General features: G+C 49.7%; 83 protein-coding genes, 5 tRNA genes, 5 pseudogenes and 1 riboswitch. Of the genes and pseudogenes, 44 read left to right on the forward strand and 49 right to left on the reverse strand.

Annotation, left to right across the window (positions count from 1 at the left end):
• On the forward strand, window positions 1-357 hold a 357-nt coding region (locus BIY29_RS06810; RefSeq protein WP_147437146.1), incomplete at its 5' end, for an IS3 family transposase.
• A gap of 485 nt (window positions 358-842) precedes the next feature.
• Window positions 843-1037, forward strand: a complete 195-nt coding sequence (locus BIY29_RS06815) for a hypothetical protein (protein ID WP_121574401.1) — start codon at window positions 843-845, stop codon at window positions 1035-1037.
• Window positions 1038-1173: 136 nt separating this feature from the next.
• On the opposite strand, the gene BIY29_RS06820 is transcribed toward BIY29_RS06815, so the two are convergent.
• Complete coding sequence (locus BIY29_RS06820) at window positions 1174-1797, reverse strand: LysE family translocator (protein ID WP_170158894.1); 624 nt, start codon at window positions 1795-1797, stop codon at window positions 1174-1176.
• Window positions 1798-1873: 76 nt separating this feature from the next.
• Window positions 1874-3349, reverse strand: a complete 1476-nt coding sequence (locus BIY29_RS06825; protein WP_121574403.1) for a B12-binding domain-containing radical SAM protein — start codon at window positions 3347-3349, stop codon at window positions 1874-1876.
• A 466-nt stretch (window positions 3350-3815) separates the two neighbouring features.
• Here BIY29_RS06825 and BIY29_RS20180 point away from each other — a divergent pair, with 466 nt between their 5' ends.
• A complete protein-coding gene (locus BIY29_RS20180) occupies window positions 3816-4046 on the forward strand; it encodes a hypothetical protein (protein ID WP_170158895.1) in 231 nt (76 codons plus the stop codon).
• A gap of 430 nt (window positions 4047-4476) precedes the next feature.
• On the opposite strand, the gene BIY29_RS06835 is transcribed toward BIY29_RS20180, so the two are convergent.
• Together BIY29_RS06835 and BIY29_RS20545 are read right to left on the reverse strand one after the other, a co-directional pair.
• A complete protein-coding gene (locus tag BIY29_RS06835) occupies window positions 4477-4701 on the reverse strand; it encodes a hypothetical protein (RefSeq protein ID WP_170158892.1) in 225 nt (74 codons plus the stop codon).
• Window positions 4634-4819: pseudogene (locus BIY29_RS20545) on the reverse strand (conjugal transfer protein); the annotation flags it as partial. The gene BIY29_RS06835 and the pseudogene BIY29_RS20545, both read right to left, overlap by 68 nt.
• On the opposite strand from BIY29_RS20545, the gene BIY29_RS20185 reads away from it, so the two are divergent.
• The gene (locus BIY29_RS20185; protein ID WP_170158893.1) at window positions 4755-4931 is read left to right on the forward strand and encodes a hypothetical protein; all 177 of its coding nucleotides are present in this window, start codon (window positions 4755-4757) and stop codon (window positions 4929-4931) included. The pseudogene BIY29_RS20545 and the gene BIY29_RS20185 overlap by 65 nt on opposite strands.
• Window positions 4932-5101: 170 nt before the next feature.
• Here the strand turns inward: BIY29_RS20185 and BIY29_RS06850 are convergent.
• Together BIY29_RS06850 and mtfA are read right to left on the reverse strand one after the other, a co-directional pair.
• A tRNA-Asn gene (locus BIY29_RS06850) sits at window positions 5102-5177 on the reverse strand.
• A gap of 109 nt (window positions 5178-5286) precedes the next feature.
• Window positions 5287-6084: a DgsA anti-repressor MtfA gene (gene mtfA, locus BIY29_RS06855; protein WP_121574406.1), complete on the reverse strand. Its 798-nt coding sequence runs from the start codon at window positions 6082-6084 to the stop codon at window positions 5287-5289.
• A 94-nt stretch (window positions 6085-6178) separates the two neighbouring features.
• On the opposite strand from mtfA, the gene BIY29_RS06860 reads away from it, so the two are divergent.
• Window positions 6179-6268: transfer RNA gene (locus BIY29_RS06860), tRNA-Ser, on the forward strand.
• 219 nt (window positions 6269-6487) lie between these two features.
• On the opposite strand, the gene BIY29_RS06865 is transcribed toward BIY29_RS06860, so the two are convergent.
• Window positions 6488-6943, reverse strand: a complete 456-nt coding sequence (locus tag BIY29_RS06865) for a cupin domain-containing protein (protein ID WP_121574407.1) — start codon at window positions 6941-6943, stop codon at window positions 6488-6490.
• A 254-nt stretch (window positions 6944-7197) separates the two neighbouring features.
• Between BIY29_RS06865 and BIY29_RS06870 the strand changes: the two genes are divergently transcribed.
• The 3 genes from BIY29_RS06870 (at window position 7198) to BIY29_RS06880 (ending at window position 9048) form a co-directional block, all read left to right on the forward strand.
• Window positions 7198-7365: a YqaE/Pmp3 family membrane protein gene (locus tag BIY29_RS06870; protein ID WP_121574408.1), complete on the forward strand. Its 168-nt coding sequence runs from the start codon at window positions 7198-7200 to the stop codon at window positions 7363-7365.
• Between the two features lie 380 nt (window positions 7366-7745).
• The gene (locus BIY29_RS06875) at window positions 7746-8657 is read left to right on the forward strand and encodes an AEC family transporter (protein ID WP_121574409.1); all 912 of its coding nucleotides are present in this window, start codon (window positions 7746-7748) and stop codon (window positions 8655-8657) included.
• Window positions 8658-8709: 52 nt separating this feature from the next.
• Window positions 8710-9048, forward strand: coding sequence for an antibiotic biosynthesis monooxygenase family protein (locus BIY29_RS06880; protein WP_121574410.1), 339 nt, complete (start codon window positions 8710-8712; stop codon window positions 9046-9048).
• On the opposite strand, the gene BIY29_RS06885 is transcribed toward BIY29_RS06880, so the two are convergent.
• The 4 genes from BIY29_RS06885 to moeA form a co-directional block, all read right to left on the reverse strand.
• Window positions 9049-10530, reverse strand: coding sequence for a sensor domain-containing diguanylate cyclase (locus tag BIY29_RS06885; RefSeq protein ID WP_121574411.1), 1482 nt, complete (start codon window positions 10528-10530; stop codon window positions 9049-9051).
• A 391-nt stretch (window positions 10531-10921) separates the two neighbouring features.
• Window positions 10922-11521 carry a nitroreductase family protein gene (locus tag BIY29_RS06890; protein WP_121574412.1) on the reverse strand — a complete coding sequence of 200 codons (600 nt, stop codon included), beginning with the start codon at window positions 11519-11521 and terminating at the stop codon, window positions 10922-10924.
• A gap of 295 nt (window positions 11522-11816) precedes the next feature.
• Window positions 11817-12569 carry a molybdopterin-synthase adenylyltransferase MoeB gene (gene moeB / locus BIY29_RS06895; RefSeq protein ID WP_121574413.1) on the reverse strand — a complete coding sequence of 251 codons (753 nt, stop codon included), beginning with the start codon at window positions 12567-12569 and terminating at the stop codon, window positions 11817-11819.
• 2 nt (window positions 12570-12571) lie between these two features.
• Window positions 12572-13807: a molybdopterin molybdotransferase MoeA gene (gene moeA / locus BIY29_RS06900; protein WP_121574414.1), complete on the reverse strand. Its 1236-nt coding sequence runs from the start codon at window positions 13805-13807 to the stop codon at window positions 12572-12574.
• Window positions 13808-14163: 356 nt separating this feature from the next.
• Here moeA and gsiA point away from each other — a divergent pair, with 356 nt between their 5' ends.
• The 4 genes from gsiA (at window position 14164) to gsiD (ending at window position 19579) form a co-directional block, all read left to right on the forward strand.
• Window positions 14164-16065 (forward strand): glutathione ABC transporter ATP-binding protein GsiA, encoded by a 1902-nt coding sequence (gene gsiA / locus BIY29_RS06905; protein WP_121574415.1) that lies wholly within the window; start codon window positions 14164-14166, stop codon window positions 16063-16065.
• A 28-nt stretch (window positions 16066-16093) separates the two neighbouring features.
• Window positions 16094-17638, forward strand: coding sequence for a glutathione ABC transporter substrate-binding protein GsiB (gsiB, locus tag BIY29_RS06910; RefSeq protein ID WP_121574416.1), 1545 nt, complete (start codon window positions 16094-16096; stop codon window positions 17636-17638).
• A 105-nt stretch (window positions 17639-17743) separates the two neighbouring features.
• A complete protein-coding gene (gene gsiC / locus BIY29_RS06915; protein ID WP_121574417.1) occupies window positions 17744-18664 on the forward strand; it encodes a glutathione ABC transporter permease GsiC in 921 nt (306 codons plus the stop codon).
• A gap of 9 nt (window positions 18665-18673) precedes the next feature.
• Window positions 18674-19579: a glutathione ABC transporter permease GsiD gene (gene gsiD, locus BIY29_RS06920; RefSeq protein ID WP_121574418.1), complete on the forward strand. Its 906-nt coding sequence runs from the start codon at window positions 18674-18676 to the stop codon at window positions 19577-19579.
• Window positions 19580-19626: 47 nt separating this feature from the next.
• Here the strand turns inward: gsiD and BIY29_RS06925 are convergent, their stop codons facing one another.
• The 5 genes from BIY29_RS06925 to bioA all read right to left on the reverse strand — a co-directional run bounded on the left by BIY29_RS06925 (window position 19627) and on the right by bioA (window position 24916).
• On the reverse strand, window positions 19627-21324 hold the full coding sequence (locus BIY29_RS06925; protein ID WP_121574419.1) for an NAD-dependent malic enzyme: 1698 nt from the start codon (window positions 21322-21324) through the stop codon (window positions 19627-19629).
• A 180-nt stretch (window positions 21325-21504) separates the two neighbouring features.
• Entirely contained in the window at window positions 21505-22395 is an 891-nt protein-coding gene (cdd, locus tag BIY29_RS06930; protein WP_121574420.1) for a cytidine deaminase, read from the reverse strand.
• 7 nt (window positions 22396-22402) lie between these two features.
• On the reverse strand, window positions 22403-23098 hold the full coding sequence (locus BIY29_RS06935) for a CidB/LrgB family autolysis modulator (protein ID WP_121574421.1): 696 nt from the start codon (window positions 23096-23098) through the stop codon (window positions 22403-22405).
• A complete protein-coding gene (locus BIY29_RS06940) occupies window positions 23098-23505 on the reverse strand; it encodes a CidA/LrgA family protein (protein ID WP_121574422.1) in 408 nt (135 codons plus the stop codon). Before BIY29_RS06940 ends, BIY29_RS06935 begins: the two co-directional genes overlap by 1 nt.
• A gap of 106 nt (window positions 23506-23611) precedes the next feature.
• On the reverse strand, window positions 23612-24916 hold the full coding sequence (bioA, locus tag BIY29_RS06945; RefSeq protein ID WP_121574423.1) for an adenosylmethionine--8-amino-7-oxononanoate transaminase: 1305 nt from the start codon (window positions 24914-24916) through the stop codon (window positions 23612-23614).
• A 92-nt stretch (window positions 24917-25008) separates the two neighbouring features.
• Here bioA and bioB point away from each other — a divergent pair, with 92 nt between their 5' ends.
• The 5 genes from bioB to uvrB all read left to right on the forward strand — a co-directional run bounded on the left by bioB (window position 25009) and on the right by uvrB (window position 31414).
• Window positions 25009-26046, forward strand: coding sequence for a biotin synthase BioB (gene bioB, locus BIY29_RS06950; protein WP_121574424.1), 1038 nt, complete (start codon window positions 25009-25011; stop codon window positions 26044-26046).
• A gap of 54 nt (window positions 26047-26100) precedes the next feature.
• Window positions 26101-27261: an 8-amino-7-oxononanoate synthase gene (bioF, locus tag BIY29_RS06955; RefSeq protein WP_121574425.1), complete on the forward strand. Its 1161-nt coding sequence runs from the start codon at window positions 26101-26103 to the stop codon at window positions 27259-27261.
• Window positions 27239-28000, forward strand: coding sequence for a malonyl-ACP O-methyltransferase BioC (gene bioC / locus BIY29_RS06960; RefSeq protein WP_121574426.1), 762 nt, complete (start codon window positions 27239-27241; stop codon window positions 27998-28000). The genes bioF and bioC overlap by 23 nt, the downstream gene beginning before the upstream one ends.
• Window positions 27993-28670 (forward strand): dethiobiotin synthase, encoded by a 678-nt coding sequence (gene bioD, locus BIY29_RS06965; protein WP_121574427.1) that lies wholly within the window; start codon window positions 27993-27995, stop codon window positions 28668-28670. The genes bioC and bioD overlap by 8 nt, the downstream gene beginning before the upstream one ends.
• A 734-nt stretch (window positions 28671-29404) precedes the next feature.
• Complete coding sequence (uvrB, locus tag BIY29_RS06970; protein WP_121574428.1) at window positions 29405-31414, forward strand: excinuclease ABC subunit UvrB; 2010 nt, start codon at window positions 29405-29407, stop codon at window positions 31412-31414.
• On the opposite strand, the gene yvcK is transcribed toward uvrB, so the two are convergent.
• Window positions 31398-32321: a uridine diphosphate-N-acetylglucosamine-binding protein YvcK gene (yvcK, locus tag BIY29_RS06975; protein ID WP_121574429.1), complete on the reverse strand. Its 924-nt coding sequence runs from the start codon at window positions 32319-32321 to the stop codon at window positions 31398-31400. The two genes, uvrB and yvcK, sit on opposite strands and share 17 nt — an antisense overlap.
• Before the next feature lie 278 nt (window positions 32322-32599).
• Window positions 32600-32748: riboswitch (molybdenum cofactor riboswitch) on the forward strand.
• Between yvcK and moaA the strand changes: the two genes are divergently transcribed.
• The 6 genes from moaA to BIY29_RS07005 all read left to right on the forward strand — a co-directional run bounded on the left by moaA (window position 32736) and on the right by BIY29_RS07005 (window position 36278).
• Window positions 32736-33725, forward strand: a complete 990-nt coding sequence (gene moaA, locus BIY29_RS06980; RefSeq protein WP_121574430.1) for a GTP 3',8-cyclase MoaA — start codon at window positions 32736-32738, stop codon at window positions 33723-33725. Its footprint overlaps the riboswitch before it by 13 nt.
• A 35-nt stretch (window positions 33726-33760) precedes the next feature.
• Window positions 33761-34273: a molybdenum cofactor biosynthesis protein B gene (moaB, locus tag BIY29_RS06985; protein ID WP_121574431.1), complete on the forward strand. Its 513-nt coding sequence runs from the start codon at window positions 33761-33763 to the stop codon at window positions 34271-34273.
• An 8-nt stretch (window positions 34274-34281) separates the two neighbouring features.
• A complete protein-coding gene (gene moaC / locus BIY29_RS06990) occupies window positions 34282-34764 on the forward strand; it encodes a cyclic pyranopterin monophosphate synthase MoaC (RefSeq protein ID WP_121574432.1) in 483 nt (160 codons plus the stop codon).
• Window positions 34761-35006, forward strand: a complete 246-nt coding sequence (gene moaD / locus BIY29_RS06995) for a molybdopterin synthase sulfur carrier subunit (protein WP_121574433.1) — start codon at window positions 34761-34763, stop codon at window positions 35004-35006. The genes moaC and moaD overlap by 4 nt, the downstream gene beginning before the upstream one ends.
• A 2-nt stretch (window positions 35007-35008) precedes the next feature.
• Window positions 35009-35461, forward strand: coding sequence for a molybdopterin synthase catalytic subunit MoaE (gene moaE / locus BIY29_RS07000; protein WP_121574434.1), 453 nt, complete (start codon window positions 35009-35011; stop codon window positions 35459-35461).
• Between the two features lie 106 nt (window positions 35462-35567).
• A complete protein-coding gene (locus tag BIY29_RS07005; RefSeq protein WP_121574435.1) occupies window positions 35568-36278 on the forward strand; it encodes a Bax inhibitor-1/YccA family protein in 711 nt (236 codons plus the stop codon).
• Between the two features lie 88 nt (window positions 36279-36366).
• Here the strand turns inward: BIY29_RS07005 and BIY29_RS07010 are convergent, their stop codons facing one another.
• Genes BIY29_RS07010 through hlyD form a run of 4 tightly spaced genes read right to left on the reverse strand, consistent with a single transcriptional unit; the run spans window position 36367 to window position 41396 of the window.
• The gene (locus tag BIY29_RS07010; protein WP_121574476.1) at window positions 36367-37473 is read right to left on the reverse strand and encodes an ABC transporter permease; all 1107 of its coding nucleotides are present in this window, start codon (window positions 37471-37473) and stop codon (window positions 36367-36369) included.
• A gap of 9 nt (window positions 37474-37482) precedes the next feature.
• The gene (locus tag BIY29_RS07015) at window positions 37483-38628 is read right to left on the reverse strand and encodes an ABC transporter permease (RefSeq protein WP_240630008.1); all 1146 of its coding nucleotides are present in this window, start codon (window positions 38626-38628) and stop codon (window positions 37483-37485) included.
• Window positions 38621-40393, reverse strand: a complete 1773-nt coding sequence (locus BIY29_RS07020; RefSeq protein ID WP_121574436.1) for an ATP-binding cassette domain-containing protein — start codon at window positions 40391-40393, stop codon at window positions 38621-38623. Before BIY29_RS07020 ends, BIY29_RS07015 begins: the two co-directional genes overlap by 8 nt.
• On the reverse strand, window positions 40386-41396 hold the full coding sequence (gene hlyD, locus BIY29_RS07025) for a secretion protein HlyD (RefSeq protein ID WP_121574437.1): 1011 nt from the start codon (window positions 41394-41396) through the stop codon (window positions 40386-40388). Before hlyD ends, BIY29_RS07020 begins: the two co-directional genes overlap by 8 nt.
• A 352-nt stretch (window positions 41397-41748) precedes the next feature.
• On the opposite strand from hlyD, the gene rhlE reads away from it, so the two are divergent.
• The 9 genes from rhlE to idi all read left to right on the forward strand — a co-directional run bounded on the left by rhlE (window position 41749) and on the right by idi (window position 52548).
• Window positions 41749-43122, forward strand: coding sequence for an ATP-dependent RNA helicase RhlE (gene rhlE / locus BIY29_RS07030; RefSeq protein ID WP_121574438.1), 1374 nt, complete (start codon window positions 41749-41751; stop codon window positions 43120-43122).
• A 202-nt stretch (window positions 43123-43324) separates the two neighbouring features.
• Window positions 43325-43660: a YegP family protein gene (locus BIY29_RS07035; protein ID WP_121574439.1), complete on the forward strand. Its 336-nt coding sequence runs from the start codon at window positions 43325-43327 to the stop codon at window positions 43658-43660.
• 212 nt (window positions 43661-43872) lie between these two features.
• On the forward strand, window positions 43873-44805 hold the full coding sequence (gene dusC / locus BIY29_RS07040; RefSeq protein ID WP_121574440.1) for a tRNA dihydrouridine(16) synthase DusC: 933 nt from the start codon (window positions 43873-43875) through the stop codon (window positions 44803-44805).
• A 337-nt stretch (window positions 44806-45142) separates the two neighbouring features.
• A complete protein-coding gene (cyaB, locus tag BIY29_RS07045) occupies window positions 45143-45682 on the forward strand; it encodes a class IV adenylate cyclase (RefSeq protein ID WP_121574441.1) in 540 nt (179 codons plus the stop codon).
• Window positions 45683-46224: 542 nt separating this feature from the next.
• The gene (locus BIY29_RS07050; protein WP_121574442.1) at window positions 46225-47634 is read left to right on the forward strand and encodes a flavocytochrome c; all 1410 of its coding nucleotides are present in this window, start codon (window positions 46225-46227) and stop codon (window positions 47632-47634) included.
• A gap of 140 nt (window positions 47635-47774) precedes the next feature.
• Window positions 47775-48113 (forward strand): FMN-binding protein, encoded by a 339-nt coding sequence (locus BIY29_RS07055; RefSeq protein WP_121574443.1) that lies wholly within the window; start codon window positions 47775-47777, stop codon window positions 48111-48113.
• 284 nt (window positions 48114-48397) lie between these two features.
• The gene (gene pbpG / locus BIY29_RS07060) at window positions 48398-49345 is read left to right on the forward strand and encodes a D-alanyl-D-alanine endopeptidase (RefSeq protein ID WP_121574444.1); all 948 of its coding nucleotides are present in this window, start codon (window positions 48398-48400) and stop codon (window positions 49343-49345) included.
• A gap of 253 nt (window positions 49346-49598) precedes the next feature.
• Window positions 49599-51905 (forward strand): beta-glucosidase BglX, encoded by a 2307-nt coding sequence (gene bglX, locus BIY29_RS07065; protein WP_121574445.1) that lies wholly within the window; start codon window positions 49599-49601, stop codon window positions 51903-51905.
• Between the two features lie 64 nt (window positions 51906-51969).
• Complete coding sequence (gene idi, locus BIY29_RS07070) at window positions 51970-52548, forward strand: isopentenyl-diphosphate Delta-isomerase (RefSeq protein ID WP_121574446.1); 579 nt, start codon at window positions 51970-51972, stop codon at window positions 52546-52548.
• Here idi and BIY29_RS20550 read toward each other — a convergent pair.
• From BIY29_RS20550 to BIY29_RS07080, 3 genes are all read right to left on the reverse strand, one after another.
• A complete protein-coding gene (locus BIY29_RS20550; RefSeq protein WP_240630011.1) occupies window positions 52529-52636 on the reverse strand; it encodes a hypothetical protein in 108 nt (35 codons plus the stop codon). The two genes, idi and BIY29_RS20550, sit on opposite strands and share 20 nt — an antisense overlap.
• A 70-nt stretch (window positions 52637-52706) precedes the next feature.
• Entirely contained in the window at window positions 52707-53339 is a 633-nt protein-coding gene (locus BIY29_RS07075) for a LysE family translocator (protein ID WP_121574447.1), read from the reverse strand.
• Window positions 53340-53388: 49 nt separating this feature from the next.
• Entirely contained in the window at window positions 53389-54234 is an 846-nt protein-coding gene (locus tag BIY29_RS07080) for an AraC family transcriptional regulator (protein WP_121574448.1), read from the reverse strand.
• 144 nt (window positions 54235-54378) lie between these two features.
• On the opposite strand from BIY29_RS07080, the gene dinG reads away from it, so the two are divergent.
• The 3 genes from dinG (at window position 54379) to BIY29_RS07095 (ending at window position 59644) form a co-directional block, all read left to right on the forward strand.
• The gene (gene dinG / locus BIY29_RS07085) at window positions 54379-56475 is read left to right on the forward strand and encodes an ATP-dependent DNA helicase DinG (RefSeq protein WP_121574449.1); all 2097 of its coding nucleotides are present in this window, start codon (window positions 54379-54381) and stop codon (window positions 56473-56475) included.
• A gap of 314 nt (window positions 56476-56789) precedes the next feature.
• Window positions 56790-57758 (forward strand): DNA-binding protein YbiB, encoded by a 969-nt coding sequence (gene ybiB, locus BIY29_RS07090; RefSeq protein WP_121574450.1) that lies wholly within the window; start codon window positions 56790-56792, stop codon window positions 57756-57758.
• Between the two features lie 8 nt (window positions 57759-57766).
• Window positions 57767-59644, forward strand: a complete 1878-nt coding sequence (locus tag BIY29_RS07095; RefSeq protein WP_121574451.1) for a M3 family metallopeptidase — start codon at window positions 57767-57769, stop codon at window positions 59642-59644.
• Window positions 59645-59705: 61 nt separating this feature from the next.
• Here the strand turns inward: BIY29_RS07095 and glnQ are convergent, their stop codons facing one another.
• The 5 genes from glnQ to rhtA all read right to left on the reverse strand — a co-directional run bounded on the left by glnQ (window position 59706) and on the right by rhtA (window position 63919).
• A complete protein-coding gene (gene glnQ / locus BIY29_RS07100; RefSeq protein WP_121574452.1) occupies window positions 59706-60428 on the reverse strand; it encodes a glutamine ABC transporter ATP-binding protein GlnQ in 723 nt (240 codons plus the stop codon).
• The gene (glnP, locus tag BIY29_RS07105) at window positions 60425-61084 is read right to left on the reverse strand and encodes a glutamine ABC transporter permease GlnP (protein ID WP_121574453.1); all 660 of its coding nucleotides are present in this window, start codon (window positions 61082-61084) and stop codon (window positions 60425-60427) included. Before glnP ends, glnQ begins: the two co-directional genes overlap by 4 nt.
• A 26-nt stretch (window positions 61085-61110) precedes the next feature.
• Complete coding sequence (gene glnH / locus BIY29_RS07110) at window positions 61111-61854, reverse strand: glutamine ABC transporter substrate-binding protein GlnH (RefSeq protein ID WP_121574454.1); 744 nt, start codon at window positions 61852-61854, stop codon at window positions 61111-61113.
• 399 nt (window positions 61855-62253) lie between these two features.
• Complete coding sequence (gene dps / locus BIY29_RS07115) at window positions 62254-62757, reverse strand: DNA starvation/stationary phase protection protein Dps (RefSeq protein WP_121574455.1); 504 nt, start codon at window positions 62755-62757, stop codon at window positions 62254-62256.
• A 298-nt stretch (window positions 62758-63055) separates the two neighbouring features.
• A complete protein-coding gene (gene rhtA, locus BIY29_RS07120; RefSeq protein WP_121574456.1) occupies window positions 63056-63919 on the reverse strand; it encodes a threonine/homoserine exporter RhtA in 864 nt (287 codons plus the stop codon).
• Between the two features lie 395 nt (window positions 63920-64314).
• Between rhtA and ompX the strand changes: the two genes are divergently transcribed.
• Window positions 64315-64830 carry an outer membrane protein OmpX gene (ompX, locus tag BIY29_RS07125; RefSeq protein WP_121574457.1) on the forward strand — a complete coding sequence of 172 codons (516 nt, stop codon included), beginning with the start codon at window positions 64315-64317 and terminating at the stop codon, window positions 64828-64830.
• A 75-nt stretch (window positions 64831-64905) separates the two neighbouring features.
• On the opposite strand, the pseudogene BIY29_RS07130 reads toward ompX, so the two are convergent.
• The 7 genes and pseudogenes from BIY29_RS07130 to BIY29_RS07160 form a co-directional block, all read right to left on the reverse strand.
• Window positions 64906-65328, reverse strand: a pseudogene (locus tag BIY29_RS07130) (MATE family efflux transporter); the annotation flags it as partial.
• A 43-nt stretch (window positions 65329-65371) separates the two neighbouring features.
• Complete coding sequence (locus BIY29_RS07135; protein WP_113869790.1) at window positions 65372-65611, reverse strand: type II toxin-antitoxin system RelB/DinJ family antitoxin; 240 nt, start codon at window positions 65609-65611, stop codon at window positions 65372-65374.
• A 180-nt stretch (window positions 65612-65791) separates the two neighbouring features.
• Window positions 65792-66115 (reverse strand): annotated as a pseudogene (locus tag BIY29_RS07140) (integrase core domain-containing protein); the annotation flags it as partial.
• 1 nt (window position 66116) lies between these two features.
• Window positions 66117-66971, reverse strand: a pseudogene (locus BIY29_RS07145) (phage integrase central domain-containing protein); the annotation flags it as partial.
• Window positions 66972-67158: 187 nt separating this feature from the next.
• A tRNA-Pro gene (locus BIY29_RS07150) sits at window positions 67159-67235 on the reverse strand.
• A gap of 78 nt (window positions 67236-67313) precedes the next feature.
• Window positions 67314-69077 (reverse strand): LPS biosynthesis-modulating metalloenzyme YejM, encoded by a 1764-nt coding sequence (gene yejM, locus BIY29_RS07155; protein ID WP_121574458.1) that lies wholly within the window; start codon window positions 69075-69077, stop codon window positions 67314-67316.
• A 14-nt stretch (window positions 69078-69091) separates the two neighbouring features.
• The gene (locus BIY29_RS07160; RefSeq protein ID WP_121574459.1) at window positions 69092-69322 is read right to left on the reverse strand and encodes a YejL family protein; all 231 of its coding nucleotides are present in this window, start codon (window positions 69320-69322) and stop codon (window positions 69092-69094) included.
• Between the two features lie 176 nt (window positions 69323-69498).
• Between BIY29_RS07160 and yejK the strand changes: the two genes are divergently transcribed.
• Complete coding sequence (gene yejK, locus BIY29_RS07165; protein ID WP_121574460.1) at window positions 69499-70509, forward strand: nucleoid-associated protein YejK; 1011 nt, start codon at window positions 69499-69501, stop codon at window positions 70507-70509.
• Window positions 70510-70639: 130 nt separating this feature from the next.
• Here yejK and BIY29_RS07170 read toward each other — a convergent pair.
• Window positions 70640-70729 (reverse strand) — tRNA-Ser (locus BIY29_RS07170).
• Window positions 70730-70953: 224 nt separating this feature from the next.
• Window positions 70954-71445 (reverse strand): annotated as a pseudogene (locus tag BIY29_RS20915) (RpiB/LacA/LacB family sugar-phosphate isomerase).
• Window positions 71446-71695: 250 nt separating this feature from the next.
• Here BIY29_RS20915 and BIY29_RS07180 point away from each other — a divergent pair.
• The gene (locus tag BIY29_RS07180) at window positions 71696-72349 is read left to right on the forward strand and encodes a tellurite resistance TerB family protein (RefSeq protein WP_121574461.1); all 654 of its coding nucleotides are present in this window, start codon (window positions 71696-71698) and stop codon (window positions 72347-72349) included.
• A gap of 78 nt (window positions 72350-72427) precedes the next feature.
• Here BIY29_RS07180 and fabA read toward each other — a convergent pair whose 3' ends face one another.
• Entirely contained in the window at window positions 72428-72946 is a 519-nt protein-coding gene (gene fabA / locus BIY29_RS07185; protein ID WP_121574462.1) for a bifunctional 3-hydroxydecanoyl-ACP dehydratase/trans-2-decenoyl-ACP isomerase, read from the reverse strand.
• 91 nt (window positions 72947-73037) lie between these two features.
• Window positions 73038-74765: an AAA family ATPase gene (locus tag BIY29_RS07190; RefSeq protein WP_121574478.1), complete on the reverse strand. Its 1728-nt coding sequence runs from the start codon at window positions 74763-74765 to the stop codon at window positions 73038-73040.
• Between the two features lie 209 nt (window positions 74766-74974).
• On the opposite strand from BIY29_RS07190, the gene matP reads away from it, so the two are divergent.
• Window positions 74975-75433, forward strand: a complete 459-nt coding sequence (gene matP, locus BIY29_RS07195) for a macrodomain Ter protein MatP (protein WP_121574463.1) — start codon at window positions 74975-74977, stop codon at window positions 75431-75433.
• A gap of 67 nt (window positions 75434-75500) precedes the next feature.
• On the opposite strand, the gene ompA is transcribed toward matP, so the two are convergent.
• Together ompA and sulA are read right to left on the reverse strand one after the other, a co-directional pair.
• Window positions 75501-76550 carry a porin OmpA gene (ompA, locus tag BIY29_RS07200; protein WP_121574464.1) on the reverse strand — a complete coding sequence of 350 codons (1050 nt, stop codon included), beginning with the start codon at window positions 76548-76550 and terminating at the stop codon, window positions 75501-75503.
• 362 nt (window positions 76551-76912) lie between these two features.
• Window positions 76913-77419 (reverse strand): SOS-induced cell division inhibitor SulA, encoded by a 507-nt coding sequence (sulA, locus tag BIY29_RS07205; RefSeq protein ID WP_121574465.1) that lies wholly within the window; start codon window positions 77417-77419, stop codon window positions 76913-76915.
• A gap of 222 nt (window positions 77420-77641) precedes the next feature.
• Here sulA and BIY29_RS07210 point away from each other — a divergent pair, with 222 nt between their 5' ends.
• Window positions 77642-78268: a TfoX/Sxy family DNA transformation protein gene (locus BIY29_RS07210; protein ID WP_121574466.1), complete on the forward strand. Its 627-nt coding sequence runs from the start codon at window positions 77642-77644 to the stop codon at window positions 78266-78268.
• A 28-nt stretch (window positions 78269-78296) separates the two neighbouring features.
• Here BIY29_RS07210 and yccS read toward each other — a convergent pair whose 3' ends face one another.
• Together yccS and BIY29_RS07220 are read right to left on the reverse strand one after the other, a co-directional pair.
• Window positions 78297-80432, reverse strand: a complete 2136-nt coding sequence (yccS, locus tag BIY29_RS07215) for a YccS family putative transporter (protein WP_121574467.1) — start codon at window positions 80430-80432, stop codon at window positions 78297-78299.
• Window positions 80433-80453: 21 nt separating this feature from the next.
• Window positions 80454-80900 carry a YccF domain-containing protein gene (locus BIY29_RS07220; protein WP_121574468.1) on the reverse strand — a complete coding sequence of 149 codons (447 nt, stop codon included), beginning with the start codon at window positions 80898-80900 and terminating at the stop codon, window positions 80454-80456.
• A gap of 169 nt (window positions 80901-81069) precedes the next feature.
• On the opposite strand from BIY29_RS07220, the gene helD reads away from it, so the two are divergent.
• Window positions 81070-83124, forward strand: coding sequence for a DNA helicase IV (gene helD, locus BIY29_RS07225; RefSeq protein ID WP_121574469.1), 2055 nt, complete (start codon window positions 81070-81072; stop codon window positions 83122-83124).
• Between the two features lie 59 nt (window positions 83125-83183).
• Here the strand turns inward: helD and BIY29_RS07230 are convergent, their stop codons facing one another.
• Window positions 83184-83642, reverse strand: a complete 459-nt coding sequence (locus BIY29_RS07230) for a methylglyoxal synthase (protein ID WP_121574470.1) — start codon at window positions 83640-83642, stop codon at window positions 83184-83186.
• 230 nt (window positions 83643-83872) lie between these two features.
• Here BIY29_RS07230 and BIY29_RS07235 point away from each other — a divergent pair, with 230 nt between their 5' ends.
• A complete protein-coding gene (locus BIY29_RS07235; RefSeq protein WP_121574471.1) occupies window positions 83873-84286 on the forward strand; it encodes a CoA-binding protein in 414 nt (137 codons plus the stop codon).
• 44 nt (window positions 84287-84330) lie between these two features.
• Here BIY29_RS07235 and hspQ read toward each other — a convergent pair whose 3' ends face one another.
• Complete coding sequence (gene hspQ, locus BIY29_RS07240) at window positions 84331-84639, reverse strand: heat shock protein HspQ (protein WP_121574472.1); 309 nt, start codon at window positions 84637-84639, stop codon at window positions 84331-84333.
• Window positions 84640-84832: 193 nt separating this feature from the next.
• Between hspQ and yccX the strand changes: the two genes are divergently transcribed.
• The gene (gene yccX, locus BIY29_RS07245) at window positions 84833-85111 is read left to right on the forward strand and encodes an acylphosphatase (protein ID WP_121574473.1); all 279 of its coding nucleotides are present in this window, start codon (window positions 84833-84835) and stop codon (window positions 85109-85111) included.
• Between the two features lie 3 nt (window positions 85112-85114).
• Here yccX and tusE read toward each other — a convergent pair whose 3' ends face one another.
• Both tusE and yccA read right to left on the reverse strand, forming a co-directional pair.
• Window positions 85115-85444 (reverse strand): sulfurtransferase TusE, encoded by a 330-nt coding sequence (gene tusE, locus BIY29_RS07250; protein ID WP_121574474.1) that lies wholly within the window; start codon window positions 85442-85444, stop codon window positions 85115-85117.
• Between the two features lie 129 nt (window positions 85445-85573).
• On the reverse strand, window positions 85574-86233 hold the full coding sequence (yccA, locus tag BIY29_RS07255) for an FtsH protease modulator YccA (RefSeq protein ID WP_121574475.1): 660 nt from the start codon (window positions 86231-86233) through the stop codon (window positions 85574-85576).
• Between the two features lie 225 nt (window positions 86234-86458).
• On the opposite strand from yccA, the gene BIY29_RS07260 reads away from it, so the two are divergent.
• Window positions 86459-86546, forward strand: a tRNA-Ser gene (locus tag BIY29_RS07260).
• A 184-nt stretch (window positions 86547-86730) separates the two neighbouring features.
• Here the strand turns inward: BIY29_RS07260 and BIY29_RS20555 are convergent.
• Window positions 86731-86907, reverse strand: coding sequence for a YnfU family zinc-binding protein (locus BIY29_RS20555; protein WP_276310284.1), 177 nt, complete (start codon window positions 86905-86907; stop codon window positions 86731-86733).
• Window positions 86908-87153: the final 246 nt, after the last annotated feature.

The raw sequence follows: 87153 nt of genomic DNA on the forward strand, positions 1-87153 counted from the left end.
AAAAAGCAGTTGGTGATTGACGCGTTAGAGATGGCAATAAAACAGCGCAGACCGACGGGGAAGGTCATCGTGCATTCGGACAGAGGGAGCCAGTATGCCAGCCATCGGTATCGTGAGATATTGAAAAACAATGAGTTAGTCTGCTCAATGAGCGGAAAAGGTTGCTGTTGCGACAATGCGGTCATGGAAAACTTCTATCACACGCTGAAAACGGAGCTGATGCAAGGTAAAGCGTTTAGCAGCAGAGAGCAGGAAATGAACGCTCTGTTTGATTATATTGAGGTGTTTTACAATCGCCGTCGCAGGCACTCAACATTGGGTTATCAAACGCCGGTGCATTATGAAATGGCAGCGTAATTAGGTGGGCATAATTTCGGGGAAAGATCACTCCGTCATCGAACCAACTTGACCCCAAATCTGACCACCATTTTTTCCCGATGCGGAGGGTAAACTGAAAATGCATCGGGAAGACTTTTCACGCTAACCTGTTGAATCTGAATTACATAGGGATTCGCAAAGCGGCATGAAAACAAGAATCTGGCTCCTCTGACTGGATGCGATGTCTTGCCTATCTTATTGAATCTAAAATATTTTAATTTCAATATCTAAAGTGAGGCCCTCAATAAAGCCCCAAATGCTTTTGCTGATTAAAAATGCGATATTTGTCATATTCTTGACTGTTGTTCTGTCTATCAATAGACATGACTAATCTCCTCAGGGGACATAATTAGCATGTCGGAAGATCTCTAAAAGTGGATAGTTGTTTTGGCGGGATCGGTAGCTATCAACTTCGTTGACAGCTACCGTCTAAAGCGCACCGTTATCTGATGGATAAGGTCTGAGTGAAAAATAATGTGCCGCAAGGGAATGCGGCTTTAGCCTATACCGGGGCCGACAGAATGAGTGATATTTCAGGAGATATTAATTTTCCTGCGGATATTCCGGGTATCAGATACCCGGAATATCCGCAGACTGCGGGTGCGGGCGGCAAAGAGCCCGCACGACCCGCAAACGGTATATCTACACTGGCATTGTAGTAGTGTAGCAGGTGACGAAAAAATCAGGGTTCAATGCAGACACTACAGTCTAAAAAAGGAATTTTAACAGAAGAAAGTTCCAGAGAGTTTTCTTCTGTTAAAAGAAATTTCCAGAGTCACTGTTTTTAATTATGGCCTAAGGTCTTCTTAAAATGATAAGTTGCAAACCAAAACCGATAAAAAAAAGAGAAGAAACTCTGCTCACTATCTTACCTGAGTTTTGGTGTCTTGCGAAAAATCCAGAAATATAACTTGAACAGAATATTAACAGTAATTCTATCAGTACTTTAACAAGTACAACTAATATGCCAAGAATGAACATCTGGATCTGCGGATGTGCATCATCACTCTGTACAAACATAGGTAAAAAGGCCATAAAAAAGAGGGCTGCTTTAGGATTTGAAATATTAACTAAAAAACCACTGGCAAAACTTTTTAAGCGTCCCTCTTTGATTTGCGCAGGGATCAATAAAGCCTGTGAACTAAAAAATAATTTTATACCGAGCCATATCAAATATGCAGCACCTGTATATTTGATAAGTGTGAACATTGTCTGGGAGGCGAAAATAATGGCAGAGAGTCCAATTGCAACAGCACTGACGTGTGTCAGCGCCGCAGTCCATAGACCGACCGCCCCCCAAAAAGCAGACAATCTTCCGGAACGACTGGATTTTGATAAAATGAACAAAAGATCAGGACCCGGTGTAATATTTATCAGCAATACAGCAGAAAGAAAAGCAAACCAGTACTCTATAGTCACAATTGTCACCTTTTATCTTTGCCTTAAACAGACATTCTTATAACATACCGCCCGATGTAAAATGGCGCAACTGAAATTATTTCATGTATTTCTCTTGTCCTGAAACTGCGCTACCAAAATTAAGTTTATAATGGCTGGCTTCATGCCTGACCTCTTTGGCTGCATCAATTATAGTGTCATAATCAACGGGGCAATATTTTTCAATATATTCTCTGGATATTTCATCAACATTAAACGGCCAGTCATTTTCTGAAAACTTTAATCCATCAGAAATCATTCTTTTCCCATAATAGTTTTGTGGAGTAGGTAATATGGGTTGTATTTCTATATCACTGATTATTCCTTCTTGTATTATTTTTTTAATCCACTCAATAGTTTCCCTTAACGTTGATTCCGTCTCAAACTCAGTCCCAAGAACGAATGAGCCATAGACATAGATACCTGTTTTTTTGAGTTTTCGCAGCGCTGCATAATTTACATCAACAGAATCTCGCTTACCTTTCATCATTTTTAACGTATGATTAGATCCTGATTCAAGACCAATATTCATCTTAAAAACGTTGAGTTTTTTAAGTGTACTCACCAGTTCTTCATTTCTGACGATATCAAGGGCCTGACCATAAATGAAAAAGTAAGGATCAAAACCAAGGTCGTAAGGTCTGAAATTAACCAGTTTTCTCATATAAGAGGCAAAGCTTGTAAGACTATCGCAGACTTCATAAAATAATTCAGCATGTATTTGCTGATTTGCTAATTTCACTTCTTCCCAAAACCGGTGTGGACTGGAAAATGAAATGTCCAGCAGCATATCACAATGCTTACATTTTATTTTCTCATTGGCACGACTACATCCTCTCACCCGATTCATTGTGGTTATACCAGATGGTAATGCACCATGATGCAAATGTCCGAATGACTTTTTATAATTATTTAAAGCTGTTGACCAGATGCCCTCAGAATATAGCAGGCGGTTTGTTGCAGGAAAAATATCTAAAGCATTATCTCTGTCCCGGTCACCGAGTAATTCATGGTTAAGTATGCCAAGTTTATGTTTGTCCGTATCATAATTGAAACCTGTAATATCACCATTTGCATTTCGCCATGTCAAGGACGGTATATCAGAAAAATTACAGTCATCATATGCAAGTTTTCGTATTAGTTTTTCTAACGGGTATTCTCCATATTCTGCACCTAACACAAAATCAACTTCTTTTCGATATTGCAGTATTTTATATGATAACTGAGAGGCTTGGTCATTTCCGAAAGTTGTATATGCACCAATTTTTTTTGCCTCTGAAGCAATACGAAGGGCTGGAGCATAAGTTGGTGCAAGAACACTAATCCCAACAAACCACGGCTTAAGCCGTTTTATGTCTGATAAGATTTCTTCCTCTCCTACGATCCCACCATCACTACATATGACTTCAAATTCAGGAATCCTTTTTTTTAACCATGTCCCAAGAACTAACATATTGAGAGCAGGGAAGCACTGCTCATTTGCAATTTTTGACATTGTTGGATCATTCGGAGCATTAACTAAATAAATAATCATTGTGTTAAGACCTTTCTTTTACCTTAGTAATAAATCTTACAATGTTTATAGAATACTCCCACTATCCAGCAGTGCTGGTATATGAAATGACTTTTTGATATAAAACAACAAAATGGTTAAATGGATGACTGTGAGTTTTTTCTGTATATGGATAGTGATAATGTAAAACGTTTATTTGCAGTAATATCTGTCAGCAATACTTAGCAAATCCAATAATACCATATAAAACATAATGAAAAAATCTCATTATAGTTTATGCTTTATTGGTTTCCCGACTGAAATATTATTGTAATCATGCGCAGTATTCACCTGAGATAATGGACGGGCAGGTAAAGGACAATATATTTTTCTTTATGGTAACTATTCTGAACAGAGCTCCATAACAGTGTATATATAACGATACTTGATGAGATCCCATCACTGATTTTTGTCATGAAAAACTGACACGCCATGAGCAGTCATTTTCATGCTTACTATGGGCGTCACTGATGGACGTCAGACCCTGCTTCCATCGGCGACGCCCACGGATGACGCCCATGAACCGGTTGCCCGCATCCCGCGTGCATGCTCGTTATCCGCGATTTCAGATACCCGCCGACCCGTGGTCGTCTGGTATCTGAAACGCCCGAATGGCGGGCAACAGTATGTGCCATTACGCTCGGGCTGGACGCCCTCACTGCCTGTCACATGGGGGTAATGACTCCGCTGAACGCTGCGTCAAAACCCCCAGGGTCAAAGGCGGCACACCGTCGCGCCACGCTACCGGCTTTTGGCCGGAGACTTAGCCGCGACGGTGTGCGGGGCGATGCCCCCCAAATAAACCGCTGTCGTGGGCGACAGCTTTTCGCTCGCTGGGGCGGCGAAATTTATTCGGCTCCCCCCGGCTGGCTAAATCCGCGTGGGCGCGGCTGTTTGCCGGTGAGGCGCGGTGCCTGAACTATTTTCGCTCCTTAACCCGCGAAATTAGTTCTGTCCGCCGCCTCATTTTTACGGCCCCATTTCTTCGCTCCTTAATTCGCGAAAAATGTGCTGGGCCGTAAAAACCTGAAAACCGCCACGCCTTAAGCCGGACTCGGCTGAAATATTCCGCTGTCGTTTGAGAGCTGAGAATAAAATAATAGCAGGGGTTAATATTGGCTCTCGCGGATTTCCCTGATGATGTCGGAATAACACTGACGACTTTCTTTAATGCTGGTTTCATCCAGCGTAAATCCTCGCCGGTTAGCTTCCTCTGTCAGCGTTATTCTGTCGGTGGCGTTCAGCGTTTGCAGCAACTGCAATAACCGGCAGAAAACCGTGCTTGTTCTTTTTGACGATGTTAAAGAATGCACGTTCGGCCGAATGGCATTCATTGCCGCCGCCGTTACCGTACATGCATAACACTACTTCACAGGCGTCAGCGGCCATGACGGAGGTTGAATATGACGCCATAATGCAGAGCAATAATGCGGAGGATATTGCTTTTTTCATTTCGGTCACCTTCATATTCAAACGAGGGTTGCGTAATTCGATAAGTTATTTATTGATGTCCTTTGAAGGATTTATCGGAGGGTTTGATCTTGCGGATAGCGGTATCGGTTAATGCCATAGCGGGGGCTCCATTTTCTCAACGAACCGTGAGGCCCCCGATTAAGCCCCCAAAAACTATGGATATCAAGAAACCCGGTAGTCCTTCTCAGGATAACCGGGTAAAGATAACTTCTTGTTTTTTAAACGCTTCAGGACTTATAGGAACGTCATGAAACTAAAATCTGGCTCCTCTGACTGGACTCGAACCAGTGACATACGGATTAACAGTCCGCCGTTCTACCGACTGAACTACAGAGGAATCGTGTGAACGGGGCGCATCATATCTGGCGCCTGCTGTACTGTCAACGGCAAAATCGGGGTTATCGTTTGACTGTTTAGGCTGTGTACAATTCTTTATTTGTCACGGGTTAATAAATAGCAGGCGCACGATAGTTCGTACTGTTTTGCCAGGTTTTGAGACGGGTCAACGGGTCCTGACGATAGAATCCTTTAAAGCACTGGTACAACACAGGAAATCGTTCAGTCAATAATTCTGGTGCACTGAAGAAATACTCGGAAAGTACAGCAAAGCATTCGGCTGGGTCGTGGGCGGCATAAGGATCCATGCTGGCGGCTTCCTGGCCCACTAAATCAATTTCCTCCTGTAGCGCCTCCATCGCGGCATGTAAATGCTGCTCCCACATGGCGATATCGCGCAGGGCAATAGGTGGAACGCCGGTAGCGATGCCGCCGCTGCGAGTATCCAGCTTGTGGGCGACTTCATGAATCACAAGATTAAACCCGGACAGATCGAATGAATCTTGTACTTCTTGCCAGTTAAGGATAATGGGCCCTTGGTCCCAGCTTTGTCCTGACTGGACAATTTTACCGGTATGCACCAGCCCGATATCGTCCTGCCATTCCTCATCCACAATGAAAGGACCCGGATAGATCAGCACTTCGTGGAAGCCGTCCAGACACTCGATACCCAGTTCCAGCACCGGCAAAGAAAATAATAGCGCAATGCGTTGTTGCATGATTTCAGTTAACACCAGTCCCTGTAACGGAATAAGGCGTTTTAGCTTCAGGAATTGACCCGCTACATTAATCAGGCGCTGCCGTTCCGCGTCGCTTAAAGGGGCGAGAAGGGGGATAGACATCGCAGGCTGCCAGCGATCAAGCGTTTCCGCCCGACGCTCATTTGTTTTCCACGGCCACTTAATCATTGCTGTTGCTCGCTAAGTCATCACTTGAATTTAAAGGCGAGAGCTAATGCTGTTAAAATGCCGCAAAAGTGGGCATCATATCAACCGTTTAAACGGAGAGGTGCCGGAGCGGCTGAACGGGACAGTCTCGAAAACTGTTGAAGGGGTAACCCTTCCGAGGGTTCAAATCCCTCTCTCTCCGCCACTATTCAATCAGTTGCGTTATATAACTTCCGCGATACTTATCACACTTGGTATATCTCCTATACGAGATTTATAGCGCAATTTATCCTCATTGATGAAAAATAAGTCCAGCGTCGTGCGGGATTTTTCGTTTCTGGGCCTCAGTAATCGCCAGTTTTTTTGATTGCGGCGCAATCATAATAAGAAAGCCCTACGGTCAGGGCTTTCAGGAAATTCATAGTTATTTTTCAGGAATAAAGTAATCGTTGTTATCTATGATAGGGATATATGCTCTCACCCACTCATTTCCTTCTATCATTTCCCAGCTATGCCCGTCGCCTAGGGTATCTTCCGCAAGAAGCACGGTTCCTGGGGAAATGATGAATGTAGAGCCATCGCTTACTTTGAATTTCAGTGTTCCTCTTAATGTGATGACATACTGTTTTCTTGGCGCAGGATGAATGCTCTTCTCCCAATCTTCAGTGGAGTTGTTGAGCCAGAATTTTTGTGCAGGGAGCTTTTCTAACGCCGGAATACTTCCTTTTAAAAAAGCAGAGTGGTTGCCTGGGGTATTGATTAGCTTAATTGCAGGTATTCGAGAGTCATCGTTTTTTGTTGCTTTCAATGGTTCACAATATCCTGCCATTGAGATGGATAAACTGGCAATCGCCAAGAGAAGTAATTTTGCTTTTTTCATTAACACAAACCCATGTAATATGTTGTTATTTAACAACTAATGACTAAATTTCGGTGTTTTCTACAACACCTGAAACGCGTTTTATGCCGTGGATACATTACGTCAACCGCTTGCTGATGCGCCAAATGTTTGCTCCACTTGCATCAATCGGCGCTGTCTGAAGGCTAAATTTGAGTGTTTACCTAAAGGTAAATTTGTCAGATTACGCCATCTGTACTAATTTGATAACTAATCATCACGTTAGGGAGGCTGATATGGGATTTTGGCGAATCGTATTTACTATTCTTCTGCCGCCGCTGGGCGTGTTGCTGGGGAAAGGGATAGGTTGGGCGTTTATCCTCAATATTGTACTGACCTTGCTGGGGTATTTCCCAGGTTTGATTCATGCGTTCTGGGTTCAGACGAAAACTGACGGCATCTGAGTGAAAACGACGATTTGAAGAACACCACCACGCTGAATGATAAACGGCAGCGTGGATCGCAGTATTACCACAAGCGGATGGCGTCATCCGCTTTCTTCTGTATTTCTACCAGAGATAACGCGTTTGACTCTGTTCAATATACGAGCATAAATGTTATCCTGATCACATATTACCGCCATCATAAATCAGTATTGCAAACACCTTAAAACCGCCTGTTTCATCATTGATTTTTGTCCTTATCGTTGGTGGCGATCAGAGTTTTGCTTTTTCATATGTTAAACATTATAACCGTACAGTATGTACAGGTATCCGCACCTTGCCATTCTATTAATTAAAAATGTGGATGTAGCAGTGATTTTTGTCGTATTCGGGGAATCAAGATGGTCGATGTGCTTATCAAAGCCTTCTCGTTTGTTTTTGTCATTATTATCGGATATCTGTTGAAACAGCATGGCGTATTACAACGTTCCGATAGTCTTGCTCTATCAAAGATTATGATGAATATTACGTTGCCAGCGGCAGTAATCACCGGGTTTGCCAGCTTTAAGGTTGATAATTCATTGCTGATCCTGGTTGCACTGGGGTTGGGGTGTAATCTTTTACTGATGGGGGCAGGGTATTGGATTGCCCGGAAAGGCCCGGATGAGATGAAAGCCTTTTATATGATCAATTCGCCTGGCTATAACATCGGTTGTTTTACCTTGCCTTATGTCCAGAGTTTTCTTGGGCCGGTGGGTATTGTCGCTACCTGCCTGTTTGATGCCGGGAACTCCGTTATTTGTACCGGCGGCAGCTACGTTGCGGCCTCGAATGCCACAGGCCGCAGCGCCGGTCTGAAAAGCACCTTTAAGCGGCTATTTTCCTCCGTCCCGTTTGATGTTTATATGCTGCTGTTGATCGCGGCGCTGTGTGGCCTGCACCTTCCCAGCCAGATAACCTTGATTACCGCCACCATTGGCAATGCCAACCCGTTTCTTGCCATGCTGATTATTGGCATGATGCTGGAAATCAATATTAACCGGGCGGCATTAGCGAATGTCGTCAAAGTGCTGTTTCTTCGCTACAGCGTTGCCGCCTTATTTGCCATTTTATTTTATTATTTTACGCCGTTGCCGCTGGAAATCCGTCAGGTGCTTGCGGTCGTGGTTTTTTCGCCGCTATCGTCACTGGCGCCTTTATTTACCTCAAAATTCAGTGGGGCGTTTGCATCGGTCTCCAGTTTTGCCAATTCATTATCGGTCATCATCAGTATCACTATCATGACGACGTTGTTGACATTGATGCAGCCATAAGAATTGCCATAATGAAATAGTCATCAGTTAATAACGTTTTTAAGGAGTTTCAATGCTTGATACCCATTTCGCCCGACTGCCCAAGCCTCCGTATTTTGCGGTTATTTTTTCATCACAACGTACACAAGGCGATGGTGGGTATAACGAGATGTCGAACAGAATGGTCGAATTAGCCATGCAGCAGCCCGGATACCTTGGCGCTGAAAGCGCCCGCGACACGCAAGGATTCGGGATAACTGTCTCTTACTGGGCGTCTCTGGAGGCGATCAAACAGTGGAAAAACCATTCAGAGCATCGCATCGCTCAGGAGTTCGGTATTTCGGACTGGTACAAACATTATGAACTGCGTATTTCCGAAGTGAAATACGCCTATGGCAAAAGAAACGGATAATCAATGTTTGCCAGTATCCTGGTTCGGTGCTTTAACCACCCGGTTACGACCTTGTTGTTTGGCCTGATACAATGCGATATCGGCACGGTTAATCAGCGTTTCCAGCGTTTCATCCTCTTTGCATTCGGCAACGCCACAACTGATGGTGATATGGATAAGCTCATTTTGGTAACGTACTTCCGTCATTTCAATGCATTGGCGCAACGCATCAGCGCGTTGTATGGCGTTGTCGATATTGCAGTCATCCAGCAAGATCACAAATTCTTCGCCTCCCCAACGGCATAATCTATCGTTACGACGGATTGTCTCTTGCAAAAGTGTGGCGATTTGTTGCAGAACCAAATCACCTACACCATGACCGTAATGGTCGTTGACCAGTTTGAAATGATCAATATCGATAATCAGAAGGGACAAGGGATTCTGCTGTGAATATTGCCTGGCGCGGATGCGCTTGAATGCGTATTCGAAAGCCTGACGGTTCATCACCCCGGTCAGTTTATCGGTAGTGGCCATTTGTTCCAGGCGGCGTTGGTAGCCGCCAATAGTCACCCACAGCAGGAATAAAAACAGCGTACTGACGGCAAGGCTGACCCCCAGGTTTTTCATCAGCGTGGTAAACAGCCGTTTTTCACTTGGGTGGTTGCTCTGTTCGACCATCAGATACCAGCCAAATTCCGGCAGCAAGCGGGTATTAAGAAATATATGTTTCCCCTGGAGTTCGTATTCATACGCGCCGCCGGGCACTGTCAGAATCGAGGTGGCGAGTGTGGACAGGCCGGGTTGTTGTTGAATTTTCAGCTTTCGTTTGTACGTTGTGCCGTGCAATGTCACATTGCCGGTTTTATCAACAAAGTAAATGGTACGGTTATAACGCTGTTCATATTTTTCAATGAGGTGTCTGACCCGTTCTACCGGAATACCGATGCCGGTTACGCCAATAAAATTACCTTCATAGTCTATGACTTTGTGGTTAATGAAGATATCCATATGGCTATGGTCTTCAGGATTGACATTGATGTTGATGGTATAAGGCATATCATCCGACAGCGCTTTGATTTCCGCGTACCATTGATCAGTCGGTGATTGTTTGGAGAGGGTGGTCTGAATGCTTTGCGGATCGTAATAGTATTTGGTTTTATCCGAGGCAAAAAAAGGAAACAAGGTGTTGAAACGGCGGTCAATCTCACTCAGATAGCGAATCATGGCCTGTGAGTCGTTTTCATTATTGAGTACCCAGTCACGCGCAAAAGTGTTGTGTGCCATCAGCGATGAGATGAAGATGGGTTTCAGAAGATCGTTTTGAATCTCAGAGTAAACATTATCGCTGGTCAAAGGTAAGGTATTTTCTTTTATTTCTGCTTCCAACGATTGTTTTGCAACAATATAGCTGGTCCAGCTAATAATCAGAAACGCGGTGAGCAGCATAACTGCGAATATTACAATGGCCTGCGTTTTATTTAGCCAGCGTGGATTTGTTATCATATCGATCCGCAAGACAGTGCTCCCAGTGTGATCAACTAACGGCGGGCAGATCAAGAATCATCATTCAACACCATGACTGCCAATAAATTCCCTCATTGAAGTTAAGCAGGCAGACAGGGAAACATCAATAAAAAGCCCATATGGCCGTTGACTATTTGATGTAGACGTTGTGGGGTAAATTTAAAAGTAATGGACGAATGCATGATGAAACGAGGATACCCATTAGCGTTAGCAGTGGTAATTAAGTTGGGTTGATAATGACAACGGAATAACGAAAAGATAAGCAGGGGCGCCTAACGTTACTTTTAATCATACACGGATTGATGGAGCATGAAAATTTCAGGTCAGCCAGCGGACTAACCTGAATATTACCGCTAGAGTAAGATATCGGTTATTTAAAAATACGAAAACGTTCTTCGTCAGGAATGTAGGTTTTTTCCCCCGCAGGCTGTTCAATAGAACCAAAAGGCAACTGGGCGCGTAATTTCCAGCCTGTCGGCAATTCCCACTGTTTTTTTACATCATCATCAATCAGCGGATTGTAATGCTGCAATGACGCGCCAATTTTTTCCTGTGCCAATGCAGACCACACGGCAAACTGGGCTATCCCGGTAGAGTGTTCCGACCATACAGGGAAATTATCCGCATACAGAGCAAATTTCTGCTGTAATTCCTCAATCACGTTGGTGTCTTCAAAGAACAGCACCGTCCCTGCGCCAGCCGCAAAGGAGGCAAGTTTTTTCTCCGTTGCTGTAAAAGCATCTTCGGGAACAATTTTTTTCAACTGCTGCTTAACAATATCCCAGAGTTTTTCATGCTGTTCATCAAAGAGAATGACGACACGGGAACTTTGGGAATTAAAGGCGGAGGGGCTGTGCTTAACAGCTTCGGTAACGAGTGACGCAACCTGATCTTCCGAGATCGGCAATGTTTTGCCGATGGCATAGATAGAACGACGGTTCTTGATGGATTGCAGAAAAACATTACTCATGATTTGTTCCTCTTTGCATGATTGCTTATTTCAATACTGTGGCACTGATGTATGCCGCATTCAATACAATAGTGCATTGATTTATACCCGTCATACTTCAAGCTGCATGTGCGTTGGCTTTCCTCACTCACCCCGGTCACTTACAGGTGTAAGCTCCCAGGGATTCGTTGCGTCGCCGCCTTCCTGCAACTCGAATTATTTAGGGTATATCTACTTATATTTACTAATGATAAATGAATTTATTATAACGGCGCAGCCGCCGGTTTGCCCTTCGCGGCAGTGCCGGGGGGCGGTATCAGCCGCCGCAGACCGTACAGACAGGGTTCTTCGGCAGTGTTATTTCGCGGAATTGCATCGTCAGGGCATCGAAAATCAACAGACGCCCTGTAAAGACCTTACCGTAACCGGTCAGTAACTTGATGGCTTCCATTGCCTGCAAACTGCCTATTATACCAACCAGCGGCGCCATCACGCCGGCTTCCACACAGGTGAGCGTGTTTTCGCCAAACAGGCGGCTGAGGCAGTGATAGCAAGGCTCATCGGGTTGGTAGGTGAATACGCTGACCTGACCTTCCATACGAATAGCGGCGCCGGAAATCAGCGGCTTTTTCAAATGAAAGCCAATGCGATTCAGCCGATCGCGGATAGTGAGGTTATCGGTGCAGTCGAGCACTGCATCGTGGTTTTCCACCAGCGTGCATAATGCCTCATCATCCAGACTGGCGTTGACCGTATCGAGTGACAGATGCGGATTGATTTCTGTCAGTGCGATCCGCGCAGATGCGACTTTCGCCATCCCGATGCGGGCGTCGCGATGTAATATCTGGCGCTGTAGATTGGAGAGCGACACCGTGTCAAAGTCGAGTAGTGTCAGATGCCCAACACCCGCTGCCGCCAGATATTGCGCAGCGGCGCAACCCAGCCCGCCAAGCCCGACGACCAGTATGCGGGCGGCTTTCAATTTTTCCTGTCCGTCAAAATCAAAGCCGCGCAGCACAATCTGGCGATTATAACGCAGCGTCTCTTCGTTGCTGAGTTCAGGTAACATGGTTAATTCCCCAGCAGTGCATTAAACGGTTCGATGTCGACCCATTCACCGGCAGCGATATGACCACGTTCAGCCTCCAGCACGATAAAGCAGTTAGCCAGGCTAAAGGAGCTGAATACATGCGAACCCTGATGACCAGTCGTTCTGACCTCCAGTTCGCCTAGTGCGTTACGGCTGAAAATACCGCGCTGGAAATCGGTTCGTCCCGGTGATTTTTTCAGCGCGCTGGTGGTCTTCACCCGGATACGCTCGGGTAGATGCCATTGTGTATGCCCCGATAAACGGGCCAACAGCGGCTGAACCAGTTGATAAAAGGTTAACACTGCGGAAACCGGATTTCCCGGCAGGCCGCAGAACCAGGCATGTTGTAGTTTGCCAAAGGCGAAGGGTTTACCGGGCTTGATGGCCAGCTTCCAGAAATGGATATCGCCCAGTTCCTCCAGCATCTGTTTAGTGTAATCCGCTTCGCCAACGGAAACGCCGCCACTGCTGATAACCAGATCTGCGCTGATGTCAGCCTGATGAAACGCGTCACGTAACGCAGCCGGATCATCACGGACGATCCCCAAATCATTGATCTCACAGCCAAGCTGTTCCAGCATCAAACGCACGGCAAAGCGGTTGGTGTCGTATATCTGCCCGCTTTGTAGCGGTTGGCCGATGGGCTGAAGTTCATCCCCGGTTGAAAAAATGGCGATTTTCAGACGGCGGAACACCTTAACCCGTGCGATCCCCAGCGAAGCCAGCAAAGGGAGTTCCGCTACGCTAAGTTTGCTACCGGCTGGCAGCACGCAAGCGCCTTCGCGGATATCTTCCCCTGGCAGGCGAATATTCTGCCCCGGCTTGACGTCATGAGTGAGGCGAACGCCCGCTTCACTCACCTCGGTATGCTCCTGCATAACAACGGCATCGGCCCCGGCGGGGATCGGGGCGCCGGTCATAATACGGATGCAGCTTCCGGTTGGCCATTCGCTTTCGAAAGGCACTCCGGCGAGGGCCTTGCCTGCTATCGGGAGCGGCGTTGCGGCTGATAAATCCGCAGTGCGGATGGCGTAACCATCCATAGCGGAGTTGGCAAAAGGCGGAACGCTTATCGGGGAGGTAATGGCACTGGCGGTAATGCGGCCCGTCGCCTCATACAGTGAAACGGTTTCTGTTTGCGGTATCGAGCCAAGCTGGGAAAACATGTTTTCCCGCGCTTGTTCGAGAGTCAATAAGCCTGAGTTAATGCCTTTCATCTGTACTCCATGATTAATTCGTCCCCTGTCTGTCTGTCTGTCTGCTGGCAGGCAAAAACACGCATCGTATGCCAATATTATGGCAGAGATCATATGAGGGGAGAATGTCAGTGAGTCAGGGAATACCGCATTTCTGGTCATGATGTTGTAAACGTGCGGATTGGAGAACGTTTGCCGGACGCGTTGTTTATACTGTTTGTTTATGATAATTAACTTAATGTTATAAAAAGAATTTCTCTCAAAGCAACGTTTCAGTTTCTGCTTTACATCCTACTTTTCGCTAAATATAGTCAAAAAGTTGTCATATGTTCTGAAAGATATGCCAGCATCCCGTTTTACATGGAGATTCACAGTTAATGACACAAACACGGCATCGTCATACGCCGCTTTTCACCCCTGAACCGGGGCTTTCTCTGCCGGATGAACGGGTACTGGCGGTACGGGATCTCAGCGTTTATTTTGAACAGCAAAGTCAGCGGACTGATGCGGTGCGTGGTTTAACCTTTTCGGTGGACCGGGGGGAAACGTTGGCGATTGTCGGGGAATCCGGGTCTGGAAAGTCGGTGACGTCACTGGCTTTGATGCGCCTTATCGAGCAGGCCGGTGGTGTTATTCATCAGGGTGATATGCTGTTTCGTCGGCGTAACGGTCAGGTGTTGGATTTAAGCACGGTCGGTCAGTCACTGATGCGTAAATTGCGTGGCGCCGATCTGTCCATGATTTTTCAGGAGCCGATGACATCGCTGAATCCGGTATTTGCGATTGGTGAGCAGATTGCCGAGTCCATTCGTCTGCATCAGGGGATGGATCACCGTGCCGCACGTCGGGAAGCCTTGCATATGCTTGATTTGGTAAGGATACCTGAAGCCCGAAATGTGCTGGATCGTTATCCCCATCAACTCTCTGGCGGTATGCGTCAGCGGGTAATGATTGCGATGGCGCTTTCCTGTAAACCGTCGCTGTTGATTGCTGATGAGCCTACAACGGCATTAGACGTCACCATTCAGGCGCAAATCCTGCAACTTATCCGGGTATTACAGCGGGAAATGAATATGGCGGTGATCTTCATTACCCACGATATGGGGGTGGTGGCCGAGGTTGCCGACAGAGTGCTGGTGATGTATCACGGTGAAAACGTTGAGACGGCAACCGCAACCGAAATCTTCAAGGCGCCGCAGCATCGCTATACGCAAGCGCTACTGGCGGCGGTGCCGACGTTGGGTTCAATGCGGGGACAGGCATTGCCGGTAAAATTTCCGTTGCTGAATCAGGCAGCACAATCGCCCGCCGACAGTGTGCCGCAGAACACTATTCCGGCCAATGCGGCGCCGATTTTGCAGGTGAAAGATCTGGTGACGCGATTCCCTATACGCAGCGGCATTCTGAACAGAATAACGCGTCAGGTTCATGCCGTAGAAAAGGTCAGTTTTGAGTTATACCCAGGGGAAACGCTGTCGCTGGTGGGGGAGTCGGGCTGTGGCAAGTCAACCACCGGGCGATCGTTACTGAGGCTGGTGGCAAGCCAGAGCGGGACGATTACCTTCAACGGACAACAGATTGATCGGCTGGCTGGCCCGGCATTACAGCATTTGCGTCGGGATATTCAGTTTATTTTTCAGGATCCCTATGCATCATTGGATCCCCGCCTGACGGTTGGATTTTCCATTATGGAGCCTTTATTGGTTCACGGAGTGGAAAGCCGTCAAAAAGCGGAGGATCGGGTGGCGTGGTTGCTGGCCCGCGTTGGGCTGGAGCCTGAACATGCCCGGCGTTATCCGCATGAATTTTCCGGCGGGCAGCGTCAGCGTATTTGCATCGCCAGAGCGCTGGCGCTGAATCCCAAAGTGGTGATTGCGGATGAAGCCGTTTCCGCCCTGGATGTGTCCATTCAGGCGCAAATCATCAATTTAATGCTTGATTTGCAACGCGAATTTGGTATCGCTTTTTTGTTTATTTCACATGATATGGCGGTGGTGGAGCGGATCAGTCATCGGGTAGCGGTGATGTATATGGGGCAGATTGTGGAAATTGGCCCGCGCAGCGCGGTGTTTGAACATCCTCAGCATCCCTACACCCGCAAGCTGATGGCGGCCGTGCCGGTTGCCGATCCATCACGCCGCCATCGTGAGCAGGTTTTACTGGTTGATGAAATACCGAGTCCGATTCGGGCAGTTGGTGATGAGCCTACCACCGCGCCTTTAGTGCAGGTTGGCGAGCGGCACTTTGTCGCTCACCACCCGATTGCCGGCGCTTATTGACAGTGAATCACAAGGAGAACGTAACACAATGAATGTTTTCACTTTAAAGCGTAACTGGCTACTCGCTGCGGGTGTCGCTGCGGCGATGGCAACCGCGCCTGTCTGGGCTGCCAAAGATGCGGTTATCGCTGTAGCATCCAATTTCACCACGCTCGACCCTTACGATGCCAATGACTCGTTATCCCAAACCGTTGCCAAGTCGTTCTACCAGGGGCTGTTTGGCTTCGACAAGGATTTGAAGCTGGTCAATGTGCTGGCGGAAAGCTATGAAACAAGCCCGGACGGTCTGGTTTATACCGTGAAGCTGCATCCGGGGGTGAAGTTTCATGATGGTACGGTGTTTAATGCCGAAGCGGTTAAAGTGAATCTGGATCGCGCCAGCAATCCTGAAAACCGCCTGAAGCGTTATAACCTGTTCAAAATGATCGATAAAACGGAAGTGGTCGATGGACAGACGGTAAAAATCACGTTGAAAACACCGTTCTCCGCGTTTATCAATAATCTGGCGCACCCGGCGGCGGTGATGATCTCGCCTGCTGCATTAAAACAATACGGTAAAGAGATTGGTTTCCATCCGGTGGGCACCGGGCCGTATCGCTTTGTTACCTGGAATCAGACCGATTATGTCAAGGTTGAGAAGTTTGCCGGCTACTGGAAATCGGGTCTGCCCAAACTGGATAGCATTACCTGGCGCCCGGTGGTGGATAACAATACGCGTGCGGCGCTTCTGCAAACCGGCGAAGCACACTTTGCGTATCCGATCCCCTTTGAACAGGCCAAAGTGCTGGAGAAAAACGACCAACTGGCGCTGGCTGCCTCACCGTCTATCCTGCATCGCTATATCAGCCTCAATGTGACTCAAAAGCCATTTGATAACCTCAAGGTACGGCAGGCGATTAATTACGCCATTAACAAAGACGCATTGATTAAAGTCGCCTTTTCCGGCTATGCCTCCCCGGCTGAGGGGCCGTTGCCGCCAAGCATCGATTATGCGGTGAAGTACCAGCCGTGGCCTTACGATCCGGCAAAAGCCCGTGAATTGCTGAAAGAAGCCGGTTATCCAAATGGCTTTACCACCACGCTCTGGTCCTCGCATAACCACAGCACGGCGCAGAAAGTGTTGCAGTTCACCCAGCAACAACTGGCGCAGGTTGGCATCAAAGTGCAGGTCACGGCTATGGATGCCGGTCAGCGCGCTGCGGAAGTAGAAGGGAAAGGCGTGAAAGAGACCGGGGTTCGGATGTTCTATACCGGTTGGTCGGCTTCAACCGGGGAAGCTGATTGGGCGCTGTCGCCGCTGTTTGCCACGTCTTCCTGGCCACCAGCGTTGTTTAACACCGCTTTTTACAGCAATCCACAGGTTGATGCCGATCTGGCGGATGCATTAAAGACCACCGACCGGGCGGAAAAACAGCAACTGTACAAAGACGCGCAGGACAAAATCTGGGCTGACGCCCCGTGGGTGTTCCTGGCGACAGAACGCCTGGTTTCGGCCAACAGCAAGAAGCTGACCGGGTTTTACGTAATGCCGGATACCGCCTTTAGTTTTGATGATGCGGATCTGAAAGAATAAGCCAGACGGCAGTAAGCACGGGGCGGTGAGGTTTTAGGCCGCCCCGTATTTTCAGCAAAATTCCACTTAACGGAGAACGAATCACATGTATGTGGAAACTTATTCATGCTGAATTATTTTATTAAACGGTTATTGGGATTGATTCCCACCTTATTGATTGTGATGGTTCTGGTATTCCTGTTTGTTCACCTGTTACCGGGCGATCCGGCGCGTTTAGCCGCCGGACGGGAAGCGGACGCCACGGTGATAGAACTGGTACGCCAGGATTTGGGGTTGGACAAACCGTTGCCGCAGCAATTTTGGCACTTTTTCACCCATGTTCTGCAAGGGGATCTGGGAACCTCAATGGTTTCCAAAAGGCCGGTAACGCAAGAAATTGGCACCCGCTTTATGCCCACCTTCTGGCTGACCGTCAGTAGCATGGTTTGGGCGGTTATTTTCGGTATGGTGATAGGCGTGGTCTCTGCCGTGTGGCGCAATGGCTGGCCCGACAGAATTGGTATGACGCTGGCGGTATCCGGCATTTCCTTTCCGGCGTTTGCCCTCGGTATGTTGCTGATGCAGGTCTTTTCCGTCGAACTGGGCTGGTTACCCACCGTCGGCGCAGACAGTTGGCGCCACTATATTTTGCCCTCCATTACGCTGGGCGCGGCGGTCGCCGCCGTGATGGCCCGTTTTACCCGCGCCTCTTTTGTCGAAGTGATGCAGGAAGATTACATGCGTACCGCACGGGCTAAAGGTGTGCGGGAATCCGTGGTAGTAGTGAAACATGGTTTACGTAATGCGCTGATCCCCGTCGTCACCATGATGGGATTGCAGTTTGGCTTTCTGCTTGGCGGCTCGATTGTGGTCGAGAAAGTGTTTAACTGGCCGGGATTGGGACGGCTATTAGTGGATTCCGTTGAAATGCGCGACTATCCGGTGATTCAGGCGGAAGTCTTGTTGTTTTCTGTGGAATTTATTCTGATCAACCTGTTGGTCGATATGCTGTATGCCGCGATTAACCCATCCATTCGTTATAAATAAGGACAGGGAATGAGAAACTGGCGACGTAAAGCCGTGCTGTCGACTCTGCCGGTAATTAAGGCGCATCAAATTCGTACGCCGTGGAGTGAGTTCTGGCGACGTTTCCGCCGTCAACAGGTGGCGCTACTGGCTGGCGTGTTTGTGGCGCTGCTGATTATTATTGCCCTGCTGGCGCCTTATTTGATTCCCTATGATGCGGAAACGTACTTTGACTATGAGCGATTAAATGAAGGGCCGTCACTGACGCACTGGCTTGGGGTGGATTCTCTGGGGCGGGATATTTTCAGCCGTATCTTACTGGGCGCGAGGATTTCACTGGCCGCAGGCATTTTCTCCGTGCTGGTAGGGATGCTGATCGGCACCTCTCTCGGGCTGCTGGCGGGTTATTATGAAGGCTGGTGGGATCGGATAATCATGCGTGTCTGTGATGTGTTATTTGCATTCCCCGGCATCTTGCTGGCGATTGCGGTGGTGGCCATCATGGGCAGTGGTATGGCGAATGTGATCGTGGCGGTGGCTATTTTCAGTATTCCGGCGTTTGCCCGTTTGGTCAGGGGTAATACGCTGGTGCTGAAACAGCAGACTTATATTGAATCGGCCCGCAGTATCGGCGCGTCTGACTGGACCATCGTCTTCCGGCATATTCTTCCTGGTACGGTGTCCTCTATCGTAGTGTATTTCTCCATGCGTATCGGTATGTCGATCATTACGGCGGCCAGCCTGTCATTTCTGGGGCTGGGGGCACAGCCGCCCACGCCGGAGTGGGGCGCCATGCTCAATGAGGCCCGTTCCGATATGGTGATCGCGCCGCATGTGGCGATTTTTCCGAGTCTGGCGATTTTCCTGACGGTACTGGCATTTAATCTGTTGGGGGATGGCCTGCGTGATGCGCTGGATCCGAAACTGAGAGGCTGAACGCAAAAAGCGCGGCATTAGCCGCGCTTTTTAGTCTAAATATAAGATCAGAACGAGGTGCGTTTGTAGCTGCGGTACTGCGGTTGCCAGAAGTTGTCTGCGATGGCTTTTGTCAGCACCTCGCCGGAGGTGACCATCGCCACGCCTTGCAACTGCGCTGCTTTAGCGACTTCCAGTGCAATGCGCTTTGACACGTCCTGAATATCATCGATATCCGGCAGTAACGCGCCTTCGCCATCGTTTGCCAGCGGTGAGCAGTCTGCCAGTGCCCGGCTGGCGGCCATCAGCATACCGTCAGTGATCCGGTTGGCGCCTGATGCCAGCACGCCTAAACCAATACCTGGGAAGATAAAGGAGTTATTGCACTGGGCAATAGGGTAAACCTTATCCTGATAGCTGACCGGTGCAAACGGGCTGCCGGTGGCAACCAGCGCGGCGCCTTCCGTCCAGCGAATGATGTCTTCCGGGCGAGCTTCCACGCGGGACGTCGGGTTAGACAGCGGCATCACGATGGGACGGGCACAGTGCTTGTGCATCTCACGGATGATTTCTTCAGTGAACAGACCGGGCTGGCCGGATACCCCGATCATGATGGTCGGTTTGGCATTGCGCACCACTTCCAGCAAGGAAATGGCGTCGCTGGCGATCTGCCAGTCAACCAGCAGTTCGCTTTTTTGCACCAGCTTACTTTGGAAGTCGAGCAGGTTCGGCAATTTGTCGGTCAGTAAGCCGAAGCGATCAACCATAAATACCTGGGCGCGGGCTTCATCTTCGCTCAAACCTTCAGATTTCATCTGGGCGATGATTTGTTCCGCGATACCGCAGCCGGCGGAGCCAGCGCCGAGGAAGACCACCGTCTGGTCGCGCAGTTGACTGCCCGCTGCGCGGCTGGCGGCAATCAGGCTGCCCAGCGTAACCGCCGCGGTTCCCTGAATGTCGTCGTTGAAGCTACAGATTTCATCACGGTAGCGGTTCAGCAGCGGGGTGGCGTTTTTCTGTGCGAAATCTTCAAATTGCAACAGCACGTTCGGCCAGCGGCGTTTGACAGCCTGAATGAATTCGTCGACAAATTCGTAATATTCGTCATCGGTAATACGCGGGTGGCGCCAGCCCATATACAGCGGATCGTTCAGTCGCTGCGGGTTGTTGGTGCCGACATCCAGAACGACGGGCAGGGTATACGCCGGGCTGATACCACCACAGGCGGTATACAGCGACAGTTTACCGATGGGGATTCCCATGCCGCCGATCCCCTGATCGCCCAGGCCCAGAATACGTTCGCCATCGGTAACGACGATAACTTTTACATTCTGTTTCGTGGCGTTTTGCAGCATATCGTCGATATGTGCGCGGTTAGGGTAGGCAATAAACAGGCCGCGCGCCCGGCGGTAAATATCGGAAAAGTGTTCGCAGGCTTCGCCAACGGTCGGCGTATAGATGATAGGCATCATCTCGCTGAGGTGCGCATCCAGCAAACGATAGAAAAGGGTTTCATTGGTATCCTGAATATTACGCAGGTATACGTGCTTATCAATGTCGTTTTTAAACTCCTGGTATTGACGCCAGGCTCGTTCGGCCTGTTCTTCAATGGTTTCGACGGCTTCCGGTAATAAACCATGCAGGTTAAAGTCAGTGCGTTCTTCTTCTGTAAAAGCACTACCTTTATTCAACAAGGGAAATTCAAGAAGTATTGGACCAGCGTAAGGGATGTAGAGGGGACGTTTACTTTCGTATTCTAATTCCATGACTTTTTTTACTCTTTGGGTAACAGAAACGAATTCGGGTGATAACAGTAAGATGCTGTGGTGCGGATCTTAAATTACCCGCGAAATATGTACAGAAAATGTTAATTAAAATAGTTACAGATAGCTTGCATACAAGCGTAAAAAAAGCTGTATCGTTTCAACATTTTTATACAAAGTCGGCTAGCCGTCCAGAAAATCTAATACAACATCTTTACAACCCAGTTCGGTCAATAGGAGCCTGGACATTTCCCACTGGCGAATAGTGGCGTTGCGACGTTCGACAACGGTAGCCCTTCGTATCGCCGTATGCTTTTCGCCCGCCAGATTTAGCAGATTAAGCGCAACCTGCAAGGGGGGAAGGCTGGGGTTGAACGCTGCATTTTCAGCGTAACGTCCGGTATAGATATTCCCGTTAACCGTTTCCAGCGCAACGCCGCTTATCGCCTGGCTGTAGGGGGCGTGGCTGCGGTTGGCTGCATCCAGTGCGGCAAGGGCGAGTGAATCTTTACCCGACAGCGTATAAGCGTGGTTTATCTCATCCATTAACAGCGTGCTGATATTCAGATCGACGGGGCCAAATGCGTCGGGCAGGTAATGTCCAAGCAGAGCGGGCTGGCGGCCTGGCAACCGAATACTCAGGGACGCGGCTACGTTAAGCTCATTCATAAACTGCCGACAGTGACCGCATGGCGTATAGTTTACCGTAATGGCGCTCAACTCTGGTTCATTGCGTAACCAGGCGTGGGTGATCGCGCTTTGTTCCGCATGTATCGTTTGCTGAAATGGAACGTCGGTAAACTCCATATTGGCGCCGAAATAAAAATTGCCACTCACTCCCTGCGCAATGGCGCCCACTTGAAAATGAGAGATCGGCGCTTGCGCACAGGCAGCGGCCAGCGGTAACAACGTAAAAGCCAGCGTATGGGCATCCTGCTGGCTGGCATTGCCCAAAATTTTCACTTCATCAGCGGTCAGCATGGCCGCAAAATCCTGCCTGCTGAGAATAGGCTCAAGTGCCGACTGCAAATGGATTGGCAGTTGTTGAAATGCGTTATCAAATCGTGGATGCATAGCGGTTTTATCCAAAAAGGCCGAGCAGTACGGGAAAAATAAACGGAGCGGTCAGTGAAGTTATTATCCCGCAGATCACCAATGCCAGTGAGCTGAATGCCCCTTCCTGAAAATCAACTTCAGCACAGCGCGCCGTGCCTAATGCGTGTGATGCGGTTCCCATTGATAAGCCGCGTGCGGCTTTGGTTTTAATACCAATGCGGTCGAACAGGCTATGCCCCGCCACCGCCCCTACGATGCCAACAAAAATGACGCACACCGCGCTGATGGCGGGAATACCGCCGATAGAACTGGCAACCGCCATCGCAATCGGCGTGGTGACGGATTTAGGTAGTACGGAGGCGGCGATTTCAGGTGATGCGCCCATCCATAATGCGACCACCGTACCGGAAATAATGGCGGCAAGGCTGCCAATAAAACAGACGCTGATGATGGATTTCCACCGCGCCCGGATTTGGTGAAGCTGCTCATACAACGGAAAGGCCAGCGCGACCACGGCGGGCTGAAGCAGATTGTTCAGCACCTCGCTTCCCTTAAAGTAGTGCTCATAAGGGATGTTCAGCAGCAACAGTAAGGGAATAATAATCGCCATCGAAACCAGTAGCGGATTTAGCAAGGGTATTTTTGTCAGTACCGCCAGCTTACGGGCAGCAAAAAAGACCAACAGGGTGAGCGGCAATGACCACCACAAATAGGCAAACATTAATCTTTGTCCCGGGTTAGCTCGTTATCAGCGGCGATGGCGTGTTCACGCTGCATAAGCTGGGTGCTGAAACCGACGACGATCATCACAATGAAGGTACTGATCAGACAGGACACGACAATCGGGCCAAACTGTTGGCTGATCAGGTCGTAATAGCTCATGACGCCTACCCCTATCGGCACAAACAACAGCGCCATATGGCGGATAAACACATGGCAACCCGGTTTCACCCAGCCTGCCGGCAGGATTTGCGAAGCGAGAAGAGAGAACAGTATCAGCATACCGATGATGCTGCCCGGAATAACAAGGGGGAGTAACGCGGATATCGCATTGCCTGCCAGCAGACAAAGGTAAATCAATGCGAAAGCGCGTAAATACTGCCAGCAAAGCGTGATCGTATTACGCATGAGAAGTTCCTGATTAACTGAGGGACTTATCATAACGCTAATGGAATTAGTGTGCCACAGCTCACAGGTTTTCCGAGTCCCGTTCATCGGGATGCAGCCAGTCAGATCAGCAATGGCCTGTTTTGTGGTTAAACAAACCACGCTCTGATACTGCGCTACCGACCGCATCGGTAAGCTGTCGCAAGGGTTCTGGCTGAATGATAAACGGCGGCATAAGATAAATGAGTTTGCCAAACGGCCTGATCCAGACGCCACGATCAACGAAAAAGCGTTGCAGCCGCGCCGTGTCGACCGGGTGGCGCGTCTCCACCACGCCAATCGCGCCCAGTACCCGGACGTCCGCCACTTCAGGCGCATCGGCTAAGGGCATCAGCGCCTGACGTAGCTGTTGTTCGATGGCTGACACTTGCTGCGGCCAGCGGTTCTCCGCCAGCAGCGCCAGACTGGCGTTGGCCGCCGCACAGGCCAGCGGGTTGCCCATAAAGGTCGGCCCGTGCATAAAGCAGCCTGCCGCACCGTTGCTAATGGTTTCGGCAACCGGTCGGGTGGTGAGCGTGGCCGACAGCGTAAGATAACCGCCGGTCAGCGCTTTGCCCAGGCACATGATGTCCGGCGTGATGCCCGCGTGCTCACAGGCAAATAGCTTGCCGGTGCGGCCAAATCCGGTGGCGATCTCATCGGCAATCAGCAGGATACCGTACTGGCTGCACAGTTCGCGCACCCGTTGCAGATAGCGGGGATGGTAAAAGCGCATCCCCCCCGCGCCCTGCACGATAGGCTCCAGTACCACCGCCGCCAGTTGATCGGCGTGCTCGGTCAATTGAGCGCACAGCGGAGCGATATCGTCCTCCCGCCATTGGTCATCAAAGCGGCACTGCGGAGCGTCAGCAAACAGATGATTGGGCAAATAGCCCTGATACAGGCTATGCATCGAGTTTTGCGGATCGCACACCGACATCGCCCCGAAGGTATCGCCGTGGTAGCCGTGGCGCAGCGTCAGAAAACGCTGTCGCTGCTGGCCGCGTGCCTGCCAGTATTGCAGCGCCATTTTCAGTGCGACCTCGACGGCGACCGAGCCGGAATCCGCCAGGAAAACGCACTCCAATGCGTCAGGCGTGATATTCACCAGTCGACGACAGAGCGACACCGCCTGCGGATGCGTAATACCGCCAAACATCACATGCGACATCTGGGCAATCTGCTGTTGTAACGCCTGATTGATGGCCGGGTGGTTATAGCCGTGGATTGCCGCCCACCAGGAAGACATGCCGTCGATCAGGCGGCGTCCGTCATTAAGCTGAAGCTCGACACCCTCAGCCGACACCACGGGATAACAAGGCAGCGGCCGGGTGATTGATGTGTAAGGATGCCAGATATGGCGTTGATCAAAGGCGAGGTCTGCAGGCGTCATCATCTTACGTAAACTAAAATAGCATCGAGTTGGTTGACAGTATAAAGGGTTAATTTAAACTGGCGAAGTGTTTTTATTTTGGAGATGCCGATATGGCTGACCGCCGTTACTGGACGCTTGAGCAAGCGCAAAACCTATTTGACAGGCCTTTTCTGGAACTAATGTTTGAAGCGCAGCAGGTTCATCGCCAGCATTTTGATCCCCGCCAGGTGCAGGTCAGTACGCTGCTGTCGATCAAAACCGGCGCCTGCCCTGAAGATTGTAAATACTGCCCGCAAAGTTCCCGCTACCGCACGGGAATTGAAACCGAACGGCTGATGCAGGTGGAGCAGGTGCTGGAATCTGCCCGTCAGGCGAAAGCGGCGGGATCGACCCGTTTCTGCATGGGCGCCGCCTGGAAGAATCCGCATGAACGCGATATGCCGTATCTGGAGCAGATGGTGCAGGGCGTAAAAGCACTGGGCATGGAAACCTGTATGACGCTGGGTACGTTAAATGGCGATCAGGCGCAGCGTCTGGCCTCAGCCGGTCTGGATTTTTATAACCATAACCTGGATACCTCCCCGGAGTTTTACGGCAGCATTATTACCACCCGCAGCTATCAGGAACGGCTGGATACGCTGGATAAGGTGCGCGGCGCCGGTATCAAGGTCTGTTCGGGCGGTATTATCGGACTGGGAGAAACGGTGCGGGACCGGGCGGGCCTGCTGGTGCAACTGGCCAACCTGCCCACGCCGCCGGAAAGTGTGCCGATCAATATGCTGGTCAAGGTAAAAGGCACACCGCTGGCGGATAACGAGGATGTCGATCCGTTTGATTTTATCCGCACTATCGCCGTCGCTCGTATCATGATGCCGTCCTCCTATGTGCGGTTATCCGCCGGGCGCGAGCAGATGAGCGAACAGACGCAAGCGATGTGCTTTATGGCGGGCGCTAATTCCCTATTCTATGGCTGCAAGCTACTGACCACGCCGAACCCTAAAGAAGATAAAGATCTGGCGCTGTTCCGCAAGCTGGGGCTGAACCCGCAACAGACCGAGGTCGAATACGGCGACAACCAACAGCAGCAGCGGTTGACGCAGCAGTTAACCCATGCCGACACAGAGCAGTTTTACAATGCTGCGGTATAAGGATATGCGGTGGTGTGAACGCTTGCCGGGACATAAAGATCGGCTGCCAGCGCAATGAGTTGGCAACAACGCATTGCGCTGGCGTTGGTAAAACGCCGTCAGGATGGTGCCTATCGGACGCGCCAGGCTAATCAGGGAGGCAATAGCCGTTGGCTGGTGCAGGATGGGCAACGCTACCTCAACTTTTCCAGCAATGATTATCTGGGCTTGAGCCGCCACCCTGACATTATTCATGCCTGGCGACAGGGCGCGGAACTGTACGGGGTCGGCAGCGGCGGTTCCGGCCACGTGACAGGCTATACCGAAGCCCATGCGGCGCTGGAACAACAACTGGCCGACTGGCTGGGCTATCCGCGTGCGCTGCTGTTTATTTCCGGCTATGCAGCCAATCAGGCGGTTGTCGCCGCGCTGACGCAGGCGGGCGACCGTATTCTGGCCGACAGACTGAGCCATGCTTCTCTGCTGGAAGCCGCCGTACACTCTCCGGCGACGCTGCGGCGTTTTACTCACAATGACGCCGCCGCTTTACAACATCTGCTGGCAAAACCCACGGCGGGACAAACGCTGGCGGTTACGGAAGGGGTGTTCAGCATGGACGGCGATAGCGCGCCGTTGTCGCAACTGCATACGTTGTGTCGTGACCACGATGCATGGCTGATGGTGGATGATGCCCACGGGATCGGCGTACTGGGTGAAGAAGGGCGGGGAACATGCTGGCAGCAGGGGGTTAAACCCGAGCTGTTGATCGTTACGTTCGGCAAGGCCTTTGGCGTCAGCGGGGCAGCCGTATTGTGCGCCGGGCCGCTCGCGGAATACCTTTTACAGTTTGCCCGCCATTTGATTTACAGCACATCCATGCCCGCGGCACAGGCCTGCGCGTTAAGCGCGGCGCTAAATTGTGTTCGCCAGGGAGAGGCATTGCGTGATGCATTACAGCGCAATATTGCCCGGTTTCGTGCCGGTCTTGCCACCTCTTCTTTGCAACTGATGGATTCGAATAGCGCCATTCAGCCACTGATTATTGGCGACAATGCCCGTACGCTGACCTTAATGGCGCGCATACGAGCACAGGGCTTGTGGGTCAGCGCTATGCGGCCACCGACGGTGCCGCCCGGTAGCGCCCGTTTGCGAATTACGTTGACGGCGGCGCATCAGCCAGAAGATATCCATCGATTACTGACGGTACTGCACCATGTTGACGGAAACACACAATAAACAGGCCATCGCCCAGGCTTTTGGCCGGGCGGCTGACAGCTATGATCGTTTTGCACAGTTGCAACGGGCCAGTGGCGCACGATTACTCGAAATGATTGCGCATCACAATGGTTCACAGGTGTTGGACGCCGGTTGTGGCACCGGTCATTTCAGTCGCTGCTGGCGGCAGTTGGGTAAAACCGTTACGGCGCTGGATTTATCAGCCGCGATGCTGGCCCATGCCAGTGAGCAACAGGCGGCAGACTGCTATTTACAAGGGGATATAGAAAATCTGCCGTTAGCGGATCGCCGTGTCGATATCAGCTACAGCAATCTGGCGGTGCAGTGGTGTGATGACTTACCTCGTGCGCTGGCCGAGCTGCATCGAGTGACCCGCTCTGGCGGTGTGATCGCCTTTTCCACGCTGGCGGAAGGTTCACTATTGGAGCTGGCGCAAGCCTGGCAGCGTTTGGACGGCTCCCGCAGGGTAAACCGTTTTCTGCCCGTATCCGCCATCGAAGCCGCTTGTCAGCCTTATCGTTACCAACTCCATCAGGAGTGTGTGACCCGTTGCTTCCCTGATGTACTGGCATTGCTGAGGTCGTTGAAAGGTATTGGGGCCACCTGGTTACATCAGGGGCGTAAGCCCGGATTGCTCAGTCGTGCGCGTCTTAATGCGCTGTCATCGGTATATCCCCAGCAGCGGGGGGGGTATCCGCTTAGTTACCAACTGATTTATGGAGTGATTTACCGTGATTAAACGCTGGTTTGTGACGGGGACGGATACAGGAGTGGGTAAAACCATTGCCAGCAGCGCGTTGTTGCAGGCCGCCAATCAGGCTGGCTATCGTACCGCAGGTTATAAGCCGGTGGCTTCCGGTTGTGAAATCACGCCCGAAGGCGTGCGCAATAGTGATGCCATGCTGCTTCAGGCTAACAGTCTTGTCCGGCTTGATTATCACAGCGTCAATCCGCTGGCGTTTATTGAACCAACATCGCCGCATATCGTCAGCGCGGCAGAACAGCGGCCTATTCAGCTGGCCGTGCTTTCCGCCGGGCTAAAGGCGCTGGAAACCGAGGCTGACTGGCTACTGGTTGAGGGAGCCGGGGGCTGGTTTACCCCGCTATCGGCGCGGGAAACCTTTGCCGATTGGGTGGTGCAAGAGCAGTTACCGGTTATTCTGGTGGTGGGCATCAAGCTGGGATGTATTAACCACGCATTACTGACGGCCAACGCTGTCCAGCAGGCCGGGTTGGCGCTTGTTGGCTGGATCGCCAACGACATTGTGTTACCGGGAAAGCGGCATCAGGAATACCTGCTCAGTTTGCAGCAGCGTTTGTCCGCCCCGATGCTGGGCCGAATCCCGCATTTGGCGGCGCCACGGTCGCACAATGTAGGGCAGTATATTGATCTGACGCGGTTGGATTAACGCAAAATCCTCCAATAATGAAAAGTTATATTTATCACTGTTAGTGATAATTAGTGTGATATTTGTTACTTATTAATAAAAAACACCCTGACTTCACGCTTTACCCCTGCCAGCCCTTATTGAGCGTCTGGGTTTACGCTCTTATTTTTAGCACTTTTCAATCTAATACTTATGAGATAAATCGCAGAAAGCAGGTAAAGAAAATCTCTATCAGCAAGAATGTTTGATGAAGGTTGTATTTCAGCAACTCAGGGCGGGTGCGGGGTTGTGGGAGTTATCCACTATTTCTGTGGATAACCGTGTGCATTAGGGATAGAAAAGCCATGCCAGACGAGAGCTGACGCGGGTTTCCGCCGAGTTGACGTTATTCTCTGCTTTTTTGTTAATCTCTTTAAAATCATTCTGTTATTTAAAATCAAGTATCCTGATTACGGTTAGTGCGTGGTTGCATAAATTAACGACACGGGTCGTCGCGCTAGGTTACATAAGTCATAAATCTGGGGATAAAAAATTGTGACTTTTACTGGTGGATTGGCCGCTGATGTGCTAGCAAATCCACACGATTGATTAATCATCCTGGCAGGCAATAATTTTCTTGATGCTGTTTTTATATCCAGTATCATGATGATGGCAAAGTCCGGGATTGATTCCATACTAGCTTAAGTGTTAATCATTGCTGTGCAGTTCCATTCGCTTGCTATCCGGTAGCCCATTCAAGAGTAACGTATCCGACTATGAGTAAAGTATTCAAACTGAATTCCGAATTTAAACCGGCGGGCGATCAGCCGGAAGCCATTCGTCGTTTAAAAGAAGGATTAGAAGATGGGCTGGCGCACCAGACGCTGCTGGGTGTAACAGGATCGGGCAAAACCTTTACTATCGCCAACGTGATCGCTGACCTGAATCGTCCCACTATGGTGCTGGCGCCCAATAAAACGCTCGCCGCCCAGCTATACGGGGAGATGAAGGAATTTTTCCCGGATAATGCGGTGGAATATTTTGTCTCATACTATGATTACTACCAGCCGGAAGCCTATGTGCCGAGTTCTGATACCTTTATCGAAAAGGATGCATCGGTAAACGAACATATCGAACAGATGCGGCTCTCTGCGACAAAAGCGATGCTGGAACGGCGTGATGTGGTGGTGGTGGCCTCGGTCTCCGCGATTTATGGTCTGGGCGATCCCGATCTGTATCTGAAAATGATGCTGCATTTGACGCAAGGAATGATTATCGATCAGCGTGCGATTTTGCGGCGGCTGGCGGAGTTGCAATATGCCCGCAACGATCAGGCGTTTCAGCGCGGGACTTTCCGCGTTCGTGGCGAAGTGATTGATATTTTCCCCGCCGAGTCGGACGACGTGGCCTTGCGCGTCGAGCTGTTTGATGAAGAAGTTGAACGGCTGTCGTTATTTGACCCGCTGACCGGGCAAGTTTTGCAGACCGTGCCCCGTTATACCATTTATCCTAAAACGCACTACGTGACGCCTCGTGAACGTATTTTGCAGGCGATGGAAGATATCAAGGTCGAACTGGCCGATCGCCGTAAAATCTTATTGGCGAACGATAAGCGGGTGGAAGAGCAGCGGCTTAGTCAGCGAACCCAGTTTGATCTGGAAATGATGAACGAACTTGGTTATTGCTCAGGCATCGAAAATTACTCCCGCTTTCTGTCCGGGCGCGGCCCCGGTGAACCCCCGCCGACCCTGTTTGATTATCTGCCCGCCGATGGGCTGCTGGTGGTCGATGAATCTCACGTCACCATTCCGCAGATTGGCGGTATGTACCGCGGCGACCGGGCGCGTAAAGAAACGCTGGTGGAGTATGGTTTTCGCTTGCCGTCGGCGCTGGACAACAGGCCGATGAAGTTTGAGGAGTTTGAAGCGCAGGCGCCGCAGACTATCTACGTTTCCGCTACGCCGGGCAAGTATGAGCTGGAAAAATCGGGCAATGAGGTGATCGATCAGGTGGTTCGCCCTACCGGTTTGCTGGACCCGGTGCTGGAAGTCAGGCCGGTTGCCACGCAGGTGGATGATCTGTTGTCTGAAATCCGTCTGCGTGCCGCAGTGAATGAACGGGTGCTGGTCACCACGCTGACCAAGCGTATGGCGGAAGATTTAACCGAATATCTGGAAGAGCACGGCGAGCGGGTTCGCTACCTGCACTCGGATATTGATACGGTGGAGCGTGTTGAAATTATTCGTGACCTGCGGCTGGGCGAGTTCGATGTACTGGTGGGTATCAACCTGCTGCGCGAAGGTCTGGATATGCCGGAAGTGTCGCTGGTGGCGATTCTGGATGCGGACAAAGAAGGTTTCCTGCGTTCAGAGCGCTCCCTGATTCAGACCATCGGACGGGCGGCGCGTAACCTGAATGGTAAAGCGATTTTGTACGGCGACAGAATTACGCCCTCGATGGAGCGGGCGATTAATGAAACGGAGCGCCGCCGCGAGAAACAGCAGGCGTATAATCTCGCGCATGGCATTGTACCGCAGGGCCTGAACAAGAAAATTTCCGATATTCTGCAATTGGGGCAGCCGAGTGGCAGAGGCAAAGGTTATGGCAAAAAAGCCGCAGAGCCGGCCGCCAGCTATCAGTTACTCACGCCGAAAGCCCTGGAGCAGAAAATCCGTGAGCTGGAAAGCAAAATGCTGACGCACGCGCAGAATCTGGAATTTGAAGAAGCGGCCAGCCTGCGCGATCAGGTTCATGCCCTGCGGACGCAGTTTATTGCCGTATCCTGATGGACGCCAACGCGGATAATCCCTTTTCAATGGCGGCATAGAGTAATTTTCTATCGTGACGATAGGCGATATCGGCAGCTTCCAACGGTTGCTGAATCAAGATGCTACTGGCAGGCGCGGTGGCCGGGCCGGGAGGCATGATAACGATATCAATATGCCGCCTGCCGAGATGTTTTTCCATCATCTCCAGTTTCTGTTGCAGTGTCATGCCGGCAGCGCTTGGGCTAAGTTCGCGGCCAAGATTGTCAATATAGATAAGGGGCGCGGCGGTATCGCGCAGGGCACGGCTGAGATCGTCGAGCAGCAACGGCGGCATCAGGCTGGTCAGAAAACTGCCGGGGCCAATCAGAATCAGGTCCGCATCGGCAATGGCTTCCAGCGCTTCACCGGGGGCGGTGACGGGGGGAAACAGCATCAGATCCTGCGGCAAAGTGGACAACTGATCGATGTTGACCTCGCCATATACCGGATTACCCTGTTCATCAATGGCCATCAAATCGACCGGCTGTTCGGACATCGGGATCAAAAAAGCATCGACTTTCAGCAGATCACGCAGCAGGTTAATGGCTTCTAATGGCCGAACGCTCAAATGATCAAGCGCTTTCAGCATCAGGTTACCCAGATTATGTCCTGCCAGTTCGCCGTTGCCGTTAAAGCGGTATTCGAACATGGCGGAGGCGACGCTCGGCGTGGTAATCAACTGATTCAGGCAGTTACGGGTATCTCCCCAGGCAATACCGCCTTCAGCATGACGTATTCTGCCTGTCGATCCGCCGTTATCCGTGGTGGTGACAATCCCGGTCAGGCGGGAACCCAGGGATGAAAGTGAAGACATCACCCGACCCAGGCCGTGTCCACCCCCAAGAGCGACAACCCGATCAAGATCGGCTAACGTGCGATTGTGCATAGTAACCCTTATTACTGTTATTGCTGAACCGAGATAATCATTGCCGCCGGTAAGGTAGCCGATTTCGCTATAAAAGGCGAAAAATCATGATGCTGATGTGACTTAAGACCATTTTCGTCTGCGGTTTTCCAGTATGCTGCATGAACAAGATAAAAATCGTTATATATCATAGTATATATCGAATATTTAAATGACGATTTGCCGTGTTTAGCGGTAGACTCGGAGAAGAAATCACGGTTCTGTGTCTGCATTGTCTGGCTCTCTTTGTCAAATAATAGACTGGAATCAAACTCCTAGCCCTGGCGCCTACGTGATGCGTTTGTTGAGCATGATAGGGCGCCCTGGCCGTGGCCTGAATGGTCACCAGGGTGCGAGGTAGAAATGCCTGCATCTCCCGTTTTTGGAAAGGTGTTTATGGTGAGTCAACTGACCGATGCGTTTGCGCGTAAGTTTTACTATTTGCGCCTGTCTATAACCGATGTCTGCAACTTTCGTTGCACCTATTGCCTGCCGGAGGGCTATAAACCTGATGGCGTCAATCCGCACCGTTTTCTGTCCCTCGACGAGATCCGTCGCGTCAGCCGCGCATTCGCCGAATTAGGGACTGAGAAAGTCCGTCTCACCGGCGGGGAACCCTCTCTGCGCCGCGATTTTGCCGAGATTATCGCCGCGATCCGTGAAAACCCGGCGATCCGCACGTTGGCCGTCACCACCAATGGCTATCGGCTGGCGCGTGATGTCGCACGGTGGCGCGAAGCTGGCCTGAGTGCGCTGAATGTCAGCGTGGACAGTCTGGACGCCCGCCAGTTCCATGCCATTACCGGGCAGGATAAGTTCCGTCAGGTGATGGAGGGCATTGACGCGGCTTTCGCCTGCGGTTTCAGCAAAGTGAAGGTGAATACCGTGCTGATGCGGGATGTCAATGACACCTGCCTGCTGACTTTTCTTGAGTGGATCCGGCTGCGCCCGATTCAACTGCGCTTTATTGAACTGATGGAAACCGGTGAGGGGAGTCGGCTTTTTCGCCAGCGCCATATTTCCGGTGAAGTTATCCGCCAGCGATTACAGCAGCAGGGGTGGAGCGAGCAGGAGCGTGGCCGCAGCGACGGCCCGGCCAGGGTATTCCGCCACCCCGATTATCAAGGTGAAGTCGGGCTGATTATGCCCTATGAGAAGGATTTCTGCCTGAGCTGTAACCGCCTGCGTGTTTCCGCCATTGGCAATCTGCATCTCTGTCTGTTTGGTGAGCAGGGGATCCCGCTACGTGATTTGATGGTTGACGACAGTCAGCTCGATGCGCTGAAAATGCGTATTTCCGGTGGCTTATCGACCAAAAAACAAACTCACTTTCTGCATCAGGGTAATAGCGGCATCACGCAGAATCTGTCGTTTATTGGCGGGTAATGTCAGCAGTCCAACTTATCCGTAAGGAGTCTGGTATGAGTAAGGTCAGTAGTGAATTTATTCCTCTCGGTATTGCGGTGCTCACTGTATCCGAACGTCGTACTGAAGCCGATGATACGTCTGGTGACTATCTGCGTGAAGCCGCCCAGTCAGCCGGGCACCATATCGTTGCCGGCGGTATTGTTAAAGAAAATCGCTATCAGATCAGGGCGCAGGTATCAGCCTGGATCGCCAGTGACGATGTTCAGGCCATTCTAATCAACGGAGGAACAGGGTTTACCGCCGGTGATGTGGTGCCGGAGGCGGTCAGCGTGTTGTTCGATCGTGAAATTGAAGGCTTTGGCGAGCTGTTCCGCATGGTGTCATATGAGGATATCGGCACCGCCACGATACAGTCACGGGCGATTGCCGGCCTGGCCAATCAGACGGTTATTTTTGCCATGCCGGGTTCGACCCGCGCCTGCCATACCGCCTGGGAGCGCATCATTCAGGAACAGTTGGATGCGCGGCAAAAGCCCTGTAATTTTCATCCCCATCTGAAAAAGTAACGCTATCTATGTCACAACTAACCCATATTAATGCCGCCGGTGAGGCGTCGATGGTAGATGTTTCCGCCAAAGCCGACACGGTGCGTGAAGCACGGGCGGAGGCCTTTGTTGAAATGGCCCCGCAGACTCTGGCGATGATAATCGATGGCAGCCACCATAAAGGCGACGTGTTCGCCACGGCGCGTATCGCAGGCATTCAAGCGGCGAAACGCACCTGGGAACTGATCCCGCTCTGCCATCCGCTACTGCTAAGTAAAGTGGCGGTTGAGCTTGAGGCGCAGCCTGAACATAACCGGGTACGTATTGAGTCACTGTGTCGTCTCACCGGTAAGACCGGGGTTGAGATGGAAGCGCTGACGGCGGCATCGGTGGCGGCACTGACGATTTACGATATGTGCAAGGCGGTACAAAAAGATATGGTGATTGGCCCGGTGCGTCTGCTGGCGAAAAGCGGCGGCAAGTCAGGTGATTTCAAGGTGGGAGCATCATGATTAACGTGCTGTTTTTCGCGCAGGTGCGTGAGCTGACCGACACCCATCACCTGACCTTGTCCGCCGACTATGCCACGGTGGATGATCTGCGCCGGGCATTATGTGGACGGGGAAGCCGCTGGGCGCTGGCGCTGGAATCCGGCAAACTGCTGGCGGCGGTTAACCAGTCGCTGGTGGAGATGCAACATCCGTTGCAGGATGGCGATGAGGTGGCCTTTTTCCCGCCGGTCACCGGGGGATGATGATGACAGCGACCCGTATTCGCGTAACTGAGGAAAATTTCAATGTCGGCGACGAGTATCAGTGGCTGTCGCAGTGCTATGAAGATGGCGCCGTGGTGACCTTTACCGGCAAGGTTCGCAATCATAATCTGGCCGAGCATGTCGGCGCCTTGACGCTGGAACATTACCCCGGTATGACGGAAAAAGCGTTGGCGGAAATTATCGGGCTGGCGCGTGAACGCTGGTCGCTTCCACGCGTCAGCGTTATTCACCGGGTCGGCATCCTCTATCCGGGGGATGAAATTGTGTTTGTCGGCGTCAGCGCCGCCCATCGTAATACCGCGTTTGATGCCGCTCAATTCATTATGGACTATCTGAAAACCCGGGCGCCGTTCTGGAAGCGTGAAGCCACGCCGGACGGCGATCGCTGGGTTGAATCACGGGATAGCGACAAGCAGGCCGCCCGGCGCTGGTAGCGGCCATTGTGCTTGCCTCGGCTGAACGGAGGTTTATGTGTTAGGATAAAAGAAGGTGAGGCACGGTGCCTCTTACGTATAAATTTTTTAACGCAAAGGTAGCATCATGGACAGATATCCACGCTCGGGTGATTCGATTGTTGAACGTGCGCAAACAGGCCTTCAGGCCTATATGGCGCAGGTATACGGCTGGATGACCTGCGGGTTATTGCTGACGGCGTTTGTGTCGTGGTATGCGGCGAATACGCCTGCGGTACTCAATTTTGTTTTCTCCAGTAAGATTACCTTTTGGGGCTTGATCATTGCCCAACTGGGGCTGGTATTCGTGATTTCCGGTATGGTGCAGCGTTTGAGCGGCGGGGTGGCCACCGGCCTGTTTATGCTCTACTCGGCGCTGACCGGGCTGACGATTTCCAGCATCTTTATCGTGTATTCCGGTGAGTCAATCGCCAGTACGTTTGTGATTACCGCCGGGATGTTTGGCGCCATGAGTCTGTATGGCTATACCACCAAGCGTGATTTAACCGGTCTTGGCAGCATGTTGTTTATGGCGCTGATCGGTATTGTGTTAGCCTCGCTGGTTAACCTGTGGCTGAAAAGCGAAGCGCTGATGTGGGCGGTGACCTATATCGGTGTGGTGGTGTTTGTCGGTCTGACGGCGTATGACACGCAGAAACTGAAACGTATGGGCGAGCAGTTGTCCGTTGACGACAAAGATAACTTCCGTAAATACTCGATTGTCGGTGCGCTAACGCTGTATCTGGATTTCATCAACCTGTTCCTGATGCTGCTGCGGATTTTCGGCAACCGCCGCTAAACGTACCACGTTCTGCTAAATCAGCCCGAGGCGCAGCCACCGCCGTTTCGGGCTTTTTTGTTGCTGCCGGACAACCTTTTCTTGCCTCTCACGCAATATTGCGTCGGAAAATAGCGTAAGCCGCCGTACCGGTTGTCGCGGTGATAATCAGCAGCGGCCACAGACTGCCCCAGATAATAGAGAAGTCGGCATCTTTGAGGTAGATCTGTTTGGTGATGTCGGTGAAGTGGCGGATGGGGTTAATCCAGGTCAGGTTCTGCAACCATAGCGGCATGTTTTCCACCGGCGAGATATAGCCAGACAGCAGGATGGCCGGCATCATAAACACAAACACGCCGATAAATGCCTGCTGTTGTGTGGCGCAGAGCGATGAAATTAACAGCCCAAACCCCACCAGCGACAGGCCATAAACCAGAATGGCGGCATAAAACAGCAGCAGGGAACCGGCGAAAGGGATCTGATAGGCCAGTATCCCCGCCAGCAGGACGACCGTGGCCTGAAAGGCGGCGACGATCAAAGCCGGAACCGCCTTGCCAACGAAAATCTGCCATGTCGATAACGGCGAGACCAGCAGTTGCTCCAGCGTACCCTGTTCACGCTCGCGGGCGACCGACAGCGCCGTAACGATCAGCACGCCGATGGTAGTGATCAAGGCAATCAACGACGGTACGACAAACCATTTGTAGTCCAGATTCGGGTTGTACCAGTGGCGGATAACCAACTCGCTGTTGTTCATCCTGGGCTGATTGCCCAGTAATTCCATCTGATAATCCCGAACGATCTTCTGTACGTAATTAGCGGCGATCTGAGCACTGTTGGAGCGGCGTCCATCTAATATCACCTGTAACGACGTGCTGTTGCCGCTGACAATCTCGCGGGAGAACTGAGGCGGGAAACGGATGATCAATAACGCCCGTTGATCGTCCAGCGTCGGGGGGATTTCCTGAGAACTATGCAGTAATAATACGTTGGAAAAGGCTTTCGCTTTGGCAAAACGCTGAGTCAGCTCAACGGAGGCGTGGCCATTATCCTCGCTGTAAATGGCGATGGTGGCGTTGGTGACATCCAGCGTGGCGGCAAAGGGAAACAGACAAACCTGTAGGATGACCGGAAAAATCAAAATAGCGCGCGTTTGCGGTTCACGCAGCAGTGACTGTAATTCTTTGATAATCAATGTCCATAGGCGATGCAACATCATAGCTCCCTAATCCAGTCTGCGTCGTGTTTTCCAGGCCGTCAGACCAATGAAGAAAATGGCTGACGCAATCAGAAACAGCAGGTTAAGCAGTAATACGCTGCCAATGTTGCCAGCCAGAAACAGCGTTTGCAGCGTGCTGACAAAATAACGGGCCGGGATAAGGTAAGACACGGCGCGCACCAGCGCAGGCATACTGTCGATCTCGAAAACAAAGCCGGACAACATCACTGCGGGGAGAAACGCCGCGTTCAAGGCCACCATCGCCGCATTAAATTGATTTCTTGTCAGGGTGGAGATCAGCAATCCCATGCCCAGCGTACTGATCAGAAACAGACTGCCGATGCCAAACAGCAGCAGCAACGATCCCCGGTACGGCACATGCATAATGAAAGTGGCGACCAGAATACATAGCGCCATCACCATCATGCCGAGAAAATAGTAGGGGATCAGCTTCGACAGCAGGAGTTCACTGCGGGTAACCTGGGTGGATAACAGGGCTTCCATCGTGCCGCGTTCCCATTCGCGGGCGATGACCAGCGAGGTCAGAATAGCGCCGATTACCGTCATAATAATGGTGATGGCGCCGGGAATAATAAAATGTTGACTGATCGCGGCCTGGTTAAACCAGTAGCGTAATTGCACCTCGATCAGTTGCCTGAATTCCTGCCCCTGATCGCCTGCGCGCTGCTGCTGCCAGATAAGCCAGATACCTTCCGCATAACCCTGAACGAAATTGGCGGTATTGGGTTCGCTGCCGTCGGTAATCACCTGAACGGGCGCCACGGCCACCGGATGCGCCATCTGTTCGGCAAAATCGTTCGGAATGACGATCAGCCCGCGGATAGTGCCAGCCTGCATCATCTGAATCAGTTGTTGTCGGTTGTCGCTGATAACCGGAACAATGAACGGTGAGGCGGCGAACGTGTTTGCCAGATCACGGGCATCCTCACTTTGCTGCTCCATCAGGATACCGACATGAAGGCGGCTGGAGTCGAGATTGATACCGTAGCCGAAGATAAACAGCAGCAGCAGCGGGATCACAAAGGCGATCAGCCCGCTGCTGGGGTCGCGCACAATCTGCCGGGTTTCTTTCAGACACAGGGCTTGCAGACGACGCCAGGAAAAATAGATGTTGCTGTTCTGGCTAGCCATTGTCCGTCTCCTGGTCATGGTTTTGTTGATCACGATTTTGCTGATCATAGTCCTGTATCAGTGCGATAAAGGCTTGTTCCATCGTTGGTGATGGCGTTTTTTCATCAGCGGCCTGCTGTTTTAAATCATCCGGCGTACCGCTGGCGATTAGCTTACCGTGGTAAACCAGCCCGATACGGTCACAATATTCAGCCTCGTCCATGAAGTGTGTGGTGACCATCACGGTCACGCCTTTGTTAACCATCCCGTTGATATGTATCCAGAACTCCCGGCGGGTGAGAGGATCGACGCCGGATGTCGGCTCATCCAGGAACAGGATATCCGGCTCATGCATCAGGGCGCAGGCCAGCGCCAGACGCTGTTTAAATCCCAGCGGCAGCGCATCGGGCGTCTGGCGATAAATGGGCTGGAAGTTAAATGCCTGCGTCATTTCAGCCATTTTATCGCGCTGTGCTTTCCCCTTCAGGCCGTATACGCCGGAAAAGAAACGCAGATTCTGTTCAACCGTCAGGTTGCCATACAAAGAAAACTTCTGGGCCATGTAGCCTAAATGCTGACGTGCTTTACCTGAACTGGTTTTCAGATCCATATCCAGTACCAGCGCTTTGCCTTCCGTCGGCGCCAGAAGACCGCACATCATTTTGAAGGTGGTCGATTTCCCTGCGCCGTTAGGCCCCAGCAGACCAAAAATTTCGCCACGCTGTACCTTGAAACTGACACGATCGGTAGCGGCAAAGTCACCGAATTTTTTCGTCAGTTGCTGTGCTTCGATCACGGTTTCTTCACCGTTAACCTCAATCAGCGGCATGATTTTCGCCAGCGAGGATTCACTGGCCGGGCCGCCGCCCAGCAAATCAATAAAGGCATCCTCAAAACGGGGATCGGTGTCTTGCAGGTTCTCTGTCGGTAGCTCCAGTGCCGACAGCAACGCGGCCCGATCGGCATCCGGTTCCAGAATCAGCCGCACATATTGTCCCTGAATGACGCCATCGCTGACCTGTGGCTGGCGCAGGGCGCGTTGTAGTAACTTTCGGTGACTGCCGGAGCGCGTACCGATCAGCACGCAACGGCCCGCCATTTTCTCCGTCAGTTGGCGGGGTTCACCGCGATAAAGTTGTTCCCCTTCATTGAGCAGCAGGACGTCCCGGCATTGCTCGGCTTCATCCAGATACGATGTGCTCCACACAATCATCATGCCTTCATCGGCCAGCTCATGCACCATCTGCCAGAGTTCACGGCGGGAAATAGGATCGACCCCCACTCCAGGCTCATCCAGCAGCAGTACCTTGGGTTGACCCAGCAAGGTGCAGGCCAGCCCCAGCTTTTGTTTCATTCCGCCGGACAGCTTGCCGGCAAGCCGCCCGGTAAAGCGTGTCAGGTCAGTAAAAGAGAGCAGCCGTTCAAACGTTTCCTGACGTACTTTACCGGTAATGCCGCGTAAGTCGGCGTACAGCGTCAGGTTCTCCATTACGGTGAGGTCTTCATACAGCCCGAACTTTTGCGGCATATAACCCAAAATGGCGCGAAGCTGGCGATCTTCCTTAATGGGATCAAGTCCAACGACCTTCATCGTACCGTGGCTTGGCGTTAACAGCCCCGCCAGCATCCGCAGCAGGGTGGTTTTGCCCGCCCCGTCGGGGCCGACTAATCCGGTGACGGCGCCGCTGCGGATCTGTGCGGTGAGGCGGGCGAGAGCAGGTTTATCTTGTCCGGGAAAGGATTTTTCCAACGCCTCCAGTTCGATCAGCGCGGATTGATCATTCATGGCGCGATTTGCCCTGGGTTGACGGCGCGAAGCGCAGCGTCACCGGCATCCCCTGGCGTAGCTGTTGGTCTGCATCGTTAACAATGATGCGCAGGCGATAAACCAGATCGGTACGTAAATCTTCCGTTTCGACGTTCTTGGGGGTGAATTCAGCGCTGGGCGAGACAAAACCGATCTGACCATGATAGGGCTTATCCGGGCGGCTGTCGGTATAGATAAGGATTTTACTGCCAGGCACGGCTTGCCCTAAATCTGTTTCATTAACGTAAGCGCGCACCCAAACGGGACGGGTAAGCGACAGGGTAAAGACGGTGCTGCCGCTACTGAGCATACTACCCACCTCGGCGGCTCTGGTCAGCACTATGCCCGCCGACGGCGAAACCAGTTCGGTATCCTGCGCATCCAGTTCCGCCTGCGCCAGTGCGGCGTCGGCCTGAGCCAGCGCCGCCTCGGCAGCGGCGATTTCCTGTGGCCGATTACCGCTTTCGTACTGACGCAGTTTGTCTTTTGCCGCCTGCAAGGTGGCCTGTGCCTGATCGCGTGCGGCTTTGGCATCTTCCAGCGCATCGGCTGAAATAGAACGTTTTACCCATAGCCCTTGCTGACGCTGGTAGAAGCTATTGGCGTAATCATAAGCGGCCTGGCTCTGTTCCCGTTGCGAGCGTACCTGGGCTATCTCTTCGCGGCGATAGCCTTCCCGCAATAATCCTAACTGTGCCTGAGCGCTGGCAACGTTGGCCTGCGCCTGATGCAAGGCGTTTTGGTATGGGGCATTGTCCAGCGTGGCCAGCCGTTGGCCGGGACGAATACTGTCACCCTCGTCCACATCCAGCGCGGTCAGTCGCCCACCGACGCGAAAGGCCAGATTAACCGTGCGGATATCGACATTGCCGTACAGCGTCAGCGGTTTATCTTGCAACGATCGGTAATGGACGACGCCATACGCCGCCGTGGCAATCAGAACAATAATAACGATAGCAATAGCCAGTTTTTTCTTATTCATTACGCATTATTCCTTCATTCGCCGGGCATGATTGTCCATTCCGGTGCATCTGGCGATCGACCGGGTAACTAACTTTAGTATTTTTATCGACATTGATCGCAAAAATAATTTCTTTGTCGTCATATCGGCCTGGATAATAAATGGGGTGGCGCGCAGATAAAAATCCCTTAACCTCCAAAATCTCTGCTACAATCGCCGACAGTTACGCACCGTAGTTGTGCCCGTTCATCGTGGTTGTTGCTTACGTCGTTATTGTTGAGTTGATGGTGGCCCGGCAAACCCGTCTTATTGTCCCTCTGAAAACTACACCGGTTGTTACCCGGTCAGGGCGGATCTGGAGTTGTTCTCTATTATGTCATTTGATTCTCTCGGCCTGAGTGCCGATATCCTGCGTGCTGTTGAAGAACAGGGCTATCGTGAACCGACGCCCATACAGCGCCAGGCGATCCCTGTTGTGCTGGCTGGCCGTGATTTGATGGCCAGTGCGCAAACCGGCACCGGTAAAACCGCTGGCTTTACTTTACCTTTATTGCAACTGTTGAGCAGCAGCGCGCCACAGGTAAAAGGCCGCCGTCCGGTTCGGGCGTTGATCCTCACTCCGACCCGCGAACTGGCGGCACAGATTGATGAAAACGTGCAGGCTTACAGCAAATATCTGCGTTTACGTTCGCTGGTGGTATTTGGCGGCGTCAGCATCAACCCGCAGATGATGAAATTGCGCGGCGGGGTGGATATTCTGGTCGCCACGCCGGGGCGTTTGCTCGATCTGGAACATCAGAATGCCGTCGATCTGTCCCAGATTGAAATTCTGGTGCTGGATGAAGCGGACCGTATGCTGGACATGGGCTTTATTCACGATATCCGCCGTGTACTGGCCAAGCTGCCGGTTAAACGTCAAAACCTGTTGTTCTCTGCCACCTTCTCCGATGAAATCAAAACGCTGGCCGGCAAGCTGCTGACCAACCCTGCTTCGGTTGAGGTGGTGCGGCGCAATACGCCGTCGGAGCTGGTCACCCAGCATGTACATTTTGTGGATAAGCGCCGCAAGCGTGAATTGTTGTCTCAGTTGATTGGTGAAAATAACTGGCAGCAGGTGCTGGTGTTTACCCGCACCAAACACGGCGCCAACCATTTGGCTGAGTTACTGGAAAAAGACGGCATTACGGCTGCCGCTATCCACGGTAACAAAAGTCAGGGCGCACGTACCCGGGCGCTGACGAATTTCAAGGACGGCGGCATTCGCGTGCTGGTGGCGACCGATATTGCCGCCCGCGGCCTGGATATCGATCAACTGCCGCACGTGGTGAACTACGAGTTACCCAATGTGCCGGAAGATTACGTGCACCGCATTGGCCGTACTGGCCGGGCAGAGTCGACAGGGGAGGCTTTGTCGCTGGTCTGCGTGGACGAGCACAAGCTGTTGCGCGATATCGAACGTTTGCTTAACCGCGAGATCCCGCGCATTGCCGTGCCGGGTTATGAACCGGATCCGTCGATCAAGGCCGAGCCGATTATCAATGGTCGTCAGGGCGGACGCGGTGCGCCGCGTGGTCAGTCTGGCGCGCCGCGCGGCCAGTCCGAACGTGGTCAGGGTGAGCATAAACGCGCCGATGGCGCCCGTCAGCCGCGCAGATCTGACGCTAGCGGTTCAAAGCCGTGGGGCAGCAGTGAAGGACAACGCCGTGCGCCGCGTCCGCAAACCCGCAGTAAACCCGCCGCCAAATAAGCCATATCGCTGTCAGGGAGCCTTTCGGCTCCCTTTGTTTCTGATTATTTCGCCGGTGCGGCAGAGGCTCACGCGCTGAAAAGAGTCTTCCGCGGCTTCTCTGATGGTGAGAATCTCCCGCTCGTTATTTGACGCATCTTTATCATGGGTCAACACTTAACGCGACCATCAATTATGTTAACTCGCGTCAGGAGTGATAACCATGAGTGGAAAGTTCGAGATTTACCAAGGTAAGGACAGCCAGTTTTATTTTCGTCTTAAAGCAGGAAATGGAGAACCCATTCTTGCCAGTGAAGGCTACACCACCAAGGCCAACTGTAAAAATGGCATCGAGTCGGTGAAAAAGAATGCTCCCGATGACAGCCGCTATGAACGCTTAACGGCAAAGGATGGTTCGCCGTATTTTACGCTCACGTCCACCAATCATCAGGTCATTGGCCGCAGCGAGACCTATAGTTCAGCCGATGCCCGCGACAAGGGCATTGCCTCCGTCAAGAAAAACGCGCCGGATGCGATTATTGACGATCTCACCGACTGAACCGCCAGTAGATGCCGGGGCATAATATTATCCGCCCCGGCGTATCAGTAATCACAAAGCCATCCCGCATTAACAAAGGATGCGAATTTAGCGCCTCACCGGTTTTTTGCTATCGCAACCTGCGGGCAACGCGGCTTTACAGCGTGTTTTCCTGTTGCGCTCCCGTGATGATGAACAGTACCATGACGTGCTTTTTGTAACCGAGTAGCGTGATGCGTGTTCTGCTAGCCCCAATGGAAGGTGTTCTCGACTCGTTGGTACGGGAATTGCTGACCGAAGTTAACGACTATGACCTGTGTATCACCGAGTTTTTACGGGTGGTGGATCAGCGCCTGCCGGTCAAATCCTTCTATCGCCTATGCCCGGAATTACACCATGCCAGCCGCACACCGTCTGGCACGCGGGTGCGCGTCCAGCTACTGGGGCAATATCCGCAATGGCTGGCCGAAAATGCTGTCCGGGCGATTGAGTTGGGATCGCACGGGGTCGATCTGAACTGTGGTTGTCCGTCTAAACTGGTCAATGGCAGCGGCGGCGGCGCAACACTTCTGAAAGACCCTGAACTGATTTATCAGGGCGTCAAAGCCATGCGTGAAGCGGTGCCCGTCCCCCTTCCTGTGACGGTGAAAGTCCGTCTGGGCTGGGATTCCGGCGCTCGACAGTTTGAAATTGCTGATGCGGTGCAGCAGGCCGGGGCGACGGAATTGGCGGTACATGGCCGGACGAAAGAGGATGGCTATAAAGCCGAATGTATCAACTGGCGGGCAATTGGCGAAATTCGTCAGCGGCTGACCATCCCGGTGATCGCCAACGGTGAAATCTGGGACTGGCAAAGCGCGCAGGCGTGCATGGCAACCACCGGCTGTGACGCCATCATGATAGGCCGGGGGGCGCTTAACGTGCCGAACCTAAGCCGGGTGATAAAATATAACGAACCGCGTATGCCGTGGGGGAAGGTAGTAACACTACTGCAAAAATACGTCCGATTGGAAAAGCAGGGCGATACCGGTTTGTATCATGTTGCCCGTATCAAACAGTGGCTGGGTTATCTGCGGAAAGAGTACACCGAGGCCACTGAACTATTCGGCGAAATCCGGGCGCTGAAAACCTCATCCTCAATAGCCCGCGTGATAAACAACAGATAAACCCTGACTTTTAGCGTGGCGCGGAATACCGTTTATCTCTGTGCGCTCGGGGGGGCTTATTTGGTGCATATCTTTGCACCACTCCCTTCTGCAACGTAGAACACTAGCAGTTTTTCTCTCCTCGACTACTATTAACCGGTCAGTAACCTTTGAACAGGATCTGGCCGTTTTTTCCATTAGGGTAGGAAGAGGTCGAAGTGCGCGAAGTCTCTGCTGAAGGTGCATTTTTTGGAGCGCCCGGCTTAATGCGCTGATATTTTTGGACAAAGCGCGTTGATATGTTGAACCCGGCAATCCCATCGTGCTTACTACAGACAGCCCTGTAAGGAGAAAGAACATGGTTGAGCATTTCACTGGGAAATATGAAGTTGAACTAAAATTTCGTATCCAGGATATCGCCGTTTTTCGCGATACCCTCTTTAGCCATCATCCTGAGGCCTTTGTCTTCGAAAATAAAGAGCATGACATCTATTACGACGATGCTCAAAAGCGCCTGCAACAACAAAATATCAGCATGTTATTACGCTGCATGGCGCCATCAGGGATTAAATTTTGGATCGTCAAAGGCCCTGGGGTTGATCGCTGTGAAGCCGTGAATGTCGAATCGTTTGAAAAGGCGAGCAGTATGTTACAGACGCTGGGATATAACGCGATTTATGAGATTTATAAGACGCGCAGCGTCTATTTCCTGAATATTTTTCATATTACGCTGGATTATATCGAATCGCTCGGCCACTTTGTCCAAATATCAGTTATGACGGATGATGAAGCGCAATTGAATACTCTGAGAGGTCAGTGTATCGAATGCGCGTTTCACCTCGGGTTATCAATGGAAAATATTGAAACACATTCGTATCGGCAATTACTGGGATTTTAATCGGGAATAGCTGGAAATTATTATACCCGTCATACTTCAAGCTGCAGGTGTGTTGGCTGCGTTACTCGGCCCATTCATAGGCCTCGCCCGTAAAGGGCCAACGCTCTGCGTTGTTCAAAGCGACAACGTTTTGTCCTGCAACTCGAATTATTTAGGGTATAGATATGTCCGCCATGTCTTTCTTGTGTTATTTGTTTGTTAAATTAAACGGTGATTTTCAAATATTTTATGACGGTTAATTTACCGGCTTATCCTCCGATCATCTTGAAGGATGTATAATAGAAAAATAGACATCCTTCCTTTTCTTCCCCTGATAAATCTTCGCTGAATATATAATTGAGAAAATTTATAAATATATGATCGAGTTAAAATTTTTGAATACAAATTGGTGTAGGATTTACATCAGTACTGCTTTGTGCATGGTTGCGAAATGATTAATTTTCTGCATGTATCAAATCGGTGTCGGATTAAATTGATTCAGGTAATAGAAATAGGTTTTTGGAGTTTCATATTCGAAATAACAAAATATAGGTTCATACATCATGAAGAAACAAGTCCTATTATTGAGTGCGCTGGCATTAGCCTTTTCCTCGGCTGTTCACAGTGAAACGACGGATTTAGTCATTATTGGCGCGGGTGGGGCCGGGATGTCGGCGGCCATTGAAGCGCATAATCAAGGTGCAAAAGTCATATTGCTGGAGAAAATGCCCTTTGCTGGCGGAAATACCGCCCGGGCAGAAGCTGGATTAAATGCTGCTGGCACGGAACTGCAAAAAGCCAGAGGCATCACGGATAGTCCTGAAATGTTCTATGAGGACACCATGAAAGGGGGGCGGAACATCAATAATCCAGAAGTGGTTAAAACGCTCACGGAACATGCAAAAGACTCGGTTATTTTTCTGAAGGAGAATGGCGCTGATCTGGCAGATCTGACCCGTACCGGCGGTTCCCGTGTTGACCGCACCCACCGTCCTGCCGGTGGTGAACCGGCGGGAAGTTTTATTGCCGTGGCGCTGATCAAAAAAGTTAAAGCGCTGGACATCGATCTTCGTACCAGCACCTCGGCAACGGATATTGTCAAAAATGACAAAGGTAAGGTAATCGGAGTCAAGGCGAAAGGGAAAGATGGTAAAGAATTCACCATCGATGCCAAAAAAGTAATGATCACGTCAGGTGGCTTTGGGGCCAACTTTGACATGATTAAACAATACGATCCTAAACTGGTGGATTTTAAAACCACCAATGCGCCGGGTACGCAGGGCGACGGCATTAAAATGGCAACCAGGCTGAATGCCAAACTGGTGGATATGGAATATATCCAGATTCACCCTTCTACCGTGCCAGGTAAAGGCATCCTGATCACCGAAGCGGTACGTGGCGATGGCGCGATTATGGTGAATGAGGGCGGCAAACGTTTTGTTAATGAACTGCTCACCCGTGATGTGGTTTCCCAAAACATTCTCAAGCAACCTGGCGCACATGCCTATCTGATATTTAATGACGAACTGGTTAAGCAAAACCAGGCGACTCAATCTTACTTCAAGCAAAAGCTGGTTGCTGAAGGGAATACGGTGGAGGAGTTAGCCAAAGCCATTAATGTTGATGGTAAGCAACTGGCGCAGACCGTCAGCACTTACAGCCGCTACGCTAAAGCCAAAAAAGATGATGAGTTCGGTCGTGAAAGCATGAAACTGGCCCTTGATAGCGGCAAATATTATGCCATTGAAGTCACACCGGGCATCCACCATACGATGGGCGGGATTGCGATTAACAACAAAGCACAGGTGCTGGATGTGAATGGCAACGTGATCCCCAACCTGTTTGCCGCTGGCGAAGCTGCCGGTGGGGTGCATGGCGCTAACCGTCTGGGCGGTAACTCGCTGGCGGATATCGTAACCTATGGTCGTATCGGCGCCGATCAAGCAGTGAAAGAGATCAAAGAAGGGAAATAATCAGGGGACTTGATCCCAAAATTCAGCCTGACACATTGTCCAGGATGGCCGAGTGGTTAATATCAGTGTTATTAACAGGGTCGCTGCCCGCCCTTAGTTTTTGATGATCAATTTATGTGTAATTAACTTATGGGAAAGGTATGAAAAAATTAATTCCGGCCATGCTGGCCACATTGGCGCTTTCATTCTCTTTTGCTGCGGCTGCCGAATATAAGGATGGCACTTATACGGGTAAAGCACCGGGAAAAGAGGGTGAAGTTGAAGTTTCTGTGATTATCGAAGGAGGGAAAATCACCAACGCGGAAGTGGTCAGCCACGAAGACACCGAAGCATTGATGATGGGGGTCATTGATAACGTGGTGCCTGAATTGATTGAAACACAGGATCCTGACAAGGTGGATGCGGTAACGGGGGCCACCATGTCCAGTCAGGGAGTGATTAACGCCGTGAAACAGGCGTTGGAGCAAGCCAAAAAATAAGTGGTAAATACTCGCGCCAACCCGCCAGTCCGTGATGGGAAATTATCACAGACTGGCGCTGCGTGAAGACTTACTGCCGGAATATTGCGGTATCATCATTCGTCTGCTGAATCAAAAGGGTAAAGCGCAGGTTAATTGCCGTTAACTGGTGGAAACCAAAAGGTTTGTTAAACTTTGACACAAAGCTTTTTCTGCTGTGCGAGTGCGTGGTGATTGACGGTAAATTATAATGCGCCCGCCTATATCTTTTTTATTTAACAGGATACTGTTTAAGTTATTGAATAATGAGTAAAAAATTTAAAATATTTTTACCTGGACTGTTGCTGTTGTCAGCACATGCGTTGCTCACCCCTCAGGTAGTGGCGAAAGAGCCTGCTAAATCAGCGATTGGCGCACATCAGGAAATTGCTTCCGGTAGTGCGATGGTGGTGGATTTACGTGATGACCAGATTCTTTATTCCAGTAACCCGGATGTGATTGTCCCTATTGCGTCCGTGACCAAACTGATGACGGCGCTGGTGGTGCTGGATGCCAACCAGCCATTGGATGAAGTGATCTCCGTAGATATTAGCCAGACGGAAGAAATGAAAGGTGTTTATTCCCGGGTACGACTGAACAGTGAAATCAGCCGTCGCGATATGTTGCTATTGGCGTTAATGTCATCGGAAAACCGTGCCGCCGCCAGCCTTGCCCACCATTATCCCGGCGGTTATCAGGCGTTTATTGCCGCCATGAATGCTAAAGCCCGCTCATTGGGAATGACGCATACACGTTATGTTGAACCTACCGGGTTGTCGATTAACAACGTATCGACCGCACGCGATCTGACTAAGCTGCTCATTGCCAGCAAACAGTATCCATTACTCAGCCAACTCAGCACCACGCATGAGAAAATGGCAACGTTTTCCCGTCCGGTCTACAGCTTGCCGTTCCGTAACACCAATCATCTGGTTTATAAGCCTGACTGGAATATTCAATTGACCAAAACCGGTTTTACTAATCAGGCCGGGCACTGTCTGGTGATGCGTACCGTGATTAATCAGCGCCCGGTGGCGCTGGTGGTGCTGGATGCGTTTGGCAAATATACCCACTTTGCCGATGCCAATCGCCTGCGCAAGTGGATGGAAACCGGTAAAGTCAGCGCGGTTCCTGCCGCTGCGTTAAGCTACAAAAAACAAAAGGCGCTGGCTTCGCGGCAACCGCAACGCATGGCGAGCCTGGATATAGAGTAACTCTTTAAATCTAAAGAATGTCTATTCTGCGCAACGCATCGCATTATTCTTGCAGTTTTCATTCAATGAAATGTAAATAAATACACTATGATTATGCGCTGTGTATTCGAGTATGTTGGCGTTGTCGGTGGAGATCGGATTATACGTCTTCACCCTGCCGGATTTTATGGCGCTTTGGCTGACTTATCTTCAACCCTGTGCTGTGCTTCAGTGATCAGTACTGATGCCAGGACTGATGGGATCGATATAAAGAATGAAATGGCTTACTTCACTGACTATTGCAATTGGACTTGCCTGTAACCCGGTATCCGCTCAGGAAATAACCTCTGCGCCACTATCTGTTACACCGTCACACCAGCAACGTGATGTTTTTATCTCTGATTTAATGAAAAAAATGACGCTGAACGAAAAAATCGGGCAGCTCAGGCTTATCAGTGTCGGATCGGATAATCCGAAAGAGGCCATTCGTGAGATGATCAGGAATGGTCAGGTCGGGGCAATTTTTAATACGGTAACGCGGCCTGACATCCGGGCGATGCAGGATCAGGTGATGCAACTTAGCCGCCTGAAAATCCCTTTATTTTTTGCTTACGATGTGGTGCATGGCCAGCGCACCATTTTCCCTATCGCACTGGGGCTGGCATCCAGTTGGGATATGGACGCCATCGCCTTGAGCGGACGTATTGCCGCCTATGAAGCCACGGAAGACGGCCTGAATATGACCTGGGCGCCGATGGTTGATATTACTCGTGACCCACGCTGGGGGCGGGTGTCTGAAGGCTTTGGCGAAGATACCTGGTTAACCGGTAAAATAGCCGGTGTGATGGTAAACGCGTTACAGGGTGACGACGTTACGGCGCGTCACTCATTGATGACCAGCGTGAAACACTACGCGCTTTATGGCGCGGTGGAGGGCGGGCGTGATTACAACACGGTGGATATGAGCCCGCAGCGTATGTTTCAGGACTATATGCCGCCTTACAAAGCGGCGATTGATGCAGACAGCGGCGGGGTGATGGTGGCGCTGAACGCCATCAATGGGACGCCAGCGACGGCAAACAGTTGGTTACTGAAAGATATTCTGCGCGATCAGTGGGGGTTTACGGGCATAACCATTACCGACCACGGTGCGATTAAAGAGCTGATTAAGCATGGCGTGGCTGAAAATCCGCGCGAGGCTTCTCGTCTGGCTTTAAAATCCGGCGTCGCTATGAGCATGAGTGATGAATATTTCATCCGCTATTTGCCCGATCTGGTAAAAACAGGTGTGGTGAGCGAACGGGAGATCGATGAAGCCTGCCGTCAGGTGCTTAACGTTAAATATGACATGGGGTTGTTTCAGAACCCGTACCGTCACCTGGGGCCGGTTGGTTCCGATCCTGTCGATACCAATGCTGAGAGCCGCCTGCACCGTTTGGAAGCGCGTGATGTGGCGCGTAAAAGTCTGGTGCTGCTGAAAAACCGGCTGCAAACGCTGCCGCTGAAAAAACAAGGGACGATTGCCGTTGTCGGGCCATTGGCCGACAGCCAACGCGACACGATGGGTAGCTGGTCCGCCGCCGGTGTCTCCAGACAGACGATCACGGTTTATCAGGGCATCAGGAACGCCGTGGGCAACAACGCCACTATTCTGTATGCCAAAGGCGCAAATGTCAGTAACCATCAGGGAATTATCGATTTCCTGAATTTGTATGAAGATGCGGTTCAGGTTGATAAGCGCTCACCACAGGTGATGATTGACGAAGCGGTGCAGGCGGCGAAGCAGGCTGATGTGGTGGTGGCGGTGGTGGGGGAAGCGGCGGGTATGGCGCATGAGGCCTCAAGCCGTTCCAATATCGATCTGCCGCAAAGTCAGCGTGATCTGATTGCGGCGTTGAAAGCCACGGGCAAACCGCTGGTTCTGGTGCTGATGAATGGCCGTCCGCTGGCGCTGGTACGTGAAGATCAACAGGCGGATGCACTGCTGGAAACCTGGTTCAGCGGCACCGAAGGGGGTAATGCGATTGCGGACGTGCTGTTCGGCGACTACAACCCTTCCGGCAAGCTGCCGATGTCCTTTCCGCGATCTGTCGGTCAAATACCAATTTATTACAACTACTTACCGTCAGGCCGGCCATACACGCCGGAAAATCCAGGCAAGTACACCTCGCATTATTATGATGAAGCTAACGGGCCGCTCTATCCGTTTGGTTATGGTCTGAGCTATACCACGTTCAGCGTATCGGATGTTCGCTTATCCAGCCAGACCATGCAGCGTAACGGCACGGTGACGGCCAGCGTCACCGTCAAAAACACCGGAGAACGGGCAGGTGAAACCGTCGTGCAGATGTATTTGCATGATGTGGTGGCGTCTATCAGTCGTCCGGTGAAAGAGCTGCGTGGTTTCCAAAAAGTGATGCTGCAACCGGGCGAGTCGCATACCGTCAGTTTCCCTATTGATCAGGATGCGCTTAAATTCTACAACGCTCGTATGCAGCAGGTGGTTGAGCCAGGTAAATTCGACGTATTTATCGGTCTGGATTCACAGCGCGTGAGAAGCCAGCGTTTCACCGTGCTATAAACTAAAACAGGATCGCTGTTGGCGGTGGATTAAGCCGCCGATGGTAATCGCAAGGGGAGCAAATATGCCGTTAACGGAAGTCATTCTGGTTGATGAGAACGACAGGCCAACTGGCGTGATGGAAAAGCAGGAAGCGCATGAAAAAGGCGCAATGCACCGGGCAATAACCGTTTATATCTTTAATTCGCAGCAGCAGCTATTGCTGCAACAAAGAGCCATAGCGAAATATCACAGCGGGGGGTTATGGAGCAATACTTGCTGTAGCCATCCCGCGCCCGGAGAAGATACGCTACAGGCGGCGCACCGTCGGTTGTATCAGGAAATGGGGTTACGTTGTTCACTTACGCCCATGTTAACCCTGACTTACCGGTTGCCGTTGGATAATGGTTTGATTGAGCATGAGTTTGGGCATGTCTATTTTGGTATGACGGACGACACCCCGCAGGCTGACCCTGATGAAGTGGAAGGGTATCAGTATCAGTCACTGGAACAGATTGGGCAGCGCATGGCGGCGTCGCCAGAGGTGTTTACCTCCTGGTTCCGACTGACATTCGCACGTATTCCGGCTTGCTGGGCGCAATTTCACGCCGCACAAAACGATGGATACTCTGCCCGACGGGAGATTAACCGCCGTGCACAATAATGATATAACCGACCAGCATAACGCCGCCGATACCGCCGAGGGCACACAGGGCAAACAGCCCGATAATACCAACTTTGCTTAAATTCATCAGGTTGTCCTTTGGTTAATTGCCCCGAATTATAAAGCCTTCGGCGCCTTAAACAAGACGGGAATGGCATTCAGCGGTGAAACAGCAGGATCAGGCCGAAGAGTATCAAAATGACGCCCGCACTGCGTTCGATCAGGTTCAAATAGCGCTGAAGCCGTTTTTGTATCAACGGACGTGTAATCAGCATGGCTATCAGCAGATCCCAACCAAGTACCACTGAAAACAGCCAGCCGCCGCTGACAATCTGCTGTGTTGTGGTGACATGCTGACCGAGGATACTGGTCATCAGACTGATATAGAACAACATATTTTTGGGGTTTAGCAGAGCGGAACCCAGCCCCAGCAGAATTTGCCGGCTAACGGATGGACAGCTATTTGCTGTTTGTGCTGGCGACAACTGATGTGATTCACGGCTTTTCAACAGTTGATAACCAATCCACAGCAAATAACACGCACCGCTTAGTTCAATAAGGGTAAACAGCCGCGGTGAATGTTGTATGCCAGCCCAGCCAATTGTCGCCAGTAAAATATAAATACCATTTCCCAGCGCAATCCCCAGACAAATTCCGGCGCTGCCTCGTAAACGGTAACGGATGGCATACGCGGTTAATAAGAAGAAATCCGGGCCGGGGCTGAGTAAGGCAACAAAGTGGGCTAGCGCCAGCGCTGGAAAATTGGCAGGAAAGAGTGGACTGATGAACATAGCCGTGACCTCGAAGAATAAACGGGGTCAGTCTAGGCCGTTGATGTGGCTATTTATTGTCAAATATTGATCGAGCTTGTCGATATTGTCCGGGCGTTGCCGCCGTGTATTGCACAAAGGTTTTATGGAAGTGACTTTGATCGCAAAATCCACTCTGGTATCCGGCATCAGCCAACGTGGCGCCGTTTTTCAGTAATGTTTTGGCGTATTCAACCCGCGCGTTATTAAGAAAAGCCATCGGCGTGATACCGGTATTAACACGAAATTGCCGCACAATGGTTTCCCGCCGCAGGTTTAACTCCTCAGCTAATGTTTCCAGTGAGGGTGAACCCTGAAGATTACTTAACAAACGCTGACGCACATGGCGAGCGGTAAGCTGGGCAGGGGAAGACAATGGATTCGTAGACGGAAGGGGCAGACAATATTGTTGTAATAACGGCGTTATCAGCGTGTTCAGTGTTTGCCTGGCAGCGGTGATTTCCCTCCGATGCAGTTGACCGATCAGATGCTGATAGCGGTCAAACAGTGCCGGGTTCCGCAGAACGACACAGCGGCAGTGTAACGACGTAACCGGATAGCCGCACAAAGAAGACAGCAGTTTCAGACACCACGGCGTATCCAGATAAAGCATATGGTAGCTACGGGTTTGTCCGGGTAAGGGATTACAACTGTGAGGTTGCTGCGGATCAATAAAGATCAGATCGCCTGCCTGCAACTGGTGCTGTTCGCCACGGTAATGGCAGACCGTCGATCCCTGTTCAATCGCGCCAATGGAGAACTGTGCATGGCTGTGGGTTTTGTAGGCATGGCTGCTGTGCCAGGTCGAGCGGCTTTCAACATGCGGAAGCTGTGGTGAATACCAGTATGATTGATTGACAGTATGAACAGATGACATGGTGAACCGGCAGCTATCAAAACAGGCTATTACCCTAATCGCCAAACCGGGAAATGTCGAGCGGCGAGAGACGTTTGATATCGGCTGACGTTGCCGCCAGTCTGTGGGACAATACCCGCCAGATTGATTGAATACAGAGAATGCATGGCGCTGTCCCCCGCAATAAAACAGCAGATCGGCCAATGGTATAAGGCCCTGCAACAACAAATCCCGGATTTTATTCCCCGCATACCTCAACGACAGATGATTGCCGAAGTGGCAAAAACGCTGGCGGGTGATTATCCGCGCCATTTGGCCATCGAAGCCCCGACCGGAGTGGGCAAAACGCTCTCTTATTTGATTCCCGGTATTGCGGTTGGGCGGGCGGAAGAAAAAACGCTGGTGGTCAGCACCGCGAATGTGGCCTTGCAGGATCAAATTTTTAGTAAAGATTTACCCCTGTTGCAGACGTTTATTCCCGAACTGAAATTCACCGCCGCGTTTGGCCGTGGGCGTTATGTTTGCCCGCGAAATCTGGCGATGCTGGCGACGGATGTTGATGCGCAGGGCGATTTAACCCTGTTTCTGGGGGATGAGTTAGTCCCCTCCAATCGTGAAGAACAAGGAAAGTGCGCACGTATCGGGCAGGCCCTGCAAAATTATTCGTGGGATGGCCTGCGCGATCACTATCAGGAATCCATTGATGACGGTCTGTGGCGAAAACTCAGCACCGACAAAGCCAATTGTCTTGGACACAACTGCCATTATTTCCGGGAATGCCCGTTTTTTATTGCCCGGCGTGAGATTGAAAATGCCGATGTAGTGGTGACGAACCATGCGTTGGTCATGGCGGCAATGGAAAGTGACGCCGTGTTGCCGAACCCTAAAAACCTGCTGCTGGTGCTGGATGAAGGGCATCATATTCCCGATGTCGCCCGCGATACATTAGAAATGTCGGGTGATGTCACACCTGAACATATCACGTTGCAGTTGGAACAACTGGTTCAGCAAATTGGGCTGTGTATGGCGCAATTTGCGCCGAAGTCGCCGCCCCGGCTGGCGCACAGTGAAAGGCTGACCAGCCATTGCGAAGCGCTACGCGAATGGGTGCAGTCGTTTTCGCTAATGGGTGGGGTGTTTTTACCAACAGAGGGCAGTGAGAGCGAGTACCGTTTCCCGATGGGAAAAATGCCTGACGAGATGCGTGAAAGTTGTATCCAGTTGTTTAAACTCACCGATGGCCTACGGGCGCTAACCGAATTTATGCTCAACGATCTCAGTGAGAAAACTGGAAAACACGACGTGGTGCGTTTGCATCATGCGCTGCTGAAAATGAGCCGATTACTGGGCTATCTTGAATCGTTGAGCAAACTGTGGCGGCTGGCGGCGATGGAGCAATCTTCCAATGCGCCGGTTTCCAAATGGCTTACCCGTGATGTTCGCGATAAGCACCTGTACCTGCACTGTGCGGGCATTCGCGTATGCGACCAGCTTGAAAAATTGTTATGGAATAATGTGCCGCATGTAGTCGTGACATCGGCGACGCTACGATCGTTGAACAGTTTTTCGCGTTTACAGGAGTTGTCCGGTCTGAATGAGAAGGCCGGCGACCACTTCCTTGCCCTGAATTCTCCGTTTAATCACCGTGAACAAGGACGGCTGGTGATCCCGAAAATGCGTTATGAACCGTTGATGAAAAACGAGTCGCAGCATATTGCCGAAATGGCGCGTTTTTTTCGGGCAGAACTGCAACGCGGCAAACACCGCGGCCTGTTAATGCTGTTTGCCAGCCAACGGGCCATGCAGCTTTTTCTGACTCAGGTCACCGACCTGCGGCTGATGCTGCTGGTTCAGGGGGATAAGCCGCGCTATCGGCTGGTAGAATTACACCGTCAACGTGTACAGGAAGGACAGACCAGCGTACTTATCGGTCTTCAGTCTTTCGCGGAAGGGTTGGATCTGAAAGGGGATTTACTTTCTCAGGTGCATATCCATAAAATCGCTTTCCCACCGATTGACAGTCCGGTCATTCTTACCGAAGGCGAGTGGCTGAAGAGCCTGAAACGTCATCCGTTTGCGGTACAGAGTTTACCCAGCGCATCATTCAGCCTTATTCAGCAGGTTGGCCGCCTGATCCGCAGCCATGAATGTTTTGGTGAAATTGTTATTTATGACCGTCGCCTGCTGACCAAAGGCTATGGCGCTCAGTTGCTCGGCGCTTTACCGGTGTTCCCCATTGAAGAGCGGGACATGCCGGAGTAGGTTGGTTTCAAAATGGTTAAAATACTCAGATCGCTGACAAAGTTTGTTATTAGGGAGGGCGTAGCGGCCTAAGCCGCCGACAAATTTGCCGGGAGCAAATTTGAACAGAATTTATGCTGGCCAGCAGGGTGGGACACAAGGATGTGTCCCATCATGGCCCCTCGGGTAAGCTATGACGCATACATCTACCCGGCGTTCATCACGGTTTCCACCATGACTCCACCCCGCGCCATTTGCATTATTCAGACGAACGCAAAACGTGCTATTTTCACCGTTGAGCTATTAACGGTGTTGCGGTTAATGAAGAGGCCAGCATGGATTACACCAAAGTTATCAAAGAGGTCGGGCGCGGTAAAAATCATGCCCGAGATTTGGATCAGGAGACAGCCTATAAATTATATCGCCTGATGCTGAATGGTGATGTGCCGGAACTTGAGCTGGGTGGGTTGCTGATTGCCTTTCGCATTAAAGGGGAATCTGAAGCGGAGATGTGTGGTTTTTATCAGGCAATGGAGGAACAGGTTATTCGCCTGCGCCCACCGGCGCAGCGTCCGATGCCGGTGGTGATCCCCAGTTATAACGGTGCCAGGAAGCAGGCCAATTTAACGCCGCTGCTGGCACTTCTGCTGGCAAAACTGGATTTCCCTGTGGTGGTCCACGGGGTGAGCGAAGATCCTACCCGAGTGACCAGTGCTGAAATATTGCATCATCTTGGATTCCCGGCGGTGGACAATGCTGAACAGGCGCAACAACAGCTCGATGAGGGCCAGCCGGTTTTTATTCCTGTTTCGGTGCTGTGTCCGGCCATTGATCGGCAGTTGCAGCTACGCTGGCGCATGGGGGTGCGTAACAGCAGCCATACTCTGGCCAAAGTTGCCACGCCTTTTGCCCAGAGTGAGGCATTAAGTCTCGCCAGTGTTTCTCACCCAGAGTATGTATCCCGCGTCGGCACTTTTTTCAGGGACATTGCCGGGCGGGCATTGTTGATGCATGGCACGGAGGGAGAAGTGTATGCCAGTCCTCAGCGCTGCCCGGAAATTCACTTTATTCACCAGCAGAAAACCCAGGTTCTGCAATTGCGTCAGGATATCGTGGTGGCCCCTGATGCTTTGCCAATAGCGAAAGATGCAGTAACAACGGCACGCTGGACGGCGCAATGTCTGGCGGGGGAGATGGCACTGCCGCAGGCGATTCGTCTGCAACTGGCCTGCTGCCTGGTGGCGACCGGTGAAGCGCCTACAATGGAACAGGCCGTCGCAACCATCAGAAAACGTCTGGGTTAGAGGGGATTATGCAACAGGTTATAGATTATTTTAATGCGTTGAACCGCGATTATCTTGCAGTTCACCAAACCAAAGAAGATCTGTTCTGGCAGCTTTATATGGCAACCGGAAGTGATGAGGTAACTGCCCGGTTTTCCGCGGCGGAAAGTGCCTATAAGCGCTTTATTTCCCAGCCACAGCGACTGGTTGAATTGCGCGAACATATAACGGTGGTGGAAAATAGCCCGCTAAATGGCAGTCAGCAGGCATTACTGCATGGTTTGCAGGGGTGGTATCGGTTTTTTGACTGTAATGTGATTGAAGATCCCAGGGCGCAGGCATTGATGGATGAAATCATTGCGGCTGAAAGTGCGTTGTATGCAAAGCGTAAAGCCTATGAGATGACGCATGTGGATGCAAAAGGTGAGCGGGTAGCGGCATCGCTGGGCGAACTGCTGACCAATCAGGCGACCAATGATATAGAAGCGTACCGGCAGAGTTCACACCAGGCTCTGCGCGATCTGGAACAATGGCTGCTGCATAACGGTTTTCCTGAACTGATCGGCCTGCGTAACCGTTTTGCCCGCCAGATGGGATATCGTAACTATTTTGATTACAAGGTTAATAAAACCGAGCGAATGACCCCGGAACAGCTCTTTGCCATTCTCGATCCTTTTGAAGAGCAAACCCGGCAAGCGAATGCCCGCCGCCTGAGGGATCTGGCCGCTGAAAAAGGGCAACAGGCATTACAACCGTGGAATATTCGTTACGCCAGCGCCGGCGATGTGACGCGTCAGCTCGATCCCTATTTCCCGTTTGCTGCATCGCTTGCGCGTTGGATAAACAGTTTCAAGCGCTTGCATATTGGTTTTAACGGAGCAGAAATACAGCTCGACTTGCTGGTGCGTAAAGGCAAGTATGAGAATGGTTTTATGCACGCACCGGTTCCTCCTTTTGTTCAGCAGGGCGAATGGATCCCGGCGCGAATTAATTTCACCAGCCTGGCGAAACCAGATCAGGTCGGCAGCGGCGCCAGCGGTATAAACACCTTGTTTCATGAAGGTGGACATGCCGCGCATTTTGCTAATATCCGGCAGAATGCCCCCTGTTTCTCACAGGAGTTCCCGCCCACGTCGATGGCCTATGCGGAAACGCAATCCATGTTCTGCGACAGCCTGCTGCATGATGCCGACTGGCTTAAACGCTATGCGAAAAACGCGCAGGGAGAGGTCATCCCCGATGAATTGATCCGTGCCGATATCAGTACGCGGCAGCCGATGCGGGCGTTTAATGAACGACATATCCTGTTGGTGCCTTACTTTGAATGGGAACTCTATTCCTGGCACGACGAGCAACGCACGCCGGAGGCGATGACGAAACTGGCGCGGGATATTGAACAGCGCATTCTGGGGATCAGCGGCAGCCCGCGGCCAACACTGGCGATCCCCCATCTGCTGTCAATGGAGTCGGCCTGTTCGTATCAGGGGTATTTGCTGGCGTTAATGGCGGTAGAGCAAACGCGGCATTACTTCCTGCAACGTGACGGTTATCTGACGGACAATGCGGCGATTGGCCCCGATCTGGCGCAACATTACTGGTTGCCCGGCAATAGCGTCAGCCATGATGACACATTGCGAAGTCTGACCGGCGAAGGTTTCAATCCCGCTTATCTGGCGCAGGCATGTAATCTGACGGTGGAAGAGGCCTGGCAGCGCGCGGAAGCGTCGATGGCTCTGGCGTTGCAACGTCCTCAGCCTGCGGCTGATTTTGATTTATCCGCACGGATACGCGTGGTCGACGGTAGTCGCGTGCTAGCCGATAATGAACAGGGTGACGAGGTGATGTGCCGTGATTTTTCTGCGTTCATTGAACGGGAATACGGCATGAATGCACAGACGCAGAGATAATAAAATGGCCGTAAAACAGCTTATTCTTGCTGTCTTACGGCCGATGGATTACATCAAGGTATCAGGATACATGCTGTAAAAATTCACGTAAGCGATCGCTCGGTGGATGGGTAATCAGCGTTTCCGGATCCCCATCTTCAGCAATACGGCCTTTGTCGATAAAGATCAGACGTGAGGCGACCTTGTGCGCAAAACCCACTTCGTGGGTAACAATGACCATGGTCATTCCTTCTTCCGCCAAATCTTTCATTACCGTCAGCACTTCATGCCGTAACTCAGGATCCAGCGCCGAGGTGGGTTCATCAAACAGCATCAGTTTAGGTTTAACGGCTAATGCCCGCGCAATCGCGACACGCTGCTGCTGACCACCGGAAAGCTCAGAAGGGTAGTGATGCGCACGTTCAGACAGCCCCACTTTACTTAGCAGCCCCTGCGCCAGCTTTTCCGCTTCCGCTTTACTGGCGCCGCGAACCCGGATAGGGCCGAACGCCACGTTTTCCAATGCCGTCAGATGTGGGAACAGATAAAACTGCTGAAATACCATGCCGGCTTCCTGACGGATCAGACGCTCATCAACACGTGGATCGTTGACTTGCAGGCCATCAACAACCAGCTCGCCGCTGGTAATCTCTTCCAGTTTGTTAATACAGCGCAGCAGTGTGGATTTACCTGAACCGGAAGGGCCGATAATCACCACCACTTCACCCTGATTAATTTTCAGATCGATGTCATGTAAAACTTTCGTCTGACCAAAGTGCTTGGAAACGTTTTTAAATTCAATCATATAATCTTAAGTCTTCTTTCCAGACGACGCAGAATGAAGCTGAGTACCAGCGTGATGAACAGATAAATCACGGCTACCGCGCTCCAGATTTCCAGCGCACGGAAATTACCGGCGATGATTTCCTGACCTGAACGGGTCAGTTCCGCAACGCCAATGACAATAAACAATGACGTATCTTTGATACTGATGATCCATTGATTGCCCAGCGGCGGTAACATACGGCGCAGCGCGAGCGGCGCGATGACATAACGCAGTGTTGCGCGCCGGGATAATCCCAGCGCCAGCCCGGCTTCCCGAAAACCATTATGAATCGACAACACCGAACCGCGGGTAATTTCCGCGATGTAAGCGCCGGAGTTGATCATAATAGTGACCACCGCAGCGGCAAACGGATCAATCCGTACCGAGGTGAAAATCATCGGCAGGGCAAAGTAAATGAACATCACCTGTACAACAATTGGCGTACCACGGATGATTTCAATAAATACCAGTGCGATGCGGCTGGAAAACCAACCGCCGTAAGCGCGGGCAAAGCCCGCGAGAACACCGATAACCAAGCCGCCAAGCAGACCCAATACTGAGATCAGCAGGGTCATTTTTGCCCCTTCTAACAAAAGGGGCAGAGAAGGCCAGATGGCGCTCCAATCAAACTGCATGAAATATCTCCAGATTAAATCGGCAATTACTTAGGTTCTACACCAAACCACTTTTTGTAGATCTCAGCATAAGTGCCGTTTTCTTGCAGTGTTTTCAGCGCGCCGTTGACTTTGTCACGCAAGTCGCTGCCTTTCGGGAAAGCAATACCGTATTGCTGTGCCTTAATCGAGTCGCCTACGGCTTTGAACTGACCATTACCGGCAGTTTTAATGAAGTAAAGAATGTTCGGCGTATCGTGCAGCACGGCGTCCGCCCGATTAGTCCCTAATTCCATATAGGCATTATCAATATTCGGGAATTGGCGCAGATCTTTGGTCTTAATATTCGCTTTGGCGTAATCAACTGAACCGGTGCCGCTTTTTACTGCAACCACTTTCCCGGCAAGATCTTTCTCACCCTTAATGTCGTTGTTATCGGCTTTCACCATAACCAACAGGCCGCTATTGTAATAACCCTCAGAGAAATCAATTGCTTTTTTACGCTCGTCGGTGATGGTGATGCCTGCCAACGCCAGATCCACATTGCGGGTTTGCAATGCAGGAATGATGCCGCTGAAGTCCATAGGCTTCAGGGTATAGGTCACATTGAGTTGTTTGGCGATGGCATCCCAGAGATCAATGTCAAAACCGACGTATTTGTCACCCTGTTTGAATTCAAAGGGAACGAAAGCGGTGTCAGTGGCGACAATCAGTTCTTTCTCTGCGGCGTAGCTGGAAATGCTCATGGCCAGCGTCAATGCGGCCAAAGAGGCTTTCAGTAGTGATTTCATCAAATCCTTCCTATTGTACCAGTTGTGGGAAGCCTTTTGTTTTACAGGCTATATCAATATTAGTAAGAAATAAAAAACCTGTTAAAACATTAGGTTAGTTACCAAGTATTTTACTTAACCTGTTGTTTTTATGTAATTACCGCGCCGACACTATGGATTAACTCCACTGTCATAAAGCAAGGCGCAGCTATGATTAACTAATTTATGCAGGTGAAACAACTGTTGATTGGCGTTATGCCGAATTATTACGAGTAAGCGCTAATTTTTTGAGCACTGCGACTGAAAGAATGAAAAGTTAGTGTCCGGTATGCTTATAGAGTTAGCAGGATAGGGAAAAGATTGATTTCAAATGAAGAGAAAGCGGAATAAAGGGCTGCAATAAGCAGCCCTTATAGCCATTTACTCAATATTGGATTCGATAAACCACAGGAATTTATCCAGATCGCGTGATGCGGCCGTCAGGATATCGGCAGTATCTTCATCCTCAGTTTTGCTGATGCCTTTACGAACCGCGTTAGCAACAACGGCATAACGTTCAGCCAGTGCTTTAAGGTGATCTTGTACGCTGTGAATATTGGTAGGATAGCTTTTTAGTGAGGTTTTTTCATTCACCAACTGTACTGTACCCAGCGCTACGCCGCCTAGCTGAACAACACGCTCTGCCAGCGTGTCCTGATGATCGGTGATGGCTGTGCGAAAGCCGTCAAGCATTTCATGGACGGCAATAAAGTTAGCGCCACGCATGTTCCAGTGCGCCTGTTTTGTTATCAGAGATAGATCAATCAAGTCCACTACCAGCTGACTTAACAGCTTGATAGTAGAGGTTTTAACTTCGTCATCCAAATTGTTACGCGTGTAGATAAGATCGGAAGATGCGGAGTTTACCAGTTTAGCGGTGCGCATAATATTGTCCTCTTTATTTAATTTTTCATAATCTTGCTATTCAACGTCACTAATTATAGCAGTAATAAAGCAACGTATTGAAAATAATTACCGATTGAATAAATAGTTATAGCATATTAAAAATAACCTTTATTATCAGGAGTTTTATACAAAATGATAATTATTCTTATTTATAAAAATTGAATATTATTTTCTTTCAGATATAAACACATGTTTTATCAATATTCTCCCTCCCCCCGGAAACGGATACGTTTGGGCGCCACTTTCGGGGGAATCAGCTATCGCTGACACAGCGTAATTACTTTTTGCTCGGTCTAATGGTCAGGACTGCACCAGTAGACGCGGTAATAATAAAAATGAGCGCCACCCATTGGATGAAGGATAAATGTTCGCTGAGAAAGAGTATGCCGGAAATAGCGGCAATTGCAGGCTCCATACTCATTAGCGTACTAAATGTTCTGGTCGGCAAGCGAGTTAACGCGATCATATCGAGAGAATAGGGCAGCGCTGTGGAAAGAATAGCCACGGCAATGCCGAGTGGTAATACAGTGGATGAAAATAACGTAGTACCGGAATAGATCAAACCGACAGGGCAAAATATCACCGCTGCAATGAATGAACCAATAGCAACTGTTCCAGGGCCATGATTAGCGCCTGCTTTTTGTCCGAAAAGAATATATAGCGCCCAAAACCCCCCTGCACCAAAGGCATACATTGCACCAGGTATATCGACATTGCTGATATTATGTCCAAGGGGTAATAGGAGCCACAATCCCAGAACAGCCAGAATAACCCACAAAAAATCAATCACTTTTCGTGATGACAACATGGCGACTGCCAGTGGGCCGGTAAATTCAAGGGCAACGGAAATACCCAGCGGCACAGTGCGCAGTGAGAGGTAAAATAAAAAATTCATTCCCCCCAGCGTGATGCCATAAATTATCAGCGGTAAGCGGTTGCTGCCAAAACGCATACGCCACGGTTTAAAAATGATACAGAGGATTAACGTACCAATGCCCAGACGTAAAGCGGTCACGCCAGAGGCGCCGACCAGTGGAAACAGGCTCTTAGCTAGCGCAGCGCCGCTTTGAATCGATATCATCGACACGATAATGAGCAACACGGGAAGTAACATTGATATACGTGGAGAAGATAAGGTCATTCTTTCGGCCTTAAATGAAATGAGAAAGAACGGCTGCTATCAAAGCCCAGTTCCACCAGGATGACCAATTGTAAAGGATTTGTCCCGTTTTCGCTTACTTTTATTGACTTTTATTTACGTTATATTGAGTTGATTTATATCTCGTCTAAATAGCTTGTGTGCAAACTGAACAGAGAATTAAGAATTTTCTGTTTTATAGGTTTTTTTTGAATTAATTTTTATTCGTGCTGTCTGCTGATAAAAGTTAATGTAATTAGTAAAATGGCGTCATTTGAAAATGTTTGTTACATCTAAAATGTAATTGATAAATATTTACCAGGCGGCAAGTTCACTCTTTTTTTGTTATATTTATGGCGTTAGGTATCTTTCCATAAGATGAATTCGAGGCTGTATATATGAAAAAAATCGCGTGTCTTTCAGCACTGGCTTGTGTATTAGCCGTTAGCGCAGGTTCCGCACTGGCTGGTCAAAGTACTGTATCGGCAGGTTATGCCCAGGGTGATGCTCAGGGTGTGGCCAACAAAGTTAAAGGCTTTAACCTGAAATACCGTTATGAGTGGGATAACAGCCCGCTGGGTGCTATTGGTTCTTTCACTTATTTGGAAAAAACCGGTACTAACGACGGTTTCTACAATAAAGGCCAATATATGGGGTTCACCGCAGGGCCAGCTTATCGTTTAACTGACTGGGCAAGCATTTACGGTGTGATTGGTTTTAGTCACGGAAAACTGACCAGTAATGCAACTAACGGTGCTGATAACAATCGTAACGACGATTATGGCTTCACTTATGGTGCTGGTCTGCAATTCAACCCGATCCAGGATGTTGCTCTGGATGTGGGTTACGAACAAAGCCGTATTCGCAGTGTTGACGTAGGTACCTGGGCTGTTGGCGTGGGTTACCGTTTCTAATTTAGTGCGTGAGGTATTATCCCTCAAGTCTGGTTATTGGTTTTGTTAATGAAATCCGCCTTTAGAGGCGGATTTTTATGATGGACTTCCAGCCGAACAATGCTGGGGATGATAGCGCCAAAGCCAGCGTCCGCTTACCATTCGGCGGTAGAAAATCACACTGCGGAAAATCCAGTCAAAGAACATCCCCATCCACACGCCAATAACACCAAACCCAAGCATAACGCCAAGAATATATCCGGCAATAATACGACATCCCCACATTCCCGCCACCGCCACCCACATGGTGTAGCTGGCGTCTTTTGCGCCTTTCAACCCGGCTGGCAGCACCCATGATGCCGCCCAGAAAGGCGTAAAGAGTGCATTGAGCCAAATGAGGTGTTTAACCACTGCAATGACTTCTGGCTCATTGGTGTAGAACGATGCCAAAAATTCCGCGCTGGGGATGGATAGTACGGCAAGGAAGCATAAACCAATGTTTGAAAGCCAGAAAATGTAATTTCTTTTAATGCATGTTCGTCAAAATCCAGAAAATACGACATTAAAGATCATCCAACGTCACACGTACTGGCTTGGGATTGCGAAGGCGTTCACGGACAATTTCAACCAATTCAGCATCTTCATCACTAAGTAACGTCTGTTTAAAAGGAAGGCGTTCATTTTCAGCAATGTATTCCAGTGTAAGGCGCAATGCTTCAGAAGGTGTCACTCCCAATTTTTCGAGCGCTGCGTAGGAACGTGTTTTAAGATCATCATCGATACGGAGATTAATGCTACCCATCACTTTTACCTTTGTAGTTACGTTTGTCTTTACGTAGTGTCGCGCTTTTTTTATTTAGTTGCAAGGGAAGAGAGCATCCTTGCTTATAATAGGAAAAGGCAACTAGGGGCTATCCGGTGTACGCTAGGCCACACCGTCCACGGTCAGTAGAGTCAGGTCACATTGTAGTCCCTCCGGTTTTTAGTACCACCGCCAATGAGGATCTCCGGCCAGTTTTTGCCGCGCATAGATAACGGGTGGCATATCACCCAGTGAGCTATGCCGACGTTCTTCGTTATATTCTGCACGCCAGTCTTCTGTTAGCACGCGGACTTCTGACAGTATTCTGAACAGATACATATCGAGTATTTCTGTTCGTAGCGTTTTGTTAAATCGCTCAATACATCCGTTCTGCATCGGCTTGCCTGGCTGAATAAAATCGAGTATCACGCCGTGCAATTCTGCCCATTCGGCTAAAGCAGCGGCAGTGAGTTCTGGCCCATTGTTGCCGCGTATAAATGCCGGACAGCGGAATAACATGCTCACGGCGCATCTTCATGCGGCCGGCGGGGATCGTCCAGGTTTTCTCTGTGAGATTTATTTCGCTCCAGCGGGTTTCTGCGGCTTCGGCGGGGCGGGTAACAGTCAGTAGCTGCCATTCAATCAATAAACGGGTCTGTAACTCAATGCTGGCGACCGATAGCGTTTTCATCAAGCCAGGTAATGCCTCTGGCCGGATGGTCGGCATATGGGTTTTAACCGGTGTCTGAAACGCTTTGCGGATCTTGGCGGCGGGGTTGGCGGGAATCAGCCCGGAGTTAACCGCGTAACCCATTACCTCGTTAATTCGCTGGCTTACCCGTTTGACGGTTTCCAGTTTGCCGCTGGCCTGTATCGGCTCCAGCGCGGTGATGAAGTGACGAGCGGTAAGCTGGGTAATAGGTGAGGTTCCAATGAACGGGAACACGTATTTTTCCAGCGAACGCCAGATATCTTTAATGGTGTTCTCGGCCAGAGGTTGAGATTTTTTCACTTCGTACCAGTCGGCGGAAACTTTGGCGAACGTGTTCAGGTTGATGGCTTGCTCTTGTTCGCGCTGCTGTTGCTGGTGGAATTGCGGATCAATACTTTTTTCTAAGAGCGTTTTGGCTGCTTCCCGCATTTGCCTGGCATCAGCCAAAGAGATTGCCGGATAGCTGCCAAATGTCAGCGTAGTGCGTTTTTTGGTTTGTGGATGGTAATAGCGAAAACGCCATGTCTTTGTGCCGGAAGGTTTGACGAACAATAGCAGACCGCCACCATCATGCAGTGACAATTCTTTGTCTAGTGCTTTAGCGGCTTTGACTTCCGTATTGGTGAGGGGCTTTGCCTGGATTGCCATGATCGTTACCTTTGGGACTACGGTTTTATGGGACTACGTTGATTTAGTCCCAAATGTAGTCCCAAACTTTCCGGCTGTAAACGGGATATCCCGATAGATAACAGGCAACAAAAAACCCGCAAACTCAGTGAGAATGCGGGTTTCTGTGGGGTTTCCGGTAGTAAACGATACTTACCGAATATGTATTTGGTCGGCACGAGAGGATTTGAACCTCCGACCCCCGACACCCCATGACGGTGCGCTACCAGGCTGCGCTACGTGCCGATGCTGTGGGCGCTTATACTACCTTTTCCTGACCTTATTGCAATAGCCAGATGAAACGACTGCTTTAGATTTAGGCAGTTAGTTGGCAATAAAGCGTCTTTCATTGGTTAGCACTTGTAAGAGCAGGGCAAGCTGGGGTTTTTCATTACTCAGCTTACGGCCATCCCGATCATAGGCGCGATAGCTGCCGTTATTTTCCAGCATGATGATTTGCTCAGGCGTGGTAATCATTAAATCGCCCCCAGTGCCATTCGCCAGCCAGTTATTACGTCGCTGGGCTGAGAACAGGTCCTCTCCCTGGGAATAATCATCTGCTGCGTTTTTCACGTGCAGTAAACGTTGCATCAGGGTGGTCATAACATCTTTGTTATCTGTCATTTTAGTAATCGTTTGTGCTGGCGTACCCGGCCAGTGAACGATGAGCGGGATTTGCCATTGTGAGCGATGGAAAACCTTTGCTTTATCACTTTTGCTGAGATTTTTTTGCATGGAAGTAATAATAACGACGGTTTTATCCAGCACGTTTTTTTCTTGTAATGTACTGATAATGCGCTCGATCTGTTGATCGACATGTTGACTGTTAGCATTGTCACGCCGGGATTGTTCTGCCACGGAAAGTTTTCCTGTTTCCCCGTTTTGTGAGGTTGTGTTCAGCTCAATATAAGAGAACCAGGGGGCGGTGTTGCTATCGTGATTCAGCCATTGTTGCCATTGCGCCGTAATTGCTTCGTCACTCTGTTCTTGTGGTGCCGGGAGCGAGAAGTCAGACAGCAATGCCTGACGGTAAAGCGAATTATTAAAACCGGTGGTGGAGAATAGCCCAAGCTGATAACCCTGCTGACTTAATGCGGTCATTAGGGCTGATGGTTTACGGGCACTCAGGATACCGTCCATGTACGTTGTCGAGATCCCGTAGAAAAGATTAAATAGCCCGCCATTTGGCTGTATGCCTGAATCGTAATGATCGCTAAAGCGAATATTCTGCTCGGCAAAGCGCGCCAGGTTTGGCATGTTGCTCTGGATACTATCAGTTTGGGCATTATCTATCACAATCACCAGTAGGTTATATCCACTGCCGCCATCGCGAAATACGATGTCATTCAGAGGATATTCCACCGTCATCGCTTCAGGATCCCCCTGTTGCGACAGGCGACGCTGATACTCTTGGGCATCAAGCAAGCCATGTTTTTCCAGAAAACGACGTGCTGTCATGGGGTAAGACAGTGGCAGATTGGCTCGCTGCATGGTAATGGGGCGGTAGAAATTCGCATCCGCCCAGATGTACATCAGATGTGAGGCGAAGAAAGCCGAAATAAAAACACCGGCTAAAGGTTTACCAAAATTGCGACGGCTGAGGCTGCGCAACTTTTGCCAGCACCAGGTTCCAAACAGCATTTCCACCATAAAAATAAGTGGAATGCCGATAAACATGAGCTGCCAGTCGCGAACAAGTTCGCTTTGGTCAGGGTTTGTTACTAACTGCCAGACGGTGGTGTTAAGGTGAAGGTGAAAACGTGTGAAAACCTCAATGTCGACCAGAAGCAGCGTAAGACCTGCCGTCGCCAGTGCAGCGGAAAGAAAGCGCATCAGGCGCTGGGACATGACAATAAATGTCAGCGGGAAGATAACCAGCAGATAAGCAGCAAATCCGATGAAACTGAAGTGCCCAAGCCAACTTACCAACGCATAAATGCGGCCAAACAGAGAGGAAGGCCAGTCGACAACAAACAGATAGCGGCTACCCAGCCCCAGACTGAGCAAAATATTAAACAATGCGAACCAGTGTCCCCAACTGATCATCTGGGAAACTTTTTCACGGTAGCGCTGACGGTTGGTTACCATAAGTTGGTCAAAAATTAGTGAGCTTTATCTGTTTTTTTAATTGAAGCCTGCAATGCTTCAGCGAAAGAACGAGCCAGAGCCTGACGTTGAGCAGGAGCGATACTGGTATTAATCAGGTTGGTCACCATATTACCCAGTACCATTAAAGCAAGATCGGTTGGAGCATGGTGTTTTTCCAGAACATTGACCAGCTCGGAGAGCAGTTGTTCAACGTGTTCGTCACTGTAACGGGATGATTGTGGCATAAAATGGCGTTTCTCAAGCTGTTAAAGTCGGATATCTTACCGTATAGGCACATCCTTTTCCGCACTTTTATCATTTTACACCGGTTGTGTGTTTGCAACAGGTGAAGTACGGCTTTTTGGTTGCAGGTATAGTGGTTCGGTGTTTGAATACGCTCCTTGCCAAAGGAGAGTTTATCATGAGTCTGGATATCGGCCAGATTGCCCTGCATCAGCTGATTAAACGCGACGAGCAAACGCTGGAAATGGTGTTGCGTGATTCATTGTTGTCAACCAATACAACAGTGGAAGAAATGATGGCTGAATTGCATCGCGTCTATAGTGCCAAGAGTAAAGCTTACGGCTTGTTTAATGAGCAAAGTGAACTGGCGGATGCGCTCAGGGCCTGCCGTAAAGGGGACGAGGGTTTTCTGGAATTCACGCGTGCGGCCACAGGGCGCTTGCGTGACGAACTGGCCAAATACCCTTTTGCCGAAGGTGGCATTGTTCTGTTTTGTCAGTATCGTTATCTGGCCGTTGAATATTTGCTGATTGCGGTGCTCAATAGCTGCAACAGTATGCGGGTCAACGAGCAACTTGATATCAGTAGTACGCATTATCTGGACATCAATCATGCAGACATTGTCGCACGCATTGATTTGACCGAATGGGAAACCAACCCAGAGTCAACACGTTATCTGACTTTTCTAAAAGGGCGGGTAGGACGTAAAGTCTCTGACTTTTTCATGGATTTCCTGGCCGCTTCTGAAGGCTTGGACACCAAAGCGCAAAACCGTGGCCTGCTGAAAGCCGTGGATGAGTACTGCGCTGATGCGCAACTGGATAAAAACGAACGTCAGAACTATCGTCAGCAGGTCTACAGCTACTGTAATGAACAGTTGCAGTCCGGTGAGGAAATTGAGCTGGCGGCGTTGTCTCAGGACTTGCCCTCATTGGGTGAGAAAACGTTCCAGCAATTTTCAACTGAGCAGGGATATGAACTGGAAGAGAGTTTCCCTGCCGATCGCAGTACTCTACGGCAATTAACAAAATTTGCCGGCAGCGGTGGTGGTATCAGTTTGAATTTCGATGCGTTATTGCTAGGTGAACGTATTTTCTGGGATCCGGCAACGGATACGTTAACCATAAAAGGGACGCCACCTAATCTGCGCGATCAATTACAGCGCCGTTTAACAGGTGGTAATCAATAACATTCTTGATGTACGGGTCGCCGTTGGCGGTCCCAAACGGCAATCCTGCCATTTTGTCGAATGCTGACGACGTCCCATCACATATAAAAGCAAACGCCCTTAGCTTTCGCTAAGGGCGTTTGCTTTTATATGGCGGTGAGGGAGGGATTCGAACCCTCGATACGTTTTCACGTATACACACTTTCCAGGCGTGCTCCTTCAGCCTCTCGGACACCTCACCGGGGGTTGCCGCATAGGTGGCAACGGGGCGCTACTATAGGGAGTCACTTTACTTCGGTCAAGCAGTATTTGATGGTTTCAGCTTATCTGGTTAAGCATTGAACGCTGGAAGGATAAAGGTGTCTTGGATAAGCGATATTTATGCTTTTGTCGTGTAAATCAATAAACGAGTGGTCAAAAAAACCACAGATCACAACGACCTGTGGCACCTTTTTTTGTTGAGCCTTAGGGGAGCTGGCTTCTGATGTAGCTAGTTAGTACTTCATCTTTGCTGTTGGCAAAAAAATATTCCTGAAATTTAGCACCACTGATAGCACCTTTCAGCAGTCCCTGATCGATACTCTTCAGGATAGTGATCAAATCTTTGTAGGCAACCGCTTTGACTGTATCCAAAATCTTTTTGTTGCGCTGCTCTGGAATAACGCGATCGTGCGGATAATCCTGACCACCTTCGCATTCGAACAGTTTTTCGAAGATATATTGCAGATTTAACTCCGCACCACAGCCAGTGACGACGTAATCAGCCGCACCGGAATTCAGCAGAATAGCCGCCAGAATACCATTCTGTACATAAGTCAGCGGGGCGGTATCTTAAGCAGAATATTGACCGTAGTTGAAAACAGTGTGGCCCATAGGCTCAACAACTTTAGTCAAGGTAGCGGCAATCAGCTCGTTCTTGCCAGCCTGGCTGTTTTCGTTAATCAGAGCAATTTTCATGTTCGTTCCTTTTTTTGATGGATATATTATTTTTTTAAAACTATATTTCAATTTATTGGATTCAGTATACTGTTTCCAAAATAAAGCGCAAATCGGCACAGTAAAAAGGCAGCACAACAACTGGCACGTGATGAAAAATCTCCCCCAGACTTTTCATTGATATACATAACCTGACAAAAAAATGTCTCCCAAGTTTTACTATGAAGAGGCTGACATTAATGTCTGTAACGCTATTTGCTTGAGGTGGAAAATGAATAACTGGATACAACAAATTCAGGGTCTATTGAGTTCTGGTAGCCCCAGGCAGGGTAATCATCAAGGCGGCGGTAACGGTAATCTGGGTGATATGCTGAAGCCTGCTGCATTAGGGGGACTTGCCGGTGTATTGTTGTCGAATAAATCCGCCAGAAAATTGATGGGATCGCTGGGTAAGAATGCATTGATTATTGGCGGCAGCGCCGCAGCCGGTGTGGTGCTGTGGAATCAGTACAAGAAACGAGTACGTGATACGCATAAGGATGATCCGCAGTTCGGTGTGCAATCATCCCCCGACGACATACGTGCACGGCGCTTGATTCAGGCGCTGGTGTTTGCGGCCAAGAGTGATGGACATATTGATGCTTCAGAGAAGCAGCGGATTGATGAAAATATCCAGCAGTTGCAATTGGGTAGTGAGGCCCAACGTTGGGTACAGGAAGCCATTGCTCAACCTTTGGATCCAGAGCTGCTAGCCAGGGATGTTAAGAATGAGGAGGAAGCGCTGGAGGTCTATTTTCTGAGCTGCGCGGTGGTTGACGTTGACCATTTTATGGAGAAAAGCTATCTGGATGCGTTGGCTGCATCGCTTAAGATCCCTGAGGATGTCCGTCAGTCGATCGCAAATGAAATGAATAGCCAGAAATAGGTCGGATAGTTATCGTTCAGTGCGCAATCTCAGATATCATGGGCGAAAAATTAGGTGGTTTTTCGCCCTTAGATAAAATCAGAAAGAACTTGTATCCTTGAATAAGCCAACTTTCAGCTCATTTGCCGTATAGATTAAGTGCCCGTCTACAAATACTTCACCATCAGCAATGCCCATCACTAAACGGCGGTTAATAACGCGTTTAAAATGAATACGGTAGGTGACTTTTTTCGCGGTAGGCAAAACCTGTCCGGTGAATTTCACTTCACCTACGCCCAGTGCGCGTCCTTTCCCTTCACCACCCAGCCAGCCGAGATAAAAGCCAACCAGTTGCCACATGGCATCCAAACCAAGACAACCCGGCATTACTGGATCGCCGATAAAATGGCAACCAAAGAACCATTGGTCAGCATTGATATCCAGCTCCGCTTCCACATATCCTTTACCATGATGGCCGCCGTCTTCGGTCATTTTTACGACCCGGTCCATCATCAGCATATTAGGAGCCGGTAACTGAGGGCCTTGCGGACCAAATAGTTCACCACGGCTGGAGGCCAAAAGGTCTTCTTTTGTATAGGATTCGCGTTTATCTACCATGTTCTCTGTAAGCCTTGTTTTAGTGAAGCACGCAGGTTAGCGTACAGATGTACGCCGAGCAAGTCCGTTACGTCTGGTTAAACCAGTTTGATTAACGGAAAAACCAGGGAAAGCGTCGCCGCTCCTGCGGATTTAATTGCCCGATTCGTTCACGGATTGCCGCCAGCAAATTGGGCTGTCGAGCATCGTCGTAAGCCAGATTCGTCAGTAATGATATTGCTTCCGGTGCCGTTTCCACCGGGAAAAGATGAAATTGCCCTTCGCGAACGGCAGCAATAACGTCTTCCTGTAGGCACAAGTGACGGAGATTGGCCGCTGGCAGTATTACCCCCTGCTGGCCGGTTAAACCTCGGCGCTGACAAACCTCAAAGAAGCCCTCAATCTTTTCATTTACACCGCCGATAGGCTGAACATGACCGAATTGATCAACAGAACCCGTCACGGCAATCTGTTGGTTAATGGGCTGCAAGGCAAGAGCGCTGATCAAGGCGCTCAGTTCGGCCAGTGAAGCACTGTCTCCATCAACTTCACCGTAAGATTGTTCAAAAACAATGGACGCGGAGAACGGGAGTTGTTGATCAAGTTCTAACTCAGATATCAGAAACGCCTGCATAATCATCATGCCTTTGGCATGTAGATTACCGCCCAGTTCCGCTTTGCGCTCAACATCGGTAAATTCACCATCACCAGGATGTACCACACAACTGATGCGTGTTGGTTCACCAAACATAACAGGGTAACCAGGATATTCCAGCACTGATAACCCATTGACTTGTCCGATGACATAGCCATCAGTTTCAATCAGTATTTGTCCCAGCTCAATTTCATCCTGCATTCGTTCACGAAGGTAACCTTCCCGCCAGCGACGGGCGGTTACTGCGTCAATGAGTGTCTGAGCGCTAATTTCCTGACTTTGCGCGTATAGCGCGGCATATTTAAGCTGGTGAACCAGCCATAACGGGCATAAGGGCAGACTGCCTTGATCTCCACTGTAACGCACTGACAAATTGAAGAATTCAGACCAGGCATCGGCTGTCAGCAAGGGAAGGTCATTTTCTATGCACAGCGAGTTGATATAGGCGCACCAACGTTCCATGTCGTCGATTTCAATAAGCTGCAACTGTGCTTCAAATTCACCATATATTGACTGCTCGCCCAGATCGGGTTCCATATCATGAATATCACCTAAACTTTCCCGGTCACCCAGAATGATTAAACGAATATCCATCGGCATTGGTGGAATATCGACAGGCAGGGGTTTGCGTTCATCGGGAGAAAGCCAGCGATATACCCCCTCTGTAATAATCTGCTTTAGACGTAACCACATTAATGGTTGTGTCAGTAGCGCCCTGGCAGAAAGAATCAGCGTACCGCCATTTACCTGATGAATTAATCCAGGATGGAGAGTAATTTCATCCCGAAAATAACGGACACATCCAAATAGTTGCTCTGGTTCAATCCATTCCTGACCGCAACAGGTACTCTGCGACGCAAAATTGTCGGTGGCCTGTGTCGCTGGTTGTACCTGAATATCATGGCCTTCTACTGTATATATACTGCCGTACAATGTGTCGGTTTCAGGGCTGATGGCATTCACGGCCCGTTCAATGAGTGTCAGGTATTCGCTATTCTCCTGTGCCTTAAGCAGCATAAAACGTGAAGGGGCCTGAGGATGGCAAAAAAGCATCAAACTGTCGGCCAAACGCGGCTGAATAGCAGAAAATTCAGCAGGAGTAAGCTGTGCAGCCTGAGTGAATAACGTTTGATAAGGCGTATGATTGGGCAGTAAATGCTGCCATGCAAGTCGGTTATTGGTCAAAGTATCAAATGTAATCGTCTGAAGGAAAAACGTGATTATACAAGAATAATGCAGGCTGCACATGAGGAGAGTCATATGATAAAAAATGACCTTGCCCAATTAACTTGTTTTGCGCAGAAAATAGTCTTAAAAATAAACAGAGAGCGGTGAAAGTCAGAAAAAAACTGTTATGCTAATAATAACGTTACGCGGTCACTAAAGAAATTAGTATGAAATATCAGCAATTAAAAAATCTTGAGTGCGGGTGGAAATGGAAATATCTGGTGAAGAAGCACCGTGAAGGTGAAGCTATTACTTGTTTCATAGAACAAAGTGCGGCTGAGGAGTCAGTGAATACACTGCTAAAAATGGAAAATCAGCCTGTAGAGATATTGGCATGGATCGAACAGTGTATGAACCCTGCACTGGAAAACCGCATGAAGCAAACTATCCGTGCACGGCGTAAACGTCATTTTAATGCAGAGCATCAGCATACACGTAAAAAATCGATTGATTTGGAATATCTTGTCTGGCAGCGGCTGGCAGGTTTAGCTCAACGGCGTGGGAGTACGCTATCGGACACTATTGTGCAACTGATTGAGGATGCAGAGCATAAAGAGAAATACGCCAGTCAGATGTCATTGTTTAAACAGGATCTTAAAGCGATTCTGAATAAAGAAAGCGATTAGAGAAATAGGATTATTAGCATGTGAATAAAAAAACCTCGCCTAAGCGAGGTTTTTTCGGTGATAACACTTAAGCCTGAGGCTGGGTTACCACGTCTTTGATGCCTTTAACTTCGATCTCTACACGGCGATCCGGCGACAAGCAGTCGATCAGAGCAGCACGAGGCTTCACGTTGTCACAAGTAGAACCGGTAACAGGATCAGCTTTGCCATGACCACGAGCAGAGATTTTGTCCGCAGGGATGCCTTTGGCAACCAGATAATCAACAACGCTTTGTGCACGTTTTTCAGACAGAGTCTGGTTATACTGCTCAGAACCTATGCGGTCTGTAAAGCCCAGAACGACAACTGAACCGTCTTTCGGATCCAGAGAGCTCAACTGAGTGTACAGCTGATCCAGCGATTGCTGGCCTTCTGGTTTCAGCGTGGACTTATTGAAGTTGAACAGAACGTCAGACTTCAGGGTGAAACGCTTGGTTTCGACCACTGGAGCCGGAGCAGGGGCTGGAGCAGCGGGTGCTACGTAGTCATCTTGACCGAAGCGGTAAGAAACACCAACACTCAGCATACCATTATCAGGACGACCGCCAACAGTAGCTGCGTCACCGATATTGTTAACCCATTGGTACTCCAGGCGAGTTGCCCAGTTTTTGTCTATTGCGTACTCAAAACCGGCAGCGGCCAACGGAGATACGCCAGTATCATTGTTACTATGACCTGCGTGATCATTACTGTCTACACGCCATACCATACCGCCCAAACGGGTGTATACATCCAGATCGGGCGTTACCGGATAGCTCAGTTTAGCTGCAAGCTGAACGCCCTGAGCTTTAAAGGCTCCACCGCCAAGACCGCCACTATATTTCATACGGCCAAGCCAGTCATAGCCCAGTTCAAAACCTAAGTATTCATTGGCTTGGTAACCCAGGAACGCACCTGCGCCCAGTTGATTGTCCTCGGCTCCATCTACATTGTAACCGTTGCCGTACATACCGGTATCATGGAACTGGGACCAGCCCAGTTTAGCACCGGTGTACCAGGTATCATCTTTCGGTGCGGCTTGCGCTACGGTAGCGAAGCCCGCCAGTGCCACTGCAATTGCGATAGCTGTTTTTTTCATTTTACGCCTCATTATCATCCAAATCGGCAATTAACCCGGAAGGCTAATCGACCTTTGGTTAAAATCCTTTAACAGGAGACTTTGCTCTTATTTATTACTCACTGCCAAGTAACTTGGCGTTATAAAAGAGCAACTCTAGCGTGTTAAAGTCTACAACGTGATGAGAAAGTTACAAGTATGATGTGATTCGTATCATAAAAAAAATAGCGATTCATACATACTTACTAACAAATAGTAGATGATTTTGACATATATCACTGGTTTTCTATTAAATCAAATACGTCATGGAAGCCCTGGAATGCCACTCTGCTGGGAAATGCTGTGATTTCCCTTCAAAATTGATGAGAAAATTCTTAATTTACTCAATGATACAATGTTGAGTGAATTTTCAGGTTGGAAAGCAGTCTATAGGGGCCGCAATTTGTTTTTTCTGGCCGCATGATAAAACCATAAGTGTTTCCTGACTGAGCTGCCTGACGTAATCTTACCTTCTCTTCTTCAGTCAAATCATTCGGCAACCAGCACAGTACAGCACTATAATTTCCCGTCACTAATGCTTTTTCCATAGCATCAATTGTCAATATAGGGTTGATATGATTTAGCTGAATAATTTTATCTAACGGCAACCCTGATTGTTGTAACCAGGGACGACTAAGTTTCTGTTGAGGAGACAACCAAAGCAGCCAGCGTGATTGTGTACCTAACTGTTGTAAAAGTGGAAGCAACAAATGTGTGACTATGGGTTGATCGGCATGGTAAACGATTTCGCTAATGATTCCACCACAGGGCGCAGAAGACGCCGTAGTTAATTGGTTACCGGAAAACGAAGACTGTTGGTCGCTGTGAGAACTGAGGGATTGAGCACGCATAATGAGTTCCACCCATAGTGTTACTGTATGCACATACAGTATCTTTTGTATGAATGAAAATCAACCAAAATTTTTCAAAGCGCTTCGCATATTCTGAATGTAATGCCCAACATGCTCATTTTATGTTTGAAGCTGCCTCTGCCCTGTGATTAATTACTTGTTCCTGTTATCGATATTCCAATCTGACAGGGACAGGTTATTTCAATACTAAGGGTTACAGTAATGAAACAGTTATGCGAAAAAAGGATTTTGCAATCTAAGTGTTATTTTGCGTCTTTAGGGGACATAACCTCGCGTTCCCAATTTGGTGGTTACAGTATTGCAGCAAATAAAATTATTTTTGCGCTGGTGTCGGAAGGTGAGCTTTATCTGCGTGCCAGCAAGAAAGATGAAAAGCACTTTCATAACCGCAATATGCCCCATCTTATCTATACCAAGCGCGGAATGCCGTTTCCGCTAAATTATTATCTTGTTGAGGAATCACTATGGGAAAACCATATTCAACTTCTGCGTTTTGCCAGAATCTCACTGGCAGGTGCGCAATATGACAAAGTGGCTAAGAACGGCGGCGGGCGCTTAAAGGACTTGCCTAATCTCAATCACGATCTTGAACGTTTACTATGGAAGGCCGGCATAAAAAACATCCATGAATTACAGCAGCATGGCGCAAAAACCAGCTACCTGAAATTGCGGGCGGTCAGGGCTAATCTGAGCGTTAATATATTGCTGGCGCTTGCCGGTGCAATATGTGGTACCCATCAGGCTGCACTACCGAAGGGTATTCGTAATGAACTACTGGAATGGTATGAATGCAATGCTGCATCCTCTTTCAAAGGACACAAGCATTGAAGGAATATCGCCTATCTGCTGACTATGGTTACAACTTAATCATGTCATTTTTTAATTGAGTCAGTTCGGGCAATAGCTCAATGAGTAAACCAATCTGCTGAAGTACCAATAGCGCTTTGCTATCTGGTTCTGTTGACAGGGATTGGATGCGGCTGGCTATAGCATTCAATTCCTGAGCTATACGCAGGTTTTCTGGCTCATGATGATGCAACGCATCGTCAACATAACAGACGGTATCATCCAGTAATTGCAGGATTTCCGGGGATGAAATTTTTCCGCGATGAGCGCCTAATGTGGAGATATAACTTAGCAAGGTGTGATTAAGGCACATTAAGCGAAAAGCACTCTCCATTTTATTTCTGATGGTATGAGGCTCGGATGACATATTAGAAACTACGGACGCTAATTCCGCATCACAGTTGTGGGCATCCCGGCGGGCAATGCGATATGTCAGGCTGTTATCTTTTCCGTGATGGTATTGCGCCATGATAGCATCGAGATACCGGCAATTGGCATCCAGTGTTTTATTGATGACGGCAGGTAGTCCGCGAAAGCGCCAGTCCGGCCAGATAAAGCTTACTGCCGCCCATGCAATGGCACACCCGATTAATGTATCAATTACGCGGGGGGCCGCGACCTCAAAGCCTTCACCCAGCAGGTTGAAACACAGCAAAACCAATAAGGTAATAAACATGGTGGCGTGGGCATATTGTACATTCCGAAAGGCAAAAAACAGCACGCCGCTAATCACAATGAGTGTCAGTTGTCCTTCAAGCGAGGGTACAAAATACAAAATAGGCAGGCCCAGCAAAATACCTGTCAATGTGCCAATGATCCTCAGCGCCAATCGCCGCCGTGTCGCATTATAGTTGGGTTGACAAACAAACAGGCTAGTCAGCAGGATCCAATACCCATGCTGCATTCCCGTAATCTGAATAAAAGCATAACCGCTGCAAAGTAATACCGACATGCGAACAGCATGTCGAAACAGTGCGGATTGGGAAGTCAGATGGCGGCTGATTCTCAGACGAATATCGCTCCAGCCGGTAATCTTGTCATCGGCAAGGGTGTTTTCTGGATTATTCTCTTGTTCGATGGTTTGTTCTGATTCAATGGTGGCCAACTGGGCGTCGATCGCCCGCAGATTATTCAATAAGTACTGCAACGCTTTAATTTGTGAAGCGTCAGAATTTTTGTTTTCAGCAATACGCGTAATCGCCAGTTCAAGATGCACGAATGCGTGTTCAATACGACCATTATGCTGATATTTTTGATGTAATAAGATAGATTGCGCCAACTGTTGACAGGCGCGAGCCTGCATTGAAAGTAAACGCTGGAAACGGAACAGAATGTCGCTATAGCGGAATTTCTCACGTAGCTGCGGATAATGCACGTGGGATGAACTGGCCCGCTCATGTATATCTTGAGCAACAAAGTAGTAATGTAGTGTCCGCCGGGTGCCTCTCTGACCGCGATCGCCTCGCAGACGTGTCAGTAATGACGATTTGGTCTGATTCAGGGTTGCAACCAACTGACTGTTAACCATCGCGACCTCAATCAATGGTTTATCTGTTTCATCTTCAATATCAGGATCGAATAAATTGGCCTTCGCGTCCAGATAGCGCGCAAGTTGCTGATAACACTGCGCCAGATTGTCCTGTAGCGGACGGATGGGGAAAATCAAGTGCCCAAGCAGCGTGAGTAAATTGTACCAGGATGCCCCGACCAGCAGCATCATGGGCTGTTGATACCAACTGCTATAAAGGGAGATACCCAACATGGTATATACCGCAATCAGCAACGCGCCAAAAGCGATGGTGGCATAACGTTGCCCTAATGCACCGAGCAGAATAAATCCACAAGTTGACAAAGCCAGCCCGATGCCAAACAGCCAGGGATAGGGAAATAACAGCTCGATCGAGACGGATGCGATAAAAAAACAAGCCAGCGTAATAAACAGATTACGCAGACGGCCAGTCAGGCGATCATCAAGATCCGCTAATGCGGCGGCAACGACACCCAGCGTCACCGGGATAGTTGATGTCGGTTGACCAAGCCACCAGGGAACCGCTGCTGCGCCGGTAAGTGCAATAAAGATACGGATGTTATACAGCAAACTGCTGTTATAAACATAGCGGCGGATCTCTGGTGTAAATAGAAGCAACGATATATCCTCTGGCTCAGTTTAACGATAATGGCGGCGGGCATTTTCTTCTCTGGCGGCCTGTGCCAGCTCAACCGGTACGACACGGCGACCGACTGGCCACAGCGCGATGGCCGCGATTTTAAAGTTGGCGATACCAACAGGAATGCCAATGATGGTTATGCATTGCGCAATACCTGTGAGGATATGTGACAGGCATAGCCACCAGCCAAAGAAGATGAACCAGAAGATGTTCAGCAGAGAACCACCCGCGCTTAAAATGGCATTTTTCCCATCCGGGCGTAGTTCGTCAACGTGAATTGCTTCGTTGCCATAGGGCAGCAAAGACAATTTGGTAATCTCCCAGCATGAGCGAGTCAGCGGCAGCGTAAAGATCAGCAGGACGCTCACTACCGTAGCCAGAAGCCAGGATAACGTGGTGAAGAACCCCCCCAGCACGAAATTAAGGATGTTCAGTACTGCGCGCATAATTTCTCCAGTATTTCCAGGGTAACCAAACTCCATGATGATAAAAGAATTATCACATCAAATATCGGGATATCCTAACCTGTTTTTAAGGCTAGAGTGTAAATACGGATAACAGGTAAACTACCGTGATGGGCAATCAAAATCTCACAATTTCATGGCGCAAAATAGAATGGAACTTAAATCAACATCTTTAGGTAAACATTTAGCGCAGCACCCGTACAACCGGGTGCGGCTGCTTAATGCGGGCGTCGAGGTGAGTGGCGATAAGCATGAATATATTATCCCTTTCAACCAGCTTCTTAATATTCATTGTAAAAGAGGGTTGGTATGGGGAGAACTGGAGTTTGAATTACCCGCTGACAAAGTTGTTCGTTTACATGGAACTGAATGGCAGGAAACTCAGGCGTTTTACCGTTGTTTGCTTAAATCCTGGCAATCGTGGAGCGAGGAAATGAGTCTGGTGAGCGCTGACGTTTTACAAAAACAGGTAGACGAAATCCGTGATTTGCAACAACAGGACAACTGGTTTGGTCGTAAGGCCCTCGTGCAATTGCAGGAGGATATTGGCAGTACGCTGGCATCACTTCCGTTACCCGTTGCCCGTCTTGGTGAATTTGATATTTGCCGGGAAAACTATCAACTTTGCCAACAGTGGCTTGACCGTGGAGCCAGACAACGCACGGAATGTAATCAGGGATGGATGGAGCGTATGCTGGTGGCCCAACAAACATTTTTTCAGTCGGTAGAAACGACGGCGTTGAATGTTGCCCAGTGTAAAGCGGTGATGAATGGCGAAGATGCCGTATTGGTACTGGCAGGGGCTGGCAGTGGCAAAACGTCCGTATTGGTGGCCAGAGCCGCCTGGTTAATACAGCGTGGGGAGGCTTTTCCCGAACAAATTCTTTTGCTGGCATTTGGGCGAAAAGCAGCGGAAGAAATGAATGAGCGTATTCATGAGCGACTGCGCACGGACGATATTCAAGCGAAAACGTTTCATGCATTGGCTTTGCACATCATTGAGCAGTCCAGCCGTAAAGTTCCCATGATTAGCCAGTTGGAAAGCGATGGCAAAAAGCGTCGTGAATTACTGATACAACATTGGCAGCAACAATGCGCAGAGAAAAAAACACAGGCTAAAGGCTGGCGGCAATGGTTGACAGACGAACTGGGTTGGTCGCTTCCTGACGGTGATTTCTGGCATGATCAGGCATTAACTGAACGTTTGGCCGGGCGGTTGGAACGTTGGATTGGTCTGATGCGTATGCATGGCGGCAGCCAGACTGAGATGATTGAACAGGCCCCGGAAGATCGCCGTCCGTTATTTCAGCAGCGAGTCCGGCTGATGGCGCCTTTATTAAAAGCCTGGAAGAAAGCCCTGAAAGATGAAAATGCCGTAGATTTCTCCGGTCTGATCCATCAAGCGGTCAACCTGTTGGATAATGGGCGTTTTATCAGTCCATGGAAACATATTTTAGTGGATGAGTTTCAGGATATCTCGCCTCAGCGTGCGCGCCTATTGTCCGCATTACGCAGACAAAACAGCAAAACATGCCTATTTGCAGTAGGGGATGACTGGCAGGCCATTTATCGCTTCAGCGGGGCTGAGTTGTCACTGACCACAGCATTTGAACAAAACTTTGGTGTTAGTGAACAGTGCTCGCTGGATACGACTTATCGGTTTAATGAACGCATAGGTAACATTGCCAACCAGTTTATTCAGCAGAACCCTTATCAGCTAAAAAAACCACTTAATAGCCTGAGTAAAGGGGATAAAAAAGCAGTGATCATTCTTCCTCAGGAACAACTAGAACCTTTGCTGGATAAATTAAGTAGTTTCGTTAAGCCAGAAGAGCGGGTTTTACTCCTGTCCCGTTATCATCATTTACGTCCCCAGGTGTTACAGAAAGCGTCAACAAAATGGCCGAATTTGCCTATCAACTTTATGACGGTTCATGCCAGTAAAGGTCAGCAGGCAGAATATGTGATTATCATCGGTATGCACGACGGCAAAGATGGTTTCCCTGCACCAGCGCGTGAATCCATTCTTGAGCAGGTACTTTTGCCTGAACCAGAAGATTTCCCTGATGCGGAAGAGCGTCGTTTGTTGTATGTCGCATTGACTCGGGCGAAGCACCGGGTTTGGTTATTGCAGGACAGTAAAAATCCGTCAGTATTTATCGAACAACTTCACAAACTGGGTGTGCCATTGCAGCGCAAGCCCTGATGAACGTCGCAAAAAGGCCGACGATAGTTCATCGGCCTGCTCTGCGAAGCAGTGGCTTGCTACTTTAAACGTTCCTGCAAATAGCGCTGATAATCAGGAATGATTATTTGGACGGGTTGTTTAAACAGATCTGAGTTGATTAAAAAATCAGCCGTGGAACGGTTTGTTGCCACTGGAATGTTCCAGACGGTGGCCAGTCGCAGCAGTGCTTTAACATCCGGATCGTGCGGCACGGCGTTGAGCGGGTCCCAAAAGAAAATCATCAAATCAATTTTCCCTTCAGAGATTAATGCGCCAACCTGTTGGTCGCCACCCATTGGCCCACTCAACATACTCTTGACAGGAAGGCCGGTATTTAGCTGAATCAAGTTACCTGTCGTGCCTGTGGCATAAAGTTTATGTTCACCAAGCGTCGCTTTATTGGTACTGACCCAATCCAACAGTGATTGCTTACAGTGATCGTGCGCGACCAAAGCGATATGTTTATGTGCGGCAATGGTGCGGGTGGTGAACTCCATGGTTACGTCCTTCAATCAGTAGAGTGAAGCTATCGGTGTGGTAAAAATAGATTACGGAAACCGTGTTTCAGTGCAAAGTAATAAAAAGAAAAAATGCGAACAGCCGCTAAAAATCCGCTGTGAATGTGCATAAAACCAACATTCTGATGGCTCAGGGGTATTTGGGTGGCATCTCTTTTTGAGAAATGTGCGATACACTGTAAAGAATAATGTAAAAGAGGCAGAGCATGATGAAAGACAGCGATATTGAATCGGTACTTAAAACAGTAAAAACTATTGCGCTTGTAGGGGCCAGCGAAAAAACTACCCGGCCAAGTTACGGCGTAATGGCTTATCTGCTCGAGCAAGGCTATGAAGTGATACCAGTAAGCCCAAAACTTGCGGATCAGACTTTACAGGGACAAAAAGTCTATGCCAGTTTGGACAAGATTCCACAACACATTGATATGGTTGATGTATTCCGTCAGCCGGAAGCGGCTTATGATATTGCCAGAGAGGCGATAGCCATAGGGGCCAAAGTATTATGGTTACAGATCGGTGTAATAAATGAGCAGGCAGCTATTCTGGCAAGAGATGCAGGATTGCATGTGATCATGGACCGCTGCCCTAAAATTGAAATTCCCCGTCTGGGTTTAGAAAAATAAGTATACGACCTCATTTACCGGATCGACCGATCATGCAACATAAATCAGTGGCGAAGCCGTGGAGCACGGCGTTGGATGACCATAGCCAATTCATCTAATGAGGGATGATCATTCAGGTATGGTTCTTCTTTAATCAGCTGCGCTTCTGCCAGATACGTATGAATTGGCTGTCCTGCTTCGTCCTCCATTACGACATGATACCAAGGGGCTGTCCGTAGGGTTTCGTGAGCATTTAATTCCTCCCACGCGGGGGCTTCTAATGAATATTCGGGGTCGATATCGATAACGACGCCTGGATATCCCAGAAGCTTATGACGAATCTGTTGCCCGATGCCAAATTTACAGATGATCATATAACCTCCTGAAATCTAGAATACTCTCTAAGTGGGGGCTTCTGGTTTTTTTTTCAAGTAAATGCACAGTACGTAAGCTTATTTTTTGCACAATGTTGATCAGTTGAATACTATAAAAATAGTATGGTGCCATTTTTCAGAAGATACTATTGAGTCAGCGACTGAGCCAAATGATTAATAGAGGAGAAGGAGGATGCCGACAGTATCTATCGCTGCCTATGTTTATGGCTTGGTTCAGGGCGTCGGTTTTCGCTACAGCACACAGTATCGGGCTATGCAGTTAGGTCTTGGCGGCTATGCACGCAACCGTGACGATGGCAGTGTAGAAGTTATCGCCTGTGGCGAACGTCAGGCAGTTGAACAACTGGTCGAATGGTTGAAGCAAGGCGGCCCACGCAGTGCCAGAGTGGAAAAAGTCTTCACGGAGCCACATGGCAAGGCGGATTATGAGAGTTTTAAAATTCGCTATTAAATTTTATATGCACTTGACTGGCTTAGGCAGGCCCGCAATTTTGGTTGCTTGTTTTGCTGGCCCTTTTGGGAACAGGCGATACAGGTAGCGACTATTGCCTTTTTCTTCACCATATTTTTGCGCCATTGCTTTTACCAACATACGAATGGCCGGCGAAGTATTAAACTTCAGATAGAATGTTCGAACAAACCGGACAACCTCCCAGTGGGCATCAGTAAGCTGAATACCTTCTTGTTCAGCTAATATCGATGCCAACGCTTCATTCCAGTCAGCACTGTGCATCAGGTATCCCTGCGCATCCATTTCAATGCTCCGGCCTTCAAACTCCAACATACTTCCTCGTGTGTAATATGACTTACCGCCAGTTTAACAAAATTTCTTTTGCTAAGAATGTCTGGTGTTGCCTACTAAAAGAAAACTCCACCCAAAGTGGAGCTTTCTCCGCGTGATATATAGCGTTAATCAATCGTTACGCATAATACCCAGGATGCTTAACAGACTGACGAAAATGTTATATATCGCTACATAGAGGCTGACTGTAGCCCGAATGTAGTTGGTTTCACCGCCGTGGATGATGTTACTGGTTTCCCAGAGAATCGCACCGGCAGAGAACAGAATAAACATCGCGCTGATAGCCAGATGCAGTGCCGGAATTTGCAGGAACAGGTTAGCAATTACGGCAACCACCAGTACGACAAACCCTGTCATCATCATACCGGACAGGAAAGACATGTCCTTACGGGTTGTTAATACATAGGCTGAACAGCAAAAGAAAACCAATGCCGTACCACCTAGCGCAAGCATAATAATGTCGCCCGCACCGGAAGATATCAGTGTACTTAATAGCGGGCCCAGCGTGTACCCCATGAACCCCGTGAGTGCAAAGGCAGCCAGAATGCCTGCTGGACTATTTGCCAGTTTGTGGGTCAGAAACATCAAGCCATAAAAACCGACCAGCATGAGCAGTAAGCCAGGAGCTGGCAGGTTTAGTACCGTGCTGGCGGTGGCTGTGACGGCAGAAAAGCCTAATGTCAGCGATAGCAGGAAATAGGTATTACGCAGCACTTTGTGGGTGCTAAGTAATGAGCTTTCGCGGCTTGGTGAAACAACAATACGATCCATATCAGCGACTCTCTCTTTAAGGGGGCCATTGTCCAGCACCAAAGGGTAAATAGTTACTGAGCGTTATTAAAGGTGTTTTACCCTTCTTTACGCTGTAAATCGCTATATTTATGAGCATTATGATGATTTTGCATCCATTTAAATCACGGAAGATTATTTTTCAGGCAATTGAACACGATGGTGCTTTACAACACTCAGCTCTCTGTTTATAGTGCGCGTCATTGCGGAGGAGTGGCCGAGTGGTTGAAGGCACCGGTCTTGAAAACCGGCGACGCGCAAGCGTTCTAGAGTTCGAATCTCTACTCCTCCGCCAACAAATTCAACGGGTTAGCTTAGGCTAGCCCGTTTTCGTTTTGGGGACTTGGTATATTCGCTTGGCATATCGAAGGAGTCATGTGAGCAGTTTGCCTAAAGCGTCTGTCATTCTTTAGAAGATAGTATTTTACATGGCTAGTTGATAAGTGGCGTTCGTTTACTGGATAGCGTAAAAATATTGTTTATGCTTTATCTTTACGAGGCACTTTGGGAAGAAAAAAGTGACCGCACTTCGGGCAAATAAGGGTGGTATTTTTGCGTATTTTGCTGCGTTGTTGCAGGGTAACAAAAGAACATTCCGGACATGTAACGTTAACGGATGTGCTGCTGAACATCTTTAGGGCATCTAAGATAGACATACCTTTCACCAAGTCGATGTATGGAATAATATTCTATCACTTAATGTATTAATATGATAAAGTTTTGTCATTGCCTCTGAAATGCAGTGTGTTTAAACCAATCAATGTTATTAATGCAGGATGTTAATTTTGTTTTAGCCCATTTTTTGGTTTTTTATAATGATAAATATCTGCGTAAATAGGTTTGAGTAAGTGATCGGCAGATAGGGCGAGTCTCGGCTAAATAAACATAAGATACTTATATTG

The sequence above is a fragment of the Brenneria alni genome, assembly GCF_003666245.1.
In the GTDB taxonomy this organism is placed as follows: Bacteria; Pseudomonadota; Gammaproteobacteria; order Enterobacterales; family Enterobacteriaceae; genus Brenneria; species Brenneria alni.

Coding starts and splice junctions, on each gene's coding strand:
- cyaB (WP_121574441.1), top strand. CDS start 45,143: ATGGTTGAGCATTTCACTGGGAAATATGAAGTTGAACTAAAATTTCGT.
- glnH (WP_121574454.1), bottom strand. CDS start 61,854: ATGAAATCACTACTGAAAGCCTCTTTGGCCGCATTGACGCTGGCCATG.
- bioF (WP_121574425.1), top strand. CDS start 26,101: ATGAGTTGGCAACAACGCATTGCGCTGGCGTTGGTAAAACGCCGTCAG.
- BIY29_RS07235 (WP_121574471.1), top strand. CDS start 83,873: ATGAAAGACAGCGATATTGAATCGGTACTTAAAACAGTAAAAACTATT.
- BIY29_RS07010 (WP_121574476.1), bottom strand. CDS start 37,473: ATGTTGCATCGCCTATGGACATTGATTATCAAAGAATTACAGTCACTG.
- BIY29_RS07035 (WP_121574439.1), top strand. CDS start 43,325: ATGAGTGGAAAGTTCGAGATTTACCAAGGTAAGGACAGCCAGTTTTAT.
- BIY29_RS07005 (WP_121574435.1), top strand. CDS start 35,568: ATGGACAGATATCCACGCTCGGGTGATTCGATTGTTGAACGTGCGCAA.
- bioA (WP_121574423.1), bottom strand. CDS start 24,916: ATGACGCCTGCAGACCTCGCCTTTGATCAACGCCATATCTGGCATCCT.
- BIY29_RS06880 (WP_121574410.1), top strand. CDS start 8,710: ATGCTTGATACCCATTTCGCCCGACTGCCCAAGCCTCCGTATTTTGCG.
- BIY29_RS06925 (WP_121574419.1), bottom strand. CDS start 21,324: ATGGAATTAGAATACGAAAGTAAACGTCCCCTCTACATCCCTTACGCT.
- uvrB (WP_121574428.1), top strand. CDS start 29,405: ATGAGTAAAGTATTCAAACTGAATTCCGAATTTAAACCGGCGGGCGAT.
- moaC (WP_121574432.1), top strand. CDS start 34,282: ATGTCACAACTAACCCATATTAATGCCGCCGGTGAGGCGTCGATGGTA.
- ybiB (WP_121574450.1), top strand. CDS start 56,790: ATGGATTACACCAAAGTTATCAAAGAGGTCGGGCGCGGTAAAAATCAT.
- gsiC (WP_121574417.1), top strand. CDS start 17,744: ATGCTGAATTATTTTATTAAACGGTTATTGGGATTGATTCCCACCTTA.
- BIY29_RS07135 (WP_113869790.1), bottom strand. CDS start 65,611: ATGGGTAGCATTAATCTCCGTATCGATGATGATCTTAAAACACGTTCC.
- BIY29_RS07075 (WP_121574447.1), bottom strand. CDS start 53,339: ATGTTCATCAGTCCACTCTTTCCTGCCAATTTTCCAGCGCTGGCGCTA.
- BIY29_RS06865 (WP_121574407.1), bottom strand. CDS start 6,943: ATGAAAAAAGCAAAATTACTTCTCTTGGCGATTGCCAGTTTATCCATC.
- yccX (WP_121574473.1), top strand. CDS start 84,833: ATGCCGACAGTATCTATCGCTGCCTATGTTTATGGCTTGGTTCAGGGC.
- cdd (WP_121574420.1), bottom strand. CDS start 22,395: ATGCATCCACGATTTGATAACGCATTTCAACAACTGCCAATCCATTTG.
- BIY29_RS07230 (WP_121574470.1), bottom strand. CDS start 83,642: ATGGAGTTCACCACCCGCACCATTGCCGCACATAAACATATCGCTTTG.
- BIY29_RS20180 (WP_170158895.1), top strand. CDS start 3,816: ATGCTTACTATGGGCGTCACTGATGGACGTCAGACCCTGCTTCCATCG.
- moaE (WP_121574434.1), top strand. CDS start 35,009: ATGACAGCGACCCGTATTCGCGTAACTGAGGAAAATTTCAATGTCGGC.
- pbpG (WP_121574444.1), top strand. CDS start 48,398: ATGAGTAAAAAATTTAAAATATTTTTACCTGGACTGTTGCTGTTGTCA.
- BIY29_RS06875 (WP_121574409.1), top strand. CDS start 7,746: ATGGTCGATGTGCTTATCAAAGCCTTCTCGTTTGTTTTTGTCATTATT.
- moaA (WP_121574430.1), top strand. CDS start 32,736: ATGGTGAGTCAACTGACCGATGCGTTTGCGCGTAAGTTTTACTATTTG.
- ompX (WP_121574457.1), top strand. CDS start 64,315: ATGAAAAAAATCGCGTGTCTTTCAGCACTGGCTTGTGTATTAGCCGTT.
- BIY29_RS07050 (WP_121574442.1), top strand. CDS start 46,225: ATGAAGAAACAAGTCCTATTATTGAGTGCGCTGGCATTAGCCTTTTCC.
- idi (WP_121574446.1), top strand. CDS start 51,970: ATGCCGTTAACGGAAGTCATTCTGGTTGATGAGAACGACAGGCCAACT.
- BIY29_RS07055 (WP_121574443.1), top strand. CDS start 47,775: ATGAAAAAATTAATTCCGGCCATGCTGGCCACATTGGCGCTTTCATTC.
- rhtA (WP_121574456.1), bottom strand. CDS start 63,919: ATGACCTTATCTTCTCCACGTATATCAATGTTACTTCCCGTGTTGCTC.
- glnQ (WP_121574452.1), bottom strand. CDS start 60,428: ATGATTGAATTTAAAAACGTTTCCAAGCACTTTGGTCAGACGAAAGTT.
- moaB (WP_121574431.1), top strand. CDS start 33,761: ATGAGTAAGGTCAGTAGTGAATTTATTCCTCTCGGTATTGCGGTGCTC.
- yejK (WP_121574460.1), top strand. CDS start 69,499: ATGAGTCTGGATATCGGCCAGATTGCCCTGCATCAGCTGATTAAACGC.
- hspQ (WP_121574472.1), bottom strand. CDS start 84,639: ATGATCATCTGTAAATTTGGCATCGGGCAACAGATTCGTCATAAGCTT.
- glnP (WP_121574453.1), bottom strand. CDS start 61,084: ATGCAGTTTGATTGGAGCGCCATCTGGCCTTCTCTGCCCCTTTTGTTA.
- BIY29_RS07220 (WP_121574468.1), bottom strand. CDS start 80,900: ATGCGCGCAGTACTGAACATCCTTAATTTCGTGCTGGGGGGGTTCTTC.
- BIY29_RS06885 (WP_121574411.1), bottom strand. CDS start 10,530: ATGATAACAAATCCACGCTGGCTAAATAAAACGCAGGCCATTGTAATA.
- hlyD (WP_121574437.1), bottom strand. CDS start 41,396: ATGAATAAGAAAAAACTGGCTATTGCTATCGTTATTATTGTTCTGATT.
- gsiB (WP_121574416.1), top strand. CDS start 16,094: ATGAATGTTTTCACTTTAAAGCGTAACTGGCTACTCGCTGCGGGTGTC.
- tusE (WP_121574474.1), bottom strand. CDS start 85,444: ATGTTGGAGTTTGAAGGCCGGAGCATTGAAATGGATGCGCAGGGATAC.
- sulA (WP_121574465.1), bottom strand. CDS start 77,419: ATGCGTGCTCAATCCCTCAGTTCTCACAGCGACCAACAGTCTTCGTTT.
- yejM (WP_121574458.1), bottom strand. CDS start 69,077: ATGGTAACCAACCGTCAGCGCTACCGTGAAAAAGTTTCCCAGATGATC.
- BIY29_RS07160 (WP_121574459.1), bottom strand. CDS start 69,322: ATGCCACAATCATCCCGTTACAGTGACGAACACGTTGAACAACTGCTC.
- gsiD (WP_121574418.1), top strand. CDS start 18,674: ATGAGAAACTGGCGACGTAAAGCCGTGCTGTCGACTCTGCCGGTAATT.
- dusC (WP_121574440.1), top strand. CDS start 43,873: ATGCGTGTTCTGCTAGCCCCAATGGAAGGTGTTCTCGACTCGTTGGTA.
- ompA (WP_121574464.1), bottom strand. CDS start 76,550: ATGAAAAAAACAGCTATCGCAATTGCAGTGGCACTGGCGGGCTTCGCT.
- dinG (WP_121574449.1), top strand. CDS start 54,379: ATGGCGCTGTCCCCCGCAATAAAACAGCAGATCGGCCAATGGTATAAG.
- fabA (WP_121574462.1), bottom strand. CDS start 72,946: ATGGTAGATAAACGCGAATCCTATACAAAAGAAGACCTTTTGGCCTCC.
- BIY29_RS20555 (WP_276310284.1), bottom strand. CDS start 86,907: ATGTCTATCTTAGATGCCCTAAAGATGTTCAGCAGCACATCCGTTAAC.
- BIY29_RS06940 (WP_121574422.1), bottom strand. CDS start 23,505: ATGCGTAATACGATCACGCTTTGCTGGCAGTATTTACGCGCTTTCGCA.
- BIY29_RS20185 (WP_170158893.1), top strand. CDS start 4,755: ATGACGGAGGTTGAATATGACGCCATAATGCAGAGCAATAATGCGGAG.
- BIY29_RS06890 (WP_121574412.1), bottom strand. CDS start 11,521: ATGAGTAATGTTTTTCTGCAATCCATCAAGAACCGTCGTTCTATCTAT.
- bioB (WP_121574424.1), top strand. CDS start 25,009: ATGGCTGACCGCCGTTACTGGACGCTTGAGCAAGCGCAAAACCTATTT.
- BIY29_RS06870 (WP_121574408.1), top strand. CDS start 7,198: ATGGGATTTTGGCGAATCGTATTTACTATTCTTCTGCCGCCGCTGGGC.
- BIY29_RS20550 (WP_240630011.1), bottom strand. CDS start 52,636: ATGAATTTAAGCAAAGTTGGTATTATCGGGCTGTTTGCCCTGTGTGCC.
- rhlE (WP_121574438.1), top strand. CDS start 41,749: ATGTCATTTGATTCTCTCGGCCTGAGTGCCGATATCCTGCGTGCTGTT.
- BIY29_RS06835 (WP_170158892.1), bottom strand. CDS start 4,701: ATGAATGCCATTCGGCCGAACGTGCATTCTTTAACATCGTCAAAAAGA.
- bglX (WP_121574445.1), top strand. CDS start 49,599: ATGAAATGGCTTACTTCACTGACTATTGCAATTGGACTTGCCTGTAAC.
- moeB (WP_121574413.1), bottom strand. CDS start 12,569: ATGTTACCTGAACTCAGCAACGAAGAGACGCTGCGTTATAATCGCCAG.
- BIY29_RS07180 (WP_121574461.1), top strand. CDS start 71,696: ATGAATAACTGGATACAACAAATTCAGGGTCTATTGAGTTCTGGTAGC.
- dps (WP_121574455.1), bottom strand. CDS start 62,757: ATGCGCACCGCTAAACTGGTAAACTCCGCATCTTCCGATCTTATCTAC.
- BIY29_RS07210 (WP_121574466.1), top strand. CDS start 77,642: ATGAAACAGTTATGCGAAAAAAGGATTTTGCAATCTAAGTGTTATTTT.
- moaD (WP_121574433.1), top strand. CDS start 34,761: ATGATTAACGTGCTGTTTTTCGCGCAGGTGCGTGAGCTGACCGACACC.
- bioC (WP_121574426.1), top strand. CDS start 27,239: ATGTTGACGGAAACACACAATAAACAGGCCATCGCCCAGGCTTTTGGC.
- BIY29_RS07015 (WP_240630008.1), bottom strand. CDS start 38,628: ATGGCTAGCCAGAACAGCAACATCTATTTTTCCTGGCGTCGTCTGCAA.
- BIY29_RS06825 (WP_121574403.1), bottom strand. CDS start 3,349: ATGATTATTTATTTAGTTAATGCTCCGAATGATCCAACAATGTCAAAA.
- mtfA (WP_121574406.1), bottom strand. CDS start 6,084: ATGATTAAGTGGCCGTGGAAAACAAATGAGCGTCGGGCGGAAACGCTT.
- yccA (WP_121574475.1), bottom strand. CDS start 86,233: ATGGATCGTATTGTTGTTTCACCAAGCCGCGAAAGCTCATTACTTAGC.
- BIY29_RS06935 (WP_121574421.1), bottom strand. CDS start 23,098: ATGTTTGCCTATTTGTGGTGGTCATTGCCGCTCACCCTGTTGGTCTTT.
- yvcK (WP_121574429.1), bottom strand. CDS start 32,321: ATGCACAATCGCACGTTAGCCGATCTTGATCGGGTTGTCGCTCTTGGG.
- helD (WP_121574469.1), top strand. CDS start 81,070: ATGGAACTTAAATCAACATCTTTAGGTAAACATTTAGCGCAGCACCCG.
- moeA (WP_121574414.1), bottom strand. CDS start 13,807: ATGAAAGGCATTAACTCAGGCTTATTGACTCTCGAACAAGCGCGGGAA.
- BIY29_RS07020 (WP_121574436.1), bottom strand. CDS start 40,393: ATGAATGATCAATCCGCGCTGATCGAACTGGAGGCGTTGGAAAAATCC.
- BIY29_RS07080 (WP_121574448.1), bottom strand. CDS start 54,234: ATGTCATCTGTTCATACTGTCAATCAATCATACTGGTATTCACCACAG.
- BIY29_RS07095 (WP_121574451.1), top strand. CDS start 57,767: ATGCAACAGGTTATAGATTATTTTAATGCGTTGAACCGCGATTATCTT.
- matP (WP_121574463.1), top strand. CDS start 74,975: ATGAAATATCAGCAATTAAAAAATCTTGAGTGCGGGTGGAAATGGAAA.
- gsiA (WP_121574415.1), top strand. CDS start 14,164: ATGACACAAACACGGCATCGTCATACGCCGCTTTTCACCCCTGAACCG.